Source organism: Acinetobacter sp. TSRC1-2 (assembly GCF_049895885.1).
Lineage (GTDB): Bacteria > Pseudomonadota > Gammaproteobacteria > Pseudomonadales > Moraxellaceae > Acinetobacter.
Genome location: NZ_JAFCTF010000016.1, coordinates 1 through 82,198 on the forward strand (window position 1 = coordinate 1; position 82,198 = coordinate 82,198).

Consider the following 82,198-nt stretch of genomic DNA (forward strand, 5'->3'; position numbering starts at 1 on the left):
TTTACCATGGTCGACGTGACCAATTGTACCCACGTTTACGTGTGGCTTATTACGTTCAAACTTAGCCTTAGCCATGAGAGCTTCCTTTTATAACTACTCATGCAGGGTTACTGCATGAGCACTTGGTTTTTAACTATGAATTAGTTTGGGCTTATAGTAATCGAAAGATTACTCGTCGTCACCTTTTTTACCGCCAGATTGGAATTTAGAAATGATGCCTTCAGCCACGTTACGTGGAGTTTCAGCATATTTAGCAAATTCCATAGAATAAGTCGCACGACCTTGAGACATAGAACGCATATGAGTTGCGTAACCAAACATCTCAGCCAATGGAACTTCCGCACGAATTGCTTTAGTCCCACCAGGTAAATCGTCCATACCTTGAACCATACCGCGACGACGGTTTAAGTCACCCATGATATCGCCCATGTAGTCTTCTGGAGTTTCTACTTCAACTTTCATGATAGGTTCAAGAAGGATTGGATCCGCTTTCATGAAACCATCACGGAAGGCATAAGAACCCGCCATTTTGAACGATAATTCGTCAGAATCGACATCATGGTAAGAACCATCGAATAATGTCGCTTTGATACCCACAACAGGGTAACCAGCCAATACACCATTCTTCATACGTTCTTGAATACCTTTATCAACCGCGCCGAAGAATTCTTTAGGTACAACACCACCTACAACTTCTTCAACGAATTGGTAATCTTTATCAGAATCAGCATCCATCGGTTCTAAACGTACGTATACGTGACCGAATTTACCTTTACCACCAGTTTGACGTACGAACTTACCTTCTTGCTCAACAGTCTTTTTGATTGTTTCGCGGTAAGAAACCATTGGTTTACCAATGTTCGCTTCAACACCGAATTCACGTTTCATACGGTCAACAATGATGTCAAGGTGAAGCTCACCCATACCAGCAATAATTGTTTGACCTGATTCTTCATCAGTACGTACGCGGAATGATGGATCTTCTTTCGCCAAACGACCTAAAGCAACTGACATTTTTTCTTGGTCAGCTTTAGTTTTAGGTTCAACTGCAAGTGCAATTACTGGCTCTGGGAATTCCATACGCTCTAGTGTAATTACGTGGTTTTCATCACATAATGTATCACCAGTAGTCGTGTCTTTAAGACCTACACATGCCGCAATGTCGCCTGCACGAATTTCTTCGATATCTTTACGGTCATTTGCATGCATCTGTACGATACGGCCAACACGCTCACGCTTCATTTTTACTGGGTTATAACACGGGCTACCCGCTTTAAGAACACCAGAATAAACACGAACGAATGTTAAGTTACCTACGAATTTGTCATTCATGATTTTGAATGCAAGTGCAGAGAACGGAGCTTCATCAGACGCTTCACGTGAACCTTCAGACTCAGCTTTGTCATCAAGGATACCCTTAATTGCTTCAACGTCAGTCGGTGCTGGTAAGAATTCAATAACAGCATCCAACATACGTTGAACACCTTTGTTTTTGAACGCAGAACCACAAAGCATTGGTTGGATTTCGTTAGCCAAAGTACGCTTACGAATACCACCAACGATTTCTTCTTTAGTTAGCTCTACGCCTTCTAGGTACTTGTCCATGAGTTCGTCTGATGCTTCAGCAGCAGCTTCAATCATGTTAGTACGCCATTCTTCAGCAGTAGCAACTAAATCAGCAGGAATTTCGCCATATTCGAACTTCATACCTTGAGATTCTTCATCCCAGATAATCGCTTTCATTTCAATTAGGTCAACAACACCCTGGAAGTTTTCTTCTGCACCAATTGGCACAACGATTGGCACTGGATTCGCACCAAGACGCGTTTTCATTTGTTCAACTGCGCGGAAGAAGTTTGCGCCTGTACGGTCCATTTTGTTAACGAACGCGATACGTGGAACTTTATATTTATTTGCTTGACGCCATACAGTTTCTGACTGAGGTTGTACACCACCTACAGCACAGTAAACCATGCACGCACCGTCAAGAACACGCATAGAACGCTCAACTTCGATTGTGAAGTCAACGTGTCCTGGTGTGTCAATTACGTTAATACGATGTTGTTCGAACTGATTGCCCATACCTGCCCAGAAGCATGTTACTGCTGCTGAAGTAATGGTAATACCACGTTCTTGCTCTTGCTCCATCCAGTCCGTAGTTGCAGAACCTTCGTGAGTTTCACCTAGCTTGTGGCTCTCACCTGTATAGAACAAAATACGTTCTGAAGTGGTCGTTTTACCAGCATCGATGTGAGCAGAAATACCAATGTTACGGTAACGAGAAATTGGGGTTTGACGAGCCATGATTTCTTGCATTCCTAAATTTGTTGTTTAAAACAGGACACTTAAAGCTGCAAGAGCAGCTTAAAGTGTTTGACGATAGTTCAGTGAAAACCGACCTATCATCTTCCTGATTAAGGTCTTTAAACCTATTAGAAACGGTAGTGAGAGAAGGCTTTGTTGGCTTCAGCCATACGATGCACATCTTCACGTTTCTTAATCGCTGAACCTTTACCTTCAGCTGCATCAAGCAACTCACCAGCAAGACGTAAAGCCATAGTTTTTTCAGAACGCTTAGCAGCAGCGTCTACTAACCAGCGCATAGCTAGGGCAGTACGACGGGATGGGCGTACTTCCATAGGCACTTGATAAGTAGCACCACCAACACGGCGTGCTTTCACTTCGACCATAGGACGAACTTTTTCAAGAGTAGTCTCGAAAAATTCAACTGGATCTACTTTAGATTTTTCTTGAACGCGGTCTAAAGCACCGTAAACGATACTTTCAGCAATAGATTTTTTACCATCTTGCATTACGTGGTTCATGAACTTAGCGATTGTTTGGCTGCCGAACTTAGGATCCGGAAGGATTTCACGGGCAGCAACTACGCGACGTCTTGGCATTTTAACACCTATAAATATGACACTTCAGGTTTATCCAGCATGAGTACAAAGTGTCATGTACTGTTCGCTGGCCTTACTACACGTCGCTTGAATTTTACAAAATTAAATGCAGAAATCAGACAAGCGAGACGATAAAGGATTGCGGTTCTACGTTCTTAAGAAGCTAATCTAAAAAGATTATTTCTTAGGACGTTTAGTACCGTATTTAGAACGAGACTGGTTACGATCTTTAACACCAGCGCAGTCTAAAGAACCACGAACGGTATGGTAACGTACACCTGGTAAGTCTTTAACACGACCACCACGGATAAGAACAACACTGTGCTCTTGCAGGTTATGGCCTTCACCACCGATGTAGCTTGATACTTCAAAACCTGAAGTTAAGCGAACACGGCAAACTTTACGCATTGCTGAGTTAGGTTTTTTAGGTGTAGTAGTGTAAACACGTGTACAAACACCACGACGTTGTGGACAAGCCTTCAACGCAGGAACTTTTGATTTTTCAATCAAAGTCGTACGACCCTTACGGATCAACTGATTTGTTGTTGCCATTTGGCAATTCTCCCGTTAATAAAAAGCCTCAAAAAAATACCACTTTTTGAGGGCACACAATTGTAAGCGAAGATAGAAAAATGGTCAATATTCGAGGCCATATCAAATATCAACCATTTCCTTATAATTAGGGCGTATGAAAGCATTTACTAGGCCTGGGCCTAACTTTTAGGATTTCTTTTTTGTAACTTTACTCTTTGATGGAGCAATTTTATCCTTTTGTTCAGATGCCTCAGTAGAAGATTGTTCGGATTTCTCTTCACTTTCGCTTCCCTCATGTTCTGACTCATAGTCTTCTTTAGCTTGATCCGATTCTGGCTCTTCTAAAGGAACAGCAGGTTTCTGAGGTTCGACCTGTTCATGTGGTTCAACCATTTGCTCAGCTAAAGCTTCTATACCCTGTTCAACCTGTTCATCTTTCTCATCTTGCTGATTTTCTTCACTCTTAGAAAATTCTGCTTTCTTTTTGATTGTGACATTAGAAATAGCTTTATTATCAGATACTTGAATATCCTGATCTAATTTAATTTCACTTGGCTTGTCATCAACTTTAGACAAATGCTCTAACAATTTGGGAGTTGCTTGAGCCAATAAAGCCAAAGATTTTTCATAAGCTACAATCGGGGATAACTCCGCTCCTTGATGTTGTTGCAAGTAACTTCGGGCATGAGAAAAAATTTGCTGCGCTTTCTGATTGACATCTTCAACCAGTTTCCAGCTATACGCCGCACCAATGCCCGCTCCTGCTATCGGTGCCAATTTACTGATGATTGAAATTTTAGGAATATGATTCAACCACTCCCATTTCATTTCACCGTTTTCATTACTTAACCATTTTTTCAGCGATGCAGTATCATTACTAGAACCCAGCATTTGTTGAAATTGAGAAATATCATGTGTTTTTAACATATTAGACAGCGCTTTAAGTGCCATCAAAACACTTTCCTTTTCAGCAATCTGGCCTAAATCAATTTGTTTAAATACAAACTGGACAATATCCTGTTCTGTCTCTTTATTGAGCTCAAACCCATAGGCGCGACCAACCTGATAAATCATGCGCAAAGACATGACTAAAGACAAAGGTACATCAATCGCTGAACCTACCACCCCTGTGGCTCCGGTTACAGCACCCTGTATAGAGGCAATCCATTTATTCTGTTCTGCCAAAGCCTGACTAATTCGCTTTGAACGATCCACGTCTTGGGTCAGTTCCTGTAAATCTTTTGCTCCAGCCTGATCCAGCACTGCATCGACTGAACTTAGATTTGAGGTAAATTGATTCAGCTGTTCAAAAAAATAGTCCGATAACTTGTCTGAAAATTGTGGGGAAACAAAATTGGCGACACGCGTCACTTTACCATACTGATGACCGAGTAATTGTTTCGAGACATTGGGTAAGTACTGGCGCAGCATTTGTTGAGGATTATCATATTTTTGGGCTTCAAAAGTACTTGATTGATCAGTACCTCCATTAACCACCTTGCCATTTTTTACGGGCTGCATGACCTTGGTCACACCGTTCGGAGCGGCATGATTCAGTACACCCATTCCAGCTGCACTGATCTTTTTAGCCACTCCAAAGGCACTTGAGAAGAATCCATGCGAATGTTTATTATTGATATCAGTCATTCTTTATCCTCATTTTCAGTTCTTACAATTATTGATAAATACTAGGTACAGTCTAAGTTTATCTCAATTTTAATATGTATCTTTTAGTTAATTAAACCGGAGAATTTTCACAAATAGATACAGAGGGAAATAGGCATAATATTTGCCATAAGAATTCAAAAACCTTTCTGCTATTATGAATGTAATTGAAATACATGAGTAAGGCGCTGGGTTTTGCTTGACGCAAACAATTCATTCGGCTGCATTTACTCAAACCACTACCATATAAGGGATCTGTAGATGAAACGTGTTGTAATCACTGGCATGGGCATTAACTCATGTATTGGTAATTCTTTAGAAGAAGTAACAAATTCTTTGCAAAACGGTATTTCTGGAACACGTTTTAACCCGACTTATGCTGAACTCAATTTTAAAAGCCACGTGAGTGCAGCAGCAGAACAAAACTTTGACAATATTGACCGTAAACTAAAACGCTTTATGGGTGTTTGTGCAATGTATGCCTATAACTCGGCTTTAGCTGCGGTAGAACATGCAGGTTTAAACGTTGATGATCTAGCGGGTAACCCACGTTACGGTATTACCGGTGGTTCAGGTGGTGGCTCAACTGCTTCTGTTATTGAAATGAACGAATTACTACAAACCAAAGGTGCGCGTAAAGTTGGTCCTTTCTTTGTTCCTCGCAACATGACCAATACCATTACAGCAAACGTTGGCGTTGCATTCAAATTACAAGGTGTGGCGCATACCATTACCAGCGCATGTGCGACTTCTGCCGATGCGATTGGTTATGCTTACAACCTGATTCAATTGGGCAAGCAAGATTTAATGCTGGCAGGTGGTGGTGAAGAAGATCACTGGTCACAAAGCTTGTTGTTTGATGCCATGGGTGCACTTTGTTCTAAATACAATGACACGCCAGAAAAAGCTTCTCGTCCATATTCTGCTGACCGTGACGGTTTTGTGATTGCGGGTGGCGGCGGTTTTGTAGTGCTTGAATCACTTGAACATGCACAAGCACGTGGTGCAAAAATTCTTGCTGAAGTTGTCGGCTATGCTGCAAACAGTGATGGTGCAGACATGGTTGCGCCAAGCGGCGAAGGTGCAACGCGTTGTGTACTTCTGGCTTTAGAAGAAGCAAAACAGCACGGTGTAGATAAAATTGACTATGTAAATACGCATGGTACATCTACCCCAGCAGGCGACATCACAGAACTTAAAGCGATGGAACGTGCATTTGGTGAAGGTCAGGTTCCTCCACTTAGCTCAACCAAGTCGATGACCGGTCACAGCTTGGGTGCTGCCGGTGTTCAAGAAGCGATTTATTCAGTTCTGATGATGCAAAATGACTTTATTGCACCAAACATCAACGTGACTGAACTGGATGAAGGCGCAAAACCATTTGATATCGTGCTTGAAAAACGTGACGCAAAATTGAATACTGTGATGAGTAACAGTTTCGGTTTTGGTGGTGTAAATGCCTGTCTTGTTTTCAAAAAATGGGAAGGCTAAGCTAAGAATTGTTGATCATTCGGCAACGGATGATCAACTTTAGCCACACTGCCCTTAAAAGGGTGAATAGATGGATGCTCCTTCTGATGCTTTCTTGTGGGTAAAAGCATTACATATTATTGCTGTAGTTTGCTGGTTTGCCGCTTTGTTCTACTTGCCACGTTTATATGTTTATCATGCGATGAGTGAGGATGCCACGAGTCATCAACGCTTCCAGATTATGGAACGCAAGTTGTACCGCGGTATCATGTGGCCTGCAATGGTTGCAACACTGATTACAGCGCATTTTTTAGTGGATTGGGGTGATCCAACTCGGCATTACCATGAAGCACTCTGGTTTTACCTGAAAGTTGGCTTGGTCGGTTTACTGGTGATTTACCATTTTGTCTGTGGCTATTACCGTAAAAAACTGATGGTCGATGCCCATTATAAATCACATAAGTTCTGGCGTTTTTTCAATGAAATGCCAACGCTGATTCTATTTGCGGTGGTGATTTTAGTGGTAGTTAAACCGCAGTTCTAAGTTATCTTGATTTTAAAAGCCTCCACTTTAATAATGCCAGTCAGTTAAGAAACTCACTGGCATTTTTTTATTTTAAATTCATCATGTTATTTAATACTCAAAAACATCATTCGCAATTTGAGCAAGAACAAAGCCATGCTTTGTTTACAGCGCAAGGCAAAACTAAATTTAAAAAATACAGTTTTTGCAATTTTTCTTAATTTACGCAGTGGACGATTTTTGCGATGAAAAGACTTTAAATAAATGGTCTAAAGTCTTTGCAAGATGTTTTTCTCGCGAAGCTTCGCAAAGAACTGACGAACTCCAAATATTTGATTTAAAAATATAAGACTTCACTGTAAATAACCTAAAAGCTAAGGAATTTATGGTCAAACCCCTTAACTGATCAGCATTACTCCACTTGGAAGTTTTTTATATATATTTTTTACTAACTCAATTTTCCCTCATTATTAAAATGGATCCTCATAAAAAAGAGAGTGGATAAAACCACTCTCTTTTTAATTGTCTGAATCAATGACTACTGTATTTCTAAAGACTGAATACGCTTCTTCATCCGTGGTTTATATAGCAATTGATACGTTACCCCAAGAATCACCAACCAAAGTGGACTAATCATTAGGGCTTTTAAAGTATCAGCTTCTAAACTCAAAATAATTAAAGCAAACAGCATGAAAGCTAGAATGACATATGACATCCATACCCCACCCGGCATTTTGAAGGTCGATTTGGCATGCAATTCAGGACTACGTTTTCTGTAGCGAATGTAGCAGACCATGATCAGGCTCCAGATACTAATGAACAGGATTACGCATAATGAACTGGCCAAGGTAAACGCTTCAATGGTATTCGGTACGAAATACTGCAATGCCGCACCCGCCATAATAAAGAAGCAAGAGAAAATAAGCCCTTTGGCCGGAACAGCCCGTTTAGATAACCGACTTAAGGTTTGCGGTGCCTGACCATCTTTGGCCAAACCAAACAGCATACGGCTGGTAGAGAAGACGCCGCTGTTCATGGATGACATCACTGAAGATAGAACCACCAGATTCATAATAATGGCAGACGTTGGAATTCCAGCATGCAGGAATAAAGTCACAAATGGACTCTGATCCCCTGGAATCTGGTTCCACGGTGTAACGGACATCACCACAAAGAGGGATAGAACATAAAATAGAATAATTCGCGTAGGAATCGCATTAATCGCTTTTGGCAAATTCTTTTCTGGGTCTTTGGTTTCTGCTGCCATAGTTCCAATCAGTTCTACCCCGACAAAGGCAAACAGTGCAATCTGGAAGCCGGCTAAAAACCCGCTTGCCCCTTTAGGGAACATGCCACCATGTGACCAGACATGACTAAAGCTTGCTACAGCGCCTTGCGGTGGCTGGAACTGCATAAACACCATATATCCGCCGATACCAATCAAGCCTAAAATGGCTAAAATTTTAATGAGCGCAAACCAGAATTCAATTTCACCAAACAGTTTCACGGTGAGCAGATTAATGCCTAATACCAACAGCACGCAACCGGCACTGATGGCGGCCTGCCCCATGGGAGTAAAGGTTTCTCCCGGTGGCAGCCAAAAACCGAGATAATTGATAATCGCAGCTAAATCCGCAATACCGACCAACACCCAGCCCAGCCAATACGACCAGCCGATATAATAACCCGCAGCCGGGCCAATCAGATCATGCGCCATATCGATAAAGGATTTGTAATGCAGGTTGGAAAGCAAAATTTCACCTAATGCGCGCATCAGGAAAAAAAACATCGCACCAATAATCATGTAGATAATCAGGATAGACGGTCCGGCCAAGGAAATGGTTTTCCCGGAACCCATAAACAAACCTGTACCGATGGCGCCACCAATCGCAATCAACTGTAAATGACGGTTGGAGAGTTTCCTTTGTAATTCATGCGGAGAGGATGAATCATCCAATTGATTCGTTGTCATATTTCAATATCCTTATAGCGCTATATTAATCAGGCATTCTGAATTGAGCGAAGACTTCCGCTGCGCTCAATCCTGCCTCTTGATAAATTTCTGCTTTAATCAAGACAGTTGCACTATTCCTTATCTATTTGCGGGAGATGAATTTTAAAAAGTTAAAGCTAAAAATTATTTTTGCGCTGCGGTCACAGCAATTTCAATCAACCAATCCGGGTTAACCAGATTTGCCTGAATGGTGGCACGTGATGGCGCTACGCAGTCTTTTAACCAATCGACCCACACTGTATTCACAGTTTTAAAATCTTCAAGGTTTTTTATGTAAATCTGCGCTGATAATAATCGTGACTTATCGCTATTGGCCTGCGCCAATAAGCTGTCAATTGTGGCAAGAATATCCTGAGTTTGCATTTCAATATCCTGTGCTGTGGTTTTTGGAACCTGCCCAGATAAATACACGACTTGATTAAAAATCGTGACTGCGCTCATGACTTCTGTACTGTTGATTTTTTGGATATCTGAATGTGACATATTAATTTCCCTATTGTGAATAACTGGATCTTGAATCAATAAACTTTTAAATTCTAATGTTCAATTTCAAATTGAACCCGAGCCGTGACTGCACACATTAATTCGTAGCCGACCGTTCCCGAACTTGTTGCCACATCATCAATGGCTAAAACTTTACCTGTTGAAGATGTCCCCCAAAGCACCACTTCACTGCCAATTTCAGCATCGGGAATGTGGGTCAGATCAACGGCCAGCATATCCATGCTGACCCGACCTAGTGTTTGGGTTCGAACTGAATTGACCAGCACAGGCGTACCGGTTTTCGATATGCGCTGATAACCATCGGCATAGCCACAGGCGACAATGCCAATCTTCAAGGGTTCGGAGGCAATAAAATGTGAACCATAGCCAATACTTTCACTGGCTTTAACTTCTTGCACAGCAATAATCTTACTTCGCAAGGACATGGTCGGTTGAAGCTGCCAGTCTTGAATGCTATGTGCTGGATAATCTGGGGAACTGCCGTAGAGCATGATGCCGCTACGGATATAGTCGGAATGTAGTTGTTGGGGATAACGCAGGATGGCAGCACTATTACTGATCGAGCATTGTCCCGGTAAATTTTTGATTATTGCTTCAAAGATCTGTTGTTGATAGAGAGCACCGGGCTCACCCAAGCGTTCACCATCCGCGTCGGAAAAATGCGTCATATGCGTTACAGATTTCACACACCCGAGTTGCTTCAAACTGTGCCATGCCGCTTGATACGCATCAGGATTAAAGCCCAAACGATTCATGCCACTATTCATTTTCAGGAACACATGAAATTGCGTTGAACCTTGAAACTGCTGCAACCAGTCTATTTGATACTGGCTGTGGACGGTAAAACTGAGATCTAATTCAGCACAATCATGTAAATCCTGAGCATCAAACAGACCTTCGAGAAGCAAAATTTGACCCTGCCAACCCAGTCTGCGAATGCGTTTCGCTTCCGCAATATCGAGTAAGGCAAAACCATCTGCCTGTTGAAAAGCATCGTAAACACGTTCAATACCATGGCCATAGGCATTGGCTTTGACCACGGCAAACACCTGACTGTCAGGCATCATCTGACGTGCAACCGCTAAATTATGGCGTAATGCCGCCTGATGAATTAAAGCGGTAATGGGACGTGACATCTATTCATCCTTGAATATGGGTTTGGGGTAAATTAAGCCGCGCTCGGATAACGCTGAATCGATAAACCTTCGGTATTAATGTCGGTTTTATGATTGAGTACCAAATCACTGATCAATTTGCCTGAACCACAGGCCATGGTCCAACCCAAAGTGCCATGACCGGTATTTAAAAACAGGTTACTGAAACGGGTCGCACCAATAATTGGCGTGCTGTCCGGTGTCATTGGACGTAAACCGGTCCAGAATGTCGCCTGTTGCATATCACCACCCGGGAATAAATCCTGAGTCACCATTTGCAAGGTTGCACGGCGATTTTCATTCAAGCCATGATTGTAGCCGCTGAGTTCTGCCATACCGCCGACACGAATACGCTCGTCAAAACGGGTAATCGCAATTTTATAAGTTTCATCCAGTACCGTGGATTGCGGAGCAAAAGCCGGGTCTACAATTGGGATAGTGAGTGAATAGCCTTTCACTGGATAAACGGGTAAATCCAGATTCAGCGGTTTTAAGAAATCACGAGAATAACTGCCAAAAGCCAGTACATAACGATCTGCGGTGAGTACTTTTCCATCCACCACGACGCCTTTGATTTCATCACCTTCAACCACCAGTTTTTCAACGCTCTGGTTAAATTTAAAATCGACGCCCATCTCTTTGGCAAGGTTGGCTAAGGCGTTGGTAAATAAGTAACAATCACCTGTTTCATCATTCGGTAAATGCAAGCCACCCACCAGTTTATCTTGGGCAAAGGCTAAAGCAGGCTCAACTTTAGCCAAATCTTCTTTAAGCAGTAATTCATAATCCACTCCGCATTCTTTCAAGACTTGAATATCACGCTGCACGGCTTCAAGCTGTGCTTCATTACGGAAGACCTGCAAAGTGCCTTTAGAACGGTTTTCATAGTGAATACCGGTGGCTTTACGCAAATCTCTTAAACAATCGCGGCTATACTCTGCTACGCGTGTCATGCGTTCTTTGTTAATGGCATAACTTTGCGGATTACAGTTTTTCAGCATTTGCGCCATCCACTGTAATTGCCACATGCTGCCATCCATATTGATGGCGAGCGGCGCATGATGTTGAAACATCCATTTTACTGCTTTAAAGGGAATACCAGGTGCTGCCCATGGCGTTGAGTAGCCGGGAGAGATTTGACCTGCATTACCGAAACTGGTTTCTTCGGCTGGACCTGCTTGACGGTCCAACACAGTCACGCTGGCGCCTTGCTGCGCGAGGTAATACGCACTTGCAACACCAATAACACCACTACCCAATACAATTACGTGCATTTTCAATCCCTCGAGCAACATCTAGTTTATTTAACTAGTATATTTTTGGTTTAATAGTTTTTTTCACTGTTTTATTGACTATAATCTAGGTAATTCGATGGATTTATCGTGAAAAAAATCTAAAAAAAGGAAAAAACTGATGCGTAAATTAGACCGTATCGATCATCAGATTTTAGACATCTTGCAAAAAGACGGACGGATTGCCATTAGCGAATTGGCAGCTCGGGTAAATTTATCTACCACACCGTGTTCAGAACGGGTGAAACGTTTAGAACGCGATGGCATTATCATGGGCTATTACGCACGTTTAAACCCGGAACTGGTCGATCGGAATTTGCTGGTGTTTTTAGAAATCAAATTATCTGCCAAATCGGGAGATGTGTTTGACCAAGTGGCACGTGACTTGGTGGAAATTCCGGAAGTCTTAGAATGTCATCTCATTTCAGGCGAGTTTGATTATCTGGTCAAAGCACGCCTGAAAGAAATGAGCGCTTATAGACGATTATTGGGTGACTTGTTGAAAAAATTGCCTTCGTCTGCTTCCTCACACAGTTATATCGTTATGGAAGAAGTCAAAGAAAGCTTCTATTTAGATCTCGGTTAAGGTGCGCTGTATTGCTTTTATTAGTGCTGATTTTTTTCGAACTTGCTTTAAATACTAGAAATTTAAAAAGGATCAGCAGATCCTTTTTATGTATTTGAAAATAAATTTTAATTTAGCGCCCAGACTAATTTAAATGATCCAGCAACTCGGCAAAGCTCTCGATTCTGGCTTTCGGTTTTGCTGCAGTTAACTCTTCATCTGCACCATAACCATATTCCACGGCAATGGTTTCAATCCCGTTATGGCGCGCACCGAAAATATCATGTTCACGGTCTCCAACCATCAAACACTCTTCAGGCTTTAATTGCTCTTTTTGAATGATATAAGCAATTAATTCGGCTTTATTGGTACGTTCGCCATTGAGTTCGCTGCCATAAGGATGCACGAAATATTGTAATAGCTCGAAATGCTCTAAAATTTGTCGTGCATATACTTCGGGTTTTGCGGTGGCTAAAAATAAACGATAGCCTTGTTGCTGCAATGTTTTTAAAGTTTCAGCCACATCATCAAATACATGATTTTCATATAAACCCGTGACAGCAAACCGTTCACGGTAACCCATTAATGCTTGTTCAGCCAAAACATCATCAACAGCCACATTTAAAATCTTCGCCAATGAAGCTTGCAATGGTGGACCAATAATCCAGTCAATATTGACGTCATCTGCAATAGGATGGCCAATCTTATTTAAACCATAACGTGCGCTGGTGGTAATCCCCACTTTTGGATCAGTTAATGTTCCATCTAAATCAATCAAAATATTTTTAATCATAGACTGACCCTTTAACCTTAAATTTTTACTTAACAAATACTATCGAGACTTGGCTCAAAGTTGCCTATACTAACGCAAATTTTGTGAAGAAGGACATCATTGTGCGCCCTACTGTACTTTGCTTTTCTGGTTTAGATCCATCGGGTGGAGCTGGCTTGCAGGCAGATATTGAAGCGATTGGTCAAAGTGGTGCACATGCAGCAATTGCCTGTACTGCCCTGACCATTCAAAACTCGCAACAGGTGTTTGGCTTTGAAGCAAGCTCAAAAGAATTGCTGCTGGCTCAGGCCAATGCAGTCGTGGGTGATTTACCGATTAAATGCGTTAAATCTGGCATGTTAGGCACCACGGATAATATTGCAGCTTTAGCAGAGTTTTTACGCGAACATCCTGAATACCTATATGTTCTTGATCCCGTTCTGGTCGCCAATAGCGGTGGCTCACTGGGTAATCAAGAAACATTGGTAAAAGCTTTTATAGAGTTGATTCCGCTTGCCACAGTCCTTACCCCCAATACGGTAGAGCTTCGTGCCTTAACTGGCATTGAAGACCTTGATCAGGCAACCGTCAAACTCTTTGAAATGGGTGCCAAAGCCGTGTTGGTTAAAGGTGGACATGAAAACACCCCTGACTATATCCGCAATGCTTTATATATAGATGGCAAGCTGGTTTCTGAAACCCGATGCCCTCGCCTTGAAGGTGAATACCATGGTTCGGGTTGCTCACTCGCAAGCTTCATTGCCGGCCGTTTAGCGCAAGGTGATGATTTAAAACAAGCGGTAAATCATGCTGAAACCTGGTTATTTGGAGTGCTTAAACAAGCCGAAATACCTGTACCAAACGGACAACGAATTCCTAAGCGTTTCTAAAAAATATGAATGATAAACCTGATCATCAACTGCTGTATATCGTTTGAGATCAGGTTTTTTGCACTCATTTTTAGTGGCTAAACTCTGGGTTTTATAAGGCGGCTAAAAAATAAGGCAGGTATAAAACATGCCTTATGATGTCCATCATTTAAAACTAGGCTATAAGTTCTTTAATCTTGGTCGTCGATCCATTTTTTTTGACTGATTCTATGCCTTTCTCACGTGATTGCTCACTTGAATAGAATCGGCTGCGGCCAATAATCTGATAATTCACAGCTTTTAAATTGAAATAAGGCTTACCATTTTTTGCTTGTAAGCGTTCATAACGGCTGTCATTTACGCTATTTCTCTGAACCGATTCAATGCCTATATGTACGGAAGGTTTTGCCTTATATAATTCACTGGTCAGAATCACTTCACCATTTCCGGCTTTTAACACAAAGCGATATTGTCCATCGTCTGTTTGATTGATCTCATACCATCCCGCCATATATAAACCTTTTTATTATTTTTAAATTTATAGGAAAATTATAGTTTTAGTTCTGAAAAAACATTCTTGTTTTATAAAATATAAATAATTATTAGTTTTTTAATATGGTTGTTTTGTAACCAATAATGACTATAGTTATGTTCAATCAAAGTTCGTTCTACACGACTAAATTTGGCTTAAATGTCTTAAATAAAAAAACAAAGATCAAGAGAATAAAAGAATATCTAATCTCTTGATGCCTTACTAAGGTTTAGAGGTCTAGATAATTTTCTTGGAATAAGGGGCTTTCTGCATTTCTAAAATTTCCACACAAATCTGTAAGCTCATTTGGCTTTGTTTGGGTAAGTGTTGCTCGAGTGTGCTTAATAACAATTGTGAAATTTCCTGTTGTAATTCCACACTGCGACCCGTCAATAAAGAAACTTTGGCATGCACATAAGCTTGTGAAGCGTCTCCCAAACCAATGACATAATCGTGCTGGCAAATGGCACGGCTTTTGACTTCATTCGCAGAACCTACATAGGCGCCCTCTAAGAGAGCTTGATTTAAAGCCAGAAGGAGAGGCTTGGTTTCCAGGTGTTCAATATTGTCTGAATATTCAAGGTGGATATGGGGCATAACAAAAATTCTTTAAGATGATTTCTGGTGTTATACCATGCCATTTTCTCAATTATAAAGGCAATCAATGTTTAGGCAATGGCGCCTTTTATAGATCAAATATTCATAAACGGTTAGGCAGCCTTTTAGAAGAATCATCATGCAGGTCTTTTAGGATTTATTTGCTGATAATAAATGCTCCACCGCATGATGACTGCTTCATAGAAAAGCTCCAGCATTTCTGCTAGAGCTTTCTAATTTATAATCTGTGTGAGTTAAGCTTTTTTCACAAATTCAGACTTTAATTTCATTGCACCAAATCCCTCAACTTTACAATCAAGATCATGACCATCACTTGAGTCAGGTAATAAACGAATGTTCTTTGCCTTGGTTCCCACTTTAATAACAGATGAAGAACCTTTAATTTTCAAATCTTTAATCAGGGTAACAGTATCGCCATCAGCCAGGACATTACCATTTGAGTCTTTAATAATGGTTGTTTGCTCAGCGCTGCTTTCACCCTCTTTCCACTCATAAGAGCATTCTGGACAAATCAGCAAATCGCCATCTTCATACGCATATTCTGAATTACATTTGGGGCAATTTGGCAAAGACATAAAAAACCTCAAAAAGTCTACTATAGCATTTTACAAGCCAATCTCTTGCTTAAAACCCTATTTATTTTATGGAATAAAAGCAGGAAAGATAAATATCAACTTTGTTCTAAAACCTGTTTAAGTACAATTACATGGTTATAATCTTCACTTTTGGCGGCAGTAATTAAAGTCACTGGTTGCTGTTGAGCCATCTCTCGAATTTGCTGCAATATTTCCGGTTGCTTAATCAATTCTGCCTTATAGCATCGTTGAAATACTTCCCAATGTTCTGGATCATGCGCGTACCATTTTCGCAGTTCAGTCGATGGCGTTATTTCCTTGGGCCATAGATCAATTTTAGCATTTTCCTTTTTGATGCCTCTGGGCCAAAGTCGATCGACTAAAATCCGTTTGCCATCTGAGGCTAAAACTTCGGCATAGGCACGTTTGATTTGAATTTGCATCGCATTTATTGCATTCATTTCTATTGATCTGGTATTTCTGGAGTAACCAATAAAGTGAGCAGTTGCAAAGATTCCTGCCATCCTAAATAGCAGGCTTCGGCTGGAATCACATCGGGTATACCCGATTGGGTAATATTCACTTCGGTTCCTACAGAAACAGGGTTTAATTGAATAGTGACTTCAATTTGACCGGGTAAATTTGGATCATCAAACTGGTCGGTATAACGCAATAATTGGTTTGGAATCAGTTCATGATAAGTTCCACCAAAGGACTGGTTTGAACCGGTAGAAAAATTACTAAAGGACATTTTATATGTCCCGCCGACTCTTGCTTCGAGATGATGAACTTTGGCAGTAAAACCATGCGGCGCCATCCACTTGACTAAGGCATCAGGATCAATAAAGGCCTTAAATAACCGTTCAGGGGGCGCGCTAAATACACGGTGAAGTTTGACAGTATTAGGCATTTCCAGTTTCCTACTTTTTATTGTTTTGTTTATTCAGTCTACTGCGGTCGCTGCATAAATCTGTATGGCTTTGGTATGGGTCTGATTATTTTTTTCATAAAAAGCATGGGAGGTTCACATGCTTTTTATTGATTAAAAGTAATACCTATGACCGCATTTAGCCAATCGATTATCTTTGCTATGTCTAAGTTAGCTAGATAAACCTTGAGTAGGCTCTGCTTGTTGTAACTTGACAATCTCTTCTAACTTTTGGGTTTGTGCCTTGTCACTACTCAGTGTCTGAATTAAATCGTCTGCAAGCTGGTTCAATAAAACCAAATCATCTTCACTCATATGCCGAACCTGTTTATCCAAAATACATAAACTGCCTAACACCAAGCCTTGCTTATTGCGTAAAGGTACGCCTGCATAAAACTTAATTTTATTTTTATTCAACTCGGGGTTATGGCTAAAACGTGGATCCCGGTCGATATCCTCAATAATCAGTGCTTCATTTTGATGAACCAACTGGGTACAAATGGATTCCTCCCGTGGAATACCCGCTTCTATCGGATTCTGATTTTCATCTGCCAGTGGGCTGGCTGGAGTATTCACCCATTTTTCATCCACCAAAGAAATTTGCGCATATTTCACATTAAATGCTTGGCAGGCTTCTTCAATATACTGCTGATAAATAAGTAAAGTTTCAGGTTCAAGCAATTGTAATTCATGCAAAGCAGCCAAACGTTCCGGTTCATTTTCAGCAAGCAATTCGCGTGCAGGATTTTCACCTTGTTGTAGCATCAGGGCATCAATACTCAGCATCAATTCATTTACCGTGGATACTACGGCATCCGGTTGGAAACGGTCTTGAATCTCGTCCCGCAATTCATCGCTGATATTGCCCCATGTGGCAAAAATAATTTTTGTATTGGGTAACTGTTTACGGATGCGATGATTCAATAATCGAATTTGCGCTAACGGCTGTTGATGAAATATAGAAATGCAGATCATCTGAATATCTTGTGGCAATGACTCAAGCACATCTGTTTTTGATTGAATCAATACTTCACTATGACTTTGCGCTGCAATTTTTCTTAAGCTTAAACCATGTGCCAACATGGAAGATGCCAGTACATCAATTTCCCAGCGCGCGCCCAAGCAAATGACTTGTACGGGATCATTTGTCTTTGGACCTGGATACTTGTGTTGAAAATCATGATTAAACAACTTCAAGCCCTGATGCATTCTTAAACGATGCTCCGCGCTTGCTTCAGTACTATGCCCTTGTGAAAACAAACGAACTGCGGGGATGGCAACATCATCATAAAAACTAATCACCTTACGAACGACGACTTCCTCACTGGGCTTTTTCGGTAATTTTTGTTGAATATAATCCTGTGCAACTTCAAGCGCATCATCTACATCATCCGCAACCAAACGCTGGTAAAATCGTTCCGGTGGCGTCAGTACCGGTTCACTGCCAATCAGGATTTTAATAAATCCTAATGCCGGAACATAATTGGACAATACCAATAAACATGCCGTCAATGGAGTCGAAAGAATCAGGCCAGCCGGTCCCCATAGCGTGGTCCAAAATGTTGCCGCAAGAATAATTGCCAAAGTGGAAAGACCGGTACTTTCTCCATATAACCACGGCTCAATCATATTGTTAATAATCAGCTCAAGTAGCAGAATCAGACCAATGGTCCATAGCACCATATTCCAGCCCGGATCAACTGCAAATGCCAGAGTAATGGGAAATAAGGCTGAAATCATTGGACCGACATAGGGGACAAAACGCATCACTACAGCGACAATCCCCCACATAATGGCAGCAGGTACACCAATCAGCCATAAGCCCACTGCCATGGGAATACCATAAGTGACATTCACCAACAGCTGCATCCTCAGATAGGTTCCTATCCGATCTGCTGCCTCATCCAGTGCATCTGTACCGATATTTAAATTGCCACCCAGCAACTTTAACAAACGGTCATGTAAGTCTTTGCGGCTCAGTAAAATCAACACCACAAACAGAAAAACAATACCTATTGTGGCTAAAGGATGAAGGATTCTCGCACCCCACTGCATTGCAGTTTCAGTGGTGCTGGATTCCTGCCCAACCACCTGAACCTGTTGCACGCCCTCTTTTTTCTCAGCCGGGCTAACCTGATGTATTGAACTTTCAACCGTGTCAATGGTACTGATCGCTCCGTCCCATACACTTGGTCCAGAAGTGAAACTTTTAACCGAATCGAGTTTTTGTTTAATAGTGTCCTGATATTGTGGCAACTCCTGACTTAAACTCCCTAGTTGATAACCGAGATAAGTTGCGGCTCCACCCAAGACACTTAAGGCAAATAGCACCACCAGTGCAATCGATGGCAGTTGCGGTAAGCCCCATTTTTTTAAGCGTGCCACTAAAGGTTCAAGTAAAAATGCCAAAAGCACCGACAGTGCCAAAGGAATTAGAATATCTTTTCCAAAGTAGAGGGCTAAAATAATCAGCGCAGCAATCACAAACCCCGCCATTACACGTAAAATATGCTGGGTCTGAGTTTCATCATTGACTGGGGGTAATGGAGATTCTGAATTTAGAGTTTTTCCCTTATTCACGTTAATATCCTTATTATTTTTTATCCCTACCTCTATATTTAAGATTTTTTTGTGCTGAAATTCTAGAGCGTTCCTGTAAATAAAATCCTGGTCTCTTTCATACGCTTTTCAGTTCAAGTACATTATTTTTTGCCAACTATTTTCAGTTCAAGCCGATTATTTTGCCAAATATTGGGACATAAAAAACCCCTAACCGTTTGCACCGTTAGGGGTTCTTGGTCTCTCACTCAACAAGAGGAAGTGCGACTTCAGCTTTACTTGAATCCAGACCCTATATTTGGACTATTATTCAGTGATTTGAATTAGCTTTGGAGTTCATCTTCCAAGTCTTCGTCATCATAGACATAGGCCATGCAACCCCAGCCATCATATTCACCGCCATGTTGTTCAGCAATTTTAGTGAACCATTCCTCAATATCAACGATGTCCGAATAGTCAGGTTCCATATACACATAAATAGTGATAATCCATTCTAGGGTATCTGCTTCTTCATCTTCAAACAGGCTGATTTTTTGTTCTTCTTTCAGCAAATAAAGTGCACATTTTTCAGCTTGTTCTTGGGTTTGAAAAGCAATAGAAAATTCAATTTCATGTGCTTCAGTCAGATCATCACCATCTTCAGCCATTTGCCAAAGTACGTTGCCGTTTTCGTCATCGGGGAATTGTTCAAAATCGCGGGTCATGGAGCGCTTCCTTATCTTAATCATTTAAATCTATATCATTGTACGCAGATTAGCTCAAGTTTGTTTCAGTTTGGCGATTTAAAAGATCCATTTTCCTGCTCATTCATTAAATTATATTTCTGTTTTATCCGTTCAAAATAGTATGTACACCATTACCCTTCCATCACCTGCTCTTGCATTTGACTTTGCTATTTTTGTTTTTCTTTGAACTCTAAAACCAAGGCTGCAAAACTTCAACTCTTCTAAACGCAAGCTTAAAAATGACGCATGAATACGTGCATAGCTAAATGCCGCGCCATAATGATTGATCAGAATAAAGTCATCAAATTTTGCTGTTGTATTGCCTGATTATAGAAACCATGTAATTGTTCTCTAGCTTCTATGTCCAGCTTCTGCTTGCTATTTTTTTCATAACTATCCAGATAATGCTTCACTTTCTCAATATAAGCTTTCATGCCCTGTAGCAATGAATCTGCTTCAATTTTTGTCGCTTCTACAAAGTTCTCAACTTGATTTTGTCGTTCGGCTACATACTGTTCAATGTTTAAAATATCCTGAAACTTTCTGAGTTTTTCAACCTTATTCCTTAACGTTCCCGTCTCTGCACGAAACCTGTTTAATTCATGATGCAGCTCATCATTTTTTTTGTTCATGTACTACCAAATTGGTTCGTGTTCGATCCAGATTGGCTTGCAAAGACTCCAGATGAGCCTGTTTGTCTTTAACCCGTTTCATTGCACGATAAAGTAGTACTACTTAAATAATTATTGTTGTGATCGTTGTTATAATAGATAGGTAAATCATTATTATCTCAAAAATCCACCTTACATCAGTCATTTTTTGATCAATATTCAACCACCAAAACCAGGGATATTATTTCTATTTTTATCGGATAAAATTAAGAAAAAATACATTTTTAAAGTTATTAATGATTTAAAAATATTTGTAATTATCTTTTTCATTATCTGTAATCCCAGCTCTTATTGACACTGTTCACTCCAACCAATGCATCCTAGACCAGCTATACAATTCCTGTTATACCAGGTTTTATTTTGATTCCTAGATCAAAAAGGCACATTGCCTTTAATTTCAACATTCTCTCCCGTGAATGGCTGCTTAAATGCCAAATAACTTGCATGTAAAGCCATGCGTTTTAATGGACTTTGATAGGGTTCTGGATGATACAACTTATCGCCAGTGATCGGATGTCCGATATATTGCATATGCACCCGAAGTTGATGCGAACGTCCGGTAATAGGCGTGAGTAATACGCGGGTAATATCTTCAGTTTCAACATAGTCCAAAGCCTGATACAAGGTTTTTGCAGCTTTGCCCAATTCAAAATGCACCATTTGACGTGGACGATTTTCCCAATCTGTAAGCAGTGGAACTTCGACACTTCCCTCGCCCTCAAGTTTGCCTTGTAACAAAGCGATATAGTTTTTCTGTACGGTACGTGCCTGAAACATTTTACTCACCGCGACTTCTGCATCCCGGTGTTTGGCAAACATGAGGATGCCCGAAGTTGCCATATCTAGACGATGAGTGATTTTGGCATGAGGGTATTTTTCCAGGACACGTAAATAGGCACTGTCATGATGCGCAGGCAAACGGCCCGGTACGGACAACAACCCTGCAGGCTTTTCGATTACCACCAGATCTTCATCTTCATAGACAATAGAAAGCGGTTCTTGTGGGGGCATATAAACAAAGTTGTTGTTGATGGGCATGTGCAGACAGTGTTTGGGAGAATGGGCGCAAAATAACAAGCTCAGTCTGGGCTGTCAATCAATGTGTACACCGTATAATTTCAATCCGCAAGATAATAATCAACCGTTGAAACCACACGTACTTTTTTCAAATACGGCGTATTACTGTCCCGGTCTTCAATACTGAACAAGCCCTGATTGGCTGACTTAATTTTACCTAAACTACTTTTAGAATCAGCAGCAAATTTTTCCGCAACACTGCGGGCATTTTCGGTGGCTTGTTCAATCATGGCAGGTTTGATGTCATTGAGTTTGGTAAATAAATATTCAGTTCTTTGTCCAGAATCATCTCCGCCAAAGGCAATGCCTTTTTTACCTAAAATCACTAAGCGACTTTGTGCAGCACGTACCGCATCTATTTTGTGGGTATATACAGTTATGGTTTGATTTGCGGTATAGCGGAGTGCGACATTTTCATTACCGCCATATTGCTGGGCATATTTATCCGTTGTGCTTGGTGAGGCTGTAGTAATTTCCTCGGCAGTAAAACCTTCACTTTTCAAGAATGCCTGAATTTGTTGAGTGTTTATTTCCATGGTGTCGTACAACTGAGTCAGGTCTTGGCTGGCAGAGCTAAAGCGAACGGGCCAAACCGCTACATCAGCTTTCACTTCGCGTTCAGACAAGCCTTTGACCGAAACTATACGTTCATATTGTTTAATTTTCAGTGCACTGCTGCCTAAAATCCAGCCTGCAATAATCATCCCCAAGCAAATGAAAACGCCTAAAATAAGTGCGGGTTTGATCTGATTCATCCGACTAAACTCCTTTTAGTATGACTTAAATTTGATTTTTTCAGTTTTTATATAGAATGCAACATTATGAAAATATTAATTAAAGTATTGTGATAGTCAAACGTTTGACTGTGTGTTTAGGATTTTGCAAGACAGCGGTAAATTTTAACTTTTACCCATAAAATATAAAGCAATTAAAGGAACGAGATTAAACAGTAAAATACCAATTTTATAGATCGCCATTCCTCCATAATGAATTGCATCGAAGGTCGCATCTGACAGATTGAACCATTTTCCATGGACTTGTTTAATCCAGTCACGGGCAAAAATAATGGCCAAAAACCAAATCATTAATATGATGTAATTGATGAGTACTGAGGAAAGCAAAAAACGACACCAAAAATCGAGATTCATATTGATTCTCTACGTGGTAGCTTATGATTTCTAAAATAACAGATTTGATATGCTGAAACGAGTTGCTGATTTGTATCTACATTATTTGGTTTAAAGTCTATTGTAGAGTTATGATTTTTAATTTCTTTTTTATATTTTAATTGTTTTTTATTCGGTAGAAAATTTTTGAGGGTGTTAGGGAAAACATAATGTTTAACTTCAACAATTATAGCTTTGTAAGCGATAACCTTATGCCTATAGATTCGTGATCTATAGCGTCCTAAGCCGAATCGAGACCTTTTGGGTAAGTACTACACTCACGTTATACGCAACTGGTAGCAATCTACTCTTTTCGATCCCCGTCACACCCTTGAGATATAATTTACCAAGTTAGGTTCGGGATTATTTCCCTAAGAAAAGCCAATTTAAATATTTTTTGGAAATTATTTTCTTAATAGGTATTATTTTCGGAATATTTAATCATAAGTATATAAATTATCGATTTTTATTGCATTTTATTTGGGTTTTGAGATAATTTTTACTTTCTTACTTTGCATTTTTTCTATTATCCCATTTGGCAGCTTCATCTGCTTTATTGTTGTATGTTTAGCGATAGATGCACATGAAAATCTGAATGTTCCCCTATGCACGCAAATAACCGTTAAGAATTAAAAAAAGTATTCTGTCCTGCCCCGGCAATATAAACCACCATGCACTGATGGCGACCATACCGCACATTATATTGGCCAATATTTTATTGATTTTGCTGAGCTGGGAATTATAGATTTTTAAGTTAATGAGATAAGCCAGTCCGCCCAATCCACCGCCAAATAACACCAAGACAAAAGGCCAACCTGCAATTAAATGCCTATATTTCGATGCTTTTTCTATTTTCATTATTTCACTGGCGTGTTCCATTTTAATTTTCCCTTCTGCTGTTTTAAATGTACCTTGCCCTTAGATACGAGCACTTTTCTTTAAATAAATGCTCGCAACTCGAGAATATTTATTAAGCAATACTTAAGCCATGAAATTGAGTTCTGCTATTTCACATAAAGGTGATATACATTTTTATTGATATAGGCATTTAAGCCATCGCCATACTGGGCCAGCTGTTTCATGTTTTCGACATGCTGATAACCTGCACTGGCATAACTATAGGTATAAATTTTTGATTTTTTCTTGAATTGAACCCGAATAAATTCATTGCCGATTTCATAGTTGGCAACACCTGAGTCGTGATTAAGGTCAAGATAATGTTCCAAATGAGCAGCCCTGAAAACCATGAATTTCTTGTTTTATATGGGGCTAGATTGATCGTTTTTCAAACAAAAATAGCGAATAAACACCAATGCTGAAGTAATAAAAAAGCCCTATTGAGTAATAGGGCTTTTATTCAAAACAGAGGGTAACTGTTTTTATATGTGCTGCTTAGGCAATTTTGTTGTTAAATATATTGCCAAGGCATTTGGTACACGGGGGTAAACGATCTGTACCAATTTCTAAGTAAGTGCGTTTTCCGCACTGAACACAAAAATAGAAGCCTGTTCCGGGTTTTTCGCCAGCAGTAACCATTTTTGTTCTCCATGGGTTTTAGAAATGGTAGAACCAGTATATCCCTATTATGATGAATGTCTATTGTCCATTTCGACAGGTGATGGTGGCGTTTGGGCGAAGTATAATTTAGATAAAAAATTTACTTACTCCCCTTTAAAAATTATCTTTAATGTTTAACTCGTCAACATCAGGTAGCACAGTAAATCAATGGTATTACATTCGCATCTTTGGCAGCATGAGCAAATGAAGACAATATCCATAAGAACTGAATAATATGCCCCTTAACAAACTCACCTTTTTTTATCTTTTCAAACTCAGCTTTAATCTTACTTTTAGAAATAAATGAACAAGCTAAAATGCACTTTCGATGAAGCTTATGGCTCTTTAATAAATATTCGACATCTGAACCAAAATCTGCTCCTTCTTTACGAATACGATTAATCTCAGTTTGAACTCCAGGATTTCCATGACTATCCTTACCACTTTTATAGAAACTAGTAAAAGTTGAAGTATGCTTTTTATTTATCTGATCTTTTGAAAAATGCATATTTCCAAGATTTTTTATACCTTGACCAATTACATCATGTAATTTACTTGCTGAATTTGTTGTTTTATTTAAATGCTTTGAATGAATAAAATTAATACTAAAATCATTTAAGTTTAAAGTTATATGATCTGCCCACTCATCACCTAAATCATCACAAAAAATATAATCATCGCTTTCAAAAATCTGCTCTATGAAACCAAACATCGAATTTTGATCAAATGATTCCTGTGTACTTCTAAAAGTGCCTTTTTCTGAAATAATTTTTTCGATATTTTTTTGAGGTTCCAACATTTCAAGAATACTATCTACTTCTGAAATGCCTGATGTATCTTCAAAACAACTATCCATAAAATACATAAATTTAGGATCATCAAAAGTAACACTAAACAAGCCTTTACGATTAATATAGGTCATCAAATTTTCTAATTTATTATTTTCCTCAATTTTTACTTTTCTTAATAAACTTTGAGTAAATAATGAAATTGTACTTTTATTCACTCTTATTTTTGAACTATTCTCAAAACCAACAATTCTTAAATCAGAGTTAATTTCAAATACTTCTTCCAAATATCTGAGTAAATTAGATTGAAACCTATCTGAAATATTTATTAATTTCTTGGATTTCTTTTTCTTAATACCAATGAACTCTACTCTCTCTAACTCATATTTAAGTTTCAAATTTCCACTTAAAACCCCATCACTAATTTGTCCTATATCAATAAGTAACGAAGATGGTCTTGAGTTTAAAATAACCTCCTTTAATTGCACTTTTTTCGCAAACAAACTTAAAAAATCATTTTGAGTGGATGTTTCTAATAATTGAATTTGATAATTGGCCCAATCAACAATATCATCAACTGATTCCCTAACTGAAGACTCGACCAGTCTTCCTGTGCTGGAAATTGATTTAATATTTCCTCCATCTCTTACTTTAATATGTGAGGGAATTGAACGACCAACAGCATGAGTTGGCAATGTTCCCTTAAGATTTGATGCTTCAAAAGAACGATTACGTACTGCTTTATCAGATACTGTCATATTCCTTAATGACATTTTTTGAAATTCAACATTCTTTCCTAATAATTTACTTAAATCTTGAGTTTGAATTAACTCAAATTTATCTTTTAGTATTTGCGAAAAATTAGAACAACTCTTACTTAATACGACTAAATAATCATTTAATTCAATCAATACAATAAAAGCATAAATCCTATCTTCAATAGAATCATCATTGAGAAAAAAAACTCGCTTAACTGTTGGAAAAACTTTTATTGTGATCTGATATTCAATATTCTCAACCGTTACTTTAACATCACGATATACATCAATTATAGCTTCTGAATTGATCTCTTGATTAGAGCTAGCTTCATTTAAAATATTGGAAATAATATCGTCGTCTAGATCATTATTAGTCTTATAAAACTGTACATTCTTCGTTAACTCTAATCTTTCAGGCATGAATCCCCCAATTCAAAAATGAATAAAAAACACCCTAAAATATAGGGTGTTTTTTAAACAATATCAAATACTTTTAGAACAAATTTTAAGCCACTTGCCCTTCTAAAAAGTCCTGTGCAAAGCGCTGCAACACACCACCCGCTTCATACACATGTACTTCTTCTTCGGTATCCAAACGACAGGTTACAGGCACTTCAGTAATCTGACTCTTGCCATCTTCTGTGGCACGTTCAATCACTAAAGTTAAGGTTGAACGCGGTGCGATATTACCAATCACGCTATACAGCTCAGTACCATCCAGCTTCAAGGTTTTACGGTCTGTACCCGGTTTAAACTCAAGCGGCAATACGCCCATACCGACCAGATTGGTACGGTGAATACGCTCAAAACCTTCAGCAACAATCGCTTCCACACCGGCAAGACGCACACCTTTCGCTGCCCAGTCACGGCTAGAACCCTGACCATAATCCTTGCCTGCAATTACAATCAAAGGCTGTTTACGGTTCATGTAGGTTTCAATCGCTTCCCACATACGCATCACTTCGCCTTCTGGCTCTACACGCGCTTTCGAACCTTGCTTAATGGTGCCGTCCGAACGAACCACCATTTCGTTATACAACTTCGGATTCGCCAGTGTCGCACGTTGCGTAGTCAGGTGATCACCACGATGAGTGGCATAAGAGTTAAAATCTTCTTCAGGCACACCCATTTTTTTCAGGTATTCGCCTGAAGCACTGTCTAATACAATCGCATTCGATGGAGACAAGTGGTCAGTGGTAATGTTATCGCCCAGAATCGCCAGCGGACGCATATTTGTAAGTGTACGCGGTGCAGCCAAAGCCCCTTCCCAATATGGCGGACGGCGGATATAGGTACTTTGCGGACGCCAGTCATACAGCGGACTTACCGATTTTTCTCGCTCGCCCAAATCAAACATCGGAATATACACTTGACGGAACTGTTCAGGCTTCACTGACTTTTGCACCAAAGCATCAATTTCAGCATCTGATGGCCAGATGTCTTTTAAGTAAATTGGATTACCGTCTTTATCGTTGCCCAGTGAATCTTTTTCGATGTCAAAACGAATCGTACCGGCAATTGCATAAGCAACCACTAAAGGCGGAGATGCCAAGAATGCCTGTTTTGCATAAGGATGGATACGACCATCAAAGTTACGGTTACCCGATAACACCGCAGTTGCATATAGGTCACGGTCAATAATTTCTTGCTGAATTTTAGGGTCTAACGCACCAGACATGCCGTTACAGGTGGTGCAGGCATAGGCCACAATACCAAAGCCGAGTTTTTCTAAATCGTGCAATACACCCGCTTCTTCAAGGTAAAGTGCTGCCGTTTTAGAACCCGGTGCAAAAGATGATTTCACCCAAGGTTTACGGGTTAAACCCAGTTCGTTTGCCTTACGTGCAAGCAAACCTGCTGCCACGGTGTTACGCGGGTTTGATGTATTGGTACAAGACGTGATTGCAGCAATAATAATCGCGCCATCTGGCATTAAACCATCGGTACGCTGTTCAACCACACCGGCAATGCCTCTTTCTTTAAGATCACTGGTAGATACACGCGCATGTGGATTTGATGGGCCTGCGATATTACGGGTTACAGTCGACAAGTCGAAACGTAACACACGTGGATATTCCGCCTGTTTCATCTCGGATGACCAAAGACCAATTTCTTTGGCATAGGCTTCAACCAGTTTCACTTGCTCGGCTTCACGACCGGTTAAGGTCAAATAATCGATGGTGTTCTGGTCAATGTAGAACATGGCAGCCGTTGCGCCATATTCAGGGGTCATATTGGAAATCGTGGCACGATCACCGACCGACATGCTGTCTGCACCTTCACCAAAGAATTCCAGATAAGCCCCAACCACACGCTCTTTACGCAAAAATTCAGTTAAGGCCAGCACGATATCGGTTGCTGTGATACCTGCTTGACGCTGCCCCACAAGCTCGACACCAATAATATCTGGAAGACGCATCCACGATGCACGGCCCAGCATCACATTTTCAGCTTCCAAGCCACCTACGCCAATTGAAATTACGCCTAAAGCATCGGTATGTGGCGTATGCGAGTCAGTCCCTACACAAGTGTCTGGATATGCCACGCCATCACGGTTTTGAATCACCGGAGACATTTTCTCCAGGTTGATCTGGTGCATGATGCCGTTGCCCGCAGGAATCACGTCGACATTTTCAAAGGCTGTTTTGGTCCATTCAATGAAGTGGAACCGGTCTTCATTACGGCGGTCTTCAATGGCACGGTTTTTATCAAATGCATCAGGATCGGAACCTCCATATTCTACTGCCAATGAGTGATCGACGATGAGCTGGGTTGGCACCACCGGATTGACTTTAGATGGGTCGCCCCCCTGGTCGGCAATCGCATCACGTAAGCCCGCCAAGTCGACCAGTGCGGTCTGACCCAAGATGTCATGACAGACTACACGTGCCGGATACCAGGGAAAATCCTGATCTTGTTTGCGTTGAATAAGTTCTTTTAATGACTGCTCTAAAATGGTTGGGTCACAACGGCGTACCAACTGTTCTGCAAGTACTTTAGAGGTATAAGGAAGTTTGGCATATGCGCCTGGCTGGATATCTTCTACGGCTTGGCGCACGTCAAAATATTCGAGCTGGGTGCCTTGCAGTGGTTTACGGTAGTTGTTGTTCATAGCTTACCTGCCTCTTGAATCATTTTTTTTACTGCGTAATTGTTGTTGACTAGTCACAATCGTTCATTAGCATTGTACGCTGTGAAAAAGCCATTTCCCAAATCATATATATTTCAAAAACTTAAGTATAAAATTGATGGTTTAGAAATATTTAGTTGCATAAAATTTAGAATATTTGCCCTAAATGTGCTTTTTTTTGCAAAATAGCGGAAAATACAGCTAATTCTTTAGTATTAGATCCAGTATTGGTGGGTAATAAATGAGCAATCTAGCTTTCTCCTTATACACGCTAAACGGTGTGGATGCACAAAAATTCCTTCAAGGTCAAGTGACTTTAAATACCGAAGCCTTAGCAGAAAACTGCACCCGTTATACCGCTATCTGCAGTTTAAAAGGTCGCATTCAGTTTGGTTTATGGCTCAAAAAAATTAATCCGGAAAGTTTTGAAATTGTTGTGACTGCCGATCAAGCCGAAGAGTTTGCCAAGCATATTAAAAAGTTTGGTGCATTTTCCAAAATGAAACTGGAACGAGTCGGTCAAGTGTTCCCTACTCTAGATGGCGATAGCACTAATTTTTCTGCGACTGAAACTGATATTGCAGTATGGCAACTTCAAGCCATTGAAGCCGGTCAAGCTTGGATTGAAGCAGCAACAGCGCATGAATTCCAACCGCAAGAGCTGCGTTTACACCAACGTGAAGGCGTGCATTACGACAAGGGCTGTTATATTGGTCAGGAAATCATTGCGCGCCTGTGGTTTAAAGCCAAACCGAAAAGCTGGTTACACTTGGTTCAAGGCACGGGTGTATCCCCCGCTTTGGCAACAAAGTTAAATAATGATGTCGAAGTGGTGAATAGCATTGCTATTGATGGCGGTTATAAAGCTTTAGTGGTCGCTAAACCTGCGGCACTTGAAGAACTAGGCTTAGCCGTTTTAGATTTACCAGAAGCTTTAAAAGGCGATGTGGCGCGTCCGCAATAATATCCAAGTTTACTAACCCCATTAAAAAAGCCTCCCGAATCGGAGGCTTTTTAAAATCATAAATTAAAATCGTGAAAAAGTTTGTTCATGTCTTTAATGACATACTCTTTAAAATGGAATGCACGAGCATGTTTTGCATCAATACGTGCCGTTTTTCCCTCATGTTCAAAGATATAAACACGGTCTTCTTTGCTCACCAAAAAGTTTTTGCCCAGTCTTATTAACAATGCATCAAATTTGTCTTCATCCAGAATGCTTTCATCCAGATTAATCTGATCATATGCCCGTTTAATAGCTTTGATGAACATTTATATACTCACAATTTTATTCAGCCGCGATTTAAACAAACATTGACTAAAAAGCAAAGTGATGTTGATTTCTTGACGCCTTTTTATGTCATGAAATTTCGCTTTAAGTAAAATTTTAATGACATAAAAACAATTCACGTTAAAACAAAAAGCGCTTAAGGCGGATTTAAGCTATTCATTATTTATTTAAGCACTTATTATGCAAATATCAACAAAATTTTATTGCAATACACAAATCATATATTTACATTCACATAATTAAACTTATGATGTTGTATTGAGTCTTCCCCATACATTCTTAAACACATAAATGGAATTATGTGATTGTTTATAAAAAGGTTATAAAATTATGAAAAAAATTATACTTGCCAGCATCATCGCCCTGTCTTCACATCTTGCAATGGCAGAAATGGCAACAAACTCTGTTGATCCTGCATTTGCTAAAATTGAAACATTGGTCAAAGCCAATAATATGAAGGATGCTTACCAAGAACTGGAAAAATTGGCTAAAGCAGGTAACGCTCAAGCAATTTATAACTTAGGCTATCTGACTCAAACCGGTCAAGGTACAGCCAAAGATGAGAAAAAAGCCATTAAGCTTTATGAAGAGTCTGCAAGCAAAGGCTACCCTGTTGCCAACTATGTATTGGGTAAAAATTACATGGGGGGAACTTTAGGTCTTAAACAAGATACTAAAAAAGCCAAACAGTATTTAGAAAAAGCATCTGCCCAAGGTTTTGCTGATGCGACTGTCGATTTAGCAGTTTTACTTTTTGCTGAAGGTACACCGGCTTCAGAAAAATTGGCATTGCAAAAATTAGATCCTTTAATTAAAAAAGATAACTATCAAGCGATTCATGCCAAAGCGTTATACGACATTAGTTTGGGTTTTAAAACTAAAAATGAAGCACCCATTAAACAAGGTTTAAAAAGTATTCAAGACTTGGCGCAAAAAGGCTATATTCCCGCCTTGATGGCCGTGGGTAATATGTTTGCAAATGGCAAAATCGTTCCGCAAAATCTGCCTGAAGCGAAAAAGATTTTCTCTGCGCTAGCAAAAGAAAATATACCGCAAGCCAAAGAATCTTTGGCAGTAGTGGACAAAATGATGGCTGAACAAGCAAAAACTCCTGCAAAGGCTGAAAAGAAAAGCTAAGTTTTCCCCATAAAAAAGCCCCTAAGTTAGGGGCTTTTTTATTGCCGTCATCATCACTTACCACCAAATTGCAATTAGACCACTCAGCAGCATAAAACCCAATATTGTACTTAACATTAAAGCGCTGAGTGCTTTATCACCCAGTCCATAGTTCTGCCCCAGAATACCGAACGCAATCGGCATGGGTAACGCAGCAAGCAATGTGCCGGCATACAGCATTTCCTGACTGACATTCGGCAAAATACTCAATAAGACAAAGATAGTTAGTGGCATCAGTACAATTTTAATTAGCACCAAAGTCATGCTTTGTAAATCTACAGCTTTTAAACTCATTCCCACCAGGCTGCCGCCAATGACAAATAAAGCAATCGGAGATGCCGTTTTGCCTAACATTTCCAAAGCCTGAACCACATATGAGGGAAGATGAATATTTAAAAGCACACACAACATGCCAAACACGATCGACAGAATGACCGGATTTTTAATGACATTATATAAGGTCTGCTTGAGCAACTGAGATTTCGCCCGATGTTGATGAATACCTGCTTCGGCAATAATCAGGGTCAAAGTCATAATCAGTAGATTTTCAATAATCAGGGTCAAGGAAAGATAAATTGCTGCATGCTGTCCAATCAACATCATGAGTATGGCGGTACCAATAAACCCGGTATTGGACATGGATGCGCCCATAGACAATACGCCAGATTCGGTCAAACGACATTGAAAATATTGACGGTACAACACAAATGCAAATGCAAAAACAATCAGTGATCCCCCGCCATAAGCGAGGAAATAACTGGGATGCCAAATTTCATTGAAACGCTTACTGGCTAAGGCTTGCAATAAAAATGCCGGCAAGGATATTTTAAAAACAAACTGGCTTAGACCTTTGATATGCTCGGCTAAAATAAATTCGAATTTTACGCAGATAAATCCCAATAGAAGCAGCAGGCAAATCGGTAAAATCACACTTAAAACCACAACTGCTCCTTGTCGTTAGATCAACTTAATTCAACTCAATCACTGCAATTTAAACCATTCAATTTTAGTTCTGAAAAGGTTTAAACAGTGATTTCAAACCATGCGGCTGACAGCGCAAATATTGCGGTGAAATTTCAATATGTGCATCCAATGTCGCAGCAGCATGCCAAGGCCAACGAGGATCGTAAAGCATGGCACGTGCAAGACCAATGGCATCCGCTTGTCCTGTTTGTAAAATATATTCAGCTTGCTGCGCTTCAGTAATCAGCCCTACTGCAATGACCGGAATATGAACCACTTTCTTTACTGCTTCAGCAAAAGGCACCTGATAATTGGCACCAATTTGAATTTCCTGCTTTGCATGCAGTCCACCACTGGATACGTGAATATAAACTGCCCCCAACTGCTCTAAAGCTTTGGATAAACCGACCGAAGACTCAATATTCCAACTGTCTTGTCCATCGATCCAGTCGGTCGCTGAAATACGTACCCCGACTGGATAATCTGCAAGTACTGCATTTTTTATGGCTTGCAGTACTTCAAGCGTCAAGCGAATCCGGTTTTCAAAACTGCCACCATATTCGTCATCCCGGGTATTGGAGAGTGGTGACATAAACTGGTGCAGCAAATAACCATGCGCTGCATGTATCTCAATTATATCAAAACCTGCATCCACGGCGCGTACGGCTGCATCAGCAAAGTCCTGAATCACTTTCTGGATTTCATCTTTACTCAGCGCATGCGGTGGGTAATCAGTTGGGTTAAATGGCAAATCACTGGCAGAAACAGTTTGCCAGCCATGTGCTTGTTCCGGCTTAAATTGGTCTTTTCCAGCCCAGGGTTTATCAGTAGATGCTTTACGGCCTGCATGCGCCAATTGAATACCAAAAGGCATAGGAGATAAAGATTTTACTTTAGCCAACAGCGCTTTTATTTGAGCACGTTGCAAATCATTCCAAAGCCCTAAATCTGCATAACTGATCCGTCCTTCAGGCTGAACCGCAGTGGCTTCAATAATGCATAAACCTGCACCCGACAAGGCATAGTTCGCCCATTGCTGTTCGTGCCAATACGTCACTTCCCCTTGTTCAGTTGCTGAATACTGACACATGGGTGCAATCACGATTTTATTGTTAAGTTTTAATGTTCCAAACTGAATATTTTCAAATAATAAAGCCACACTTTCTCTCCTTAAAATGCTTTAGTAACACTTAAACCTGCGCTCCAGTTCGCACCATCTGCAGGTTCAAAGAAACGACCATTGCCATCATTGACAATGACTGAGCCTACATACTCTTCATCAAATAAATTATCGACCCGGGCGAAAGTACGCACTTTCCAGTCTGCACTTTTCCAGATATAACCCACATTAGCACTGGTTAGGCTATAGCTTGGTGCAGCATCAAAATTGAGATCATCGACATATAATTTGTCAATATAGCGAACATCTAGCCCAGCGTTAAAGCCAGTTTCCGGCTGCCAGCCCAAAGATGCAAAAGCCTGATTTTTAGCTACACCTGGAATGTAATTCCCTTTCGCTACTACCTTTGCAGGGTCAGTATTTAGGATATCGGCATCGAACGTAGCATCGATAAAGCTATAACTGGCCTGAGCAGTCAGATCACGCCATAGCTTTTTATTCCATGAGAGTTCCGCACCTTGTCTTAGCGTTTTATCGGCATTGCGGAAAGTATTCCGTCCATTGTTCGATTCACCTGACACGATGTCATTTTGGGTTTCACTTTGGAACACGGCTGCCGTGAAATTACCAAAACGATTTTGAGATTTCAAACCCAATTCATAGTTATCGCTGGTCGCAGGGTTTAAGTCAAAGTTAATTCCCGATGTTGCAACCGTTGGATAAGCCATTTCAGTAAAAGTCGGTGTTTCAAAACCTTTGGCATAACTCATGTAAGTCGAAAATTGTGGAGTAATGTTCCAGGTTAATGCGGCAGAAGGTAAAAGTTTTTGATAATCCGTTTTCCCACTGTCATCACCATTATCTGTGACAATATAATGATCTTTAGATTCATAATGCACATTGCTATAACGCAGACCAGTATCTAAAGTCCAATTGGGTAAAAAATCCCAAGATGCTTGGACATATGGATCTAAATTCCAAAGAGTATTTTTCTCATCACGGCGTAAATTCCCCTTGATGCCATATTGTGGCTGATTATTTACCAATACAAAGTTTTCATAACCTTGACGGTCTTCATCCAGATAGTCAAAGGCCAGTCCTGCGGTTAAACGGGTATTTGGCAGTAAATCCTTACCTGTCCAACGTAAATCTGTACCGTAATAATAACGGCTAAAATCAATGACACCGCCTGCATGACGTGGGTTTACTTGTGTTGAACTGGGGATAGATTGATATTGCACGACCTCACGTTGACCGTAATAAGCCATCGCATTTATTTCATGCCGATCATTAATCGGTTTCGACCAAGTCAGACCAGTTTGAGTCTGATTAATTTCTTTACGTACATCAAACTGTTTTAAGAATGGGACTTGTTGTTTTGGGTTTTCTTTCCATTGCGCTCGAGTCAAACCCTGAGGATCATCAGCATTGATATCGACATGATTCACAATCCAGTTCACTTTTGAACCGTCATCTAAATCCCATGTCAGTTTGGCATTGCTTAACACTTTTTTGGCAGCGCTATGCTCACGATAGCCATCGGTATCAAAATAAGAAGAGCTTACGACATAACTGGGTTCATTGGCTTTGTCTGCACCCCCTTGCAAGACAATATCCGCACGACCTTTGTTATGACTCCCCCCCGAGTAGCCCAACTGGATAGAGTCACGGCCCTCACCTTCTTTAGTGGTGGTTAAAATCGTCCCGCCAGAAGAATTGCCATACAGTGATGAAAATGGTCCACCCAAGACTTCAATATGATCCAGACTTCCTAAGTCAATATTCGAGGTTTGCCCCTGACCATCAGGCATGGTTGCCGGAATGCCGTCAACATATAAACGTATGCCCCGTACTCCAAAAGTAGAACGTGCACCGAAGCCACGCATCGAGATTTGTAAATCCTGTGCATAATTCTCACGGTTATTCAGTTGTAAGCCAGGCACACCTTTTAAGGTTTCAGATAAATTGACCCCTAGATTATTTTCATTGTTATTCTGATCGATTCGATACACCGAAGCCGGTGTTTGCAACCAGTCTGTATCTGTGCGTGTCGCTTCAAATTTTAAGGTCGGCAACAAAACAGGTTCCGTAGAACCTGTTTCAGCATATAGATTTTGGCAGATACATGCCGTCAGGCAAAGTAAAGTCATATTGATCGGCATCACGTGATATTTACCTTGCATGGCCTGTTCTCTATGTCATATTAAAATAACTACTTTAGAGCTTAAACCAAGTACCAAGGCATCGTCCACGTTATTTGTAGCGCCTGGGTTAATAACATATTGAATATTCGGACGAAGCATTAACCACTGGGTTGGGTAATAGCTGTAGTTCAATTCAACATTGTATTCGGCACTGGCATTAAATGCGGCATTATTGACACGGTCATTCACATGCACACGGTTTACACCCAGACCTAGAATGTCATTTGGTTGAGAATCCAGTAAACCAATATATTTCACACCGATTTGTTGTAAATTATCGACTTCATTGGTGGTACGGTCATGCTAGGTAAAGTTGGCAAAGCTATGCAGGCCCTGTTTGCCAGAACCGGTTGAGGTCAATTGCTGTTCTACAGCCAACCAGCCAGCATAAGTGCGATCTTCACCCACTGTACCTTTTGCATATGCGACATCATATTGATTCTTAGCTTCATCCGCCGTGTTATATATCGCACCTACTCGGTAGCTCCCCGGCAAACCGTTTTCCCATGATTTAGGTTGCCAGACCACTTCAACGGGAATGGTTACACCATCGGCATGATCAGTATCCAAGTTCCAGCCATGACGTTCCAAGGCATTTTCAGGGTTGTATTCATACACACCCACTTGGGTAAATACTTCAGGCGTTACCTGATATTTCAAACGACCACCCCATTGTGAAACAGGCGTGTTCATCCAGATGTTACCTTGCCATTTCCCCATTTGTGCCGCACAAAATGCCGTACTTCGGAAATCACACGCCATCACGTTAAAGTCCATCCCTAGACCTAAACGACCGAGTTTGACACTCACCCCTTGCGCTTTAAAATTCTTTTCAATCGACAATTCACTTAAACGTGTTTTTTGATTACCACGACCAAAGTTTGCTTAAACATTGGCAAGTTGTGGCACCTCACCTTGTAAATCATCAACTGTTGTACTTTGTCCTTGACGTGCACTCACCGCAGCACGAATGGTTACGCCTTCCCAGCCTGCAAGTTTTTCCATATCAAAAGTTGAACCTAACCAAAACTGGCTCGCTACAGTCGGATCATTTCCCGCATCACGACCACCATCGGCTAAATAGGCAACATCAGCCGCAATATTGGCATCAAATTTCACCCCTTAAGCAGCAAGTTCAGTACGTTTCCCGTTCCAGTCACCCAATAAGTATTGACCATTGGAATCAAAAATATTTTCAGCGTGAGTTTGTGTCATGACAACCAAAATCAAAGTTGGCAATAGAGCGAGACTAAATTTTTTCATAAGGAAAACCACAGCAACATTTAGAGGCTACAATTCAAATAAATTGTATATATTGTGTGAGAATTACATAATTTCTAAACATTAATCTCATCAATTTTTCTATCATAGAAAAAACAAAAAGTTATATATAAATTAAAATAAATAACAATTAGTTTGATTAAAATTAAATATACCAATATTTTTCAATAAATTAAGTAAAAAACAAAATTTAAAAAATAATTACTCATGTTAAAAATGGCAGTTAAAATTAGACTAATGGGTATATTTTTAATCAATTTAAAAGATAGATATTTATAATTTAAATGAGAAATCTCACTTGCTGCAATTTAAAATAAAAACTTGCATTCAGCGACTTGCAACCCGATATTAGCTTTATCTACTCACACTAAAATCCAACATGCCTGAATTACCTGAAGTCGAAACCACCAAAACCAGTTTATTACCTTTAATTGACCAAAAAGTCTTAAAAGTTGAAGTGCATCAGTCTAGTTTACGCTGGCTTATCCCTGAAGATATTCAGAAATTGAAAGGACAAAAACTGCTTAAGCTGACCCGACGTTCTAAATATATTTTGGCAGAGTTTGAACACAATACTATGCTCTGGCATTTAGGCATGTCGGGTAGCTTTCGTCTTTGCGATGCCCATACAGAATTACGCAAGCATGATCATTTGATTATTCAGTTTGAAGATGTAGAACTGCGTTATCACGACCCGCGTCGTTTTGGCTGTATTTTGTGGTTAGATCCCCACTCACAAAGCAAACTGATTGATACTTTAGGACCTGAACCTTTAAGTGAGGCATTTAATACTGATTATCTGTTCGATAAATTTAAAAAGAAAAATGTCGGTGCCAAAGTGGCGATTATGGACAATCATATTGTGGTCGGTGTAGGCAATATTTACGCAACTGAGAGTCTGTTTAATCTCGGTATTCACCCTGCCCAGCCTGCATCAAGTTTAACCCGTCTTCAAATTGAAAAATTGGTCATTGAAATTAAACGAATTTTAAAACAGGCGATTGATTTAGGCGGTTCTACCCTACGAGACTATAGTAATGCGATGGGTGAAAACGGCTATTTCCAGCAAACTCTGTTGGCCTACGGTCGTGCTGGTGAAATGTGTGTCAACTGTGAAACGACATTGGAAAATTTGAAGCTTGGACAACGTGCCAGTGTATTTTGTCCGCAATGTCAGCCTTTAAAAAAAGTTAAAATAGCGACCAAGACTCCATCTAAAGGGAATAAAGCATGAAATCTGCCATCGTCCGTCATATTTTAGTCAAAGATAAAGAGTTGGCTGAACAACTCAAAAAGAAAATTAAAGCCGGTGCAGATTTTGCCAAAATTGCCAAACAGCATTCAACATGCCCATCAGGTAAAAAAGGTGGTGAACTTGGAGAGATTAAAAAAGGTCAGTTGGTTGGTCCGATTGATAAAGCCGTATTTACGCTGGCTGAACGTGAATTACATGGCCCCATTAAAAGTCAGTTCGGTTGGCATTTGTTAGAAATTAAGTTTCGGATGGATTAAGCTTCAGATTTTAAATCCCCTCTCCTTTTAAGAGATAAGAAGTACTACTTCGTAAGGGAAAGGTAAATCACAAATAAAAAAACGGCACCTCAAGATGCCGTTTTTTTATGAATAAAATTATACCTGCGGACGTTTTTTTAATTCATCGCGAATTTCGCGAAGCAATTCGATATCGGCTGGAGTTGTTGCGGTTTCCTCTACCGGTCCTTCCTGTTTACGTAAACGGTTCATGAGTTTCACCAACATGAATACCACCCAAGCCAGAATAAGGAAGTTTAAGAGTACGGTTAAAAAGTTACCATAAGTCAGTACGTTTACACCCGCCTTAGTTAAGGCATCTAAAGATTGTAAATTATCGGGGTTCTTCCCTAATATGAAAAATTTCTGAGTGAAATCTACACCACCACCAGTAATCACAGTGATTAAAGGCATAATAATGTCATTAACCAATGAATCAATGATTTTACCGAAAGCACCACCAATAATGATCCCAATCGCTAAATCCATCATATTGCCTTTAATGGCAAATTCTTTAAACTCTTGAACAATACTCATATCTTTCTCCCGTTTATCTTTAAAGCTATTCTTTATTAATATATTTTGAGAACTGTATGATGCGGTAATGCATCTATAACAGTTCATAATTCCTTCTAACTTACTCGGAATTATTTAAGTTGAATATATTGAATTGCTAATTATAAACAAAAAAAATGCTATCAATTCCTTGATAGCATTTTTTCATAACATTGCTCTTAGTGAACAAAATTATTTTGAATCTTATTTACCACGGTTACGTTTACGTTCGTTTTCAGTCAACCAACGTTTACGGATACGGATTGATTTAGGTGTTACTTCAACCAATTCATCATCTTCAATGAATTCAAGCGCTTGTTCAAGTGTGTATTCAATTGCAGGTACTAATGTTAACGCTTCATCTGTACCAGATGCACGTACGTTAGTTAACTGTTTCGCTTTAGTCGGGTTAACAGCCATGTCGTCAGAACGTGAGTTAATACCTATGATCATACCTTCGTAAACTTCTAACTGTGGTTTAGCGAATAGACGACCACGGTCTTGAAGAGTGAACAGTGCATAGCCAAGGCAAGTACCTTGAACCATAGAAATTAATACACCGTTTTGACGTTTCGCAACAGTACCTTGTTTCATTGGACCGTAATGCGAGAAGCTTGACGTCATGATCCCTGTACCAGAAGTCATGGTCAGGAATTCAGAACGGAAACCAATCAAGCCACGTGAAGGAACAGTCGCTTCAATACGGATACGGCCTTTACCGTCAACTTCCATATTGGTCATTTCGCCTTTACGGTGACCCATTTGTTCCATTACAGAACCTTGGTGCTGTTCTTCAACGTCGAAAGTCACGTTTTCGTACGGTTCTTGTTTTACACCGTCAACTTCTTTCAAGATTACTTGTGGACGTGATACGCCCATTTCGAAGCCTTCGCGACGCATGTTTTCAATCAGAACTGAAAGGTGAAGTTCACCACGGCCAGACACTTTGAAACGGTCTGGAGAATCAGTATCTTCAACACGTAATGCAACGTTGTGAATCAATTCACGGTCTAGACGTTCACGGATGTTACGTGAAGTAACGAATTTACCTTCTTTACCAGCAAACGGTGAGTTGTTTACTTGGAATGTCATGGTTACTGTAGGTTCGTCTACAGACAATGGCGGTAAAGCTTCAACATTTTTAGGATCACAAATTGTGTCAGAAATGTTAAGTGCATCAATACCAGTTACACAAACGATGTCACCAGCATTTGCTTCTTCAATATCTACACGGTCTAAACCATGGTAACCCATAATTTTTAAGATACGACCGTTACGAGTCTTACCTTCTTTATCGATTACAGTAACTTGGGTATTTAATTTTACTGAACCACGTTGAATACGACCCACACCGATAACACCTACGAAGCTGTTATAGTCAAGTGAAGACACTTGCATTTGGAATGGACCATCAACGTCAACTTTTGGTGGTTCAACGATATCTACGATTGTTTGGAACAAAGGTGTCATATCTTCAGCAAGTTCTTCTGGAGAAGGACCTGCAACACCACGTAAGCCTGAAGCATAAACAATTGGGAAGTCTAACTGTTCATCAGTAGCACCCAGGTTGTCGAACAAGTCAAATACTTGGTCAATTACCCAGTCTGGACGCGCGCTTGGCTTGTCTACTTTGTTAATGATTACGATTGGCTTTAGACCGCTTGCAAAGGCTTTTGATGTCACAAAACGCGTTTGTGGCATTGGACCTTCTTGAGAGTCAACAAGAAGCAATACACAGTCAACCATTGACATTACACGTTCAACTTCACCACCGAAGTCTGCGTGTCCCGGGGTGTCCACGATGTTAATGCGATATTCAGTGTTTGTACGCGCATCTAGCCATTTAATTGCAGTGTTTTTTGCAAGAATGGTAATACCACGTTCACTTTCAATAGCGCCAGAATCCATGACACGCTCGATCTCACCCGCGCGATCACCGAGAGCACCTGATTGTTGCAAAAGTTTGTCTACAAGAGTGGTTTTACCATGATCGACGTGCGCAATAATGGCGATGTTACGGAGAGTTTTAATATCTGACATGTATATTCGATGCATATTTAATTTGAGGGCAAATTATACAGAAAAATACAAAGTTTTAGTAGTGACAGTTCAGTGACAGTTACAAGTTTTTTTGACAAATCAGGCTTTTTTTCATTTGTAATGTCCTGTAACTCGATTAGAATAACGGCAAATTGCTGCTGTACCTTCTTACATGTCTGATTTAAATACCCCTCCCGAACAAAAAGAGCGCCTTGATTTGGTCTATGGATTGAATGATCGTCCTCAACCCGTCATCGCGTTTTTGGCTGCACTGCAACATTTACTTGCAATTATTGTCCCGATTGTCACGCCCGGTTTGCTGATTTGTTTAGCCCTCGGTGTTTCAAAAGAAGACACCAATATGATTCTTTCAATGTCATTGGTGATCTCGGGCATTGCTACCTTTTTACAATGTAAGAAGGTCGGTCCTTTTGGGGCAGGTTTGCTGATTGTTCAAGGTACCAGCTTCAACTTTATTGGCCCAATTATAGGGATTGGCTCGGCAATGGTCGCTGCGGGTACCCCTGTTGAAGCCGTCATGGCCTCTATTTTTGGTGTGGTGATTGCAGGCTCATTTATTGAAATGGGTGTTTCACGCATCTTACCGTGGGTGAAAAAGCTCATTACTCCGCTTGTTACAGGTATTGTTGTCCTGCTGATTGGTTTGACCTTGATTAAAGAAGGTCTAATTAGTATGGGGGGCGGTTATCAGGCAATGGGCGATAAAACGTTCGCTAACGCTGATAACCTGATCATGTCATGTACCGTACTGGCGGTCATTATTATTTTGAATCGTATCCGTATTACCTGGGTAAAAAGCTCGGCGATTCTAATTGCTTTAATTATTGGCTATACCCTTGCAGGCTTCATGGGACATCTTGATTTTTCCGGCTTAAAAGATGCACCAATTGTTCAAATTCCGACCCCGATGCACTTTGGTTTAAGTTTCTCTTGGAGCTTGTTTATTCCAATGGCATTTATTTATCTGGTAACGTCGCTAGAAGCGATTGGTGACATCACCGCAACTTCTAAAATTTCAAACCAACCGGTAGATGGTCCGAAATGGATGGAACGTATTAAAGGTGGCGTGCTTGTAAATGGTGCAAACTCTTTCTTAGCCGGTATTTTTAATACTTTCCCAAGTTCTGTCTTTGCACAAAATAACGGTGTGATTCAACTGACTGGTGTTGCCAGCCGTTATGTCGGTATCTGGATTGCAGCTTTATTGGTGATTCTTGGATTGCTTCCTGCGGTTGCGGGTGTCATTCAAGCGGTTCCTCAAGCCGTGTTGGGTGGTGCGGTTATGGTAATGTTTGGTGCTGTTGCAGCTTCTGGGATCAATATCCTTTCAGGTGTGCAACTTGACCGTCGTGCGTTATTGATTATTGCAATCTCACTTGCCCTCGGTTTGGGGGTTGCACAAGTGCCACAAATTCTTGAACACCTGCCTGAATTATTCCGTAACATCTTCAGTTCAGGTGTAGCTACAGGGGGTATTGCAGCATTGTTATTAAATATTATTCTTCCTGAGTCGAAGAAATAATTTCATTTCAGCATCAACTCTGCCCAGCATTGTCTGGGCAGAGTTTTTCAATGGCGAGATAAAAAAATGGATCCAAGAAGTGAAGTTGTCATTCGACAGCATGAATATCTTTCAGGACGTATATTGTTGGTTAATGCACCAACAGATGACTTACTTTCCAATTTAGAGAAAGACATCACCCCTAGTTTGTGGACTTGGAATTATAATGAATTTCAATATTTTCAGTCACAACAAGCCAATGTCCATTTTGGTGTCGACCTTCCTGAGGCTGATTTTGATCAAGCGATCATTTTTGTGCCGAAGTCAAAAGAATTATTAAATTATATCTTACACAATGTCGTAAGCCGTTTAAGTTTAGGTTCTTCTATCTTTCTGGTCGGTGAAAAAAAAGCCGGTGTCGAACGCGCAGCCAAACAACTGCAACCTTATGGCAAAGCCCTTAAACTCGATAGCGCACGTCATTGTCAAATGTGGCAACTCACCATTGAATCTACAGTGACTGCGAAGACTTTGGCAGATTGGGCGCAGCAATATACGGTCGCGACGCCTAAAGGTGATTTAACCATCTGCGCTCTTCCGGGTGTATTTAGTCAAAATCGCTTAGATCTAGGCACAGCCGTATTGTTGCCTTTTTTATCGCAAGTGACTTCAGGTAAAATTGCTGACTTTGGCTGTGGTGCGGGTGTGATCAGTGCTTATTTAGCCAAACTGAATTCTAAAAATCGTATCTTCGCGATGGATGTTGATGCTTTTGCTTTGGCATCTACCCGTATGACCTTTGAAAAAAATAATCTTGCACCAGAACAACTTGAAATTACCGCAGTGACGGGTATTGAAGATGCTCCACTATTCTTGCATGCCATCGTCAGTAATCCCCCTTTCCATCAGGGTATTCAAACCAATTACAACGCCAGTGAAAGTTTATGCAAAACTTCACGACGTCATTTAAAATCGGGCGGCGAATTATGGATTGTGGCAAACCGCTTTCTGAATTACCCATTATTAATTGAGCAGAATTTTGGTCAGTGTACGACTAAAGCCGATCAACAAGGCTTTAAAGTGCTGTTCGCCAAGACTAAAAAAAGTGTTAAGGAACAATGATGAGCGAAACAGATCAACCCCACCTACAGCGTAAGCTTGGTGCTCGCCATCTCAATATGATCGCCATTGGTGGCTCCATTGGTACAGGATTATTCTTGGCTTCTGGTGCAACCATTGCCAATGCGGGTCCCGGTGGTGCCTTACTTGCTTATGCTCTTATTGGTTTAATGATTTATTTCTTAATGACGAGTTTGGGCGAACTGGCTACACACAACCCCACTTCAGGGGCCTTCTTTACCTATGGGACTAAATATGTGGAAGGCGGCTTTGGTTTCGCCTTAGGTTGGAACTATTGGTATAACTGGGCCATTACCGTTGCTTTTGAACTGGTTGCGGTACAGTTTATTATGAAGTTCTGGTTCCCTGATATTCCAGGTTTCTACTGGAGTGCCATTTTCCTTGCCATTATTTTTGGTATTAATGCCCTGACCGTCAAAAACTTTGGTGAAACTGAATTCTTCTTCTCTTTGGTCAAAGTTATTGCGATTATTGTATTTATCATTATTGGTATTGCCATGATTGCAAAAATCATGCTGACACCGAATATGGTCACTTTCTCCAACTGGACCAAAGGCGATGCACCTTTTGTTGGCGGCTTACAAGCGATGATTGGTGTCGCGATGATTGCCGGCTTCTCGTTCCAGGGAACTGAGATGGTGGGTGTTGCAGCAGGTGAATCCAAAGATCCTAAAAAAACTATCCCTGTTGCCATTAAACAAATTTTCTGGCGTATTTTACTGTTCTATGTGTTGTGTATTTTTATCATTGGTACCTTAGTTGCCTATGATGATCCACGTCTATTACAAGCCGCTGCCAGTGAAAACATTACCCTTTCACCATTTACATTGTTGTATGAAAAAGCAGGTTTTGCCTTTGCTGCAGGTTTAATGAATGCGGTGATTCTGACTGCAATATTGTCTGCGGGTAACTCAGGCATGTATTCCTCTACCCGTATGCTATTTGATATGGCACGTCAGGGACGCGCACCGAAATGGTTTGCTAAACTCGACCCTCGTGGCGTACCGATGAATGCGCTTTATGCCACCACTGCAATTGCTGCACTCTGCTTTTTAACGACATTTATTGGCGAACAAGAAGTGTTTAACTGGCTGCTGAATATGTCTGGGATGTGTGGTTTTATTGTCTGGTTAGGTATTGCCATTTCACATTACCGTTTCCGTAAAGGCTATTTAGCACAAGGCTATAAACTGGAAAATTTAGCTTATACAGCCAAATTTTTCCCTTTTGCACCATGGTTTGCTTTTATCCTTTGCTCAATCATTATTCTAGGTCAAAACTATGAAGCATTGATTGGTGGAAAAATTGACTGGTTAGGTTTACTTTCAACCTATATCAGTATTCCGTTATTTCTTGCGATCTGGTTAGGTTATAAATGGAAATATAAAACCAAACTGATTCCATATAAAGAAATGGATGTTCAACCTGTAAATGTAGAACGCGATTAAGCTTTTATTTAAAAAAACAGCCTTCGGGCTGTTTTTTTATACTGTTGCCCTGACCAGGTGAATCTGTCTTCTATAATACTGAACCTTCTGCAAAAAATTGTTTTAAAGCAAAACTAACTTCATTCTTATGCGTAGTACACAAACCATGCGGCGCTCCTTTAATTTGCTCTTCTACGCCCTGCTTTAAAAGCTTTACCGCCTGTCGACTACAAATTTCTGGAGGTACAATTTCATCTGCGGTTCCATAAAGTACCAAAGTCGGTACCGTGATCTGTTTTAAATCTTCGCGCAAATCTGTTTCTGAAAAAGCCTCAATACAATCATAATGTGCTTTGATCGAACCTTGCATAGCGATACGCCAAAAATTTTGCATCACACCTTCAGATTTTTTATTGAGTAATTTGTCGTAACCATAAAATTTCTTTGCAAAATCCAGATAAAAATCAGCTCTGTTATCCAATAAATTTGCACGCATTTCATCAAATACTTCTAGATCAACTCCGTCTGGATAATCATCTCGCTTAATCATTAACGGAGTCACAGCAGCAATCAACGCAAGTTTAGTAACCTTCTGCTGTCCATACTTTGCTGTGTAACGTGTAACTACTGCTCCCCCTGTAGAATGCCCGACTAAAGCAAAATTATCTAAATTTAAATGTTCAACCAATTGATGTAAATCTTCTGCATATTGATCAATAGTATGTCCACCCCAGGGTTGACTTGACCGCCCATGTCCACGCCGATCAAATGCAATGACCCGATAGCCATGTTCAGCTAAAAATAACATTTGATCTTCAAAAGCATCACTGGATAAAGGCCATCCATGTGAAAAGACAATTACATTACCTTTTCCCCAATCTTTATAATAAATTGAGGTGCCATCTTTAGTCGTTAGCATCTGTGTCATTGTTTAGCTTCTTTTTATTGTATAGGGGTATTTATTAGAACAAGATAAAAATGAAACAGTGTATTAAACAAGTTATGCTTATGTAGTGGGTATAAAAAAAGCAGCCCTAAGGCTGCTTTTTCTAGATCAGATCAATAATTAATTATTGAGCTTGAGTTGGTTCAGCAACAACTGTACGGCTACCAGAAATTGTCGCGAATACACGACGGTTCATAGCACGGCCTTCTTTAGTGTTGTTGTCAGCAATCGGTTGATCCCAAGCGAAACCTTGAGTAGACAAACGAGCTGGATCTACATTGTATTCATTTACAAGTGAAGATTTAACAGAGTTAGCACGAGCTAAAGATAAACGTTCGTTCAATGCACGTGGACCAGTGTTATCTGTATGGCCTTCGATGCGAGCAGTAGCGTTTGGATATTCAACTAACTTCTCAGCAACTTTAGCGATTTCTGGTTTGTACTGATCTTTGATGTTTGATTTGTTTGTATCAAAGAACACACGAAGTTCCATATTAAGGTCTTCGGTCAACTCTTGTGGAGCTGGTTGAACCGGAGCTACAGGTTCAACTGGCGCAACTTCAACTACAGGAGCAGCTGGTTTCAAGTGACCGCCAAGAACTACGTTAAGACCAGCTAAAGCTGTATAGTTCCAGAATTTTTCGTCAAAGTTATAAGTACCACGAGCTTCAGTACGTAGAGATAAAGCATCGTTTAAGCGCCAGAAAGCACCAAGACCAGCGTTACCTAAAGTACCTTCTTCGTCACTGTGGAAAGCAACATCATCGATGTCATATTTGTAATGACCAGCACCTAACAATACATAAGGCTTAATTTTGCTGTCATAGTTTTTAGTGATCAAATCAGAAGTAGCATAGAAGTTACCATTGATTTGAGTTTGTTTGTATTCTGAACCAGCAACGCCAGTACCGTCTACATCACCTTTAACTTGGTTATATTCAGCTTCAAAACCTAACCATGGAGTTAGTTCTACACCAACTGCAGCACCTACAAACAAATCGTCTTGTAATTCAGGACCATTTGTAAGTTCGCCATCCGAACCATCGTTGTTGTGTTGAGTGTCTTGGAATGTGTAACCAAGCATTAATGGTGTAATAGTTACGCCAGCGTTAGCAGCAGCCAAAGGTGCAGCAACGAGCATTGCTAATGCAATACGACTCATTTTCATGGAATTATCCTCCAGAGATAACAATTGTTGTTCAAGCTCAAGCCTAAATTTGGGCTATCCTGAGATAGGCTTTCCAATACCCCAGTTTTATTTTTAAGCCATTCACTTTGAATCATACAAACACTTTATTTTTTTCCAAGTGCTTGATAATTTTAATCAAGTAAATTATTGACAAAATTACTTACAATTTCCGTTGTAATTCGGTAATTTTTTACTCAATTTATTCTTATGAATAGCTTATTGTCACTTGCTAAATTATTTTAACAGCTTTCTTAAAAGTTGAGTAATAAATATTAGCTCTAAAAAACCATTAAAAAACAAAATATTAATAACACAAATAACTAAAAAAACACATTGCAAGGTTAATTTAATGATTTCCAAACAAAAAAATGGTTTTACACTCATTGAGCTTATTATCACGCTCGCTATTATAGCGATTATTGTTTCCATCGCTTTGCCTTATTTTCACGAAACAATGGCAAGACAAGAAATCAAAAACATTACAAACAAACTAATTTCAAGTATTCAATTAGCAAAATCACATGCTGTCATACATCACACCAATGTCGTTCTTTGTCCTAGCCAAAATAAATTGAGTTGCCAAGCAAGGCATTGGAATTCAGGTTTTATTGTTTTTTTAGATAGCAATAAAAATAGACAGGTTGATGCTGATGAAAAAATTATCTCTACAGAATCAACTGAGCTAAAATATGGAAGTTTAGATTGGAGAGGTACTTTAAATACTCCAAGCTTAACTTTTCAAGCTGAAAATGGGCTTCCCAATGGATCAAATGGCAGTTTTTATTATTGTTCTAATTATCAACAAACTCACAATAAAATTTTATTGAGCAGGATGGGCCATGCTCGTATTGAGAATCCACTCACTTGCTAAAAACTTATCAGTCTAAAGGTGTAGAACAAACAGACTTTATTCCTGTTCATTTTTCAATATACTGCTTAAGTTTGGAAAATAATTCACTAAAAAGTAAATTTCGGAGAGAAAAAAATGACAGACATCGTAATTGTAAATGGCGCACGTACAGCTATGGGCGGTTTTCAAGGTAGCTTAGCGGATGTAACAGCACCTGAACTGGGTGCAGCTTCAATTAAAGAAGCCATTGCACGTGCAGGATTACAACCAACGGATGTCGAAGAAGTCATTATGGGCTGTGTACTCCCTGCCGGTTTAAAGCAAGGACCTGCGCGTCAAGCAATGCGTCAAGCCGGTCTGCCTGATTCAACTGGGGCAGTCACCATCAATAAACTTTGTGGCTCAGGCATGAAAGCTGTCATGCAAGCTGCCGATATGATTAAAGCAGGGTCTGCTGAAATTGTGGTTGCTGGCGGTATGGAATCAATGAGCAATGCACCTTATGTATTGACCAAAGCACGTTCAGGTTACCGTATGGGCCATGGTGATGTGAAAGATCACATGTTCCTCGATGGTCTGGAAGATGCTGAAACAGGCCGCCTGATGGGTTCTTTTGCCCAAGATATGGCAAATACCCGTGGCTATACACGTGAGCAAATGGATGACTTTGCCATTCGCTCATTAGAACGTGCGCAAACTGCAGTCAATGAAGGTTACTTTGCTGATGAAATTGTTCCTGTGACTGTTTCAACCCGTAAAGGCGATGTGGTGGTAGATAAAGATGAACAACCATTCAATGCCAACATTGCAAAAATTCCAACATTACGTCCTGCTTTTGCTAAAGACGGTACGATTACTGCTGCCAATGCCAGCTCTATTTCAGATGGTGCATCTGCGCTTGTACTCACATCAAGTGACAATGCAGCAACTAAAGGCTTAAAACCTCTGGCGAAAATTGTGGCGTATGCCTCCAACTCCCAGCATCCATCTGAATTTACGATTGCTCCTGTGGGGGCGATCCAAAAAGTGCTCAATAAAACCGGTTGGAATGCTCAAGATGTTGACCTTTGGGAAATCAACGAAGCCTTTGCCATGGTCACCATGTGCCCTATCGATGATTTCAAGCTTGATCCAGCCAAAGTGAATATTAATGGTGGTGCATGCGCATTGGGTCACCCAGTAGGTTCAACCGGTTCACGTATTATTTTGACGCTCATTCATGCACTTAAACGTACGGGTGGCAAAAAAGGGATTGCTGCCCTGTGTATCGGTGGTGGTGAAGCGACTGCCGTAGCGATTGAACTGCTTTAATTTCCTTGCGAAGCACTGCTTCTCATCTCTCCCATAGGGAGAGATGAGAAAAAACCCCTCTTTTGAGGGATTTTTTATGCTTACACTTCTTCATATTTTATTATCAAAATTTAAGCTCAAGTCTGCTAAATTAGAGCAGGAAAATAACAAAAAAACAGGCATCCCCATGCAACTTAATCATTACCTCAATTTCCAAGGTGAAACTGAAGCTGCCTTTAACTTTTATAAATCAGTGTTTGGTGGCGAATTTTCGAATCTTACCCGTTATGGTGAGTTACCGGTGGAAGAAGGTGTCACGCTCTCTGAAGCAGATAAAAATCTAATCCTGCATGTTTCGCTACTCATCAACGAATATACAGAACTGATGGCATCCGATACCAATGATCAGTTCTGTGCACAAAACAATACCGTTTTCACTAAAGGTAATAATCACTATATTTCGATCAATCTGAATGCCGATGAACAAGCGGAAGCAAAACGCTTGTTTGAGGCTTTATCTGTCAATGGACAAATTGAAATGCCCTTGGAAAAGACGTTTTGGGGTGCACTATACGGTGCATTTACCGATCAGTTTGGGATTAAATGGATGATTAACTGTCAACTCGATGCAATGTGAGATTAAATTTCTCTAAATATCAGACCTAAAAAAGCCGGAATTACTCCGGCTTTTTTACTTTTTTTACAGCAATTTAATTTAGATTAAGCACCTGTTTGATAACGTGCTTGTGCAACTGCAGTAGATGCTTGGTACGGATTTTTAAAATCGTTTAAACCCGCAGCAGCTTCCAAAATATCTTTACCTTCTTTAACCACGAAAGTATCGAAACCTGAACGTTTTAAATAGTTCAATACATCTTTAAAGATATCGCCAGTCGCGCGAAGTTCACCTTGATAACCTTGACGGCGCAACAATGCCGCAAATGAATAGCCACGACCATCGTTAAAGCCTGCAAATTCAATAAAGATTGCATCTAACTGATCCAGCGGGAATTCATTGACTTCAGGAGAAGCATCAACAGTAATGTATAAGGCTTTTTTGCCAGATACATTTGCCAATTGATCAAGCTGTTCTACAGTCAGAACCACGTCACCTTGTGGTAATACGCCATCTTCACCCATCAATTGATAGGTATTATCTACAATTGTGCCATCTTTAGAGAGCACTTGTAGTGCGGTATTAAGCATATGCACGCTCCTTAAAGGGTTGAATGCCAACACGACGGTAGGTTTCGATAAACTCTTCACCATCAGCACGCAAATCAAGATAAGTATTCAAGATTTCTTCTACTACATCCGGTACACGATCTGCTGCAAATGATGGTCCCAAGATATCCCCAATTGAAGCATCATGATCGGCATTACCACCTAAAGTAATTTGGTAGAATTCAGCGCCTTTTTTATCAACACCTAAAATACCGATATTACCGACATGGTGATGACCACAGGCATTCATACAACCTGAAATATTCAAGTCGATGTGACCGAGGTTATATACGGTATCCAAGTCATCAAAACGACGCGAGATCGCTTCAGAAATAGGAATCGATTTTGCATTTGCCAATGAGCAGAAGTCACCGCCCGGGCAGCAAATGATGTCCGTCAAGAAACCAATGTGTGCACGTGCAAGGTTGTTTTGCTCAAGAATTTGCCACAATTCAAATAAGTCTTTTTGCGGAACATCAACAAGCGAAATATTTTGTTCGTGTGTGGTACGAAGTTCACCAAAAGTATATTTGTCTGCAAGATCTGCAATCAAATTCATTTCTTCAACCGTCATATCACCCGGTGCAATACCAGCACGTTTAAGCGAAATCGTCACAATACGATAGCCTTTCACTTTATGCGGATTGGTATTGATATTGAACCATTGTTTGAATTTTGGATGCGCAGCAAACTGTTCAGTGAAATCTTCATCTGCATAAGCTTGATAATCAAATGGCGTAAATTCTTCATCCAATTTTTTCAAGATTTCAGGCTGAATTTTCAAGGTCTGAATGGTATGGGCAAATTCGGCTTCAACTTTTTCAGCAAATACAGCAGGCGTTAAAGCTTTCACTAAAATTTTAATACGTGCTTTATATTTGTTGTCACGGCGGCCGTGCAAGTTGTACACACGAAGTACGGCTTCAAGATAAGCAATTAAATCTTCACGTGGCAAGAAGTCACGAATGAAGCTACCAATCACTGGGGTACGACCGAGGCCACCACCCACTTTAATTTTATAGCCGATCTCGCCTGCTTCATTTTTCACGATATACACACCGATATCATGGAATGAAACTGCAGCACGGTCTATTTCAGCCAGTGCAGACACCGCAATTTTAAATTTACGCGGCAAGAAAGCGAATTCTGGGTGGAACGTTGACCATTGACGAATCAATTCACAGGTCGGACGTGGATCGGCAATTTCACCGGCAACCACACCAGCATATTGGTCAGTTGTGGTATTACGAATACAGTTACCCGATGTTTGAATGGCATGCATTTGTACAGTGGCCAGTTCTGCCAACATGTCAGGCACATTTTCTAGTGCAGGCCAGTTAAACTGAATATTTTGACGTGTTGATACATGTGCATAACCACGGTCATATTCTTTAGCCAAATCCGAAATTTTACGAAGTTGGTTCGAGTTCATTAGACCGTAAGGCACAGCAATACGTAACATTGGCGCATAGCGTTGAACGTATAAACCATTTTGGAGACGTAGCGGACGGTATTCATCTTCCGTCAATTTACCCGCTAAATAACGTTCCGTTTGGTCACGGAACTGTGCAACACGTTCATTGATCAGTTGCTGATCGAAATCAGTATATAAATACATGGCGTACAGCTAGTAGGTTCATTATAACGGCTGACAGCATAACGAGATTTAACCTATCAACAAAATGCGTTTTTTACATATTTAATAGCGGTTTTATTGATAAGCAGGTCAGGATTTCACTGATATAGCCCGATACAGCCGAATCAAGCTGCTTTTTAATCAGATTTGATGTTTTTTTCACTTGTTTAGCATTATTTTTCATATAAAGAACAAATGTGAAAGTTTGAGTGAGTGAACTTACCCACTTTTATATGAGAATCTAGGAATTTTTTAATTAAGTATTCTCAACCATTTGATAAAAAAAGAAAAAGAGTCACCATTTTCCTTGTCCGAGTCGCTGCCCTACGAAGTTATAGACATTTTTTGATCGGGAGAACTTAATTGGGCAACTTAACTGTTGTTCTGTCTGTTCTGAATTTGTATCTAAAGGTATCTCGACAATCCATTGTCGTTGCTTGGCAAGTTCAGAATGCAGTGCTTCATCCAAATGCAGTACCGGTTCAACACAAACGTCTTGCGCTGCGAAAATCGCCTGCCACTCGACAAAAGCTTTAGATTTTATTTTGTCCTGAATGGCTTGCTTAACCAATTGTCGATCTGACTCCTCGAAAGAAGCACCTTTTTCTAGAAGTACTGGAAGTTCTAAAATCGTGGCTAAGCCGGACATAAATTGAGGTTCTAAACTCCCCACAGACAAGTATCGGCCATCTTGGGTTTGATAATAATCGTAAAAAGTTCCCCCATTTAAATGCCCTTTTTCCGCAGATTGTCTGCTTTTTCCCGCCAGTGATGCTGCTGCAGCCATATTGTTTAAGGTCACCACACAATCGGTCATCGAAATATCAATGTATTGCCCCTGTCCGCTGCGTTGCCGTTCAATCACCGCAGACAGAATTCCAATTACTGCGTGTAAAGAACCCCCTGCAACATCTGCAATTTGAATACCCATCGGGGGTGGGCCGCTGTCTTGCCGGCCACTATGCCCTGCAATTCCAGACAGCGCGAGATAATTGATGTCATGACCGGCTTTATCTTTATAGAGTCCGGTTTGCCCATAACCGGTAATAGAACAATAAATCAGTCGCGGATTAATTGCGGCAAGGTTTTGATAATCCAAGCCAAGTCGTTGCATTACCCCGGGTCTGAACTGCTCAATCACAATGTCAAATTCAGAAATTTTCTGTTTAATGGAAGCAATATTTTGAGGATCTTTTAAATCCAGCACTATGGATTGTTTATTTCTATTCAAATAACTATGCGCAGTCGCTTGTCCATTGGCATAAGGTGGCAATAAACGGATTAAATCCGGACGTGTTGGCGATTCCACATGAATAACCTCTGCACCCAAGTCAGCTAAATATAATGTAGCGAATGGTCCCGGCAAAAGCGTAGAAAAATCGAGAACTTTTAGTCCTTTTAAAGCAGCTTCCATGTTCTTTTTACTCATTTTATGTTGATTTTTTCCCCATATTAGAAATATAAATGCAACAAAACAATGTCATGTTCAGCCATTTACCTTGATCATTTCGGCAATTTAATATGTAGATAAGGTAAAATATATATTGTAAATTGCCAACCAAACATTTTTTAGTGTCATTTAGGTCAACTACAAGTGAATATAAAATTAGGTCAACTACCAGTGAATATAAAAGATAAAGAAACTGAAGACTTTAATATAAGTCGCGATACGATTAGCATCCACTTCGTGAATGCGGCTTTAACAGGTGTAAAACGTCTAGGTATGGACGTCGAAACTTTATTGTCACATGTAGGCATTGAACCCGACTTATTACGTCAACCTAAAGCACGTATTTCTCCTGAGCAATACACCCGATTTGTTAGGATGTTATGGATGGTGACTCAAGACGAACATATGGGCTTTGATTTACAGCCACGTCGCTTGGGCACTTTTGCCATTATGTGTCAGTTGATTATTCACGCGAAAACGCTAGGAGATGCTTTAGATCTTTCTGCACAATTCTATAAACTGTTTGGTGATGAATGGTCAGTGACTATAGAACGTGATAAACACGAAGCACGTCTGGTTCCTCATGTTCCCCAAAGCATGGATCCCGACCATTTCATTACCGAAAGTATGTTGATGATTTGGCACGGTTTAGCCTCTTGGCTAATTGAACGCCGTATTCCACTGGAACGTGTGCACTTCGGCTATCCACGCCCTGCACATGCCGATGAATACGATGCCCTCTTCTTCGCACCGGTGATGCAGTTTGATGCAGCACGTACCGAAATTACGTTTGCAGCAGATTATCTGGATTTACCACTGCGTCAAACTGAAGAAAATCTGGAAGAATTCTTAAAAGCGGCACCGGCTCAATTACTGGTTAAATTCAAAAATACCAACTCTTTAACTTCACGTATTCGTGAAGTCCTCAAGAGCCAAATTGGTGAAGAAATGCCAACCTTGAATGATGTGGCATCTATGCTGTACTTGTCGCCACAAACTTTACGTCGTCGTTTGGCTGCTGAAGGTAAAAGCTATCAAGGTGTTAAAGATGCATTACGTCGTGATGCTGCCATTCACCTTTTACTCAACCCAGGTTTAACCTTGGAAGATGTAGCACAACAAGTCGGTTTCAGTGAAACCAGTACTTTCCATCGTGCATTTAAGAAATGGACTGGCGTAACACCTGGACTGTATCGCCAATTACATGGCTATCATTAATCATTTAATTGCATAGCAGTTTCTCCGCCCAGACTAAAATGTCTGGGCTTTTTTTATTGGCTAAAAAAGTCATTTGATCTGATCCGTTCTTGTCATTGCACTTCAAAAATTAATCATTACACTCGAAAAGTATAACAATTTAAAAGTCATAACAAAGGAACAGCTATGAGCGAGGCCTACATCATTGATGCCATTCGCACACCACGCGGAAAAGGAAAAAAAGACGGTTCGCTGCATCAAGTGAAACCGATTACGCTACTCACCATCTTACTGAATGAATTAAAAGATCGTCACCAGCTCGACACCTCTAAAGTCGATGATATTGTGCTGGGCTGTGTAACCCCGATTGGTGATCAAGGCGCGGATATTGCCAAAACAGCTGCGATTGCCGCAGGTTGGGACAATGATGTAGCAGGTGTACAGATCAACCGTTTCTGTGCATCCGGACTTGAAGCGGTGAATATGGCTGCACAGAAAGTTCGTTCAGGTTGGGAAGATGTCGTAGTTGCCGGTGGTGTAGAGTCGATGTCACGCGTGCCAATGGGTTCAGATGGTGGTCCTTGGGCACTGGACCCAGAAACCAATATGGCCTGTGACTTTATTCCGCAAGGCATTGGCGCAGACCTGATTGCGACCATTGATGGATATACGCGTTCAGATGTCGACACATTCGCAGCTGAATCACAACGTAAAGCTACCGCAGCTCAGGCCAATGGGTATTTCAATAAATCGATTGTGCCTGTAAAAGACAAAGCTGGCGTGACCATTTTAGCCCAAGATGAATTTATTAAACCGACGACCACAGCTGAGAGTTTAGCCAAACTGAATCCAAGTTTTGCCATGATGGGACAAATGGGCTTCGATGCGATTGCCCTGCAAAAATATCCAGAAGTCGGGCAAATCAATCACGTACATCATGCAGGGAATTCATCCGGCATTGTCGATGGTGCAGCAGTTGTTTTAATTGCTTCAGAAAAAGCGGTGAAAGAACAAGGTTTAAAACCACGCGCCAAAGTTTTAGCAACGGCATTGGTTGGCTCTGATCCAACCATCATGCTGACCGGTCCTGCCCCTGCAGCACGTAAAGCGTTGGAAAAAGCAAGTTTAACAATAGAGGATATCGACCTGTTTGAAGTCAATGAAGCTTTTGCTGCCGTAGTGATGCGCTTTATTACCGAACTCAAGGTTGACCCTGCCAAAGTCAATGTCAATGGTGGTGCAATTGCCATGGGACATCCACTAGGTGCAACCGGTGCAATGATTTTAGGCACGCTGCTGGATGAACTGGAACGTCAAGGCAAAAAACGTGGTTTAGCCACTTTATGTGTGGGTGGCGGCATGGGCATCGCAACGATTATTGAGCTTGTATAGCCATCTTTAACTTTTACTGATATTTGATCCACGTTTAGGTCATACGCAACCTGCTCAGATTTTGAAGAATAATGTTTCTGTGAGCAATTGGATAAATGCAAATATGTAACAGGTTTTGCGTATGACAATGGTTTTGCCTACTTTTGCCGAAACAAAAGTAGGTCGAACCGAAGGTTAAACCCGAAATTCGGATGAATTTGGAAAGACTCCGCTACAATGGAAATTTTCAAGAAGTCAGCAAAGTAAATTGCTCCAAATTCATCAAATTATTATTTGGATAAAAATTATGAGCGCAATTCAATTCGAAAAAAATGCCGACAATATCGTCATTCTCACTTTAGATTCTCCAAACCAATCTGCCAACACCATGAATGCAGATTTCCGTGTCGCACTGGAAGATATTGTTTCCAAGCTCCAAGCAGATGCAGAAATTTCAGGGATTATTTTCCGTTCAGCGAAAAAAACCTTTTTTGCCGGGGGGGACTTGGATGAACTGATTCAAGCAGAGCCGGATCATGCCACAGCATTCTTCAACATGATTGAAGAGATGAAAGCCAAACTACGTTATATCGAAACACGTGGTATTCCGGTGGTTGCAGCACTCAATGGTACGGCGCTCGGTGGTGGCTGGGAACTGGCTTTGTGTTGTCACCAGCGTATTGCACTGAATGACCCGAAAGCGAAATTCGGTTTACCTGAAGTGACTTTAGGTTTACTTCCTGGCGGTGGCGGGATCGTGCGTACGGTACGACTACTCGGCTTGCAAAATGCCTTTCCACTGTTGATGGAAGGCAAACAGTTTGCTGTCGATAAAGCCCAGTCTTTAGGCTTAATTCACGATATTGTGGAAACTGAACAAGAACTCATGGATAAAGCCATTGCTTGGGTCAAAGCCACTCCAATCTCGCAACAACCATTTGATGTCAAAGGCTACAAAATTCCTGGCGGTGATCCCAAAACACCTGCTGTTGCTCAAATGCTTGCGATTGCACCTGCCATGCTGCGTGACAAGACCAAAGGTTGCTACCCTGCCCCTGAAGCCATTATGGCAGCAGCTGTTGAAGGTGCGCAGGTGGATGTCGATACCGCACTGACCATCGAATCGCGTTACTTTACTTACCTGGCGACTGGTCAGATTTCCAAAAATATGATTAGCACCTTCTGGCATGGTCTGAATGCGATTAAATCAGGTGCCAGCCGCCCAAAAGACGTTGCCAAATGGAAAGCCAGCAAAGTCGGTATTTTAGGTGCCGGGATGATGGGTGCAGGAATTGCTTATGCGACTGCATCGAAAGGCATACACGTTATTCTGAAAGATATTTCCATAGAGGCGGCCACAAAAGGCAAAGCCTACAGTCAAAAGCTGCTGGATAAAAAAGTCTCTCAAGGTCGGTTAACGGCTGAAAAACGCGATCAAGTTTTAAGTTTAATTACAGCCACAGCTTCAGCAGAAGATTTGCAAGGTTGTGACCTGATGATTGAAGCGGTGTTTGAAAACCCAGAACTGAAAGCCAAGGTTACCCAAGAAGCTGAAAGCTATTTAGTAACGGGTGGTGTGATGGCATCGAATACCTCTACCCTGCCAATTACCGGACTCGCTAAAGCTTCTAAAGATGATAGCCATTTCATTGGTCTGCACTTTTTTAGCCCTGTCGATAAGATGCAACTGGTCGAAATCATTAAAGGAAAAAACACCTCAGCTGAAACTCTAGCTAAAGCCTATGACTATGTACAACAAATTGGTAAAACTCCAATTATGGTAAATGACAGTCGTGGTTTCTTCACCAGTCGTGTCTTTGGCACCTTTGTGCAAGAAGGCTTACGACTGCTTGTTGAAGGAGTTCATCCTGCCAAAATTGAAATGGCAGCACTCAAAGCGGGTATGCCTGTTGGGCCACTTGCGATTCAGGATGAAGTGTCTTTAACACTTTCTGAACATGTGGCTGCTGAGACACGTAAAGCCCTGCAAGCTGAAGGCAAAGACCTACCACGTTCCGCTGCAGATGATGTGATTGAAAGCATGATTCATCAATTCAACCGTAAAGGTAAAGCTGCGGGTGCGGGTTTCTATGAATATCCTGAAAGTGGTAAAAAACATTTATGGGCGGGTTTAAGCCACTGGAAAAAAGACGTTGATATTTGCGAACAGGAAATGATTGACCGTTTTCTGTTTGTCCAAGCGCTCGATACTTTGCGCTGCTATGAAGAAAGTGTGTTGGAGTCGGTTGTGGATGCCAATGTCGGTTCTATTTTCGGGATTGGTTTTGCCCCATGGACAGGGGGAGCCATACAGTATCTGAACCAATATGGTCTGGAAAAAGCCTTGATTCGTGCCAATGCGTTGGAAGCCAAATATGGTGAGCGTTTTAAAGCACCCCAATTACTAAAAGATAAAATGCATTCTGGCGAGAAAATTTCATAATCTACACCGTGCTATCAACTCTTGAACGCCTTTCTTTTTTAGTCAAAGAAAGGCGTTGGTATATTGAAGTATTCTTTTTTATCTTTAGAAATTAGAGACTCATCTGCTAGGGCGGATTAATCAGCCCCAATATACATCTTGCTCTCACTTAAACAGAAACCAGCTCCTTGGATTTAATTTAAGCCCTGATTTAAATGAAGGGCTTAGTCAGTTATGAGTCGGTTTTCATTCTATTCTGTGTTATAAAGTTACATAGATTCTGATTTATTTTTATCCATTTTGGTATTTTCTCATGACTGACAATTCTTCTCCTGAAAAATCCCCTTGGGGCTGGAAAGCCCTGATTATTGCCTTTATTTTAAGTGCTTTTTTCATGGGTTTTTTCTATCTTGCCGTAAGCAATGAACCGGATTACATGCCAAGCCAACAGCAAAAAAATACCCAGCAGCATGCATTTAAAAATGCACCAGCAATGTCTGAAGAAGCATTAGCAGAAGCTAAAAATCAGAAAGAGGCTGATGCAGCAAAAGCAACGGCTGAAGAGCATCACATGTCGGCAGAAGAACATGCTGCAATGACAGAAGCGGAAAAAGCAGCTGAACACGAGTCTGGTCATTGATGCGGGGATTCAGGAAAATAAAAAAGCCACTTTTTAGTGGCTTTTTATTTTCAACACTGAAGATTTAAATATCTAAGAGCAAGTGAATAGCAATCGCATATCAATATGCGGAATACCGCAATCCAGATATTGCTCACCTTCAACTTTAAAACCCAAAGCTGCATAAAACTGAATGGCATGCACTTGTGAAGACAACTTTAAAAATTCGCGCTGTTCATGTTTCGCTTGTTGAATAATCTGTTGCATCAGCAATTTTCCAATGCCTACGCCGCGATACGATTTTAACACCGCCACACGCCCAACGCTGTTATTTTGTAATAATCGTGCTGTCGCTATTGGCTGATCTTGATCATAAACCACGAAGTGGAGGGACACTGCATCCTCAACATCCCATTCATCTTCAACCGCAATCTGCTGTTCCTGAATAAACACCTGCTCACGAATCAGTTTTGCATCATTTTGCAACTCATTCCAACTGCCTGTGTGTATGGTAAATTGGCTCATCAAAAATCATCTTCCTAAAATAAAAGCAGTCTTGCGACTGCTTCATCCATTTTAAACTGGTTTTAAATTAACACTTACAGCCAATATCCTGCTGATCCCACTGATTATTGAGCAATAATTCAAGCGAATGCTTTTCAATGCCATACATCTCTTTTAGGGCGTGAATCTGAGCCAATACCGCATGATCCGGCTCTTGATAATCTTTTCGTTTGGTTGCCAAGATCATCTTGTTTTTACTTGTATGTTCCAAAGCCACAAACTCAAATACTTTGGTTTCGTAGCCATAGGCTTTAAGCAATAAAGCACGAATGGTATCGGTCAGCATTTCTGCTTGTTGACCCAAATGAATGCCAAATTGCAACATAGGTTTCAGCACTTCCGGGCTTTTGAGCTGTGGACGCAATTCCTTATGACAACACGGCGCACACATAATCATTTGTGCATTTAAACGAATACCAGTGTGAATGGCAAAGTCCGTCGCCACATCACAGGCATGCAAAGCGATCATCACATCCAGATGTTCTGGTTCATAAGTGCGGACATCGCCCTGGAAAAAGTCCAGTTGCTTAAAATTGGAAGCTGTCGATACATTTTGGCAAAACTCTACCATTTTTGGATTAAGCTCCACACCGGTGACAAATGGCGTTTGACCCTGCTTTTCCAGATAATCGTATAAGGCAAAGGTCAGATAACCTTTACCCGAACCAAAATCGACCACACGCAAAGCATGATCTTGCTGTGTGATTTGGTCTAAAGCACCCGAGAAAATTTCCACAAATTTATTAATCTGTTTCCATTTACGCGCCATGCTTGGAATAATTTGCGCTTTCGCGTCAGTAATACCTAAAGGCTGTAAAAAATAACTGTCCTGATCGACATAACGATGTTTGGTGCGGTCATGCCCGTGCTGATTTTCTATATTCTGTGACTTTGATGCAGATTTATTTTTACTCACCGTCAACAGAGCTTTTTTCTTATTCTTTTTGAGTTGCAGCTCTTCTTCATTGGTAAAAAGATTGGCTTGTTTACATTGGAATAATAGATCATGAACGAGCTGGATGGCTTGCGTTAAAGGATAGTTTTTGGTGACATCCTGAGTCTTGTAACGGTACAAACAACTTAAAACCGACTGCCCTTGCAGTGAAATGACTCGCAAGGTCATTTTCTCAAGATTTTCAAGTTCGCCTTTATACTGGCTAAGAATTATTCGATCAAAACTTTGTGTTTCAATGGCTTGCTGAAAAGCATCTAAGAATTGTTGTTCCTGAATAAAAGGAGAAGCCAATTGAGACATATAGATCACTCGAGTAAATTAAGTGGTCAGTGTAAAACTTCTTACTTTAAAGGTAAAACTTCATTACTATACAAGTGTATTTTTAATTATAGAAAATAAGCAATGAGCACATCTAACTTGCAGACATACGATCCACATGAAGAAAAAATAAATGCGATCAGTCATGCACTTGGCGCAGTTTTGGCAGCCGTTGCCAGTATTTTTATGCTGATTAAAGGCAGCTATTTGCCGCTCGGGCAGTTTATTGGCTTATGTGTCTATGCACTGAGCCTGATTTTACTTTTTGCCGCTTCAAGCCTATACCACTATGCTGAATCGCCACAGCGTCGCGGCTGGTACAAAAAACTGGATCACACCGCAATTTATTATCTGATTGCTGGAACTTATACCCCCTTCTTGTCTATCGCGATTCCCACAGCAAAAGCGCAGTATCTGTTAATTGCACTTTGGGTGATTGCCGCAATTGGGACACTATTCAAGTTAGTTTTCATTCATCGTTTCCAAAAAATTTCACTAATCGCCTATCTGGCTATGGGATGGCTTGCATTGCTGGTGATGGATGATATGCAACGCTTTTTAAGCGATCAGGCATTAACCTATCTCATCATTGGTGGACTGGCCTATACCATTGGTGCATTGTTTTATGCCTTAAAAAGAGTAAGATATACGCATGCCATCTGGCATGTTTTTGTATTGATTGGCGCTGGATCACATTTCTTAGCGATCTGTCTTTACGTGATCTAACCCTCTATTTCTGCATTTTTTAGTAACCCTAAATCCGTAGACATGAGCCGGTATTTCGTATTTTTTTAAGAAATTACGCCTTTTTTAAAAAGATTACGCTTTTAAAACTAAGCTTTTTTATTTTTAGTAAGTGTAAGGTTTCTCATGGCGTCATCAAATTCTATACCTGCTTCGGAAGAAGTAGCTACAAATTCAAAATCCCGCGTACTGACTGCAAGTCTTGTTGGTACCACAATCGAATTCTTCGATTTTTATATTTATGCCACTGCGGCAGTCATCATTTTTCCGTATCTGTTCTTCCCCGCAAGTACCGATCCAATGACCGCAACCATTCAATCACTGGCAACTTTTGCGATTGCCTTTATTGCCCGCCCGATTGGCGCGGCACTGTTTGGGCATTTGGGTGACCGAATTGGGCGTAAAGCCACATTGGTCGCGGCACTACTCACCATGGGTATTTCTACCGTATGTATTGGTTTATTACCGACATACGCTCAAATCGGTATTGCAGCACCCTTATTGCTTGCACTTTGCCGTTTGGGTCAAGGTTTGGGTTTAGGCGGTGAATGGTCTGGTGCTGTTCTGCTCGCAACGGAAAATGCCCCTGAAGGCAAACGTGCCTGGTATGGCATGTTCCCGCAACTTGGTGCACCCATCGGCTTTATCTTGGCTACAGGTTCATTCCTTACCCTGGGTGCCTTCATGTCTGAAGCAGACTTTATGCAATGGGGCTGGCGCATTCCGTTTATCTCAAGTGCATTGTTGGTGATTGTCGGCTTATGGATTCGTTTAAAACTACATGAAACACCAGCGTTCCAAAAAGTATTGGACAAGCAAAAAGAAGTTAATATTCCATTTAAAGAAGTGACCACTAAACATTGGCGTATGCTGATTTTAGGCACAATTGCGGCAATCTGTACTTTCGTTGTGTTCTACTTGACCACAGTATTTGCATTGCAATGGGGTACCAAACAACTCGGCTATAGCCGTGAAGAATTCTTACAATTACAACTGGTTGCCACCTTGTGTTTTGCGGCATTTATTCCGCTTTCTGCAGTGTTTGCAGAGAAATTTGGTCGTAAAACCACCTCTATTGCTGTGTGTATTGTATCTGCCATTTTCGGTCTTTTCTTTGCCGATATGCTGGAATCTGGAAGCACGCTTTTGGTGTTTTTATTCCTATGTATTGGTTTAGCGATCATGGGTTTAACGTATGGTCCAATCGGTACGGTACTTTCTGAAATTTTCCCGACTTCAGTTCGTTACACCGGTTCTGCATTAACCTTTAACCTTGCAGGTATTTTTGGTGCCTCTTTTGCACCACTGATTGCAACCAAGCTTGCGACCACTTATGGTTTATATGCTGTCGGTTATTATTTAACTGCAGCCTCTATCTTGTCACTTTGTGCATTCTTGCTCATTCGTGAAACCAAAAATGATGATGTAAACAACCAGGTTTAATTTCATCAAAACGTAAAAAACCAGCGTGATGACGCTGGTTTTTTTATGTTATTTTTCAGATCTGTTCATCACTTAACATTTCCTGATAAAGCTCTTCAAATACCTTTCGATCGCCACCGGCATTGTAATAACTTGGAACAATGTAAGTCACCAGTTGACGATATCTTTCTGTTGCATATAAATGATCTAGAAATGCTTCCACATTATTTTCATCAATCGCAAATGCCGTGATCAGTTGCTGAAACTTTTGATAAAACCTGCTGGCAAATGCAGGTGTACTGATCACATCGCTTTCGGCTTGCTGAAAAGCCTGTTCTAGAGCAATTAAACCCGCTTCAAGCTGTTCCGATTGAGGTTCTGTTAAAGCAAAAAACTGACCCACCTCTTCTGAAAAAGACATACCCTTCTCCTATTTTGTTCTCATTGTTATAAATCAATCTTGTCTTACGGTATGTCAAAAATTGTTCCAGAAATTGATCTTCAAGCTTTAAACCAACTCAATAATATCAATCGTCGGGGGAACCCGAAAACGAAAGGGTACACCGACTAAGCCGGTGCCGACCGTAACAAATACGTCGGCATGTTCATGCTGATATAAACCTTTTTTATGCCCAAGAATAGACACTTTTTTCATGATGTAATTGGTCAACCAGGGCAGCTCAACTTGCCCGCCATGGGTATGTCCAGACAGCATTAATGGCCGTGTTGGCAATTGCGGCACCATATCCACGGTGTCGGGATTGTGCGATAAAATCACCCACGGTTTATCTTGAGGCAAGTCAGGCATAAAACGCATATCAGTTTTTCCTGCCCATAAATCACCCACCCCTAACAAACGAAATTCATCAAATTCCACCATCTGCCCTTCAATATCAATCACATCATTGACCTTTAAGGCATGTCTTAATAATTGCTGAATTGGAGGACCGGGATATTGTTCGTCATGATTGCCATTCACAGAATAAACCGGTGCATTAATCTGTTTTAAAATCGCCAGTTCATCTGCCAATTTATCTTCAGGTTCATAAGTCCAGTCCCCGGCAACCACCACCAGATCAGGATTCTGCTGGTTAATTTTCTCGACAATAATTTTCAGTTGGCGTTCATGCCCCGAAAACAGACCAATATGTAAATCGGCAATCAAGGCCAATTTAACCGGACGCTGCATGTTCTGCTCTGGATTCAACTGATATTGCAGGGTCTTAACCATCACATGCTGCGGTTCAATAAAACGTGCATAAATCAGCACACCACTCAGCAGGAAAATAAAAATAGCTTCATGAATGGAGTAATAGGCACTCCAACCGGCATAAATACTAAAGAAAAATAAAGGAATCAATAAATAAGATAGATAAAATGCCAATAAATGTACAAAAGCTTTGAACGGATGAATAGTTTCAGTACGCGTTTGACTCAGCCATGCCTGTGCCACACCCCAAACTCCAAGCACAAAAAAAATCATATAAAAATAAAAAACAACCGCGTGTGTATCCCACATAATAATTTCTCTAACGATAACGAAGACATGACATCATTCATCTATTCTCATATTTATCTTTTCACAGCTGGCAATTATACTCAAACCAAATTTTGGTATTGTTTATAACTTATGGCGCAATCTTCCTCTGCTAAAACTCAATCAGACCCTTATAAATTGCGTAGCTCAACATCCAATAAAACTGCAGTATTATTAAGTTGTAGCCTGATTTTAGGGATTCCCGCCTGTACGACCCTGCCGAAACAAATACCACAACCGATTGAATATGCGTTTGATACCGAAACCAAACAAACTGCATTGGCGCAAATCGTTTTACCGTTACGAGACCAAAATCCCAATCTTACCGGTTATCGGGTTTTATACGACCCCCTGGAAGCTTTAGCGGCTCGTATACATCTTATTGATAAAGCAGAAAAAACCTTAGACTTACAATACTATATCTGGGATAACGATAGAATTGGCGCACTTGCCCTGGATTCTATTATTAAGGCAGCCGACCGTGGTGTAAAAGTCCGTTTATTGATGGATGACAACAATGCCAAAAAAATGGAAGGTATTTATCTGGCCCTTGATCAGCATAAAAATATTGATGTCAGACTGTATAACCCTTACCGTTTTAGACATTACCGTGCCATGGATATGGTGCTGGATCTAAAACGCATTAACCGCCGCATGCATAACAAAAGCTTTATTGCAGACAACCAGATTGCTTTAATTGGCGGTCGCAATATGAGTAATCAATATTATAACGTCAGTGATAATTATCAATTTTCTGATGTTGATGTGATGCTAGTCGGCTCTGCATCGGATGAAATCATTCATTCTTTTGATGAATACTGGAATGATGATTATGCATTTCCGGTTAAACAAATTGTTAATTCAAGACATTATTCCTTGCGTTTTGAAGGTTTAAAACAGCAGCTGGATAAACATTCTCAAAGTATTGACGTTCAGAATTATCTAGATTTAGCCAACCGATCACATGCCTTTGAACAATGGCTCAATAGTGGGATCCAACTTGACTGGGTCAAAGCCGAAGTGGTAAATGATTCACCGAGTAAAATCAGGGCAAAAGCTAAAAAAGAGCAACATCTGAATTTTCAGCTGCTGAATCGCTTAGAAAAACCTGAACAAAGTGTCGATATTATTTCAGCTTATTTCGTTCCTGAAAAAAAGGGCGAAAAGATGTTGAGTGAACTTGCTCAAAACAACATCCATGTTCGGGTACTCACCAACTCTTTTAAAGCCAATGATGTATTTTTAGTCCATGCCTTTTACGGTAAATATCGAAAAGATTTATTAAAAAATGATGTTGAGCTATATGAGTTTTTGTCAGTACCGGAAACTGAAAACCTGAATGCCAATACTGATGAAATCGCGGAAAAAGCCAAAGTGAGCTTAAAAGGGTTAAGCCGTTCCAGCCTGCATGCCAAACTGATGGCGATTGATCAAAAACAGGTTTTTATCGGCTCTTTCAATTTTGATCCACGTTCTGCCTATTTAAATACAGAAATTGGCGTATTGCTGGATAGCCCGAATTTAGCCCAGTCTGTGCACCAAACCATGGATCAAAATTTATCTAAATATGCCTACAAACTGGTTTTAAATGCCAACAATAAAATCAACTGGAAAATTAAACGTCATGATGGCAGTACCAAAACCTATCTAAAAGAACCTAAAATGAAATGGTGGCAAAAGGCAGGGATTAAAGTGATTTCATGGTTGCCAATTGAAGGCTTTATGTAAGCCTTCGCTTTGGCTCGCATTCATTTTTGTTGCCCGTTCAAGTGGGACTTTTAAGCACTTTTTGCTGTAACTGCATTAAACCTTCAGCCATTTTAGTTTGAACTTCTTGGGTCAACGTTTCAACCGTATGCCCTTCAGGAGATATTGCCGGCAAGGCCATTAAATGTGCTTTCACTTTAGGCATTTCCAGGACATTTTTGACATGATCGGCAAAGCTTATATCATTAATAAACGGCGCCACCAGATCCAGTTGTCCATGTTGATTCACATAACAAATCAAACATATTTGCACAGGACGATTGGCTTCAATGGCAGCACCTAAAATACGTCCATAGATTTTTTTTATTCTTGAGCCCTCTGAAGTCGTCGCTTCAGGGAAAAATAATACCGGAATATCATGTTTTAAAAATTCGGTAATTTGCTGTTTAATTTTAACTGAATCGCCGGAACCTCGTTTAATAAATAGTGTCCCACCACCCTTTGCCAGTTTGCCGAGTAACGGCCATTTTTCAATTTCAGCTTTGGCTAAAAAGAAAACTCGAGCACCAGACCCTAAAACGGCGACATCTAACCAAGAAATGTGATTACTCACCCATAGCGCCGGCTCACGTGGAATGATTCCATGCACCTGAATCTCAAGGTTAAAAACTTTGCATAATTGACGGCAAAAATGCTGTACATAACGCGTATTACACGGATTATTCGGATCTTTATATAAACGGTGACGAAAAACCAGATAAAATCCTTGTGTAATCGCAGCTACAACCGCCAATAATTTTTTACTATATAAGAAAAATTTAGACATACTATTTAACGATGAAGTTTCAGTTACAGAGGATTGAGTCATAGATTGATCACTAATTAACAGACACAGCGTTTAATCATTTATAGAGCATTATTCTATACTGTTCATTTTGATCTTGCATTGATCATAAAACCCCAACCCTGCTTTTTAATGAAATGATGCAAACCAATCGACACAATACTTTTATCTAAAACAAAAATTATACGAATAGATCTGCATTATTTAGCAACCTCAGCATATAAAAAAATATCATTTAATATCAATTATTTAAAATAAATTTATGGACGATCGATTTTATATTTAGACAGGATATTTTTATTTATTGGATCTTTGCCTCCCTTCGTTTGACAAGGCTGATCTATTTTTTACTATCAGTGCTTATTTTCTACTAAAATGAAGTTTTCATGTAGTTGAGATAGCATTTAGTGGAATATTTTGAGCGACATCAAGGTGGCGAACGTGCCCTATTAATAAGCGTCTCTGTACAACTTTTAGATGACCTTGATGCAGAAGAATTTCGCTTACTGGCCCAGTCCGCAGGTGCAGAAATTGTAGAACATGTAACTGCTCAACGGATCAAACCGGATCCAAAACTGTTTATCGGCTCTGGAAAAGCAGAAGAAATCGCAGAGCGAGTCAAAGAATTAGAAATAGATTTGGTCATTTTTGATCATTCCCTAAGTCCTTCTCAAGAACGTAATTTAGAAAGAGTCATTCAATGCCGCGTGATTGACCGTACCCGGCTTATTCTGGACATCTTTGCCCAACGTGCCCGTACTCATGAAGGTAAACTTCAAGTCGAATTGGCACAATTGGATTATCTATCGTCACGACTGGTCGGGAGCGGTATCAGTTTAGATAGTCAAAAAGGCGGTATTGGTTTACGCGGACCCGGGGAAACACAACTGGAAACGGATCGTCGTTTACTACGTTTACGTATTGGACAATTAAAAGACAAACTGGAGAAGGTTCGCCAAACCCGTATGCAAGGTCGTTCTGCACGCCAGAAAGCCGCAATTCCAACGGTATCTCTTGTCGGTTATACCAATGCAGGTAAATCGACATTGTTTAACCTCTTGGCGCGCTCTGACGTTTATGCGGCCGACCAACTATTTGCAACACTCGATCCGACTTTACGCCGTTTAAATTGGGATGGGGTTGGTGCTTTGGTTCTGGCCGATACCGTGGGTTTTGTCCGTAACTTAGCTCATGCCTTGGTAGAATCCTTTAAAGCCACACTTGAGGAAACGGCTGAGGCGACCTTGCTGCTGCATGTTATTGATTCCAGCAGCCCAGATATGCTGGAACAAATTGAAGCCGTAGAATCGGTTTTAAAAGAAATCGGAGTCGATGTTCCGGTACTGCGGGTTTATAACAAAATTGACCTCAGCGGTGAAGATGCCAAAATTGTGTATGCCAAACCGCATTTGCCTGATCGTGTCTATGTATCTGCGCATGCCAACCAAGGCTTAGACTTGTTACGCCAAGCCGTTCAAGAATGCTTGATGGGACAGTTGCAAAGTTTCGAGCTGGTGTTAAAACCCGAATATGGAAAATTGCGTACTCAACTTTATGCGCTAAATGTCATTCAAACTGAAAATCATGATGAAGATGGCAATCTGCATTTACACGTCATTATTGCCCCACACAAGCTGGAGCAACTGATTAAACAAGCGCATTTACCGATTGATGAAATTCTGGGAAAAAAAGCCACGCAATTTAAGAAACCGCTTGAGGAATTTGAAATCAAAAGATAAATCGGTTAAAACGTGATAAGTATAATTTTAAAGTTTGGTAAAAATGGACTCGATAAAAACAATCGACTGGCCAGCATGGATTGGTACACTGGCATTAATCATCTGCTTTCGTGAGGGAGCAGTATGGTTAATGACACAATTTAATCATCCTGAACTGGGTAATTTGGTTGGCTTGATTAGCTTATTGCTGACTCTGCTTATTTGGAGAAATGTCCACAAATTACCTGCACGTTTAGTCGACACCAACAACAAAATCATGAAAGAAAGTGCCTTTGCTTTTTTACCGATTAGTGCAGGTTCACTGATTATGCTGGTACAAATGGGAAAGGAAATTCCTGTTTTCCTGGTGGTGATGTGTATCAGTACCTTAATTCCATTATGGGTCTACGCAAAAATGGCCAAACGCTGGTTATAGGGGAAATATGATGTTAGCAGTACTGTACGGTTTTATATTGACCCTCTTCGCCTATCTGATTGCCAAACCTTTAAATAAAAAGCTTCCACAAGTTCCAGTCATTGTCATCGGCATGTTTTTCATTATTGGATTGTTATTTGTATTTGGGATTCCTTACGAATCTTATATGACACAGGTCAATCCGCTATTTAATCACTTACTCGGCTATGTCACTGTTGCCTTGGCTATTCCACTTGCAGCCATGCGTTATGATGACTTACCACTCAAGGCCATTGTCGGTATTCTGGTCTTTGCCAGTATTAGTGCGGTTGCTTTACCGATGGGACTTGCCTATTTATTGCATATGTCTGACGCAAGCATTATGGCCTTCGCAACTCGAGCGGTCACTACTCCTATTGCCATTAATATTGCTACTTTATTAAATGCCCCCCTCACTTTGGTGATTTTAATTGTGATTTTATCGGGCGTGATTGGCGCAGCTTTCTCTCCATTTATTTTGCGTCATATTCACGATGAAAGAGCTTCTGGTCTGGCATTGGGCTTGGCGGCACATGCAATTGGTACAGCGCAAGCTTGGCAACGAGGCAGTGTAGCAGGACGTTACGCAGCTTTTGGCATGGCTGTGAATGCAGTTTTCACCGCCATCTGGTTACCTACCTTCATACTTTATTTACAAAAAATGTGATGAAATAAACATTCATAAAGGATTGCGTGGTACAAAAAATAAACATAAGATGAACATGTAATCACATTAATGGAAAGGATTTTTTAATGGGAAAATTTAAAATTTTAGCAACGTTAGTTTTTTCTTCATTAAGCGGTCTTGCTTTTGCAGAAGATATTTCAGGAATGTGGAAAAATATTGACGATAAAACAGGTTCGTCAAAAGCAATTCTGGAAATGCGCCAAGAAAGCAATGGTACATATACAGCCAAAATTATAAAAGTTACACCACGTCCAGGTTATACTCCGAAAGAAACCTGTGTAAATTGTCCGGCACCTTATACCAATAAACCTATTTTAGGTTTAGATATTTTAACGGGGTTAAAAGCAGCTGGTGATAACAACTTTGTAAATGCCAAAGTTCTTGATCCACTTAGCGGCAGAATCTATAGTGGTAAAGCAAAATTGAGTGCTAATGGTAAACGTCTCACTTTACGCGGTTATGTCGGTGTATCAGCACTGGGTCGTAGCCAAACCTGGATTAAACAAGATTAAATTATGCTGATTTCAGTTCAGCATAGATGGCTAGAGTGGTACGAATAAGAGCTTAAAATTTTTGTCTTCCAAGAATGCTTAATTTCGTATTACTTCTTCATCTTAAAATAAGTCAACATAGGATATGTATACTTATATAAATAAGGAAATTTTATGAAAAAAATAGCAATCACTAGGACATTTTTTATAGCCTTATCAGCGAGTTTTCCAGTTTTTGCTCAGGAGATAACCGGTACATAGATACAAATCGGTGATAAAACTGGTTTACCTAAGGCACTGATTGAAATTCCGAAACAAACCAATGGTTCTTATTCTGGCAAAATTATTAAAATTACGCCTCGCCCCGGCTATACGCCCCGAGAAACATGTTTCCACTGCCCGCCCCCTTACACAGATCAACCCATACTAGGCTTAGAAGTATTTAAAGGCTTACAGCATGTCAATGGGAACAATTATGAAAACGGTCGTATCCTTGATCCTTTAACAGGCAAAACCTATGGTTTGAAAGGACGAGTTTCCCCGAATGGTAAACGTTTTATATTACGCGGCTATATTGGGATTTCTGCCTTGGGTCGCACTCAAACCTGGATTAAAAACGACTAATGCTGACAAAAAGCCGCACGATGTGGCTTTTTATTTATCTTTCTTTAAATATTTCACATTATTTTGATTTTTTATGACGCACTGGCTTGACTAATTTTCAAACACTCATAATATGTTCTTATGGATAAAAAAATTACTCTCCACATTCGAAGGAATTGATATGAAAAAGAATATTTTGCTCGCTACTTTCGCTGGCTTATTTTTCAGTGGTAATGTATTAGCACAAGATCTATCTGGAACTTGGCAATCAATTGATGATAAAACGGGTTCACCTAAAGCGATTATTGAAATTCGTAAAGAAGCCACTAATACTTTTACCGGAAAAATCACCAAAGTCACCCCTCGCCCAGGTTATACACCTCGTGAAATCTGTAACAATTGTCCAGCGCCTTATACCAACAAAGCAATTTTAGGTATGGATGTGCTCACCGGTTTGAAACACGTGCCTGATACAAATAATTATGAAAAAGGACGTATTATTGACCCACTTACAGGCAAAATTTATGATGCTAAAGTTAAGCTAAGTACCAATGGCAAACGCTTAACCTTACGTGGTTATATCGGTATTTCCGCACTCGGGCGCAGTCAAACTTGGCTTCGGATAGACTAATCAGAATTTAAGCTCAATAAAAAGCCACACTAATGTGGCTTTTTTACATTCGTCAATAAAATGATTTCATTTTTTGCACCCTCTCCAGAATATTGACTAATCACATAATCAGTCTAATATACCGACTCAATAAAAAGTATTTAGTTATGGAAAGATTTTTTATGCAAAAGAATATATTGCTTGCAGCTTTGGCGAGTGTGCTTTTTAGTGGCAATGTTTTTGCTGAGGACATTTCTGGAACTTGGCAGCAGATTGATGATAAAACAGGTGCTGCCAAAGCCATTATTAAAATTGATAAAGAAACCAATAATACCTATACAGGTAAAATTGTTAAAATTACCCCTCGTCCTGGTTATACTCCTCGTGAAACATGTAATAAATGTCCCGCTCCATATACCAATGATCCAATTTTGGGTATGGAAATTATTAAAGGCTTAAAACATGTAGCAGGAACCAATAACTATGAAAAAGGTCGTGTGATTGACCCTTTAGCAGGCAAAGTCTATGATGCCAAAGTTAAACTAAATGCTACAGGTAAGCGTCTAACTTTGAGAGCCTATATGGGTGTTTCAACTTTGGGACGTAATCAAACCTGGATTAGAATTGACTAAATAAATACCAATAAAAAAGCCACATCATGTGGCTTTTTTATTTTGTAAATCATCCAAACATTACATCATTGGATTATCAACTCTAAATATTTCTTTATCTTCCAGACGATAGGCAATCAACTGATTACCCCAAACACAGCCGCCATCGACATTCTGAATCTGCGGATTAATGGTTTTACCCTGTAATGCAGCCCAGTGTCCAAAGATTAATTGATGTGTTTTCGCAGATTCCGATTCAAATTCAAACCACGGTTTAAAACCTTGAGGCATTGGATCATCAAGTGAATCTTTAAAGCTAAACTCTAAACGACCTTCGCTATTCGTTAGACGCATGCGGGTTAAATAGTTGGTAATACAACGTAAACGTGCAATACCTTCCAGATCATCTGACCAGAGATCAGGTTCTGTACCGTACATCTCGGCCAAGAAAACATCGACCACAGCAAAGTCTTCATGACTGATGATCGCTTCAACCTCTTTTGCCAAAGCGGAAGTTTGTTCTACCGACCAAATGCATGGAATACCCGCATGGGTCAAAATAGTTTGATCATTCGGAAAAAGACACAACGGTTGCTTGCGCAACCAGTCAATTAAGTCATCACTATCAATCGCATCAATCACATCACGAGTATTATCTTTGTCTTTTAACGCTTTTAGACCACGAGCACCGGCTAAAAGGGTCAAATCATGATTGCCCAATACTGTTGCGGCTACACCACCATCAACCAGTTTTTTAACAAAACGTAATGCACCAATCGAATTTTCACCACGTGCAACCAAATCGCCTGCAAACCAGATAAAATCTTGATCGGGATCGAACTTGATTTCTTTCAGTAAAGCTTTTAAGGCTTCAAAACAGCCTTGAACATCACCAATCACGTAGTTGTATCGAATCTCGGAGCGTGCCACTTAAGCCCCCATTTGATCTGACAAAGCCACAAATTGAGCCATGGTTAAAGTTTCTGGACGTGCCATCGGATCAATACCAGTTTTCTCGAATCCATCTTCCGCCAACATCCCTTTTAAACTATTACGCAAAGTTTTACGACGTTGGGTAAAGACATGCGAAACCAAACGCGCCAAAGCTTTTTCATTTTTAGCGATCACAGGTTTCACAGCATAAGGTTCTAAACGGAACACCGCAGAAGTCACTTTCGGTGGTGGGTTAAAAGATCCAGGCGGTACTTCAAATAAAAACGTCGGTTTACAGTAATACTGAATCATCACCGATAAACGACCATATTCTTTCGTATTTGGTGAAGCGGTAATACGATCAACCACTTCTTTTTGTAACATGAAATGCATGTCTTTTACTTTGTCACCAAATTCCAAAAGATGGAACAAAAGCGGTGTTGAAATATTATAGGGTAAGTTACCGACTACACGTAGCGGACGATCTTCCTTAAATAACTCATTAAAGTCATATTTCAGTGCATCAGCTTCAACAATGGTTAAACGCTCAGGATGCGGTACGCGACCCGGCAAACCTGCAGCCAAATCACGATCCAGCTCAATCACGGTTAAAGCATCACATTCACCAATTAAAGGGGAGGTTAATGCCGCAAGACCCGGACCAATTTCGACGATGTTATCGCCTGTACGTGGATTAACTGAACGGACAATTTTTGCAATGACACGTTGGTCATGTAAGAAGTTTTGACCAAAACGCTTGCGCGTGTGATGCCCTTCATCTTTTGGGTTTAAGGCATTAATTTGATACATAAAAACATTTCCAACGTGAGTAATTAAAAATCAGTGGCGAGCCAAATCTAAGGCTAAATCGACAGCAACGTGCAAGCTTGAACTTTTTGCCCGTCCAGTACCTGCAAGGGAGAGCGCTGTGCCATGATCTACTGAAGTACGAATAAAAGGTAAGCCTAAAGTAATGTTAATGGCTTCACCAAATCCTTGAGATTTTAACACAGGTAAGCCCTGATCGTGATACATCGCCAGAACGGCATCGGCATCTTTTAAATTTTCAGGAGTAAATAGGGTATCTGCAGGCAGGCTCAGGCTCATATTAATCCCTTGTGCTCGATAGCTTTCAAGCACCGGATTAATCACTTCGATTTCTTCCATGCCTAAATAGCCACCCTCACCCGCATGTGGATTGAGCCCACAGACCAAAATATGCGGATGCTTAATCTTAAACTTGGTTTTTAAATCATGAATCAGAATATCGATGACTTGGTGCAAACGTTGTTGAGTAATGGCATCTGGAACATCACGTAAAGCGAGATGCGTGGTTGCGAGTGCGACACGCAAAGTCTTGGTTGCCAGCATCATGACTACACGTTCAACACCTGCAAATTCCTGGTAATATTCAGTATGACCACTAAAGTGAATACCCGCATCATTAATGACTGACTTTTGCACAGGTGCAGTCGCAACCCCGACACTTTTACCTGACATCGCATAATCAGCGGAACGACGTAATTGTTCTAATACATAAGCAGAATTTTCAGCATTCAATTCACCCAATACAACATCCGTATTTAATGGAATATGCTCAACATATAGCTGACCTTCGCCTGAAGATTCTAATTGCCCTTGATATGCAATAAGTTCAACCGTTTGATTTAGAACTTTAGCTCGTTTTTCTAATAGATTGATATCAGCTAAAACTACAATGGGACGTTCATCAATACGTATTGCCAAACTTAGGCAAATATCAGGACCAATACCTGCAGGTTCACCACTAGTGACATATAAGGGAAGCATATTCCGTCTCTTTTACGCTGTGATCTAATCTCACCATTATATACGCCTTTGCTCACTTGCGTATTTTGAGCCACAATCATTTTTAAACTTAAAATGCTGAGATTCAATTGACTTTTTAAGCACTTAAAGACGTTTCATTTCCCTTTGTCGAAAAATTAAAAAATTATCTGTGGTTATTCTGTGCACGACGGTATTTTTACTATACAATATAGCGCTTGAAATTTGCTTTTTCATTTGTGATTCTTCACGTATTCGTTTAGAATCGCGTCTCCTTTTGTTTGGACAGATTCCATAGTCCAAACCAACTATAATAGGTAGTGGTTTAATGAAAACTCTCAGCGCTAAGCCAGCTGAAGTTCAACACGACTGGTATGTTGTTGATGCTTCTGGCAAAACTTTAGGTCGTCTTGCGACTGAAATCGCTCGTCGTTTACGCGGTAAGCATAAAACTTCTTATACTCCTCACGTTGACACTGGCGATTACATCGTTGTTATCAATGCTGAAGAAATTACTGTAACAGGTAAAAAAGCTCAGGATAAGAAATACTATCGCCATACTGGTTTCCCTGGTGGTATCCGTGAGACTAACTTTGAAAAGTTAATCGCACACAAACCTGAAACAGTTTTAGAAAAAGCTGTAAAAGGTATGTTACCAAAAGGTCCTCTTGGTTATGCAATGATCAAAAAAATGAAAGTGTACGCTGGTTCTGAGCATCCTCATACTGCTCAACAGCCACAAGTTTTGGACATCTAAGGGATACAGCACATGGCTACTAATTATGGTACAGGTCGCCGTAAGACCGCAACTGCACGTGTTTTCTTGTCAGCTGGTACAGGCAAACTCGTAATTAACAACCGTTCTATCGAACAATATTTCGGTCGTGAAACTGCTCGTATGATTGTTCGTCAACCACTTGAGCTTTTAGAAGTTACTGAAAAATATGACCTTTACATCACTGTTGCTGGTGGTGGTATTGGTGGTCAAGCAGGCGCTATCCGTCACGGTATTACTCGTGCCTTGATCGCTTCTGACGAGACTTTAAAACCTGCTCTTCGTCAAGCTGGTTTCGTTACTCGTGATGCTCGTGAAGTTGAACGTAAGAAACTTGGTTTACGTAAAGCTCGTAAACGTCCTCAATTCTCTAAACGTTAATTCGTTTACCGAAGTGGACAAAAAGCCTTGGTTTATCCAAGGCTTTTTTATGTGCTGCAAACTTATAAGCAATATTTATTTTTCTATTGCTCATGTACATCTTTACCCCATACTCCCTCATGAAACCAAAAAGATTTACTAAGATAGTAATTCGCAAAACCAATTAAAATAAAAAGCATTAATAAACCCAGTTTAATTATCATATTTTCTTACTCCAGTCATTTTTCTTATAATCTACCTCTTCTTCAATCGATTCATCTTTTATGCTTCGTGCTTTTTAGGTTGAACTTTAGTATCCTATTCTATTCATTTTTGCTTTGTTTGGGATTATGTCCGTCGAAACCGCACCTGTTCAAGGAATTACACTCTATAGCCATGCAGATGACTTTCGTTCACACTGGATTCGTTATCTCCTTGCCGAAAAGCAAATTAAATATCATTTGATTATTGTAGATGAAGACGATGAAGATCTTGCCAGCTTAAACCCATATAACCAAGTTCCGATGCTGATTGAAAATGAGCTTAAACTGTTCAATACCAGTATTATTTCCGAATATCTAGATGACCGTTATCGTCAAAACAAGTTGTATGCGGATGCCCCCATGCCACGCTCAGAACAGCGTCAATATATTTGGCGATTTGAACAGGATTGGCTACAACTTGCAGATATTATGTTACGTCACTCTGACAGTTTAAATGAAAAAGATAAAACCAAAGCGCAAAAACAACTACGCGACATACTGATCTCTCTAACACCGTTATTTCAGCATTTCCCCTATTTTATGTCAGAAAATTTTACAATTTTAGATTGCATGTTAGCGCCAATTTTTTTACGGTTACATTCAATGGGGATTGAACTCCCTAAACAACATTGCCGCCCCATTTTATTATACTGCCAGCGTATATTTACCCGTCCTGCTTTCAGCAAGTCTATGACAATGCAGGAAAAAAATAAATATCGTGAAATTTTAGTGAATCAATAGAGTATTTTTCAATGTCTGATCAGGAATTAAACCTCACTCCCACCCGACCTTATCTTGCCCGTGCAATTTATGAATGGATTTGTGATAACAACCTTACCCCACATTTACTTGTTGATGCCACACAACCGAATACCCTAGTTCCAGAACAATTTATTCAAGATGGCCAGATTGTTTTAAATATAGCGCCTCATGCCGTACATAAATTGAATATGAGTAATGATGCAATCACCTTCTCCGCTCGCTTTGGCGGAGTTTCACGTGATATCTATGTACCCTTAAATGCAGTGATGGGCATTTACGCACGTGAAAACAGTCAAGGCTTATTTTTTGATCCAAATGAATATCAGGATATCCAAATCCCTGAAGATACTTTAAAATCAACAACACTTTCAGAAGAAGCTGAACAACCCAAGAAAAGACCGAGCCTGCGGTTATTAGACTAAAATAATATGGAGTAAATTGATGGCTTTTGATTTAGTACAATATTTTGCTGAGCAGATTAATAATCAAAAGCCTCAGCTTCTTGGACAATACTCTAGAGAAGAGAGAAAAGAGTATTTATCAGAGATAAATGCGCTTGTTTTGGGTAAACTGATTACACTTTGGCGCTCCGATGACAAAAAAGTTTATCAAGAAATTTCTTCACCTGATGAACTCTTTCTTCAAGAGGTTGCGCGCCATCTAACCACTTCTTCAAAAAATCAATCTACCCTGCCTAAAAATGAATTAGAGCCAACAGTTACCGAGATATTAAGATTACAACTGGCTGAGCTTCAACAACTTAATGACATTGGTAATCTCGAGGTCCGTGGATTGCATGAATTGCTTTTAGGGCAAATTGAACACCTCTCAGGTCAAGCTCCTGATTGGGTTTGGTTAACAAATGATCTGTTAGAGTTGAAAGGCTCTAAACCGATTGTGCAAGAAGAGCTATCATTAGACTCAACGATGAAGGAGTTTAATCAAATGGTTAGTCAACAACATACTGATGTTACTGAAGATCAACACCATGCCGTAACAGCAGTAAATCCTACAGTTCCAGTATGGGCAAAAATTTTCGAACCTGTAGTTGCCATTATTATTCTTTGGGTTTTATATTCTGCAGCAACTCAAATGTTTAACTAAAATAGTGAAGATATTAGTTTATAAAATAAGAATCGCCTAAATGGCGGTTTTTATTTGCAAATAGTTCGGCAATTTAGCTTTATAAATAATATAGATAATAATTAAGAACCTACTATATATTAATATAACCGGAATCCTGTTTAAGCCGATTGTCGCACAATTTGGATTTTAGGCCTATCCTGATGCCAAAGCTGATAAGGCACATAACGAGGCATAAATTCCAGCTAAGTATCCTTCGATACTTCTAGCTTTACTGGTAACCAAATTATATTTCCCTTTTAATAGGGTGAATAAAGTTTCTATTTTATTGCGTTGTTTTAAGTAGTATCCATCTGATTTCGATAAACTAACAGCTTGCATGTTTTTACGATGATATGTAACTAAATTAATGCCTTGATGCTTAATATTTGATTTTAATTCTTGACTGATGTATCCACGATCAGCATAGAGCTCGGCTTTCAATCCTTTTACTAACTGTTCAACCATTTTAATATCTGCTATATGCCCATTCGATAAGCTGTTCTGACAATATCTCCTGATTGATTCATGATTAAATACAGCTTACAGCCATCCCATCGAGCTTTTACCGCGTGTTGCAATTACTGCCATGGATTTGTGACGTTGAATACGCTGATTTTCACATATAGGCAGCGTGGTTGAATCGACCCATAAATGACTACTTTGACCATCTTTCATCAAGGCAAAATGTAAGCATGTAGTGCCAATTGATGTGCATTGAATAGCCACCGATTTTGTAGACACCTTTTAGTTAGATATGGACTGCCACCACTCTCCTAGACAAGTTTCGTCTATTCTTTTTGCATAGGAGAGAACATTATGAGTGGACAACGTATACCCCAGAATTTAATGATGAAGCTGTTAAATTGATTACTGAACACTGATATTCTGTCACTGATATCGCAGACGTTTAGGTGTATTACAGCACAGCGGTTATAAATGGCTAAAGGCGGTACAACCTTTACCTAACAATTCTGATGAACACAAACTTCTCGAAGCAAAGAAAGAAATACTTCGCCTTAAAAGTCAGCTTAAACAAACTGAAGAGGAACGAGATATCTTGAAGTGAAAGCATTGCTTTTACGCCGCTTTGCAAGCCTTCCCGAGTAAAGTATCAAATACAGCCATCAATTTAAGATTAAAACGATGTGCAGGGTTTTAAAGATCGCTCGTGCTGGTTATTACGCTTGACTGCATGAGCTTGAGTCAGGCAGAACGATCAAAGACCGACAATTATTAGAACTAATCCGCTCGCCAGTTATGGCATCTATGGTTATCGGCATCACGCTGGATCTTAAAGAGCTAGGTGAAAGCTGTGAACCTAATCGTGTGCTGAAAATCATGAAGGACAATGATATTGCCGCTGTTCGGGCATATAAGAAGTATAAAAGCTATGGTCGTGGTCTTCCTCAGATTGTGCCAGCAAATCACTTAAATCAAAAATTTGCTGTGAACACTCCGAATATTTTACGAAACAGTGTTTCTCAGATGACTGATACTACCTATATACGCACTTGGCAAAGCTAGCTATATTTAGCGGTTGGTCTGGATTTATATTCAAGAAAGGTCATTCGCTGGCCGATGAAACCTACGCTTGCTAAAGGTATCGTTCTAGATTCACTACTTATGGCAGTATGGCGACGTAGGCCAAATAAACCTGGATTATACATTTAGATCAAGGCTCACAATACAGCAGCGGAGACTGGCAGAAACTCTGCCAAAACATAATTTAATTTCCAGCATGAGTTGTCAAGGCCTTGCGCAGTATACTGCTCATGGGACAACGCTGTTGCAGAATCCTTTTTTAGCAGTTTAAAGAAGGAAAGAATTAAAAAGAGGATCTATAAAATACGACAAATGGCCCGTGCAGATGTGTTTGATTATATCGAGATGTTTTACAATTGGATCAAGCGTCATTCGCATCTCGATGGGATGAGTCTAGAAGCATTTGAGGCAGCTTCAAAATGGAGCTACGTCATATCTAGGATACTGGGAGCAGTTCACATTGATAAGATAAACCATCCGCTGGTAACACAGTAAGCATCTAAATAAATGACTTTTATTGTGTTTTAATGAGCAAAAGAAAGCTTTGAAGTTATTGAAATGTTAACATTTATACCTAATGGCAATGAATACAATTTCTGCAATGCTTAACATAGAAGAACGTATTCTCAAGCATTTTTACTTTGCTTTAAAAACTTTTGACAGGTTGATTCAAATTTCTGAAAAAAGTCATCAAAAATGCAAAACAAGGATGTATGAGCCATATATGGCGTAAGGAACATGATGGATGGAAATATAGGGGGTGTGGTAACTTCCTAATGGTTTCCAGCCATTTTTTTCAACTCAATTTCTTATCCGCGATTCGCGGTTAATATAGCAACACATGTAAAAGTCTTTTCACTTACTAAAAATTTCTTCTTTATTTAATGCCAATCAGTTAAGAAATTATCTAGCATTTTTTATTTCGAACTCATTATATTTTTGATAAGCAGAAACATCATTTTCAACTAATTGAAATATAAAGTGAATTACACCACGAAATTAAAAGTTACTGGTTCTGCGATAGATTTTCTATTTAGTGGTAATGAATAATTTTTCGGATGACAAATAATTTTTAATTCTTTGAACTAATAAGAAATAATTTAAAAAAATGAAGGACTTCAAATATTTTATTTAAAAAATTTCAGATTCTGCTAGGAGCAGTCCAAAAGCTAAGAAGTGTATGGCACAATTCCTTAAGATCAATATTAATTATTTTTTCTTAATTATTTATCAAAGCTTTAATTATTTCATTCGCACAAGCTTACAACAAACACTTATTTTAAAATGAGGTATAAAAAGTACAGTAGAGCTGTTGTCCCCTTAAGAACTTCTAGCGCTTAGAAGCGCCTAAGGATTGATATTTTCATTTTCTAAAATTAAAGATTTGATCTAAGAAATTCGACAATTATTTTCTTTAAAATACTTAATACAAGAAAAAGCGCTGTATGAAGTTTTTTCCCTTTTCTTCCGGCATAAAAAAAGCCCCGCTATTTAAGCGGGGCTTTTGGAATAATGAGCTGGCGATGACTTACTCTCACATGGGTAACCCCACACTACCATCAGCGCAAAGAGGT

76 protein-coding genes and 6 pseudogenes are annotated in these 82,198 nt (G+C 40.1%); 34 read left to right on the forward strand and 48 right to left on the reverse strand.

Features of this window, described 5'->3' with window-relative positions; all coding sequences use genetic code 11:
- The 5 genes and pseudogenes from ACP69Y_RS14695 to ACP69Y_RS14715 all read right to left on the reverse strand — a co-directional run.
- Positions 1 to 75 (reverse strand): annotated as a pseudogene (locus ACP69Y_RS14695) (hypothetical protein); the annotation flags it as partial.
- 93 nt (positions 76 to 168) lie between these two features.
- Positions 169 to 2,304: an elongation factor G gene (fusA, locus tag ACP69Y_RS14700; RefSeq protein WP_425919189.1), complete on the reverse strand. Its 2,136-nt coding sequence runs from the start codon at positions 2,302 to 2,304 to the stop codon at positions 169 to 171.
- Between the two features lie 128 nt (positions 2,305 to 2,432).
- On the reverse strand, positions 2,433 to 2,903 hold the full coding sequence (rpsG, locus tag ACP69Y_RS14705) for a 30S ribosomal protein S7 (RefSeq protein WP_004648014.1): 471 nt from the start codon (positions 2,901 to 2,903) through the stop codon (positions 2,433 to 2,435).
- A 177-nt stretch (positions 2,904 to 3,080) separates the two neighbouring features.
- Complete coding sequence (gene rpsL / locus ACP69Y_RS14710; protein ID WP_004648013.1) at positions 3,081 to 3,455, reverse strand: 30S ribosomal protein S12; 375 nt, start codon at positions 3,453 to 3,455, stop codon at positions 3,081 to 3,083.
- A gap of 168 nt (positions 3,456 to 3,623) precedes the next feature.
- A complete protein-coding gene (locus ACP69Y_RS14715; protein ID WP_425919190.1) occupies positions 3,624 to 5,084 on the reverse strand; it encodes an EcsC family protein in 1,461 nt (486 codons plus the stop codon).
- Positions 5,085 to 5,363: 279 nt separating this feature from the next.
- Here ACP69Y_RS14715 and ACP69Y_RS14720 point away from each other — a divergent pair, with 279 nt between their 5' ends.
- Both ACP69Y_RS14720 and hemJ read left to right on the forward strand, forming a co-directional pair.
- Complete coding sequence (locus tag ACP69Y_RS14720; protein WP_425919191.1) at positions 5,364 to 6,593, forward strand: beta-ketoacyl-ACP synthase II; 1,230 nt, start codon at positions 5,364 to 5,366, stop codon at positions 6,591 to 6,593.
- A gap of 70 nt (positions 6,594 to 6,663) precedes the next feature.
- On the forward strand, positions 6,664 to 7,116 hold the full coding sequence (gene hemJ, locus ACP69Y_RS14725) for a protoporphyrinogen oxidase HemJ (protein WP_425919192.1): 453 nt from the start codon (positions 6,664 to 6,666) through the stop codon (positions 7,114 to 7,116).
- Positions 7,117 to 7,633: 517 nt separating this feature from the next.
- Here the strand turns inward: hemJ and ACP69Y_RS14730 are convergent.
- The 4 genes from ACP69Y_RS14730 to ACP69Y_RS14745 form a co-directional block, all read right to left on the reverse strand.
- Positions 7,634 to 9,067 carry an amino acid permease gene (locus ACP69Y_RS14730; protein WP_425919193.1) on the reverse strand — a complete coding sequence of 478 codons (1,434 nt, stop codon included), beginning with the start codon at positions 9,065 to 9,067 and terminating at the stop codon, positions 7,634 to 7,636.
- A gap of 165 nt (positions 9,068 to 9,232) precedes the next feature.
- Positions 9,233 to 9,592 carry a RidA family protein gene (locus ACP69Y_RS14735; protein ID WP_425919194.1) on the reverse strand — a complete coding sequence of 120 codons (360 nt, stop codon included), beginning with the start codon at positions 9,590 to 9,592 and terminating at the stop codon, positions 9,233 to 9,235.
- Positions 9,593 to 9,645: 53 nt separating this feature from the next.
- Positions 9,646 to 10,749, reverse strand: coding sequence for an alanine racemase (gene alr, locus ACP69Y_RS14740; RefSeq protein ID WP_425919195.1), 1,104 nt, complete (start codon positions 10,747 to 10,749; stop codon positions 9,646 to 9,648).
- 32 nt (positions 10,750 to 10,781) lie between these two features.
- A complete protein-coding gene (locus ACP69Y_RS14745) occupies positions 10,782 to 12,041 on the reverse strand; it encodes a D-amino acid dehydrogenase (RefSeq protein WP_425919197.1) in 1,260 nt (419 codons plus the stop codon).
- Between the two features lie 139 nt (positions 12,042 to 12,180).
- Here ACP69Y_RS14745 and ACP69Y_RS14750 point away from each other — a divergent pair, with 139 nt between their 5' ends.
- Positions 12,181 to 12,645 carry an Lrp/AsnC ligand binding domain-containing protein gene (locus ACP69Y_RS14750; protein ID WP_131268962.1) on the forward strand — a complete coding sequence of 155 codons (465 nt, stop codon included), beginning with the start codon at positions 12,181 to 12,183 and terminating at the stop codon, positions 12,643 to 12,645.
- Between the two features lie 124 nt (positions 12,646 to 12,769).
- Here the strand turns inward: ACP69Y_RS14750 and ACP69Y_RS14755 are convergent, their stop codons facing one another.
- Positions 12,770 to 13,417 carry an HAD-IA family hydrolase gene (locus ACP69Y_RS14755; RefSeq protein WP_425919198.1) on the reverse strand — a complete coding sequence of 216 codons (648 nt, stop codon included), beginning with the start codon at positions 13,415 to 13,417 and terminating at the stop codon, positions 12,770 to 12,772.
- A 101-nt stretch (positions 13,418 to 13,518) separates the two neighbouring features.
- Here ACP69Y_RS14755 and ACP69Y_RS14760 point away from each other — a divergent pair, with 101 nt between their 5' ends.
- Complete coding sequence (locus tag ACP69Y_RS14760; RefSeq protein WP_425919199.1) at positions 13,519 to 14,286, forward strand: hydroxymethylpyrimidine/phosphomethylpyrimidine kinase; 768 nt, start codon at positions 13,519 to 13,521, stop codon at positions 14,284 to 14,286.
- Positions 14,287 to 14,440: 154 nt separating this feature from the next.
- Here the strand turns inward: ACP69Y_RS14760 and ACP69Y_RS14765 are convergent, their stop codons facing one another.
- The 16 genes from ACP69Y_RS14765 to acnD form a co-directional block, all read right to left on the reverse strand.
- Positions 14,441 to 14,776, reverse strand: coding sequence for a YegP family protein (locus tag ACP69Y_RS14765; protein ID WP_425919200.1), 336 nt, complete (start codon positions 14,774 to 14,776; stop codon positions 14,441 to 14,443).
- A gap of 258 nt (positions 14,777 to 15,034) precedes the next feature.
- Positions 15,035 to 15,394: a 5-carboxymethyl-2-hydroxymuconate Delta-isomerase gene (locus tag ACP69Y_RS14770; protein WP_425919201.1), complete on the reverse strand. Its 360-nt coding sequence runs from the start codon at positions 15,392 to 15,394 to the stop codon at positions 15,035 to 15,037.
- Between the two features lie 254 nt (positions 15,395 to 15,648).
- Positions 15,649 to 15,990, reverse strand: coding sequence for a zinc ribbon domain-containing protein YjdM (locus tag ACP69Y_RS14775; protein ID WP_425919202.1), 342 nt, complete (start codon positions 15,988 to 15,990; stop codon positions 15,649 to 15,651).
- Between the two features lie 95 nt (positions 15,991 to 16,085).
- Positions 16,086 to 16,433 (reverse strand): DUF488 domain-containing protein, encoded by a 348-nt coding sequence (locus tag ACP69Y_RS14780; RefSeq protein ID WP_425919271.1) that lies wholly within the window; start codon positions 16,431 to 16,433, stop codon positions 16,086 to 16,088.
- Positions 16,434 to 16,453: 20 nt separating this feature from the next.
- On the reverse strand, positions 16,454 to 16,900 hold the full coding sequence (locus ACP69Y_RS14785; RefSeq protein ID WP_425919204.1) for an SRPBCC family protein: 447 nt from the start codon (positions 16,898 to 16,900) through the stop codon (positions 16,454 to 16,456).
- A 189-nt stretch (positions 16,901 to 17,089) separates the two neighbouring features.
- Complete coding sequence (locus tag ACP69Y_RS14790; RefSeq protein ID WP_425919272.1) at positions 17,090 to 19,522, reverse strand: AI-2E family transporter; 2,433 nt, start codon at positions 19,520 to 19,522, stop codon at positions 17,090 to 17,092.
- A 278-nt stretch (positions 19,523 to 19,800) separates the two neighbouring features.
- A complete protein-coding gene (locus ACP69Y_RS14795) occupies positions 19,801 to 20,181 on the reverse strand; it encodes a ribonuclease E inhibitor RraB (protein WP_067723624.1) in 381 nt (126 codons plus the stop codon).
- Positions 20,182 to 20,489: 308 nt separating this feature from the next.
- Complete coding sequence (locus ACP69Y_RS14800) at positions 20,490 to 20,834, reverse strand: hypothetical protein (RefSeq protein WP_425919206.1); 345 nt, start codon at positions 20,832 to 20,834, stop codon at positions 20,490 to 20,492.
- A 411-nt stretch (positions 20,835 to 21,245) separates the two neighbouring features.
- Positions 21,246 to 21,911 carry an RluA family pseudouridine synthase gene (locus tag ACP69Y_RS14805; protein ID WP_425919208.1) on the reverse strand — a complete coding sequence of 222 codons (666 nt, stop codon included), beginning with the start codon at positions 21,909 to 21,911 and terminating at the stop codon, positions 21,246 to 21,248.
- Between the two features lie 80 nt (positions 21,912 to 21,991).
- Positions 21,992 to 22,705, reverse strand: coding sequence for an SIMPL domain-containing protein (locus ACP69Y_RS14810; protein WP_425919210.1), 714 nt, complete (start codon positions 22,703 to 22,705; stop codon positions 21,992 to 21,994).
- A gap of 144 nt (positions 22,706 to 22,849) precedes the next feature.
- Complete coding sequence (locus tag ACP69Y_RS14815) at positions 22,850 to 23,098, reverse strand: DUF6868 family protein (protein ID WP_425919212.1); 249 nt, start codon at positions 23,096 to 23,098, stop codon at positions 22,850 to 22,852.
- A 621-nt stretch (positions 23,099 to 23,719) separates the two neighbouring features.
- Positions 23,720 to 23,995 (reverse strand): hypothetical protein, encoded by a 276-nt coding sequence (locus ACP69Y_RS14820; protein WP_425919214.1) that lies wholly within the window; start codon positions 23,993 to 23,995, stop codon positions 23,720 to 23,722.
- 125 nt (positions 23,996 to 24,120) lie between these two features.
- The gene (locus ACP69Y_RS14825) at positions 24,121 to 24,342 is read right to left on the reverse strand and encodes a hypothetical protein (RefSeq protein WP_067865056.1); all 222 of its coding nucleotides are present in this window, start codon (positions 24,340 to 24,342) and stop codon (positions 24,121 to 24,123) included.
- A 166-nt stretch (positions 24,343 to 24,508) separates the two neighbouring features.
- A complete protein-coding gene (locus ACP69Y_RS14830) occupies positions 24,509 to 24,652 on the reverse strand; it encodes a zinc ribbon-containing protein (protein ID WP_081408354.1) in 144 nt (47 codons plus the stop codon).
- 169 nt (positions 24,653 to 24,821) lie between these two features.
- The gene (locus tag ACP69Y_RS14835; protein ID WP_425919216.1) at positions 24,822 to 26,639 is read right to left on the reverse strand and encodes a hypothetical protein; all 1,818 of its coding nucleotides are present in this window, start codon (positions 26,637 to 26,639) and stop codon (positions 24,822 to 24,824) included.
- An 85-nt stretch (positions 26,640 to 26,724) separates the two neighbouring features.
- On the reverse strand, positions 26,725 to 29,331 hold the full coding sequence (acnD, locus tag ACP69Y_RS14840) for a Fe/S-dependent 2-methylisocitrate dehydratase AcnD (protein ID WP_425919218.1): 2,607 nt from the start codon (positions 29,329 to 29,331) through the stop codon (positions 26,725 to 26,727).
- A gap of 259 nt (positions 29,332 to 29,590) precedes the next feature.
- On the opposite strand from acnD, the gene ACP69Y_RS14845 reads away from it, so the two are divergent.
- Positions 29,591 to 30,313: a YgfZ/GcvT domain-containing protein gene (locus tag ACP69Y_RS14845; RefSeq protein WP_425919220.1), complete on the forward strand. Its 723-nt coding sequence runs from the start codon at positions 29,591 to 29,593 to the stop codon at positions 30,311 to 30,313.
- 56 nt (positions 30,314 to 30,369) lie between these two features.
- Here ACP69Y_RS14845 and ACP69Y_RS14850 read toward each other — a convergent pair whose 3' ends face one another.
- Positions 30,370 to 30,621, reverse strand: coding sequence for a hypothetical protein (locus tag ACP69Y_RS14850; RefSeq protein ID WP_425919222.1), 252 nt, complete (start codon positions 30,619 to 30,621; stop codon positions 30,370 to 30,372).
- A 349-nt stretch (positions 30,622 to 30,970) separates the two neighbouring features.
- Here ACP69Y_RS14850 and ACP69Y_RS14855 point away from each other — a divergent pair, with 349 nt between their 5' ends.
- Positions 30,971 to 31,777, forward strand: coding sequence for a tetratricopeptide repeat protein (locus ACP69Y_RS14855; RefSeq protein WP_425919224.1), 807 nt, complete (start codon positions 30,971 to 30,973; stop codon positions 31,775 to 31,777).
- 57 nt (positions 31,778 to 31,834) lie between these two features.
- On the opposite strand, the gene ACP69Y_RS14860 is transcribed toward ACP69Y_RS14855, so the two are convergent.
- From ACP69Y_RS14860 to ACP69Y_RS14875, 4 genes and pseudogenes are all read right to left on the reverse strand, one after another.
- Positions 31,835 to 32,758, reverse strand: a complete 924-nt coding sequence (locus ACP69Y_RS14860; protein WP_425919226.1) for an AEC family transporter — start codon at positions 32,756 to 32,758, stop codon at positions 31,835 to 31,837.
- Between the two features lie 64 nt (positions 32,759 to 32,822).
- Entirely contained in the window at positions 32,823 to 33,938 is a 1,116-nt protein-coding gene (locus tag ACP69Y_RS14865) for an NADH:flavin oxidoreductase/NADH oxidase (protein ID WP_425919228.1), read from the reverse strand.
- An 11-nt stretch (positions 33,939 to 33,949) separates the two neighbouring features.
- Positions 33,950 to 36,082 (reverse strand): TonB-dependent receptor domain-containing protein, encoded by a 2,133-nt coding sequence (locus ACP69Y_RS14870; protein WP_425919230.1) that lies wholly within the window; start codon positions 36,080 to 36,082, stop codon positions 33,950 to 33,952.
- Between the two features lie 15 nt (positions 36,083 to 36,097).
- A pseudogene (locus ACP69Y_RS14875) lies at positions 36,098 to 37,366 on the reverse strand (carbohydrate porin).
- A gap of 397 nt (positions 37,367 to 37,763) precedes the next feature.
- On the opposite strand from ACP69Y_RS14875, the gene mutM reads away from it, so the two are divergent.
- Positions 37,764 to 38,618 carry a bifunctional DNA-formamidopyrimidine glycosylase/DNA-(apurinic or apyrimidinic site) lyase gene (gene mutM, locus ACP69Y_RS14880; protein ID WP_425919231.1) on the forward strand — a complete coding sequence of 285 codons (855 nt, stop codon included), beginning with the start codon at positions 37,764 to 37,766 and terminating at the stop codon, positions 38,616 to 38,618.
- Positions 38,615 to 38,896, forward strand: coding sequence for a peptidylprolyl isomerase (locus ACP69Y_RS14885; protein ID WP_131217661.1), 282 nt, complete (start codon positions 38,615 to 38,617; stop codon positions 38,894 to 38,896). The genes mutM and ACP69Y_RS14885 overlap by 4 nt, the downstream gene beginning before the upstream one ends.
- A 117-nt stretch (positions 38,897 to 39,013) precedes the next feature.
- Here ACP69Y_RS14885 and mscL read toward each other — a convergent pair whose 3' ends face one another.
- Together mscL and typA are read right to left on the reverse strand one after the other, a co-directional pair.
- The gene (gene mscL / locus ACP69Y_RS14890) at positions 39,014 to 39,451 is read right to left on the reverse strand and encodes a large conductance mechanosensitive channel protein MscL (RefSeq protein ID WP_425919232.1); all 438 of its coding nucleotides are present in this window, start codon (positions 39,449 to 39,451) and stop codon (positions 39,014 to 39,016) included.
- Between the two features lie 222 nt (positions 39,452 to 39,673).
- Positions 39,674 to 41,509: a translational GTPase TypA gene (typA, locus tag ACP69Y_RS14895; RefSeq protein WP_425919233.1), complete on the reverse strand. Its 1,836-nt coding sequence runs from the start codon at positions 41,507 to 41,509 to the stop codon at positions 39,674 to 39,676.
- Positions 41,510 to 41,681: 172 nt separating this feature from the next.
- Between typA and ACP69Y_RS14900 the strand changes: the two genes are divergently transcribed.
- The 3 genes from ACP69Y_RS14900 (at position 41,682) to ACP69Y_RS14910 (ending at position 45,619) form a co-directional block, all read left to right on the forward strand.
- The gene (locus ACP69Y_RS14900) at positions 41,682 to 43,052 is read left to right on the forward strand and encodes a uracil-xanthine permease family protein (protein WP_425919234.1); all 1,371 of its coding nucleotides are present in this window, start codon (positions 41,682 to 41,684) and stop codon (positions 43,050 to 43,052) included.
- A 66-nt stretch (positions 43,053 to 43,118) separates the two neighbouring features.
- Positions 43,119 to 44,153, forward strand: coding sequence for a methyltransferase (locus ACP69Y_RS14905; RefSeq protein ID WP_425919235.1), 1,035 nt, complete (start codon positions 43,119 to 43,121; stop codon positions 44,151 to 44,153).
- Entirely contained in the window at positions 44,153 to 45,619 is a 1,467-nt protein-coding gene (locus ACP69Y_RS14910) for an amino acid permease (RefSeq protein ID WP_425919236.1), read from the forward strand. Before ACP69Y_RS14905 ends, ACP69Y_RS14910 begins: the two co-directional genes overlap by 1 nt.
- Positions 45,620 to 45,689: 70 nt before the next feature.
- Here the strand turns inward: ACP69Y_RS14910 and ACP69Y_RS14915 are convergent, their stop codons facing one another.
- Together ACP69Y_RS14915 and omp38 are read right to left on the reverse strand one after the other, a co-directional pair.
- A complete protein-coding gene (locus tag ACP69Y_RS14915) occupies positions 45,690 to 46,526 on the reverse strand; it encodes an alpha/beta fold hydrolase (protein WP_425919238.1) in 837 nt (278 codons plus the stop codon).
- A 142-nt stretch (positions 46,527 to 46,668) separates the two neighbouring features.
- Positions 46,669 to 47,712 carry an outer membrane protein Omp38 gene (gene omp38, locus ACP69Y_RS14920; protein WP_425919239.1) on the reverse strand — a complete coding sequence of 348 codons (1,044 nt, stop codon included), beginning with the start codon at positions 47,710 to 47,712 and terminating at the stop codon, positions 46,669 to 46,671.
- A 370-nt stretch (positions 47,713 to 48,082) separates the two neighbouring features.
- On the opposite strand from omp38, the gene ACP69Y_RS14925 reads away from it, so the two are divergent.
- The 3 genes from ACP69Y_RS14925 to ACP69Y_RS14935 all read left to right on the forward strand — a co-directional run bounded on the left by ACP69Y_RS14925 (position 48,083) and on the right by ACP69Y_RS14935 (position 50,510).
- On the forward strand, positions 48,083 to 48,604 hold the full coding sequence (locus tag ACP69Y_RS14925; protein ID WP_425919240.1) for a GspH/FimT family pseudopilin: 522 nt from the start codon (positions 48,083 to 48,085) through the stop codon (positions 48,602 to 48,604).
- A gap of 114 nt (positions 48,605 to 48,718) precedes the next feature.
- Entirely contained in the window at positions 48,719 to 49,894 is a 1,176-nt protein-coding gene (locus tag ACP69Y_RS14930; RefSeq protein ID WP_425919241.1) for a thiolase family protein, read from the forward strand.
- 166 nt (positions 49,895 to 50,060) lie between these two features.
- On the forward strand, positions 50,061 to 50,510 hold the full coding sequence (locus tag ACP69Y_RS14935; protein WP_425919274.1) for a VOC family protein: 450 nt from the start codon (positions 50,061 to 50,063) through the stop codon (positions 50,508 to 50,510).
- A gap of 83 nt (positions 50,511 to 50,593) precedes the next feature.
- On the opposite strand, the gene ACP69Y_RS14940 is transcribed toward ACP69Y_RS14935, so the two are convergent.
- The 3 genes from ACP69Y_RS14940 to ACP69Y_RS14950 form a co-directional block, all read right to left on the reverse strand.
- Entirely contained in the window at positions 50,594 to 51,079 is a 486-nt protein-coding gene (locus ACP69Y_RS14940) for a DUF934 domain-containing protein (RefSeq protein WP_425919242.1), read from the reverse strand.
- Positions 51,072 to 52,715 carry a nitrite/sulfite reductase gene (locus tag ACP69Y_RS14945; RefSeq protein ID WP_425919243.1) on the reverse strand — a complete coding sequence of 548 codons (1,644 nt, stop codon included), beginning with the start codon at positions 52,713 to 52,715 and terminating at the stop codon, positions 51,072 to 51,074. The genes ACP69Y_RS14940 and ACP69Y_RS14945 overlap by 8 nt, the downstream gene beginning before the upstream one ends.
- A gap of 313 nt (positions 52,716 to 53,028) precedes the next feature.
- On the reverse strand, positions 53,029 to 54,147 hold the full coding sequence (locus ACP69Y_RS14950; RefSeq protein WP_425919244.1) for a CaiB/BaiF CoA transferase family protein: 1,119 nt from the start codon (positions 54,145 to 54,147) through the stop codon (positions 53,029 to 53,031).
- A 243-nt stretch (positions 54,148 to 54,390) separates the two neighbouring features.
- Here ACP69Y_RS14950 and ACP69Y_RS14955 point away from each other — a divergent pair, with 243 nt between their 5' ends.
- The 4 genes from ACP69Y_RS14955 (at position 54,391) to ACP69Y_RS14970 (ending at position 59,813) form a co-directional block, all read left to right on the forward strand.
- Positions 54,391 to 55,401 (forward strand): AraC family transcriptional regulator, encoded by a 1,011-nt coding sequence (locus ACP69Y_RS14955; RefSeq protein WP_425919275.1) that lies wholly within the window; start codon positions 54,391 to 54,393, stop codon positions 55,399 to 55,401.
- A gap of 165 nt (positions 55,402 to 55,566) precedes the next feature.
- Positions 55,567 to 56,772 carry an acetyl-CoA C-acetyltransferase gene (locus ACP69Y_RS14960; RefSeq protein WP_425919246.1) on the forward strand — a complete coding sequence of 402 codons (1,206 nt, stop codon included), beginning with the start codon at positions 55,567 to 55,569 and terminating at the stop codon, positions 56,770 to 56,772.
- Between the two features lie 286 nt (positions 56,773 to 57,058).
- Complete coding sequence (locus tag ACP69Y_RS14965) at positions 57,059 to 59,194, forward strand: 3-hydroxyacyl-CoA dehydrogenase NAD-binding domain-containing protein (protein ID WP_425919247.1); 2,136 nt, start codon at positions 57,059 to 57,061, stop codon at positions 59,192 to 59,194.
- Between the two features lie 292 nt (positions 59,195 to 59,486).
- Positions 59,487 to 59,813 carry a hypothetical protein gene (locus ACP69Y_RS14970; protein ID WP_425919248.1) on the forward strand — a complete coding sequence of 109 codons (327 nt, stop codon included), beginning with the start codon at positions 59,487 to 59,489 and terminating at the stop codon, positions 59,811 to 59,813.
- A gap of 72 nt (positions 59,814 to 59,885) precedes the next feature.
- Here the strand turns inward: ACP69Y_RS14970 and ACP69Y_RS14975 are convergent, their stop codons facing one another.
- Entirely contained in the window at positions 59,886 to 60,317 is a 432-nt protein-coding gene (locus tag ACP69Y_RS14975; RefSeq protein ID WP_425919249.1) for a GNAT family N-acetyltransferase, read from the reverse strand.
- Positions 60,318 to 60,384: 67 nt separating this feature from the next.
- The gene (locus ACP69Y_RS14980) at positions 60,385 to 61,611 is read right to left on the reverse strand and encodes a class I SAM-dependent methyltransferase (RefSeq protein ID WP_425919250.1); all 1,227 of its coding nucleotides are present in this window, start codon (positions 61,609 to 61,611) and stop codon (positions 60,385 to 60,387) included.
- A 102-nt stretch (positions 61,612 to 61,713) separates the two neighbouring features.
- Between ACP69Y_RS14980 and trhA the strand changes: the two genes are divergently transcribed.
- A complete protein-coding gene (gene trhA / locus ACP69Y_RS14985; RefSeq protein WP_425919251.1) occupies positions 61,714 to 62,355 on the forward strand; it encodes a PAQR family membrane homeostasis protein TrhA in 642 nt (213 codons plus the stop codon).
- 144 nt (positions 62,356 to 62,499) lie between these two features.
- Complete coding sequence (locus ACP69Y_RS14990; protein ID WP_425919252.1) at positions 62,500 to 63,816, forward strand: MFS transporter; 1,317 nt, start codon at positions 62,500 to 62,502, stop codon at positions 63,814 to 63,816.
- Positions 63,817 to 63,871: 55 nt separating this feature from the next.
- On the opposite strand, the gene ACP69Y_RS14995 is transcribed toward ACP69Y_RS14990, so the two are convergent.
- Positions 63,872 to 64,216: a hypothetical protein gene (locus ACP69Y_RS14995; RefSeq protein WP_425919253.1), complete on the reverse strand. Its 345-nt coding sequence runs from the start codon at positions 64,214 to 64,216 to the stop codon at positions 63,872 to 63,874.
- Between the two features lie 87 nt (positions 64,217 to 64,303).
- Entirely contained in the window at positions 64,304 to 65,314 is a 1,011-nt protein-coding gene (locus ACP69Y_RS15000; RefSeq protein ID WP_425919254.1) for a metallophosphoesterase, read from the reverse strand.
- A 156-nt stretch (positions 65,315 to 65,470) separates the two neighbouring features.
- Between ACP69Y_RS15000 and ACP69Y_RS15005 the strand changes: the two genes are divergently transcribed.
- Positions 65,471 to 67,060, forward strand: coding sequence for a phospholipase D family protein (locus ACP69Y_RS15005; protein WP_425919277.1), 1,590 nt, complete (start codon positions 65,471 to 65,473; stop codon positions 67,058 to 67,060).
- A gap of 37 nt (positions 67,061 to 67,097) precedes the next feature.
- On the opposite strand, the gene ACP69Y_RS15010 is transcribed toward ACP69Y_RS15005, so the two are convergent.
- Entirely contained in the window at positions 67,098 to 67,907 is an 810-nt protein-coding gene (locus tag ACP69Y_RS15010; protein ID WP_425919256.1) for a lysophospholipid acyltransferase family protein, read from the reverse strand.
- Positions 67,908 to 68,290: 383 nt separating this feature from the next.
- Here ACP69Y_RS15010 and hflX point away from each other — a divergent pair, with 383 nt between their 5' ends.
- The 7 genes and pseudogenes from hflX to ACP69Y_RS15045 all read left to right on the forward strand — a co-directional run bounded on the left by hflX (position 68,291) and on the right by ACP69Y_RS15045 (position 73,079).
- Positions 68,291 to 69,622 carry a ribosome rescue GTPase HflX gene (gene hflX / locus ACP69Y_RS15015; RefSeq protein WP_425919257.1) on the forward strand — a complete coding sequence of 444 codons (1,332 nt, stop codon included), beginning with the start codon at positions 68,291 to 68,293 and terminating at the stop codon, positions 69,620 to 69,622.
- 43 nt (positions 69,623 to 69,665) lie between these two features.
- Positions 69,666 to 70,037: a hypothetical protein gene (locus ACP69Y_RS15020; protein ID WP_425919258.1), complete on the forward strand. Its 372-nt coding sequence runs from the start codon at positions 69,666 to 69,668 to the stop codon at positions 70,035 to 70,037.
- A 10-nt stretch (positions 70,038 to 70,047) separates the two neighbouring features.
- Positions 70,048 to 70,722: an LrgB family protein gene (locus ACP69Y_RS15025; RefSeq protein WP_425919278.1), complete on the forward strand. Its 675-nt coding sequence runs from the start codon at positions 70,048 to 70,050 to the stop codon at positions 70,720 to 70,722.
- Positions 70,723 to 70,808: 86 nt separating this feature from the next.
- Positions 70,809 to 71,255: a DUF2147 domain-containing protein gene (locus ACP69Y_RS15030; RefSeq protein ID WP_425919259.1), complete on the forward strand. Its 447-nt coding sequence runs from the start codon at positions 70,809 to 70,811 to the stop codon at positions 71,253 to 71,255.
- A 153-nt stretch (positions 71,256 to 71,408) separates the two neighbouring features.
- A pseudogene (locus ACP69Y_RS15035) lies at positions 71,409 to 71,858 on the forward strand (DUF2147 domain-containing protein).
- A gap of 160 nt (positions 71,859 to 72,018) precedes the next feature.
- A complete protein-coding gene (locus ACP69Y_RS15040) occupies positions 72,019 to 72,468 on the forward strand; it encodes a DUF2147 domain-containing protein (RefSeq protein WP_425919260.1) in 450 nt (149 codons plus the stop codon).
- A 161-nt stretch (positions 72,469 to 72,629) separates the two neighbouring features.
- A complete protein-coding gene (locus ACP69Y_RS15045; protein ID WP_425919261.1) occupies positions 72,630 to 73,079 on the forward strand; it encodes a DUF2147 domain-containing protein in 450 nt (149 codons plus the stop codon).
- 60 nt (positions 73,080 to 73,139) lie between these two features.
- On the opposite strand, the gene ACP69Y_RS15050 is transcribed toward ACP69Y_RS15045, so the two are convergent.
- Genes ACP69Y_RS15050 through pdxA form a run of 3 tightly spaced genes read right to left on the reverse strand, consistent with a single transcriptional unit; the run spans position 73,140 to position 75,800 of the window.
- Positions 73,140 to 73,973: a symmetrical bis(5'-nucleosyl)-tetraphosphatase gene (locus ACP69Y_RS15050; protein ID WP_425919280.1), complete on the reverse strand. Its 834-nt coding sequence runs from the start codon at positions 73,971 to 73,973 to the stop codon at positions 73,140 to 73,142.
- A gap of 15 nt (positions 73,974 to 73,988) precedes the next feature.
- Positions 73,989 to 74,801 (reverse strand): 16S rRNA (adenine(1518)-N(6)/adenine(1519)-N(6))-dimethyltransferase RsmA, encoded by an 813-nt coding sequence (gene rsmA, locus ACP69Y_RS15055; protein ID WP_425919262.1) that lies wholly within the window; start codon positions 74,799 to 74,801, stop codon positions 73,989 to 73,991.
- 30 nt (positions 74,802 to 74,831) lie between these two features.
- Positions 74,832 to 75,800 (reverse strand): 4-hydroxythreonine-4-phosphate dehydrogenase PdxA, encoded by a 969-nt coding sequence (gene pdxA, locus ACP69Y_RS15060; protein WP_425919264.1) that lies wholly within the window; start codon positions 75,798 to 75,800, stop codon positions 74,832 to 74,834.
- 325 nt (positions 75,801 to 76,125) lie between these two features.
- Between pdxA and rplM the strand changes: the two genes are divergently transcribed.
- The 5 genes from rplM to ACP69Y_RS15085 all read left to right on the forward strand — a co-directional run bounded on the left by rplM (position 76,126) and on the right by ACP69Y_RS15085 (position 79,061).
- Positions 76,126 to 76,554: a 50S ribosomal protein L13 gene (rplM, locus tag ACP69Y_RS15065; RefSeq protein ID WP_004647928.1), complete on the forward strand. Its 429-nt coding sequence runs from the start codon at positions 76,126 to 76,128 to the stop codon at positions 76,552 to 76,554.
- Between the two features lie 12 nt (positions 76,555 to 76,566).
- Positions 76,567 to 76,953, forward strand: a complete 387-nt coding sequence (gene rpsI, locus ACP69Y_RS15070; protein WP_425919266.1) for a 30S ribosomal protein S9 — start codon at positions 76,567 to 76,569, stop codon at positions 76,951 to 76,953.
- A gap of 329 nt (positions 76,954 to 77,282) precedes the next feature.
- The gene (locus tag ACP69Y_RS15075; RefSeq protein ID WP_425919267.1) at positions 77,283 to 77,936 is read left to right on the forward strand and encodes a glutathione S-transferase N-terminal domain-containing protein; all 654 of its coding nucleotides are present in this window, start codon (positions 77,283 to 77,285) and stop codon (positions 77,934 to 77,936) included.
- 11 nt (positions 77,937 to 77,947) lie between these two features.
- Positions 77,948 to 78,379, forward strand: a complete 432-nt coding sequence (locus tag ACP69Y_RS15080) for a ClpXP protease specificity-enhancing factor (protein ID WP_425919269.1) — start codon at positions 77,948 to 77,950, stop codon at positions 78,377 to 78,379.
- 19 nt (positions 78,380 to 78,398) lie between these two features.
- Positions 78,399 to 79,061, forward strand: coding sequence for a hypothetical protein (locus tag ACP69Y_RS15085; protein WP_425919270.1), 663 nt, complete (start codon positions 78,399 to 78,401; stop codon positions 79,059 to 79,061).
- A gap of 174 nt (positions 79,062 to 79,235) precedes the next feature.
- Here ACP69Y_RS15085 and ACP69Y_RS15090 read toward each other — a convergent pair.
- Positions 79,236 to 79,757 (reverse strand): annotated as a pseudogene (locus tag ACP69Y_RS15090) (IS982 family transposase).
- A 141-nt stretch (positions 79,758 to 79,898) separates the two neighbouring features.
- Here ACP69Y_RS15090 and ACP69Y_RS15095 point away from each other — a divergent pair.
- Positions 79,899 to 81,041 (forward strand): annotated as a pseudogene (locus ACP69Y_RS15095) (IS3 family transposase); the annotation flags it as partial.
- A 36-nt stretch (positions 81,042 to 81,077) separates the two neighbouring features.
- On the opposite strand, the pseudogene ACP69Y_RS15100 reads toward ACP69Y_RS15095, so the two are convergent.
- Positions 81,078 to 81,346: pseudogene (locus tag ACP69Y_RS15100) on the reverse strand (IS982 family transposase); the annotation flags it as partial.
- Positions 81,347 to 82,198 lie beyond the last annotated feature (852 nt).

Coding starts and splice junctions, on each gene's coding strand:
- ACP69Y_RS14815 (WP_425919212.1), bottom strand. CDS start 23,098: ATGAATCTCGATTTTTGGTGTCGTTTTTTGCTTTCCTCAGTACTCATC.
- ACP69Y_RS14910 (WP_425919236.1), top strand. CDS start 44,153: ATGAGCGAAACAGATCAACCCCACCTACAGCGTAAGCTTGGTGCTCGC.
- trhA (WP_425919251.1), top strand. CDS start 61,714: ATGAGCACATCTAACTTGCAGACATACGATCCACATGAAGAAAAAATA.
- ACP69Y_RS15030 (WP_425919259.1), top strand. CDS start 70,809: ATGGGAAAATTTAAAATTTTAGCAACGTTAGTTTTTTCTTCATTAAGC.
- ACP69Y_RS14965 (WP_425919247.1), top strand. CDS start 57,059: ATGAGCGCAATTCAATTCGAAAAAAATGCCGACAATATCGTCATTCTC.
- ACP69Y_RS15020 (WP_425919258.1), top strand. CDS start 69,666: ATGGACTCGATAAAAACAATCGACTGGCCAGCATGGATTGGTACACTG.
- ACP69Y_RS14735 (WP_425919194.1), bottom strand. CDS start 9,592: ATGTCACATTCAGATATCCAAAAAATCAACAGTACAGAAGTCATGAGC.
- ACP69Y_RS14995 (WP_425919253.1), bottom strand. CDS start 64,216: ATGTCTTTTTCAGAAGAGGTGGGTCAGTTTTTTGCTTTAACAGAACCT.
- mutM (WP_425919231.1), top strand. CDS start 37,764: ATGCCTGAATTACCTGAAGTCGAAACCACCAAAACCAGTTTATTACCT.
- ACP69Y_RS14750 (WP_131268962.1), top strand. CDS start 12,181: ATGCGTAAATTAGACCGTATCGATCATCAGATTTTAGACATCTTGCAA.
- ACP69Y_RS14745 (WP_425919197.1), bottom strand. CDS start 12,041: ATGCACGTAATTGTATTGGGTAGTGGTGTTATTGGTGTTGCAAGTGCG.
- ACP69Y_RS14780 (WP_425919271.1), bottom strand. CDS start 16,433: ATGCAAATTCAAATCAAACGTGCCTATGCCGAAGTTTTAGCCTCAGAT.
- ACP69Y_RS14805 (WP_425919208.1), bottom strand. CDS start 21,911: ATGCCCATCAACAACAACTTTGTTTATATGCCCCCACAAGAACCGCTT.
- ACP69Y_RS14915 (WP_425919238.1), bottom strand. CDS start 46,526: ATGACACAGATGCTAACGACTAAAGATGGCACCTCAATTTATTATAAA.
- rsmA (WP_425919262.1), bottom strand. CDS start 74,801: ATGTATCAAATTAATGCCTTAAACCCAAAAGATGAAGGGCATCACACG.
- ACP69Y_RS14830 (WP_081408354.1), bottom strand. CDS start 24,652: ATGGTTACTGCTGGCGAAAAACCCGGAACAGGCTTCTATTTTTGTGTT.
- ACP69Y_RS14755 (WP_425919198.1), bottom strand. CDS start 13,417: ATGATTAAAAATATTTTGATTGATTTAGATGGAACATTAACTGATCCA.
- ACP69Y_RS15000 (WP_425919254.1), bottom strand. CDS start 65,314: ATGTGGGATACACACGCGGTTGTTTTTTATTTTTATATGATTTTTTTT.
- ACP69Y_RS15045 (WP_425919261.1), top strand. CDS start 72,630: ATGCAAAAGAATATATTGCTTGCAGCTTTGGCGAGTGTGCTTTTTAGT.
- ACP69Y_RS15025 (WP_425919278.1), top strand. CDS start 70,048: ATGTTAGCAGTACTGTACGGTTTTATATTGACCCTCTTCGCCTATCTG.
- fusA (WP_425919189.1), bottom strand. CDS start 2,304: ATGGCTCGTCAAACCCCAATTTCTCGTTACCGTAACATTGGTATTTCT.
- rpsL (WP_004648013.1), bottom strand. CDS start 3,455: ATGGCAACAACAAATCAGTTGATCCGTAAGGGTCGTACGACTTTGATT.
- ACP69Y_RS15075 (WP_425919267.1), top strand. CDS start 77,283: ATGTCCGTCGAAACCGCACCTGTTCAAGGAATTACACTCTATAGCCAT.
- ACP69Y_RS14925 (WP_425919240.1), top strand. CDS start 48,083: ATGATTTCCAAACAAAAAAATGGTTTTACACTCATTGAGCTTATTATC.
- ACP69Y_RS14900 (WP_425919234.1), top strand. CDS start 41,682: ATGTCTGATTTAAATACCCCTCCCGAACAAAAAGAGCGCCTTGATTTG.
- ACP69Y_RS14785 (WP_425919204.1), bottom strand. CDS start 16,900: ATGCCTAATACTGTCAAACTTCACCGTGTATTTAGCGCGCCCCCTGAA.
- ACP69Y_RS14835 (WP_425919216.1), bottom strand. CDS start 26,639: ATGCCTGAAAGATTAGAGTTAACGAAGAATGTACAGTTTTATAAGACT.
- hemJ (WP_425919192.1), top strand. CDS start 6,664: ATGGATGCTCCTTCTGATGCTTTCTTGTGGGTAAAAGCATTACATATT.
- ACP69Y_RS14905 (WP_425919235.1), top strand. CDS start 43,119: ATGGATCCAAGAAGTGAAGTTGTCATTCGACAGCATGAATATCTTTCA.
- alr (WP_425919195.1), bottom strand. CDS start 10,749: ATGTCACGTCCCATTACCGCTTTAATTCATCAGGCGGCATTACGCCAT.
- ACP69Y_RS14850 (WP_425919222.1), bottom strand. CDS start 30,621: ATGTTCATCAAAGCTATTAAACGGGCATATGATCAGATTAATCTGGAT.
- ACP69Y_RS14795 (WP_067723624.1), bottom strand. CDS start 20,181: ATGACCCGCGATTTTGAACAATTCCCCGATGACGAAAACGGCAACGTA.
- ACP69Y_RS14945 (WP_425919243.1), bottom strand. CDS start 52,715: ATGTATTTATATACTGATTTCGATCAGCAACTGATCAATGAACGTGTT.
- ACP69Y_RS14870 (WP_425919230.1), bottom strand. CDS start 36,082: ATGCAAGGTAAATATCACGTGATGCCGATCAATATGACTTTACTTTGC.
- ACP69Y_RS15010 (WP_425919256.1), bottom strand. CDS start 67,907: ATGACTCAATCCTCTGTAACTGAAACTTCATCGTTAAATAGTATGTCT.
- ACP69Y_RS14950 (WP_425919244.1), bottom strand. CDS start 54,147: ATGGAAGCTGCTTTAAAAGGACTAAAAGTTCTCGATTTTTCTACGCTT.
- omp38 (WP_425919239.1), bottom strand. CDS start 47,712: ATGAAAATGAGTCGTATTGCATTAGCAATGCTCGTTGCTGCACCTTTG.
- ACP69Y_RS14765 (WP_425919200.1), bottom strand. CDS start 14,776: ATGGCGGGATGGTATGAGATCAATCAAACAGACGATGGACAATATCGC.
- ACP69Y_RS15085 (WP_425919270.1), top strand. CDS start 78,399: ATGGCTTTTGATTTAGTACAATATTTTGCTGAGCAGATTAATAATCAA.
- ACP69Y_RS15040 (WP_425919260.1), top strand. CDS start 72,019: ATGAAAAAGAATATTTTGCTCGCTACTTTCGCTGGCTTATTTTTCAGT.
- ACP69Y_RS14770 (WP_425919201.1), bottom strand. CDS start 15,394: ATGCCCCATATCCACCTTGAATATTCAGACAATATTGAACACCTGGAA.
- ACP69Y_RS14715 (WP_425919190.1), bottom strand. CDS start 5,084: ATGACTGATATCAATAATAAACATTCGCATGGATTCTTCTCAAGTGCC.
- mscL (WP_425919232.1), bottom strand. CDS start 39,451: ATGAGTATTGTTCAAGAGTTTAAAGAATTTGCCATTAAAGGCAATATG.
- typA (WP_425919233.1), bottom strand. CDS start 41,509: ATGTCAGATATTAAAACTCTCCGTAACATCGCCATTATTGCGCACGTC.
- acnD (WP_425919218.1), bottom strand. CDS start 29,331: ATGAACAACAACTACCGTAAACCACTGCAAGGCACCCAGCTCGAATAT.
- ACP69Y_RS14975 (WP_425919249.1), bottom strand. CDS start 60,317: ATGAGCCAATTTACCATACACACAGGCAGTTGGAATGAGTTGCAAAAT.
- ACP69Y_RS14940 (WP_425919242.1), bottom strand. CDS start 51,079: ATGCTTAATACCGCACTACAAGTGCTCTCTAAAGATGGCACAATTGTA.
- rplM (WP_004647928.1), top strand. CDS start 76,126: ATGAAAACTCTCAGCGCTAAGCCAGCTGAAGTTCAACACGACTGGTAT.
- ACP69Y_RS14720 (WP_425919191.1), top strand. CDS start 5,364: ATGAAACGTGTTGTAATCACTGGCATGGGCATTAACTCATGTATTGGT.
- ACP69Y_RS14820 (WP_425919214.1), bottom strand. CDS start 23,995: ATGGAACACGCCAGTGAAATAATGAAAATAGAAAAAGCATCGAAATAT.
- ACP69Y_RS14845 (WP_425919220.1), top strand. CDS start 29,591: ATGAGCAATCTAGCTTTCTCCTTATACACGCTAAACGGTGTGGATGCA.
- rpsI (WP_425919266.1), top strand. CDS start 76,567: ATGGCTACTAATTATGGTACAGGTCGCCGTAAGACCGCAACTGCACGT.
- ACP69Y_RS15080 (WP_425919269.1), top strand. CDS start 77,948: ATGTCTGATCAGGAATTAAACCTCACTCCCACCCGACCTTATCTTGCC.
- ACP69Y_RS14970 (WP_425919248.1), top strand. CDS start 59,487: ATGACTGACAATTCTTCTCCTGAAAAATCCCCTTGGGGCTGGAAAGCC.
- pdxA (WP_425919264.1), bottom strand. CDS start 75,800: ATGCTTCCCTTATATGTCACTAGTGGTGAACCTGCAGGTATTGGTCCT.
- ACP69Y_RS14885 (WP_131217661.1), top strand. CDS start 38,615: ATGAAATCTGCCATCGTCCGTCATATTTTAGTCAAAGATAAAGAGTTG.
- ACP69Y_RS14730 (WP_425919193.1), bottom strand. CDS start 9,067: ATGACAACGAATCAATTGGATGATTCATCCTCTCCGCATGAATTACAA.
- ACP69Y_RS14980 (WP_425919250.1), bottom strand. CDS start 61,611: ATGTCTCAATTGGCTTCTCCTTTTATTCAGGAACAACAATTCTTAGAT.
- ACP69Y_RS14935 (WP_425919274.1), top strand. CDS start 50,061: ATGCAACTTAATCATTACCTCAATTTCCAAGGTGAAACTGAAGCTGCC.
- rpsG (WP_004648014.1), bottom strand. CDS start 2,903: ATGCCAAGACGTCGCGTAGTTGCTGCCCGTGAAATCCTTCCGGATCCT.
- ACP69Y_RS14855 (WP_425919224.1), top strand. CDS start 30,971: ATGAAAAAAATTATACTTGCCAGCATCATCGCCCTGTCTTCACATCTT.
- ACP69Y_RS14775 (WP_425919202.1), bottom strand. CDS start 15,990: ATGTCTTTGCCAAATTGCCCCAAATGTAATTCAGAATATGCGTATGAA.
- ACP69Y_RS14990 (WP_425919252.1), top strand. CDS start 62,500: ATGGCGTCATCAAATTCTATACCTGCTTCGGAAGAAGTAGCTACAAAT.
- ACP69Y_RS14960 (WP_425919246.1), top strand. CDS start 55,567: ATGAGCGAGGCCTACATCATTGATGCCATTCGCACACCACGCGGAAAA.
- ACP69Y_RS14810 (WP_425919210.1), bottom strand. CDS start 22,705: ATGAATCAGATCAAACCCGCACTTATTTTAGGCGTTTTCATTTGCTTG.
- ACP69Y_RS14800 (WP_425919206.1), bottom strand. CDS start 20,834: ATGAACAAAAAAAATGATGAGCTGCATCATGAATTAAACAGGTTTCGT.
- ACP69Y_RS14930 (WP_425919241.1), top strand. CDS start 48,719: ATGACAGACATCGTAATTGTAAATGGCGCACGTACAGCTATGGGCGGT.